Genomic DNA, 110,473 nt, shown 5'->3' with positions numbered 1-110,473 from the left:
GGCCCCACCACAACTGGCGCGAGATGCACCAGGGCTGGATGTTCTCCATCCATTCGAAATAGGTCTTTTCCCAGTTCTTCGGCACGAAGGTGGTTTCGCCCGAACGCACCGCCGCCATCGCGGGTTTTGCGAGTGTCTTGGCGTCGACGTACCATTGGTCGGTCAGGTACGGCTCGATCACGGTGCCGGAGCGATCGCCATGCGGCACCATGTTGGTGTGCGGCTCGATCCGCTCGACGAAGCCGAACGAGTCCAGCCGCTCGACGATGCGCTTGCGCGCAGCGAAGCGATCGACCTTGTGAAACTCTTCGGCGAAATGCGCGGCGCCTTCCGGCAGGTCGCGCAGATAATCCTCGTTGTCGAGGAGATCGAGGCAGCCTTCCTTGTCGAGCACGCTGATGCGGCGCAGACCGTGTCGATTACCGACTTCAAAATCGTTGAAGTCATGCGCCGGCGTCACCTTGACCGCGCCCGAGCCCTTCTCCGGATCGGAATAGTCATCGGCGACAATCTGCACCTTGCGGCCGACCAGTGGCAGGACGATGTGCTTGCCGACGAGCTTCTGATAGCGCTCGTCGTCAGGATGCACGGCCACGCCGGTGTCGCCCAGCATGGTCTCCGGGCGCGTGGTGGCAACGACGATGAAGCTCGAGGGATCCTCGGGGTTGAAAATCTTGCCCTCGATCGGATAGCGCAGGTACCAGAGGCTGCCCTTGACCTCGGTCTGCTGCACTTCGAGATCGGAGATCGCGGTGAGCAGCTTGGTGTCCCAGTTCACCAGCCGCTTGTCCTTGTAGATCAGGCCATCGCGGTGCAGATCGACGAACACCTTGACCACGGCCTTGGACAGGCCCTCGTCCATGGTGAAGCGTTCGCGCGACCAGTCGCAGGAGGCGCCGAGCCGCTTGAGCTGGTTGATGATGGTGTCGCCGCTCTCGGCCTTCCACTGCCAGACCCGCTCCAGAAACTTCTCGCGGCCGATCTCGCGGCGGCTGGGCTGCTGGCGCTCCATCAGCTGCCGTTCGACCACCATCTGGGTGGCGATGCCGGCATGGTCGGTGCCGGGCTGCCACAGCACGTCACGGCCACGCATGCGCTCGAAGCGGCACAGGATGTCCTGGAGCGTGTTGTTGAGGGCGTGGCCCATGTGCAGCGAGCCCGTCACGTTCGGCGGCGGGATCACGATGGTAAAGGGCACGGCGTCACGGCGGTCGGGGCGGCCGGCCTTGAAGGCAAGGCTGTCCTCCCACACGACGGACATGCGGGCTTCGATATCGGCGGGTTGGTAATTTTTCTCGATCATGGGGCTGCTAGAAAGCCGCGCGCGGGGTCCAAGTCAACGGAAAGCTCAAAGGAAAGCCAGGCGGCAACAGGGCTTTCCGGTCCGGTCGGGAGACCGAATATGGCGCACAAGCAGGGCTTTACGAGGGCCCTGCGGCCCGATCTACCTGCCGCCGCGCGATACCCGCTCGATTTCGGCCTTCACGATGCGTTCTACGAGACCGGGCAAATTGTCGTCGAGCCAGGACTTCAGCATCGGACGCAGCATCTCCTTGACCAGGTCCTCCAGCGTTCGCGCATTGCTGCTGAGCACTGTGTGGGCCAGGGAATTGAAGGCGGATTCGACCGCCGAGACGGTCGATTGCGCCAGGATCGGCTGTTGGGGCGGCATTGGCGGCGCATCGTAGTCCACGGGCGCATAGGAGGCCGGCGTTGGACGCGGCGGCGGCGATTCGGCGAATTCGAGGTCGTCGCGCGGCTCGACCTTGCGGAAGCTCGGCGGCGGCGGAGGCGGCGTCGGCTCCATCGCCATCGCCATATCGTCGGTCAATTCCAGCACGTCGGGCTCAGGTTCGGGCTCCGGCTCGGGAGCGCGGATTTCTGGCGCAGCCGTGGCCGTGTCGAGGCCCGCCAGCAGCGCGTCGATATCGTCCTGATTGTTGGATGCATCCGCGGCGGCGGCGGCGGGGGGCGGCGCCGATGCCGGCTTTGCGGCCGGAGGCGGTACGGGCTTCTCGGCCGCCGGTTTGGCCGGCGCGACCTTGGATGGCGGAATGTCGTTGATCGCCTGCGGCTTCGGCGGCGCGGCGGGGGCGGCAGCTTTCTCGGGCTTGGCGGCATCAGCCTGCGGCGGCTTGGCCTCATCGTCGGCAATGATGCGCCGGATCGAGGCCAGAATCTCCTCCATCGAGGGTTCTGTGACCTTTGCAGGCTGCGTCATTTCCGACTCCACATCATCAACGCCCTCGCATGCGTTGTTTTACACCAAGCACGACAGGATTGGCCGGTTCCGGATGGGTGGCCCGCCGTTTTCGACGCGGCAGCCCGACTTGTCCCCAGTTCACGGCTCAACGTGCAGCGGTGCGCCCCTGCCCGTGGCACTCAAGCTTTACGCACACGACATCAGGTGCGGGGCGAATCGACCCGCATCGTCTTGGCAAGGCTATGTCAGGGATTTTGATGATTGCAAGCAAAGCACCGGTCGGCCTCGGCTGTTTGCGAGGCCGACCGGATGACTACGGGACTTTAGCGTCCGTCAGGCGTGCGCACGCCTGCCCAGCTATCGCGAACCTGCTGGTAGTGCACGCTGGGATCGTAGACCGTGGTCGCAAGGCCAAGCACCTGAGGCGCGAGACGACCGACCGCGTTGAGCACCGAATAGGACGCCACCACGCGGTCATGCTGGGCAGTGACGAGCGCAACGCGCGCGTTCACAAGCGCCTGCTGCGCGTTGAGCACGTCGAGCGTGGTGCGCTGGCCGGCCTTGGCTTCCTCGCGCACGCCGTTCAGCGCGATCTCGGAGGCCGTGACCTGCGCCTGCGCGGATTGCACCTGCGCCTTGCCCGCTTCCAACTGACCCCAGGCCTGCACAACGTTGGCGCGGGTTTGATCGCGGGTGGTTTCGAGATTCAGGCGCTGCTGCGCCAGGTTCTCTTTCGATTGTCGGATCAGCGAATATTCCGCGCCGCCCTGATAGATCGGGATGGAAGCTGTCGCGATGGCGGACGCGGTATTCGTTCGAAAAACCGACAGGGTCTGCTGGTACGCCGTACTGACACCAGCCTGGACCGTGACCGTCGGCAGCAGCGCACCCTCGTTGATCTTGACCTGGAGATAGTTGACGTCGATGCCGTACATCGCAGCCGTGACGCTGGGGTTCTCCACCAGGCTGAGATTGACCGCGGAGGCGATGCTCGCGGGCAGGAAGCGATCGACCGGCGAGCCCGGGGCAAGGTTCGTCGGATCGTTTCCGATGATCCGGCGGAAATTCGCGCGCGTCGTCGTGAGATTCGATTCGGCAGTCAGGGCTTGGGTCCTGCCGGCAGCCAGCTGCGCTTCGGATTGCGCCACGTCGGTGCGCGTCACCTCGCCGACATTGAAGCGATCGCGCGTCTGCTTGAGCGTCTGTTCGAGCACGCGAACGTTGCTGCGCTGAACCTCGAGAGTTGCCGAGTCACGCAGGAAGTCCATGTAGCTCGTGGCGGCCTGCAGCAGGACCGTCTGCTCGAGCACACGCAACGCCTCGCGGGACCCCGAGACCTGGCTCTCCGCCGCGCGCGTCCTGTTGGCAGTCTGATTGCCGTTGTAGAGCGTCTGGTTGACGGTCAGGCTGGCGCTGTTGGGCTGAAGAACGCCATTGAACGTCGCCCCCTTCTGCAATTGTTGGGTATCCTGATATTGATAACCGGTGCCGAGGGTCACATTGACCTTGGGGCGGTAGCCCGACAGCGCCTGCGGCACGTTCTCGTCGGTCGAGCGCGCCTGGGCGCGCTGTGCGTTCAGCTGCGGATTGTTCTGATAGGCGCGCACCAGCGCAGCCTCGATCGTATCCGCCAAGGCAGGCGTCGGCCCGGCAAGCGCCAGCAACAGGACCGAAACCGCAGCTCCGGTGAAGAGCTTCACCCCATGCATCCAAAAATTCCGTTCATTCTAACGCCAAGCTCGTGCCCGCGAGCGTGGTTACCGTCTACGAGTGGAGTCGTTGCCCCGTGGCAACATAGGACGCGGTCAAGCGCGACGGAACTACCCAAGGGTAGTTCCCGGTGGAAACTCTTCACGTGCAGCATCCCGGCCACACTTCTGATTCAGAACGGGATTTTAACAGGCCAAAGCCTCCAAACGGCCGTCAGAAGACGAAGGCGGCGGCCCGTTCCAGCCCCGGAAGGACCGGGGCAGCGGCATCGAACAGCGCCCGATGGCCAAATTCCCCGTGGGTATGGGTCACGATCATGGCGCGCGGCGGCCTGGATTCGGCAGAGACCCCCAGCAGTCGCCCCCCCTCCTTGAGCTGCCCGAGCAGCCCTGCCGGCGCCACCTCGGTGGCGCCGTTGAGGACGATAACATCATAGGGAGCAGCAGCGGCATCGCCCTCGCTGCAGGCCGCAGCCTTGCAGGCGACGTTGGCAAGCCCGAGGGCGGCGAATGTGTCCTTGGCTTTCGCGGCCAAGGCCGAATCGCATTCCGTCGCGGTGACCTGGCGGGCGAGCTTGGTGGTCAGCGCGGCGAGGTAGCCCGTGGCGCAACCGACGACCAGCACGTTGTCACCCTCGCCGATCTCGGCGGCCTGGAGCAGTTTGCCGGTCAGCTGCGGCTTGATCAGGAAGCGCTTGGCGCCGCCCTCGCTGACGTCGAGATCGAGGTCGAGGTAGGACAATGCCTGCCGGGCCACCGGCACGAAGGCCTCGCGCGGAATCATGAGCATGGCGTCGAGAACACGACGGTCGGTGACATCACTGGTGCGCACCTGGCCATCGACCATTTTTAGGCGCGCGGTGGAGAAACCGGACATTTGCGGACCCTGCAAGGCGGACGATGCCGCGGACGAAAGTTGCGGCATCTTTGGAACATGCCCGGCAAAAACGCAACATGGCCGTCGGCCCCGCAGACCGGGCCTTCCGCAACTCGCAACGTCTAACGCGAGGTTTATTCGATCGTGACCGCGAGCCGGCCGATCAATGCGGCGACTTCGTCCAGCCGCGCCGAATCGTGTGTCTCGACCGCACGCGCCAGGCAGGCGAGGGCATTCATCGTCGCTGAGTTCAGGGATGTCCGCCGGCAGAATCGAGGGAGCCATTTGGTAACGGTCGACCTGGATGTCTGGCATGGGAATCAGCTCCGTAAAAACCCGGCACTGGCGAAGCTCGGTTCCAATTGAGTCGATTTGGCGCCGCCCTGATGGCGCGTCCGTGCCATTGCACACATCTGATTGAACGTGATTCCACGCGGAGATCGAGGAAACGGTGTTCAGAGATCGTCGCAACGCGATCACGAATCGCGCGAAGGCGCGGACATAACCCATTGAATTTGCGATGGAATGGCTCCCCGGGCAGGATTCGAACCTGCGACCATCCGATTAACAGTCGGATGCTCTACCGCTGAGCTACCGAGGAAAAGGGCGAACTCGTCGTTCGCGCGCGGCTGCGTATAACAAAGCCGCTTGCGCTTGCAAAGGACGAATTCGCGATCTTGCGCATTGCGGCGAGGAAGGGCACGCGGCCCCTCCTCGGGCCATGTCAGGTCAAGTTACTCGGCAATGAACGAGGTGGTCTTGGTGCCGGAATCGTAGCGCAGCCGAAGCGCCGTGAACTTGCAGAGGTTGACGTTCTTCCAGAGCACGGTCTCGTCATAGTTCTGCCAGTCGACGCGGACGTTCCAGACACAACCATCGTCGTCATCGTCGAACTCGACATAGGTGCTCGCCTGGTTCTGCAAAACCTTGTCGAGCTCGTTGTCCCATTCGTCCATGCCATCGTCCGGGGCGTTGAAGCCCAGGAATTTGATGGCATAGCCGGTCTCGTTGACGACGGTGACGTTACGGGCGTCAGCCGCGAATGACGGCGCGGCGGCAATCGATAGACCGATCGCGATCAGTGCAGACAGAAAATACTTCATATAAAATTCCCCCGATCGAAACAGGGCTCCGGCGCCTGACGTCGATCGGCGCAGGCGCCGCGGCAACCAATGGCGTTGCCTTGAGGGATTGGTCCGGGGCGCAATCGGAAGGTTCAAGACGCGATCTATCGATCCGCGCTCCGGCTCGTTACGCGACGCGAGACACGCAACGAGCCAGTTCTTATCGATTCGAATTCTCCGCAGCAATGAACCGGCATTCATAGATCGGCGGAGTTTGTTTTCTCCGGCGTGGGCGCCGGCACTGCGGCGCCGTTGCTCGTGACGATCGCGATATGCCCCTCTAGGGTCTGTTGGGATTCATCTGGAGTTTATCGCGGCCGCGGCCAGATAGATCATTGAAGTGAAGCTCTGGTCGGTCTTGTCGGCGCGCATTGCGATGCGCTTGAATTCCTTGAGCTTGCCGAAGAAGTTCTCGATGAGATGCCGCCATTTGTACATCTCCTTGTCGATGGCGAGAGGCTGTGCACGGCGCGGATGCTGGGAGATGACGACTTTGGCGCCACGCGCTTCGAGTTCGGCGATGATGGCGTTGCTATCGAAGGCCTTATCAGCGATCAGCGCGTTGAAGGCCAATCCCTCGATGAGCGGCGGCACGCCCACCGTATCGAAACGCTGTCCCGGCAGGAGCACGAAGCGCACGAGATTGCCGAGCGCATCGGTGAGCGCCAGAATTTTGGTGGTCATGCCGCCTTTCGAGCGGCCGATCGCCTGGCTTTGCGTCCCCCTTTTGCGCCCAGACCGTGGCGGTGGACCTTGACGATGGTGGCGTCGACCATGGCGTATTCCATGTCGGGATCGTCGGAGATGGCCTCGAACAGCCGCTTCCAGACATCCGCCTTCACCCAGTCGCGAAAGCGCGTGAATGTGCTATTCCAGTGGCCGAACATCGCCGGCAGATCCCGCCAGGGACTGCCGGTTCGGGCGATCCACAGAACGGCCTCGACAAACAGTCGGTTGTCCTTGCCGCTGCGGCCCGGATCTCCCGGCTTGCCAAGACAATGCGGCTCCATCTTCGCCCATTGGGCGTCAGTCAAAACGAATCGGTCCATCCCAAGCTTGAATCACAACCAAGCCCCGATGAGAATCCTGAATCCCAACAGACCCTAGGCTACGCATCCCGCACGGGATGGCGAGACATGCAATTCCGAATTCGGGAGAACCAAATAATCTTGACGGCGGCAGCAATCTGCACGATCGGCGAATTATCCGGTGAGATCGTTTAACAAAGATATGACGAGCTGCAGACGCATCTACGCGCGGCATCTGCGGCACGCCGTTGCTCCACAGCCTATCCGCAGCATATCCACAGGCCGACTATGCTGGATTCGTGAGCGCGCGCGAGCCACTTGCTGCGCACAAACCCACAGGCCGCTCAGCCGCCGGCCTGGCCGAACACGGTGCGGCATGCTTCGCTCAGGCTGGCGCGGTTGCGGCGCAGGCAGGCTGTGATGGCGCGGACGTTGGGGATCTCGCCGGCGCAGAGCCGGTAGACGTCGGGCGTGCAGGCCCGCCGTTGCTCCTCTGTTCCCTGGGCGTGCGCCGCAGAGGCAAACAGAGTCAGGAACAGCCCGAGCGTCGAGGCGCGATGCGCCCGGCTTTTCACGCCCGCAAACCGCAAGAACCTCGCCTTCATGACCCATCTCCCGTTCTGCCCTGCCCGCCCCGGCCTGAATTGGCCGGTTGCGCAGGGGTAGGAGAATTAAACCGCCGCGGATGTGATCTCCTTCACACAGACGGCGCTCGGCAGGAACCTAAGGTTCGCGCGGGGATTTTCATGAATCGCTAACCAATCGGGACCTGATCGCCGGATCGTTAAAATGCGAACGATCGGCTCAATCGGGAAACAAACCGTCTTTGCGACAGTGCGCCATCCGCGGTCCGGAGGGTGTGATGAGCGAAGCCGAATTCAACTTGCTGCTGGATGCCGTCCAGGACGCCATGGTCCATGAAGATCCGGCGTTCGCGTCGGAGGAGGATTTCGTGCCCCGCTCGTGGACGTACGCCGCAACGCCCAAGGCCGCCAACGATAACGAGGGCGCCTGGCCTCTCCTGCCCTTTCCCGAGGGCTGGTACGCGGCCTGCTGAGGCCATCTTCACAGTGAACGGATGCGCCCGCGCTTAGCGGGCGTTTTGCTATGGTCCCTACGCCGACAACCCGGCGCGGCCGCGATCAGCTCTTGACGCGGTCCCCGTTGTCCTGCGGCGTTAGGTCGGCTGCGGCCGACGGAAAGATGCTGTCGTAGATCGCGCGGGCCTCGCGAATGAGGCGAGCCCGCTCCAGCTCGGATTTCGGGACAAATCGGACGATTTCGCTCACCTGCTCTCCAGCGCTCGAACGGGAAATGCATCACTTCGCTGATGCGAAGACTATGCCAGCGGGGCTGAATGGCGGATTTCCGCCAGGCCCCGGGCAAACCCGGTGTCCGCGGCCAGCGGCAGCGCCTGCGCGCGACCAATGGCGCCCGCGACGCAATCGAATATTTGCTGAAATATCAAGAGGTTGTGATGGAGGCCACGTCGGGACTCGAACCCGAGTAAACGGTTTTGCAGACCGGCGCGTAACCACTCCGCCACGTGGCCCCAACGAGGGCGGATCGTTACCTGAGATCAACGGGTTAGGCAACTGCCGTCGGGCCGCCTTGGAGCACAGTTCTGAAATGCCAATTCCGCAGCAGTTCTGAAATGCATGTGCGCGCTTCGTTCTTGCGCAGCCTGCGGCGGCGTGATTTGGCAGGGCGATGACCGACGATCTCTCCATGCGCCGGAACGTCATTGGCGGCGAAACCGCACCGGATGACTACGACGTAATCTGGGACGAGCTCACGATCGGCCGCATCTTCAAGCAGGTCGGTGCCGGCACCGCCTTGATCAGATGGCCCGACGCCACGAAAATGTTTGAGCCTTCCTGAAGCGTCGTCGCAATCAGGGTCCAGACGATCAGGCCGACGGCGAAGGGCGGCAGAAAGCTCGTGACGTCCTGCTTGAACAGTGCCGCATAGACCGTACCGACGCTGGCAGCGAAATGTCCATCAGGGCGAGCGTGCCCCAACGATCGAACCGCGCCGCGTGGCCAAGGATCTCCTTCGCTGCAAGCTGAATTCGACGGCCCCTTCCGCTCCCGGCGCTGCGACAGGATAGCAGATCGCGGCCTGTTGGCCGATCGTCTCTATCTGTCCGTCCCTCGCGGGGCAATCGACCGTACGAATGATCCAGGCCGAAGTCAGGCTCGCTTGCCCCGCCGGACACCGCGCCGCCGGTCCTTGGCCACCGGCTTTGGCGCCAATTCGGGCATCTCGGTCTGGACCTCGCGGTAGCGTGTTAACATCCGTTCAAAACTGGCATTGAGCGTCTCGGCGATGTCGGGGCGCTTCTCCAGACCGGAGAAGATCGTCGCGGCGGCCTCGATGGTCGACAGTCCGTCCTTCCGCGGCTCCTTGCGCAGGCGCCCGTAGCGCGAGGGGGCGGCCGGATTAAGGATGACACGCTGGCATTTCAGCATCCAGGGGTTGCGCCACCACAGCGCCTTGGCTTGGCTCCAGGTGCCGTCCAGCAGCACCACGCCTTCGAGCTTGCCGAGGAGCGCTCGCTGGTTGTCCGCGACCTCGCCCTTGCGGTTGAGCGCCAGGATTTCGCCCTCGGCCCCGAGATCGGCGGCGTGCGCCGAGCCGAGATAGAGCACGGCCCAGTGCGAGGCGTTCTCGATCGGTTGCCCCAGCGCCTTGGACAGGCTCGGCCAGGACAGCCCGACGCGCAAGGTGGCATCGGCGAAATGCTTCGCAAGCAGCCGGGCGGTTCCGAGTGCCCTGTCCTGCTCCTGCGGATGCTGCAGGATCAGGAGCCCAAGGCGGTTCTTAAGCGGCGTGACGCTGTCGCAGATGCACAGCGGCATCGGCTTCTGGCAGTGCGGGCATTCAGGGATCGGATCGGCCGGCGTGGCGGCGGTGAAGTTCGACATGGCCGCCGCTATACGCTTTGCTCGGCAGTTCAACAACCTGCCTATTCAGCCGGCGCGGCCAGCGGGCGCGGCTCGGAGCGCCGGCGCAGGCGGTCGATCAGCAGGTAGATCACGGGCGTGGTGTAGAGTGTCAGGATCTGGGAGACGAACAGCCCGCCGATGATGGTGATGCCGAGCGGACGGCGCAGCTCCGTGCCGGGGCCGGTCGCGACCACCAGCGGAATGCCGGCGAACAATGCCGCCATGGTCGTCATCAGGATCGGGCGGAAGCGCGCCTGGCAGGCCTCGAAGATCGCCTCCGCCGAGGACAGGCCGCGCTGGCGCTCGGCGTCGAGCGCGAAATCCACCATCATGATGCCGTTCTTCTTGACGATGCCGATCAACAGGATGATGCCGACGAAGGCGATCACCGTGAGCGGCGTATTCGTGATCTGAAGTGCAAGAAGAGCGCCGAGGCCCGCCGAGGGCAGCGTCGAGATGATCGTGAGCGGATGGGCGAGGCTCTCGTAGAGCACGCCGAGCACGATATACATCGCCACCAGCGCGCCGAGGATCAGGAGCGGCTGGCGGCCGCTGGTCTTGGCGAAATCGCCGGCATTGCCGTCAAAACTGCCGCGGATGCCCTCCGGCATGTGCAATTCCTCGACCGCGCGCTGGATGTTTTGCGTTGCGGCCTGGATCTGCACGTCCGGCAGCAGGTTGAACGACACCGTAGTCGATGGGAACGACTGCGAATGATAGACCGCGAGCGCGGCGAGCCCGCGCGTCGCATGCACCACGGCCGACAGCGGCACCTGCGCATCGCCCGCGCCGGCGACATAGATGCGTTCGAGGTTGGACGGGTCGACCTGGAATTTCGGATCGATCTCCAGCACGGTCATGTACTGGTTGCGCTGGGTGTAGATAATCCCGATCTGCCGCTGCGAGAAGGCGTTGTTGAGCGCGTTGTCGATGTCCTGGACACGGACGCCGAGCGCCGAAGCCTTCTGGCGGTCGATGGACAGGGTCAGTTGAAGTCCACCGGGATCGCGGTCGCTGGAGATATCGGTGATGCCCTCCACGCTCTCCATGCGCTTGGCCACAATGGGAGCCCACTTCTGCAACAGGCCGAGATCGGTGCTGCTCAGCGTGTACTGATAGTCGGAATCGCTCTGTCGGCCGCCGGCGCGCACGTCCTGGGCGGCGAACATGAAGAGGCGGATGCCGGGCACCGGGTACAGGGCGCGCCTGAGACGGTCGATCACCACCTGGGTCGAGACGTGGTCGCGCTCCTCCGGCGGCTTCAGGCTGATGTACATGATGCCGCGATTGGATGTCGCGCCGCCCGGCCCGCCGCCGCTGCCGACGGTCGAGCCGATGCCGGCCACGGCCGGGTCCTGCATCACGATGTCGGCGAGCCGCTGTTGCAGGCTCAGCATCGACTGGAACGAGATGTCTGCCGAGGCGCGCGTCGCGCCGATGACGAAGCCGGAATCGTCGGTCGGGAAATAGCCCTTGGGGATCTTGATGTAGAGCGTGATTGTGAGGCCGATGGTGGCGAAGAACACCAGCAGCGTCAGCAGCGGATATTCGAGAACAGTGCGCAGGGTGCGGGTATAGAATGCGACGATGCGCGACAGCGAGCCTTCGATGATGCGGTCGAACAGGGTCGCCGTCCCGGACGTGGCCTCCCGGATGTAATGCGCGCAGATCATCGGCGTCACCGTGAGCGACACCAAGGTCGAGACCAGGATCGCGAAGGTCAGCGTCAGCGAGAACTCGCGCAGCAGCCGGCCCACGATGCCGTCCATGAAGATCAGCGGCGTGAAGGCCGCGATCAGCGACAGGCTGATCGACACCACGGTGAAGCCGATCTGCCGGGCCCCGTCCAATGCCGCCTGGAGCGGCCGCATGCCGTGCTCGAGATTGCGGTACATGTTCTCGATCATGACGATGGCGTCATCGACCACGAAGCCGACGGAGATCGCCAGCGCCATCAGCGACAGATTGTCGATCGAGAAGCCCGCGACCCACATGCCGGCGCAGGTCCCGGCCAGCGCCAGCGGCACGGAGATTCCAGCCGCGATCGTCGGGGTGAGGCGTCGCAGGAACACGAACACGACGACCATCACCAGGATGGCGGTCGCGAGCAAGGTCCACTGCATGTCGAGCACGCTGGCGCGGATCGTGCTGGTGCGATCGACCAAAGTGGAAATATCGACGCCGGCCGGGATCCATTGCTTCAACTCGGGGATCAGCGCCTTCACCCGGTCGACGGTGTCGATAACGTTGGCATCGCCCTGCTTGGTGATCTGGATCAGCACCGCTGGCTGCTTGTTGAACCAGGCGATCGAGCGGGCGTTGCGGACGCCGTCCTCGATGTCGGCGACGTCGGCCAGCCGGACGAAATTGCCGTTCGAGCTCTTGATGACGATGTCGCGGAACTCTTTCGCCGTCCGCATCTGCTTGTTGAGCGACAGCGTCTCGCTCTGGCGCTCGCCGTTGAAGATGCCGACGGGACCGAGCGGGTTGGCATTGATGATCGCAGTCCGCACGTCGTCGGTGGCGATGCCGGCGTTGGACAGCGCGACGGGGTTGAGCTGCACCCGCACCGCTGGCTGATCGGCGCCGGAAACCGTGACGTCGCCGACGCCCGGCACCTGCGAGATGCGCTGCGCCAGCACCGTATCGGCGACGTCGTAGATCGCGCTCGCCGACAGCGTCTTCGAGGTCAGCGCCAGCACGAACACGGGGGCGCCGGCGGTGTTGGCCTTGCGGAAGCGCGGCAACGTCGGCAAGTCGCTCGGCAGGTCGACCAGCGATGCGTTGATCGCCGCCTGCACGTCGCGCGCGGCCTTGTCGATGTTGCGGCCGATGTCGAACTGGAGCTGGATGTTGGTGGTGCCGAGCGACGACGTCGAAGTGATCTGGTTGATGCCCGCGATCTCGCCGAGCCGGCGCTCCAGCGGCGACGCAACCGTCGCGGCCATCACGGAGGGGTCGGCGCCCGGACGGCTGGCCGAGACGAAGACGGCGGGGAAATCGACATTCGGGACCGAGGCGACGGGAAGGAACTCGTAGGCGACCCCACCCAGCAGGAACAACCCGATCGACAGCAGCGTGGTCGCGACCGGGCGGCGGATGAAGGGCTCCGAGATCGATGCCATCACTGCATCCCCTCGGTCGCGCCCGCGACGGGCGGGCCGCCGGATTCCGCCGGCGGCAGCGCCTGCTCGAGGCGGCGGTTGATGCGGTCGAGCGCGAGGTAGATCACCGGCGTGGTGTAGAGCGTCAGCAACTGGCTCAGCAGCAAACCGCCGATGATGGAGATGCCGAGCGGAAAGCGCAGTTCGGCGCCGGTGCCGCTCTCGATCGCCAGCGGCAGCGCGCCGAACAGCGCGGCCAGCGTCGTCATCATGATCGGGCGGAAGCGCAGCAGGCAAGCCTGCACGATCGCCTCGTTCGGCGACATCCCTTGCCGGCGCTCGGCCTCGAGCGCGAAGTCGATCATCATGATCGCGTTCTTCTTGACGATGCCCATCAACAGGATGATGCCGATCAGGCCGATCACCGAGAGGTCCTGCCCGCACAGCATCAGCGCCAGGATCGCGCCGACGCCGGCTGACGGCAGCGTGGACAGGATCGTGATCGGGTGGATGTAGCTCTCATAGAGCACGCCGAGCACGATGTAGATCGTGATCACCGCGGCGAGCAGCAGCCAGGGCTGGCCGGCAAGCGCCTTGGAGAATTCCGCGGCGTCGCCGGCATAGACGCCGACGATGCTGTTGGGCATCTCGATCCGAGTCTCGATGGTCTTCACGGCCTCGACGGCATCGCCGAGCGCCGCGCCCGGCGCGAGGTTGAAGCTGAGCGAGATCGACGGGAATTGCGCCTGGTGCGAGATCGCCAGCGGTGCGGTGGTCCGGGTCAGCGTCGCGACGGCGGACAGCGGCACCTGCGCGTTGGGCGCGCCGGCGGTCGCGCTCGCCCCGCCCGGCAGATAAAGCTTCGACAGGATCGAGGGATCGCGCTGGTACATCGGCAGCGCTTCCAGCACCACGCGGTACTGGTTGGCCTGGCCGTAGATGGTCGAGATCTGGCGCTGCGCGAAGGCGTCGTTGAGCGTGTCGGTGATGCCCTGCAGGCTGACGCCAAGCTGGCCGGCCCGCGTGCGGTCGACAGTGAGCTGCGCCCGCAATCCGCCTTCCTGCGCCTCCGAGGAGACGTCGCGGAACAGCGGATCGCGCCGCATCTCGGCGACCAGCTTGCGCGCCCATTCCGACACCAGCGCCGCGTCGGTGCCGGTCAGCGTGTACTGGTATTGCGAGCGGCTCGACTGGGTCGAGATCTGCACGTCCTGCACCGGCTGGAAATAAACGGTCATGCCGGGGATGCCTGATACCGTCTCCTTCAGCCGGGCGATAACCGCGCTGACATCGTCGCGCCGCTCGCCACGAGGTTTCAGCGTCATGACAAGTCGTCCGACATTGGTGGTCGGGTTGACCGAGCCGGCGCCAATGACCGAGACCACGCCGGTCACATCAGGGTCGGCCTTGATGGCGTCGGCGGCCTCGCCCTGCCGCTTCTGCATCTCCGCGAACGACACGTCGGCACCGGCTTCCGTCACCGCCGTGATCGAGGCGGTGTCCTGCAGCGGCAAAAAGCCCTTCGGCGCGACGACGTAGAGAACCAGGGTTGCCACCAGCGTAGCAAAAGTCACGACCAGCGTAGCGCGCTGACGTTCCAGCACCCACAGCAGCGTCCGGTGATAACCCTCGACGGTCCGGTCGATGAAGCGGCTGATCGCAGCCAGTCCCGGTACCGCCAGTTCCTCATGAGCGTGCTTGAGCAGCCGCGAGCACATCATCGGCGTCAGCGTCAACGAGACCACGGCCGAGGTCACGACCGCGATCGTCAGCGTCAGCGCGAATTCGCGGAACATGCGACCCACAAGGCCCGACATGAACAACAGCGGGATGAACACCGCGATCAACGACACCGTCAGCGAGATCACCGTGAAGCCGATTTCGCTGGCGCCCTTGAGCGAAGCCTCCATCGCGCCGTCGCCGTTCTCCATGTGACGGACGATGTTCTCGATCATCACGATGGCATCGTCAACGACGAAGCCGGTGCCGATCGTGAGCGCCATCAGCGACAGATTGTCGAGGCTGAAGCCGGCGAAATACATGATGCCGAAGCTGGTGATCAGCGACAGCGGCAGCGCTACGCCGGCGATCAGCGTGGCGCGTAGCGAGCGCAGGAACAGCAGCACCACCAGCGTCACCAGCACGACGCTCAGCATCAGCGTGAACTGCACGTCGCGGACCGAGGCACGGATGGTGACGGTGCGATCGGAGACGATGGTGAGGTTCACCCCGGCCGGAATAGCGCGCTGGACCTTTGGGATTTCCGCGCGGATCTGGCTGACGACGTCGATCACATTGGCGCCGGGCTGACGCTGGATGTCGATAATGACGGCAGGCGAACCCTGGTACCAGCCGCCGGTGCGGTCGTTCTCCAGCCCGTCGACGATCTGCGCGACGTCGGCGATGGTGACAGGCGAGCCGTTGCGGTACGCGATGATCACAGGCTTGTAGGCGTCGGCGGCGGCGATCTGGTCGTTGGCGGCGATGATGTAGGATTGCTGCGCGCCGTCGAGCGAGCCTTTCGGCCCGCTCGGCCCCGAGACGTTGGCATTGGCGATCGCGGTGCGCAGATCCTCCATGGCGATGCCATAGGCAGCCATCCGCGCGAGATCCGCCTGGATGCGGACCGCGGGCTTCAGCCCGCCGAGCACCGAGACCCGTCCGACGCCGGAGATCTGGCTCAAACGTTGCGCCAAAAGCGTGTCGGCGATGTCGCTCATCGCCCGCATCGAGATCGTGTCGGAGCGAAGCGCCAAAGTCATCACCGGCGCATCGGCCGGATTCACCTTGGCGTAGGTCGGCGGATAAGGCAGCGTTTTTGGCAAGACGCCGGCCGCGGCATTGATCGCGGCCTGAACATCCTGGGTCGCGCCGTCGATGTCGCGGTTGAGATCGAACTGGAGCGATATCTGGCTGACGCCGAACGAGCTCGTCGAGTTCATCGCCGACAGCGACGGGATCTGGCCGAGCTGCCGCTCCAGCGGCGCGGTGATCAGCGAGGCGATCACGTCGGGGCTCGCGCCCGGCAACTGCGTCGTCACCTGCACGGTCGGGAAATCGACCTGCGGCAACGCAGAGACCGGCAGCGCGAAATAGCCCAGCAGCCCGCCGATCAGAAGCGCGATGCCGAGCAGCGAGGTCGCGATCGGCCGTCGGATGAAGGGTTCGGAGACGCCCATGGGATACGCCTGCCGCTCAGGCGGCTGTTGTCGGGATCATGGCTGCTTGGCTCCACTTCCCGATGCTCCCGGCCCTGGTGCCGGTCCGGTCTGGCCCTTCTGGTCGCCTTCGCTGCTCTTCCGCTTGGCGCGAAACTCGCCGTCCTTGCCTTGTCCGTCCTTCTGGCCGTCTTTTGCACCATCCTTCTTCTGACCATCCGGCCCGCGCGAGCGCTTGCGCGGTGCGAGATCGGCCGACGGGGTCTGGTCGTCGCGGCCGATGACCACCTTGGAGCCGTCGGACAGATTGGCAAAGCCCGTGGTGACGACCTTGTCGGTCGCCGACAGGCCGCTCGCAATGACGGCGTCATGCTCGTTCTGCTGTGTCACCGTCACGGGCTTGGCCGAGACGACATTGTCCTCGCTGATGACATAGCTGAAGGTGCCGATCGGTCCGCGCTGCACGGCCGAGGTCGGCACCACCAGTGCCTGCATCAAGGTCTCGACCTTGAGGCGGACATTGACGAACTGGCCCGGCCAGACCTGGTAATTGGCGTTGGGGAATTCGGCCTTGAGCTTGAGCGTGCCGGTGGTCTGATCGACCTGGTTGTCGATGCCTGTGAGCTTGCCGCTGTCGATCACGGTGATGCCGTCATTGCCGAATACGTCGACCGCAAGCGTGCCCTTCGACGCGGCCGCGTTGACCCGCATGATCTGCTGTTGCGGCAGGCTGAACCACACCGCGATCGGCTGCAATTGCGTGATGACGACGAGGCCCGTGATGTCGGAGGCGTGGATGATGTTGCCCTGGTCGACCTGGCGCAGGCCGGCTCGACCCGAGAGCGGCGCCACGATCTTGGTGTAGCTCAGCGTCGCCGCTGCATTGTCGATCGCGGCCTGGTCGGCCTTCACCAGCGCCTCGGTCTGTGCGACCAGTGCGCGCTGGGTGTCGGCTTGCTGCTTGGAGCCGGCGTTGGACGCAGCCAACTGCTCGTAGCGTGTGAGGTCGATACGCTGGTTGGCGAGCTGGGCCTGGTCCTGCGCCTTCTTGGCAACGACCTGGTCATACGTCGCCTGATAGAGCGCCGGGTCGATCTCGCCAAGCACGTCGCCCTTCTTGACCTCCTGGCCTTCCGTGAAGTTGACCGCGATCAGCTTGCCGTCGACCTGCGAGCGCACGGTCACGGTGTTGAGTGCGCGGATCGCGCCGACGCCGTCGAGATAGACAGGAACGTCCTGGACTCGCGGGCTCGCCGCCAGCACCGGCACCGGCAGATCGGGCCGCTGGTTGCGGTTGTTCGCCTGCGGCTGCTGATGCGTAGCGGTCCAGCCGAGATAGCCAAGCCCGCCGAGGATCGCGAGCGTGATCAGGGTCATGACGAAGCCGCGGCCACGCGACCTTTTCGCCGTCCCTTCTTTCGCGCCTTGCTTCGTGTCCGGCTTAAAGAGCATTGACCGGTTTCTCCATCCTCGGCTCCCAGCCGCCGCCGAGCGCCTGATACAGGCTGACGATAGCAAGAAGCCGGGCAAGTTGCGCCTGCGACAGCGCGTCTTCCGCCTGAAACAGGGTCAGTTGGGTATTGAGCACGGTCACGATGTCGGCAGTGCCGGCGCGCAATTGCTGCTCGGAGAGATCGAACGCGCGGCGCGAGGCGGTCAGGACATCACGCTGCAATTGCAGCTTGATCGTAGTCTGCTTGATCGAGAACAGCGCATTGTCGACATCGGCAAACGACTGGATGATGGTCTTGCGGTAGGTCTGGAGCAATTCGTCCTGCCGCGCCTTGGCAAATTCGAAATTGCCGAGGATCTTGCCGCCGTCGAAGATCGGCTGCGCCGCGCTGCCGACGAGCTGGAAGAACGCCGCATGCGGCTGGAACAGCGACACCAGCGCTGAACTCTGATAGCCGCCATTGCCGGTGAGCTGGATGGTCGGAAAGAACTGCGCACGGGCATTGCCGATGTTCGCGGTGGCCGAGGCAAGCTGCGCCTCCTGACGTCGAATATCCGGCCGCTGCGTCAGAAGCTCCGACGGCAGGCCGGGCGTGACGCGCGGGATCGCGATGTTGTTCAGGGAGCCGCCGAGCACACGCACGCTCTCCGGCGGCCGCGACACCAGCACCGCGAGCGCGTTGACGTTCTGGTCCAGCGTCTGCCGCAGCGGCGGCACCAGCGCCTTCTGGTTGGCGAGCACGCTCTCCTGCTGTGCGACGTCGAGATCGGTGCCGGTGCCGGCCTTGCGGCGCTCACGGATGGCATCGAGGATGCGCTGGGCGCTCGCAATGTTGCGCTGGGCGGTGCGAAGGCGGTCCTGCGAGGCCAGCACCTGGAAATAGGCATTGGCGACACCTGCCAGCGTCGTCAGCGCGACGACGTCGCGGTCGAAGCGGTTGGCGTTGGCGGTCTCTTCGGCCGTTTGCAGCGCATCGCGGTTCTGGCCCCAGAAGTCGAGCTGGTAGCTCGCGCTGAGCGAGGCCGAGTAGTTGACGACCTCGCGGCCGCCATTGGTGAGACCGGAGGACGACGAGCCCGAGGTGCGCGAATAGGTCTCCGACCCGCCCCCTGACAGGCTCGGCAGCAGTGCCGCGCCCGCTTGCCGCGCCTGAGCGTCGGCCTGGACGATGCGCGCGACGGCGGCGGCGATGTCGAGGTTGACGGTGTGCGCCTCCTCCATCAGTTGCGTCAGCTCCGGCGAGCGGAAGCCGCGCCACCAATCCAGCGTGGGCGGCGCATCGGCCTTGCCGGCGTATTTGTACTGCGTGGGAACGTCGAGCGCCGGATCCGGTAGATCCTGCGTCAGCACGCAAGCGCCCGAACCGGCGGCGAGGCAAAGCACTGCAAGCCAGCGCGTCGCGCGCCGCGTCCGGGACGCGGAACCTGGAGACCGCCACACGGCGATCGCAGGAACATCCTGTGTCACATCCACCCCCCGCCGGGCAGATCGAGCCGCCACCGCGACGGATTAGCCGATTCGCGGCGGGACAGTCGGGGGTCTCTGGATAACTCGTTCACAGCGGTGATGCTTTCTGCGGAACCGGACACCCATCCTAGCCGGGCGCGGAACAGCGGGACAGTCCCGCAGTTGCGAGATGGCCGCCAAAATGCGACGATTCCAAAACTATGAAAATATAAAAGTCACTGTCCTGCAGGTGTTTCTCGAATTCCAAAGCCATTCCGGAGCGCGTTCAAGCTTACCAAGATTTCATGTGATATTGCCGCCACACCGATGCCAATCCCCTCAATCCGCCCGCACCGCTCGCGATGCGGCTTCAGCGCAGTCCAGAAGCCAGGCCGGACCAGTCGACGAAGTCGATTGTCGAAAACGAATAGGCATCCGTCGCGCAAGATATGTCTGCCGCCTTCCGCACGTTATCCACGCTCGCAGACATCGACGCGTCCCGGCCAAAGGCCAGGATGGGTCGTGAGAGTGCTGACGACGACCGTTTTTTTCCATGCCCTGGCAGAGACCGGCCATATCCTCCTAACGAATCCCGCCAACTAGCCCGGCATCATCCTCGGCGATTGCTCCATCGAAAAATGTCACTGCTTCGGCGGGCACTTCCGCTTGTTTCGCCGCAGCGCAAAAGCCTTCCCCTTTTGCCTCCCAAGCACTAGGTTCTGGCCAACCTGATCAACCCCTTTGCCAGTGATTTCCCCTGACATGACCATCAAAAACGACGTTGTCGAAGCCATCGGCAACACCCCGCTGATCAAGCTCAAGCGTGCTTCCGAACTGACCGGATGCACCATCCTGGGCAAGGCCGAGTTCATGAATCCCGGCCAGTCGGTCAAGGACCGCGCCGGCAAATGGATGATCCTGGAGGCGGAGAAACGCGGCGAGCTCAAGCCGGGGGGCCTCGTGGTGGAAGCGACGGCCGGCAACACGGGCATCGGGCTTGCGGTCGTCGCGAGCGCCCGCGGCTACCGTACGCTGATCGTGATCCCGGAAACGCAGAGCCAGGAGAAGAAGGACTTTTTGAAGCTGTGCGGCGCCGAGCTCCTGGAATCGCCGGCCCTGCCCTATTCCAATCCGAACAACTACCAGCACGTCGGCCGCCGTCTCGCCGACGAACTGCGCAAGACCGAGCCTAATGGCGTGCTGTTCGCCGACCAATGGAACAACCTCGACAATGCGAAGGCGCATTACGAGTCCACCGGCCCCGAGATCTGGGACCAGACCGGCGGCAAGGTCGACGGTTTCGTCTGCTCGGTCGGCAGCGGCGGCACGCTGGCCGGCATCAGCCGCTATCTGAAAGAGAAGAGCAAGGACGTCAGGATCGCCTGCGCTGATCCGCATGGCGCCGGCATGTATGAGTATTTCAGAACGGGCGATGCCAAGGCGACGCCGGGCGGCTCGATCACCGAAGGCATCGGCCTCAACCGGGCGACCGCAATCGTCGAAAGCGCGAAGGTCGATGACGCCTATCTCATTCCCGATGCCGAAGCGGTGACGGTGATCTACGAACTACTCCAGCACGAAGGCCTGTGTCTCGGCGGCTCCACCGGCATCAATATTGCCGGCGCGATGCGTCTTGCAAAGCAGCTCGGACCGGGCAAGACGATCGTCACCGTGCTCTGCGATTCCGGCAGCCGTTACCAGTCGAAGCTGTTCAACGCGGACTTCATGCGCGCCAAGAACCTTCCGGTGCCGGAATGGCTGGAGAAGCGCAGCAACATCAAGCTACCGTTCGTCTAGCCCCAGGTCGATCGCGACGATCCCTGCGACACCCGCGCGAGACGCTCGTTCGATAGCGAGGGCCTGACCTCGCGCGTGCGCGGCGGGAGGGGAGCGCCGTAGGAGCCCTCGCTGTCGCCGGTCGGCCAGAACATGAGCGCGAGCATCAGTACGAGGTTGACGAGCGCGCCGACCGCCGTTGCCTGGTGCTCCCGCCCGATCGCCCAGGCCGGAAACCGGCCCGCGACGACATGATCGACGATCATGAGCGCGAACCAGGCCGGGACCACGCAGACCGGATCCCAGCCGATGTCGCGGATGCGCATCGATTGCAGCGTGAAGGTCGCCACTCCGAAGAAGACGATCGCAGCGATGATCGCCCAGCTCCTGGTGAGGTCTTCCGGCCGGATCGCACTGGGCGAGGTGCTGCGCAGCACGGCCATTGCGATCGCAAAGCAGATCGCCGTCATCACGATCGCAAGCGCGACCGAGGCGAGGAAGAAATGCAGCCGCCCGAGCCGGGCGTTCAAGCCGAAGACGAAACCGAGCATTGGCGCACCCTTTTGGCGCCATAGGCACAGAAACAGCTTTCCGAGCCGTGAACCGGCGCGCCCGTACGCCAGCTCATGGTTTCCGGACGACTAAGCTGGCCTGCGCGATTTGATGCTTCGCCGCGGACGGCAGGGTCAGGCGCCCTCGCCAACCTTCGAAGCCGAGGCACAATAGTCGTGCCAGAACTTGCGATAACCCGCCTCGACCCTTTGCGTGTAGATTTCGACATTGCCGGCGGGCGAACTCGCGATCCGAGCCGGCAACTCCGCGCGCAACTTCGCCAGATGCGCCGGCTGTGTCGCATATCGGCAGGCGATTGCGGCATAGCCGTCGTCGTCCTCTGCGACCCAGTCGTCGAGACCGACGGCAGCCACGATCGAGCCGCCGGCGCGCGACGAGGCGCCGTTGCCGAGCTTGGCCACGACGGGCACGCCCGCGTAGAGCGACTCCCAGGTGCTGACGCCACCGTTTTGCGGGAACGTATCGAGCGATATGTCGACATTCGCAAACGCCAGCAGATGCTCATGACGCGGGGTAGAGCCCAGGCAGATGACATTTTCTTCGGCAATGCCCCGTGCCACGAACCGCGCGACCAGGCTGTCGCGCAGCAAGGGATCGTCGAGTAGAGTATGCTTGATGATGATCCTCGATCCGGTCACCGCTCGCATCACTTTCGACCACACGCGGATGGCCTCGTCCGAGATCTTGTAGATGCGGTTGAACACGCCGAAAGTCACATAGCCGTTGCGGAGCATGGGAAGCTCCGAAGGCGGCACGTCCAGGATCGGATCGGTCGTGATCAGACACGGCAGATCATGAACCTTTTCGGCCAGCAGATGGCGCGCCGACGGCGGAATGAAAATCGGATCCGCAAGCAAATAGTCCATGGTCTGAAGCCCGGTCCCGGTCGCATGTCCGAAACCGGTGACCTGGACGGGAGCCGGCTTCCGCGCGAAAACAGGGAGCCTGTTCCCGGTCGAATGCCCCGAGACATCGATCAGGATATCGACCTTGTCGGCTTGAATGCGATCGGCCAGCTCGTCGTCCGAAAGCTGCCAGGCGTCGACCCAGACGTCCGCCGTCGACTTGAATTGGGCGGTCATCTCGTCTCGTAACGGCGAGCACGAGTAGCAGACGATCTCGAACCTGGCGTGATCATGATGGCGCAGCACCGGCAGCAGGCCGAACGCCGCCGAGTGGTACCAGAACTCGGCAGCGACATATCCGATTACGATCCTTCTGTCCGGATCGAGGTGCCGGGGTGAGAGCTTCCTTTGCGGCAATCTGGCGCCGATCGCGTCCCACCAATGTTTTCGCGCGGCCTGCTGGACCGCGAAATCGGCATCGGAGAGAAAGTCCAGAAAGTAGATCTTCCGCGCGATCAGGTCCGCATGATCAGGCGCCATTGCCAGCGCGGCCTCGAGATGTTCGATCGCGGATGCGATCTCACCCTGTTGTGCAAAACAGGCGCTCAGCAGCGTCATCGCGATCGCGGAGCGCGGATTTTCCTCGAGCAAGGTCGTGCAGGCCAGGATCGCCTGCGCCGTATTCCCTGCGTTGAGCGAGACTTTCGCCTTCCCTTCCAAGGCCACCTCGAGCTTGGGCGAAAGCGCAAGTGCTGCATCAAAATCCGCGGCCGCCCGTTCCGACCGCGACAGCTCGAGATTGAGCCGTCCGCGGTGTGCCAGGGCCTTGGCCGAATTGGGCCTGATCGTGAGCGCCGCTGCGAGCGCGGCTTCCGCCTCATCGTAGTGCTTGAGGTCAATGCTGACCGTGCCTTTGCCGACGAGCGCTTCCGCGTGACGGGGCTGAAACAACAAGGCGCGATCGAAACTTTGCTTGGCGCGGTCGAACCGGTGCAGCGCCAGCTCGGCAATGCCACGGTTGCAAAGCGCGTCGGCAAAGTCCGGCTTCAGCGCAATGGCGCGATCGTACAGTTCGATGGCCTGTTCGGGCAGGCTCAAGTGGAGCAAGGTATTGCCAAGGCTGGTGAGGGCCAGCACGAAATTCGGCTTCAGCGCGATCGCCTTCTCCTGACATGCGCGGGCTGCCTCAAATTGCCTGAGGTCCAGGAGCACGGTCGCGAGATTGTTGTAGGCCTCGTGCGAACGCGGATCGATCGCGATCGCACGCTCGAGCAGCTGTCGCGCCTCCTCGATGCGCCCGCCATGACGCACGCACAGGCCGAGCAGGTGAGTGGCGTCGAAATGATCGGGCACAGCTTGCAGGATCTGGCGGCAGAGAGCATCCGTCTCCGCATATCGGCCCTGGCCATAGGCGCTCGCCGCAGCGGCGATGATGGTGTCCGCCTGCTTCTTCAATTTCTTCTGCAATCGCGCGTTCTGGAATGCGCGCGCGCCGGCGCCGCTGCTCTGCAAGGTATCTCTCCGGAGGATGGCCCGGGAAGAGTCTAGCTGATTCGCAAGCGTCACCGGCCGATCAGCCCGCCCGGCAACATCCGGGATTTCCGGTTGTCAGCGCAGGAACTGGCTCAGGAACAGCTTCGTGCGGGCTGCCTACGCAACGTCGCCGCCTTCGGAGGCGGCGGCACAATAGTCGCGCCAGAACTGGCGATAGCCCGCCTCGACCTCACGCGTGTAGATTTCGACATTGCCGGCGGGCGAAGCTGCGATCTGGGCCGGCAACTCGGCACGCAGCTTCGCCAGATGAGAGGGCTGCGCCGCGTATCTGCAGGCGATCTCGGCGTAGCCCTCGTCATCCTCGGCGACCCAGTCGCCGAGACCGACGGCAGCCACGATGGAGGCGCCGGCGCGCGAGGAGGCCCCGTTGCCGAGCTTGGCTACGACTGGAACGCCCTTGTAGAGCGATTCCCAGGTGCTGATGCCGCCATTCTGCGGGAACGTATCGAGGGAAATATCGACCTTGGCAAAGGCCAGCAGATGGTCGTTGCGCGAGGTCGAGCCCATGCAGGTAATATTCTCTTCGGCAATGCCCAGTGCCACGAAACGCGCGATCAGGCTATCGCGCAGCAAGGGATCGTCGAGCAGACCGTGCTTGAGGATGATCTTGGATCCCGGCATCTCTCGCATCACGCGCGACCAGACACGGATCGCAGCATCCGATATCTTGTAGATGCGGTTAAACACACCGAAGGTAACGTAGCCGTTGCGAAGCATCGGAAGCTCGGAGGGCTGCAGATCCGAGACCGGCTCAATCGTGATCAGGCACGGCAGATCGTGGATTTTCTCGGCAAACAAATGCCGAACCGAGGGCGGAATGAAAATGGGATCCGCGAGCACATAGTCCATGGTCTGAAGGCCCGTGCCTGTCGCGTGTCCGAAGCCCGTGACCTGGATGGGGGCAGGCTTCCGCGCGAAAACAGGGAGCCTGTTACCGGTCGTGTGCCCCGAAACATCGATCAGGATGTCGACATTGTCCGCCTGAATACGATCGGCCAGTTCGTCGTCCGACAGCTGCCAGGCGTTGACCCAGACGTCCGCCAGTGACTTGAACTTGGCGGTGTACTCATCCTGTGTCGGCCAGCAGTAATAGCAGATGATTTCAAATCGGGCGTGATCATGATGATTCAACACCGGCAGCAAGGTGAGCGCCGCCGAGTGTTGCTGGAATTCAGAGGCAACATAGCCGACCACAATCCGCTTTTGGGGATCGAGCGGCCGCTTCGGCAGTTCCCGTCGCGGCAGCTTGGCGCCGATCAAGTCCCACCAATCTCTTCGCACCGCCTGCTGGACCACGAAATCGGCCTCTGCGCGGTAGTCCTGCAAGAAGATCTTGCCCCTGATCGCTTCCGAATAGTCCGGTCTGATCGCCAGCGCAGCATCGAGATATTCGATCGCGGTGTCGATCTCGCCCTGGTGTGAATAAGCGAATCCCATCAGGGCCACTCCGATCTCGGAGCGCGGATTTTGCTCGATCAAGCTCGTGGCGGCCGCAATGGCCTGCGCGGTCTTTCCCTGCAGGAGGCAGGTCTGTGCCTTGCCCCGGAGGGCCAGTTCGAGCTTGGGCGAAATCGCAAGCGCCGCATCGAAATCCGCGAGCGCCTGGTCCAGGCGCGACAGCTCGAAATGGAGCCGCCCGCGCTGGGCCAGGATTCTCGGCGAACCGGGCTTGATCGCGAGCGCCAGGGCAAACTTGGCCGCCGCCTCGTCGTGGTGCCGAAGCTCCATGCTGACCATGCCCTTGCCGACGATTGCCTCCGCGTGATGCGGCTGAAACAGCAGGGCGCGATCGAAACTGTCCTTGGCGCGCGCGAACTGTCCAATCATCATCTCGACCATGCCGCGATTGCAGAACGCGTCGGCACAGTCCGGCTTGGCTTTGATTGCGCGCTCGTGCAGATCGATCGCTTGTCCGAACAGCCCCAAATGCATCAGCGTGTTGCCGAGATTAGTCAGCGCGACCGCGAAATTCGGTTTCAGCGCGATGGCCCTCTCCTGGCACCGCCGCGCCTCTTCGTAGTTGCCGAGGTCGAAATGCACGGTCGCGAGGTTATTGTGGGCATCGTGCAAACGGGGATCGATGGCAATCACGCGCTCAAGCAGCTCTTGCGCCTCCTCCAGGCGCCGGCCGTCATGCGCGCACATGCCGAGCAGGTGCGTAGCATCGACGTGATCCGGAAGCGCTTTGAGGATCTCACTGCAGAGCGTCTCGGTCTCGGCATATCGGCCCCTGGCCATAGGCGGCCGCAGCGGCGGAGAGGACGGCGTCCGCCTGCTTCATCAATTTCTTCTGCAATCGCGCGTTCTGGAATGCGCGCGCGCCGCCGCCGCTGCTCTGCAAGGTGTCTCTCCGGAGGATGGCCCGGGAAGAGTCTAACTGATTCGCAAGCCCGGCCGGCCGGTCGGCTGGCGCGGTGATACCCCCGGGATTTCCCGGGGCTCAGCGCAGTATCTGGTTCAGGAACCACAATAGTCGCGCCAGAACTGGCGGTAAGCCGCTTCGACCTCGCGCGTGTAGAGTCCGACATTGCCGGCGGGCGAAGCTGCGATCCGAGCCGGCAACTCGGCGCGCAACTTCGTCAGATGAGCGGGCTGTGTCGCATATCGGCAGGCGATTGCGGCATAGCCGTCGTCGTCCTCTGCGACCCAGTCGTCGAGCCCGACGGCAGCCACGATCGACCCGCTGGCACGCGAGGAGGCACCGTTGCCGAGCTTGGCGACGACCGGAACGCCCCCATAGAGCGATTCCCAGGTGCTGACGCCGCCGTTTTGCGGGAACGTATCGAGCGAAATGTCGACCTTCGCAAAGGCCAGCAGATGCTCATGACGCGAGGTCGAGCCCAGGCAGACGATGTTCTCCACGGCAACGCCGCGCGCCACGAAACGCGCGACCAGTCTGCCGCGCAGCAAGGGATCGTCAAGCAGGGTATGCTTGATGATAATCTTCGAACCCGTCACCTCGCGCATCACTGTCGACCACACGCTGATGGCCTCGTCCGAGATCTTGTAGATGCGGTTGAACACGCCGAAGGTTACATAGCCGTTGCGGAGCATCGGAGGCTCCGAAGGCGGCACATCCAGGATGGGATCGATCGTGATCAGGCACGGCAGATCATGAACTTTTTCGGCCAGCAGATGACGAGCCGATTGCGGAATGAAGATGGGATCCGCGAACACATGGTCCATGGTCTGAAGGCCGGTACCGGTGGCGTGTCCGAATCCCGTGACCTGGATGGGGGCGGGCTTGCGGGCGAAGACATGGAGCCTGTTGCCGGTCGAATGCCCGGACACGTCGATCAGAATATCGATCCCGTCGGCCTGGATGCGATCGGCCAGTTCGTCGTCCGAAAACTGCCAGGCGTCGACCCATACGTCCGCCGTCGATCTGAATTTGTCGGTCATCTCGTCTCGTAACGGCGAGCACGAGTAGCAAACGATCTCGAACCTGGCGTGATCATGATGGCGCAGCACCGGTAACAGAGCGAACGCTGCCGAGTGGTTCCTGAATTCGGACGCGACATATCCGATCGAGATCCGCTTGTCCGGATCGAGCTTACGAGGCGACAACGCCCGTTGCGGCAATCTGGCGCCGATCGCGTCCCACCAATGTTTTCGCGCGGCCTGCTGGACCGCAAAATCGGCGTCTGGGAGATAGTCCAGAAGGAAGATCTTGCGCCCGATCAAGTCCGCATAGTCCGGCGCGATTGCCAGCCCAGCGTCGAGATGCTCGTGTAGCGCCGTCGCGATCTCTCCCTGGCTCGCATAGCAGGAAGCCAGAAGCGCAATTCCGATGTCGGACCGCGGATTTCCCTCGAGCAATGTCTGGACGGCCGCCATCGCCTCCGCCGTGTTGCCCTTGAGAATGTTGACTTGCGCTTTTCCCTGCAAGGCCACTTCGAGCCTTGGCGAAAGCGCCAGCGCCGCGTCGAAGTCCGCGAGCGCCTGCTCCAGCCGCGACAGATCGAGATTGAGCCGACCGCGCTGCGCGAGAATCTTCGGTGAATCCGGCTTGATCGCGAGCCCTGCTGCGATGGCGGCGGCCGCCTCTTCGTAGTGCCGGAGCTCGATGCACACCATGCCCTTGCCCGCGATCGCCTCCGCATGACGCGGCTGAAACACCAGAGCGCGATCGAAACTCTCCTTGGCGCGCTCGAACTGGCCCTTGATCAGCTCCGCCATGCCGCGATTGCAGAATGCATCGGCATAGTCCGGCTTCAGCCTGATAGCGCGTTCGTGCAGTTCGATCGCCTGCTCGCCGAGGCCGATGTGCAGCAGCGTATTGCCGAGATTGGTCAGAGCGATCGGAGAATTCGGCTTCAGCGCAATGGCCTTCTCCTGGCATGCGCGGGCGTCCTGAAATTTTTGGAGATTGAAATACACGGCCCCGAGATTGCCATGGGCATCGGGCGAACGCGGATCGAGCGCAATCGCGCGCTCGAGCAGCTGTTGCGCCTCGTCGAGCCGCCCGCCATCATACGCGCGCAGGCCGAGCAGGTGTGCGGCGTCGAAATGATCCGGAACTTCCGTCAGAATCTGACGGCAGAGCGTCTCAACCTCCGCATATCTGCCCTGTCCGAGCGCCTGAACCGCGACGGACATAACCGCGTCCGCCTGCTTCTTCAACTTCTTCTGCAATCGCGCGTTCTGGAATGCGCGCGCGCCGGCGCTGCTCTGCAAAGTCTCTCTCCGGAGGATGGCCCGAAAAGAGGCTAGCCGATTCGCATGGTGCCAGGCTGGCGGGGCAGTTAGACCGGCGAGGCCACCGGATCGCAGGTGCTCAGCGCAGGATCTGGCTCAGGAACAGTTTTGTGCGGGCGTGCTGCGGGGCCGCGAAGAACTCGTTGGGCGTGTTGGCCTCGATGATCTGGCCGGCGTCCATGAACACCACGCGGTTGGCGACTTCGCGGGCAAAGCCCATCTCGTGCGTGACGACCAGCATGGTCATGCCCTCCTCGGCGAGGTCGACCATGGTATCGAGCACTTCCTTGACCATTTCGGGGTCCAGCGCCGAGGTCGGCTCGTCGAACAGCATCACCTTCGGGTTCATCGTCAGCGCGCGGGCGATCGCGACGCGTTGCTGCTGACCGCCGGACATCTGCCCCGGAAACTTGTTGGCCTGGTGCGGGATCTTGACCCGCTCCAGAAACTTCATCGCCGCCTCCTCGGCGTCCTTCTTGGGGATGTTGCGCACCCAGATCGGCGCCAGCGTGCAATTGTCCAGCACGGTCAGGTGCGGGAACAAGTTGAAGCTTTGGAACACCATGCCGACTTCGCGCCGCACGGCGTCGACGTGCTTGAGGTTCGGCCCGAGCTCGATACCGTCAACGACGATCTCGCCCTCCTGGAATTCCTCCAGCGCGTTGATACAGCGGATCAGCGTCGACTTACCCGAGCCTGAAGGGCCGCAGATCACGATGCGCTCGCCCTTGCGGACCTCGAGGTCGATGTCGCGCAGTACGTGAAACTCGCCGTACCATTTGTTCAGGCCGGAAATCTTGACGATGGAGTCGGACATGGTGAGCTCGATCAGTTGCGGCGGTGAGCGTTGAGGCGGTGTTCGACGAAGAGCGAGTAGCGCGACATCCCAAAGCAGAAGATGAAGTAGATGATCCCGGCGAAGGCAAAACCGGTGAACGCGGTCGACGGCGACGACCATTTCGGGTCCGAGAACGACGCCCGCAGCGAGCCCAGGAGATCGAACAGCGCCACGATCGAGACCAGCGAAGTGTCCTTGAACAGCGAAATGAAGCTGTTGACGAGGTTCGGAATGACGTGGCGCAGCGCCTGCGGCAGCACGATCAGCGAGTTCGTCTTCCACCAGGACAGCCCCAGCGCCGCAGCCGCCTCGCCCTGCCCCCGCGGGATCGCGGCCAGCCCGCCGCGGACGTTCTCGGCCTGATAGGCGCCTGTGAACAGCGCGATGCCGATCAGCGCGCGGACGAGACCATCGACCGTGAAATTACCGGGCAGGAACAGCGGCAGCATGTAGGTAGCGAAGAACAGCACGGTGATCAGCGGCACGCCGCGCCAGAACTCGATGAAGGCGATCGAGAATATCCGGATCAGCGGAATGGTCGAGCGTCGCCCAAGCGCCAGCGCAATGCCGATCGGCAGCGAGGTGACGATGCCGGTGACGGAGACCACCAGCGTCACCAGAAGCCCGCCCCACAAATTCGTCGTGACGATCGGCAGTCCGCCGTGATCGAGCCCCATCAGCTCGATGACGATCGCGATGGCGACGAAGGTCGCGATGCTGGATGTCAGGGCCCGCACGCCGGTGCGAACGCCGCCGCCGAGAACGAAGGCGATCAGCGAGACGATCGCGGCCGTGATGGCGAAATCGACCCAGACCGACTGGCCTGTCCCCTGGAGCTGGTCGCGCAGCCAGGTCAGCGGAAAGATCAGCCAGTAGATCGCAGTACCAACAAGCACGATGAAATTGCCGACGACCCACAACAGCGGCGCGGCAGCGGACGTCTTGCCGAGACCGAGCAGAGCCTGCCCGGCGCCGATGATGCTGTCGTCGAACAATTGCAGCAGGTCGGCTGTCGAACTCAGGCCAAATCCCTTGATGCCGCCGCCGTGCAGCAGAAAGAATGCAACCACTGGAAACGCGAAGAAGAACAGGCCGGCGTTCAGGCCTTTCGACGGCAGCCGCGGAATGAGCAACGGCAACAACAGGACCACCGCCAGGACGAGCGTGAGGTTGACCCGCCAGCGTTCGGCCTCGGGGTAGAAGCCGTAGATCAGTTGCGGCAGCTTGGCCTGGATATAGGGCCAGCAGGCGCCGACCGCAAAGCCGGCGTTCTCTGCGAGGCAGGCCGTGCGATCCTTGCCGGTCCAGACTGCATCGACCACCAGGAACCTGACGGAAGGAATGATGGTGAACCAGAGCAGCAAGGCGCCGACGATCGTAAGCAGGACGTTGGTCGGCGAGTTGAACAGGCGCGTCCGCACGAGGCCGATGAAGCCCGTGGTCTTCACCGGCGCGGGGCGCTCATCGAGAAGGTCCTGGCGGACGAAGCTGGGCGAGGCGATATCGCTCATGCGCCGAGACTCCGGCTGACGCGCCAACCGTAGACGCTCATGATAGCGCTGGTGATCAGCGAGATCAGGAGATAGACGCCCATCGTCATGGCGATGATCTCGATGGCCTGCCCGGTCTGGCTCAGCGACGTGCCGGCGAACACGGAGACGAGGTCAGGATAGCCGATCGCGACGGCCAGCGACGAATTCTTGGTGAGATTGAGGTACTGGTTGGTCAGCGGCGGAACGATGACGCGCATCGCCTGCGGCACGACGACCAGGCGAAGCGTGGTGCCGCGGCTCAGGCCCAGCGACGATCCCGCTTCCATCTGTCCGCTGTGGACGGAGAGGATGCCCGCGCGCACGATCTCGGCGATGAAGGCGGCGGTATAGGTCGACAAGGCCAATGTCAGCGCCACGAACTCGGGGATGATCCGCGAGCCGCCCGCGAAATTGAAGCCCTTGAGCTGCGGCAACTCGAAGGTGAAGGGCAGACCTGATATCAGCATGGTGACGAGCGGCAGCCCGAACAGCAGTCCCAGCACATAAGGCCAGATCCGGATCATCTGTCCCCGCTGAAACAGCGCCCGGCGCGCATAGACGCGCAACGCCAGCGAAGCCACGATGCCGAATACCAGCACCGCCAGGAACGCCTCGAAGCCGCTCTCGCCGATCGGGCGGGGAATGACGAGGCCGCGATTGCTGACGAAGGCGATGCCGAACAGCGAAATGCTCTGCCGCGGATTGGGCAAGGCCGCGAGCACCGCCAGGTACCAGAACAGGATCTGGAATAGCAGCGGCAGGTTGCGGATCACCTCGACATAGATCTCGCCGACGCGCGCCACGAGCCAGTTGGGCGACAGCCGGCACAGCGCGACGATGAAGCCGATCAGGGTAGCAAAGACGATGCCCACCACCGAGACCACGAGCGTGTTGAGAAGCCCGACCACGAACACGCGCAGGAACGTGTCCGAGCCGGTATACGAGATCAGTGTCTGATTGACATCGAAACCGGCATTGTTCCCGAGGAAGCCGAAGCCAGCGGCAATGTGCTGGTTCTCGAGGTTGGCGCGAGCGTTGGAGACGATTTCATAGGCAATCCAGCCCAGGACCGCGGCGAAGGCAAACTGGACGGCGATGCCGTTCCAGCCTGTCTTGCCGCCCAGCACGCGCCTGATCTTCAGCGCGATCTGGGGCGGCGGTTTGCGAGCCTCGGTGCTCATCGCCGCTGCCAGTGGGTCAAGCGGGATCAGCGGATCGGCGGCGCGTACTGGAGACCGCCCTTGTTCCAGAGATTGTTGAGACCCCGATTGATGGCGAGCGGCGAGCCCGCGCCGACGTTGCGGTCGAACACTTCGCCGTAATTGCCGACGGCTTTCACGATGCGCACCACCCAGTCCTTGGTCAGGCCGAGCTGCTCACCGAAATTGCCGTCGGTGCCGAGGACGCGCTTCATCTCCGGATTTTCCAGCTTCGCCTTCTCGTCGACGTTCTTCGCGGTCACGCCGAGCTCTTCGGCGGTGATCATGGCAAACAGCGTCCATTTCACGATGTCGAACCATTGGTCGTCGCCGTGGCGCACCATCGGTCCGAGCGGCTCCTTCGAGATGATTTCCGGAAGCACCATGTGATCGCCGGGATTGGCAAGCTTCAGGCGGTTGGCGTACAGGCCCGACTGGTCGGTGGTGAAGACGTCGCAGCGTCCGGCCTCATAGGCCTTGACCGTTTCGTCGTTGGTGCCGAATGCGATCACCTCGTACTTCATGTTGTTGGCCTTGAAGTAGTCGGCGAGATTCTGCTCGGTGGTGGTGCCGGTCTGGACGCAGACCGAGGCGCTGTTGAGCTCGAGCGCAGAATTCACCTTGAGCGACTTCTTCACCATGAAGCCCTGCCCGTCATAATAGGTCACGCCGGTGAAGTTGGCGCCGAGCGAGGTGTCGCGCGAGATGGTCCAGGTGGTGTTGCGCGACAGCACGTCGACTTCGCCGGATTGCAGCGCCGTGAAGCGGTCCTTGGCGGAGAGCGGCACGTACTTGACCTTGGTCGGATCGTTGAAGATCGCCCCGGCGATCGCGCGGCAGACGTCGACGTCAAGCCCGGTCCAGTTGCCCTTGTCGTCGGGCGAGGAGAAGCCGGGCAGACCCTGGCTGACGCCGCAGGACAGCATGCCCCGGTCCTTGATGGTCTTGAGCGTTTGCGCATCGGCGGCTTGGGCAGTCAGGCCGGCGGCGAGAGCAAGAGTGAGAGCCAAGGTTACGCGTTTCATGGGCTTTAGGCCTTTCAAAGTCGTCTCAAGGTCTGGAACGTTGTCTTTGGGATCGTCTCTGCCAGGGCTAGCCGTATCAAGACCAGCCTTGCAAGAGTCATGCTGGAAAACCAAGAATCATGCTGGAAAACCTTGCCGATCACTCGCCGATCCCGGGAGGCCCATACCTTAATCCCCGCCGAAAGGCGCCCGCCGTTATGGCTGTGGCGCAAGGCCCGGTCAGGCGATGGATCGAAGCTCGCGGCAGGCCCCTCAACATGCAGCGACTGAATAGCACGTACGCATCTCAGAACGACTGGCGAGCCGGGTCAAGGGGTTGACGGGACTCTTCTGTGTTCTGTTATTAACGAGGGCGGCCCCCGGCCGTCCCGTCAGGCGCCGAGCGCCGAGCGGAAACGCGGTTTTGAAAGCAGACGCATGGATTCCTCGCACCCCTCCGAACAACACGCCGAGACCCGGCTGGTCACCTCCGGCCGCGACACCAAGGCGCAGAAGGGGTTCGTCAACCCGCCGGTCTTCCACGGCTCGACCGTGCTCTATCCGACCGCCGAGGACCTGCATGCTCATCGCGGCGAGTTCCAGTACGGCCGGCACGGCACGCCGACCACCCGAGCGTTCCAGGAGACCCTGATGGCGCTGGAGGGGCCGCAATGCGCCGGGGTCGGCATCGTGCCGTCCGGGCTGTCGGCGATCTCCACCACCCTGCTCTCGGTGCTGAAGGCCGGCGACCACATTCTGGTCTGCGACAACGTCTATCGGCCCTCGCGCAATTTCTGCAACGGCATGCTCACCCGCTTCGGCATCGAGACCACCTACTTCGATCCGATGATCGGCGCCGGCATCGACAAGCTGTTCAAGCCCAACACAAGCGCGGTGCTGGTCGAGGCGCCCGGCTCGCAATCGTTCGAGATGCCGGACATCCGTGCCATCGCAGAGGTCGCACATGCCCGCGGCGCGCTCGTCATCGACGATAACACCTGGGCGACGCCGCTCTATCACCGCTCGCTCGAGCAGGGCGTCGACATCAGCATGCAGGCCGCCACCAAATATGTCGGCGGCCATTCCGACATCATGTTCGGCACCATCTCGGCCAATGCCAAGGCCTGGCCGCAGATCGCCGAAGGCATCCGCCTGCTCGGCGTCTGCGCCGGCCCCGATGACGTCTTCCTGGCGCTGCGCGGCCTGCGCACGCTGTCGGTGCGCCTGGCGCAGCATCATCGCTCCGGGCTCGACATGGCGCGCTGGCTTGCGAGCCGTCCCGAGGTCGCCCGCGTGCTGCATCCGGCGTTAGAGACCGATCCGGGCCATGCGATCTGGAAGCGCGATTTCACCGGCGCGTCTGGCCTGTTCAGCATCGTCTTGAAGCCGGCGCCGCAGAAGGCGGTCGACACCATGCTCGACACGCTCAAGCTCTTCGGCATGGGCTTCTCCTGGGGCGGCTTCGAGAGCCTGGTGATTCCCTTCGATTGCGACACCTATCGCACTGCCACGAAATGGTCGCCGGGCGGCCCGACGCTGCGTCTGCACATCGGGCTCGAAAGCGTCGACGACCTCAAGGCCGATCTCGATCGCGGCTTCGCTGCCCTCAAGGCAGCAATGTGAGCCTGCTCACAAGGCATCGCGCCTCGGGACGCGGCAATCGCGCGCCGGCGGACGCGTCAACCCGCGCCGGGGGAACGTGCAACCGACGCAAACGTTAACGCCGATGCGCCAACAAGGGGTTTGATCCGCTGGCGTTTGGCGTTAGCCTCACCGATCGACTCTAATCCGGACTCGGAGCATGGGAACGTTGGTTCTGCTCGATCTGATGGGCGGCGTTGCGCTGCTGCTGTGGGGCCTGCACATGGTCCACAGCGGGATTTTGCGCGCCTTCGGCCCCGACCTGCGGCGACTGCTGGGCAAGGCGCTCAGCAACCGCTTCAGCGCGTTTGCCGCCGGTCTCGGCCTCACCGCCCTGCTCCAGAGCAGTACGGCAACCGCGCTGATCACCAGCTCGTTTGCGGCCGAAGGCCTCGTCAGCGTCGCCGCCGCGCTCGCCATCATGTTGGGGGCCAATGTCGGCACGACGCTGATCGTGCAGGTGCTGTCGTTCAATATCGCGGCCGTCGCACCCGTCCTGTTCGTGCTCGGGCTCGTCGCCTTCCGCGCCGGCCCGCGGTCGCGGATCAAGGATATCGGCCGTGTCCTCATCGGTCTCGGACTGATGCTGCTGTCGCTGCACATCCTGCTCGACACGCTGGCGCCCGCGGAGAACGCGCCGGGTGTTCGTGCCATGATGTCGGCGATCACGGGCGATCCCGTGCTTTGCATCGTCATCGCCGCGCTCGTGACCTGGGCGGTACATTCGAGCGTCGCCAGCGTGCTGCTGATCATGTCGCTGGCGTATTCGCAGTTCATCACGCCCTATGCGGCGCTGGCCCTGGTGTTAGGGGCCAATCTTGGCAGCGCCATCAACCCCGTGTTCGAAGGCACCAGGCGCGACGATGCCGCGAGCTACCGCCTGCCGGTCGGCAATCTCGTCAACCGCGTGATCGGGATTGCACTGGTACTGCCGTTCCTCGGCACGATCGCCGAGCACATGCATGCCTGGCAGCCGGATCTCGCCAAGATGACGGCGGCCTTCCACATCGCCTTCAACGTCGGCACAGCCGTCATCTTCATCGGCCTGCTCGACACCATGTCGCGTCTCCTGACCCGGCTGCTGCCCGATCGCGTCAAGGAAGACGATCCGGCCCGGCCGCGCTATCTCGACGAATCGGCCCTGGAGACGCCGTCACTGGCGCTCGCCGACGCGGCGCGTGAGGCCTTGCGCATGGGCGATTTCGTCGAGGTGATGCTGCGCAAGGTGATGGCGGCGATGATGACCGGCGACCGCGCGCTGGTCGACCAGGTCTCTAAGTCGGACAATGTCGTCGACGGCCTCGACGAAGCCATCAAGCTCTACGTGACGAAATTGATGCGGGGCAGCCTCGACGAGAGCGAGGGCCGGCGGGCGATGGAGATCATCTCCTTCGCCATCAATCTGGAACATATCGGCGACATCATCGACAAGAGTCTGAGCGAACTCGCCACCAAGAAGATCAAGCGTCGCTTTCAGTTCTCGCCCGAGGGCGCCGAGGAGCTCGCCGCCTTCCACAAGCGCACGATGGACTCGCTGCGCATCGCCTTCGGCATCTTCATGTCGGGCGACGCCAACGAGGCGCGCAAGCTGCTGGTCGAGAAGACGGCGCTGCGCAACACCGAGCTTGCCGCAGTCGAGCGCCACCTCGACCGCCTGCGCGAGGGCCGCCCCGAGACCCTCGAGACCACGTCGCTGCATCTCGACGTGCTGCGCGATTTGCGCCGCATCCATTCGCACATCTGCTCGGTCGCCTATCCCGTGCTCGACGCGGCGGGCGAGCCTTATCGCAGGCACGAAGCAGATACCGCCGCCCTGCCCGCAGCAGATGCGGCGTCGGCGTTGCCGCGCTAGTCGCCTCGGATCAGCGCTCCAGCGTCTGTGAGCCGCGGCCGCGGTTCTTGATGATCAGCATGATGTTGCGGATATAGATGATGGTCGCGAGCGCCTGGCCGAGGATGATGACCGGCTCGCGCTTGACGACGCCATAGACCAGCGTCATCAGCCCGCCGCCCATGGAGCAGAACCAGAACGCCATCGGCACCACGCTGTTGCCGGCGCGCTCGCTCGCGATCCATTGCACCAGAAAGCGCGCGGTGAAGAACAGCTGCGCGACGAGGCCGAACGCCAGCCAGAAATCGAACTTGGCGACGAAGACGTCGTAGAGATAATTGTTCAACGCCTGACCGTACTGGATGATCATGCTTGCACCTCAGACACATCCGGCGTCGGCTTCTTGCGGCGGATCAGCCACCACACGCCCACGAGATCCATGATGCCGATCCACAGCCGGTCGAAGAAACCGTAATTGGGACACGCCGGAATGGCGCGGCCGGTCGATCACGTCGACATAGGCGATCTCAAAACCCTCGCGGCGCACCAGCGCCGGCAGGAAGCGATGCAGCCCGTCGAAGTAGGGCATCATCAGGAACACCTCGCGCCGGAACGCCTTCAATCCGCAGCCGGTGTCGCGCGTACCGTCCTTCAGGATCGCGTTGCGAACGCCGTTGGCGACGCGCGACTGGAATTTCTTGAAGCCGGTATCCTTGCGGCCGACGCGTTGTCCCGCGGCCAGTCCGACCTTGCTACCCTTCTCGACCGCCGCGATCAGGTCGGGCAGGAAAGCCGGATTGTTCTGGCCGTCGCCGTCGAGCGTCGCCACGATGGCGCCGCGCGCGGCGCGCACGCCGCTGCGCACTGCCGCCGATTGACCGCCCGATTTGGCATGACGAAGCTGCCGCAGATTGTCCCGCCGCTGCATGATGGCAGCGAGCCGGTCGCCGGTCGCATCCGTCGAGCCGTCATTGACGTAGATGATCTCATAGGCCCAGCGGCCATCGAGCGCCGTGCCGATCTCCGCGATCAGCGGTGCGATATTGTCGGCTTCGTTACGCACGGGGACGACGATGGAAACCGAAGGCTGGGACGACAAATCGAAGCTCGTGGTTGGAATGGGCTTGGCTCGGGAACCGGCGGTCCCGGCAGGCAGCCGCTTTTATGGGGCGGATGCCCCGTGGGCAACCCTTTTGAGGCGACCCGAGACCGCCCCTGCAAGAGGCACAATGGTGCCGTCGGAACGGATGGCAAAGCCGAGCCTGCGGGCCGCGAACCAGTAGCGCACCGCCATGGCGCCGACCATGCCGACCAGGGCGCCGGCCACCACGTCACTCGGGTGATGCGCGAGCAGCACCAGCCGCGTCAGCAGGATCACGATTGCGTAAGTGAACATGAACACGCGCAGGCGCGGCCACAGCGCCGAGACCGCAAACGCCAGCGCGAACGCCGTCACCGCATGACTCGACGGCAGGCTGGCATAGGCCCCCGTCCCCTCGAACGGGATGAAATTGAACGGATTGGCCTTGCCGCCGACGAACGGACGTCCGCGACCGATGAGATATTTCAGAATCTCGGCGACGAATACGGACAGGGCAACAGAGAGAAACATGAACTGCAGCCGCGTGCCGAGGCCGAGCAGTAACGTGCGGCGGGTACCGTGCCATCCCGCTGCAACCAGCGCCAGGACCACCTGCGCCCCCCCGAGCACCGAGAGCACATACTCGTCCTTGCCGAAATCGGTGAGGATGCGGATAGGCCACAGGCCGGGCGCGCCACGCGCCGGCATCAGCTGGATCTCGGTCTGATCGAACGCGAGCATCAGCACGATGACCAGGGCTGCGCCGGCCGCGCTGAGCCATAGCGAATGCCGCGCCAGCTTTCGTGCGGCCTCGGCGCGGCGCGAATGCGAGGGGGTACGCACGAGTTGCGCCAGGGCGCGCCCCGACGCCGCGAGCAATTGCGCGGGATAGCTCGGGCGCGGCGCGATGTCGGTTGGTGCCGGCATCCTCTACTCGGTGCCATCCGAGCGGAAGATCGAGATCGAGATCGCGCGCCCTTGCGAGAAATTATAGCCGTCGATGCGCGTGCCAACCTTGTAGCGCAGCCCGATCGCCTCGGCGCGCTGCACGAAGCCGCGCTCAGAACGCTGCTCGACCAGCGCGAAACGGCAGCTCCCCTGCCGCAGGAAATCCGCCGCGCCCGAACCGTCGGTGAGCAGCGTCTGCGTGCCGGTCAGGAAGACGAGGCTGGGCTCGTGATAGCCGGCCGCGGCCGCCTTCGGCCCGACGCAGGTGACGTTGCGAAGTGCGCGTGCGACCTCGATGCTCGGAAACACCGGCGTCAGCGACGGCAGCACGATGCCGTAGACCACGACCGCCAGCATCAGGGCTGCGACCAGCGCGTTGAGCAGCGAGCGTTCGGCGTGGTTGTTGTCGTGAAGCCACCAGGCGAACAGCCCGAAGATCAGCGAGGCCGCGCATGAATGGCCAGGCCACGAAGGCCGGCTGCCGCGTCAGCATCACCGCGCCGACAACGGCGATGATCGAGCCGGCCACCGGAATCGCGAACCACCAGGCCGAGCCGCGCATCAACCAGGACCAAGACAGCACGCGCCGCTCCAGCGCGCCGACGGTGAGGATCGCGATCGCAGGGTACAGCGGCAGCACGTAATGCGGCAGCTTGGTCAGCACCGCCTCGAACACGATCCAGGACGGGACCAGCCAGGCCAGCAGGAATTGTGCGCCGGGCTCGCGCCGCGCGCGCCAGACTGCGGGCGCCGCCATCGCTGCCAGCGGCGCTCCAGGCCAGAACGTGATCCAGAACAGCACCAGGTACAGTCCAGGCGGCGCGCCGTGGGATTCCTGGGCGCCTAACTTGCTCAGCATGTCGCCACCGACGGAATCGGCGAAGAAAGCATCGCCCGCGCGCCAGAAGATCGCGACGAACCAGGGCAGCACCAGCACCAGCATCCACATCAGGCCCCAGAGCGGACGCAGCTTCCATAGCCAGGAGGCATCGCGGTCCTGGATCGCGAGCGCGACGATGGTCAGGCCTGCGAACATCAGGATCAACGGGCCCTTGATCAGGATGCCGACGGCGAGCGCGGTCCAGAAGATCGCGGGCCAGCGCCAGGGCGGATGCGTCTCGTCCTCGGCGCGCTGCCACGACAGATAGGCCCGCGCCATCGCGCCCATGGCGGCGACCACGCAGAACAGCAGCATCGCGTCGGTTTTCGCGAGCCGCGCCTCGACGCCGAGCAGCACGGAGGCGCTCATCAGCAGCGCGGCAAGCACCGCGGCGCGCCGCGTGACGAAGCCGAGCGCCGTCCAGTAGGTCATGAGCACGGCGCCGATCGCGCCGATCAGCGAGGGGAGCCGGTACACCCAGATGCGCAATTCGGCCCGCGGCAGACCGAGCGCCGACGCCGTCTCGACCGCGGCCGATTGCAGCCAGTAGATGCCGACCGGCTTCTTGTAGCGGACGTCTTCCTGGAAGCGGATGTCGACATAATCGCCGCTCTCGACCATCTGCTTGGTCGCTTGCGCAAAGCGCGCCTCGTCGCGGTCAACCGGCGGAATCGTGAAGAAGCCCGGCAGGAACAGCAGCAACGCGCAAACCAAAAGGAAGCCGACCGCGCGGGCATGGCTGGCCGTGGCGATGTCGAACATGGACACGAGCCGGCTACCCGGATTCACCGGGGATTTCGGCTCGCGGGGAGCTCCGAAACGGGGTGTTGGGTAGGTCTCGGCCATTGGTTCCGCTTACGCTGAAACCGTCATTGCCACAACCGGTTGAGGCAGGGTCATTGAATTCGAATGACAACTGTGTCCGCGGCGCCCGTGGCGTCGATGACGGTCAGCCGCGCAAAGCCCGGACCGGGCGGATCGATCAGGCGCTGGCGCCGTCCGTCGATCTCGCCGAGCGCCATTCCGTTAACCATGACGGTCATGGGCAGGACGCCGCCGGCGACCTTGACCGGCATGGCTGCGCCGCCCTCGCCACCCGACCGATCGACATCGATCCGCGAGCCGTTCAGCGGGAACTGGATGTGTAGAGCCTGTTCGCCCCCAGACCGCACCAGATCACCGACCCGGCGGAACCGCCGCAACGGCAACGGCAGCTTCGCGTTGCTGGCGACCAGGGTTCCCTTCGGTGGCTTCGGCAACGGGACGAGCGTCTTGCCGGTCCGGGCAAAGGCGTCGAACAGGATCGGCGCGGCGGCGACCCGGCCGATCAGGCCCGGCACCGGCGCGCCGTCGGGCCGGCCCACCCAGACGCCGATGGTCATGCGGCCGTCGAAGCCCATCGACCAGGCGTCGCGGTAGCCGTAGGAGGTGCCCGTCTTGAAGGCGATGCGGTTGTGGGCCGCGTTCTCCGGCGGCGGGGTGCCGAGCAGCACATTGCCCACCTGCCAGGCCGCGACCTGATCGAGCAGCCGCAGCGGCTCGCGGTCGTCCCTGTCAGTCATGACCTCGCGCAGCGGCTTGGTGGTGCCGAGCCGGGCGAAGCCCGCATAAAGCTGGGCGAGGTCCTGAAGCGTCACGCCGACACCGCCAAGGCCCATGGCAAGTCCCGGCGCCTCGTCCTTGGGCAGCACCAGATTGCCGCCGGCCTGGCGCAGCCGCGATGCAAGCCGGCTCGCGCCGACGCGGTCGAGCAGGACGATCGCGGGCACGTTCAGCGACATCTGCAGCGCCTTCTTCACCGGCACTGTGCCCTGGAAAGTCATGTCGAAATTTTCCGGCGCGTAGGAGCCGAAGCGCACGGGCCGATCGTCGATCAGGCTGTCGGGATGAACAAAACCGTCCTCGAAGGCGAGCCCATAGATGAACGGCTTCAGCGTCGAGCCCGGCGAGCGGATGGCACGGGTCATGTCGACCTGCCCTGCCCGGCGCTCGTCGAAATAATCCGCCGAGCCGACGCGGGCGAGCACGTCACCGCTCTCGTTATCGACCACGATAATGCCGACCGAGATGTTCGGCCCCAAAGCAATGGCACGATCGCGCGCCAGCGGCTCCAGCACCTTCTGCAGGTTGGCATCGAGCGTCAGCTTGATGACGGGCGCGTCCTTGACCGTCGCCAGCGCCGTATCGGAGGCATGTGGCGCCAGGATCGGCATCGGCTTGCGCAGCTTGGGCACCGGCACGGCCTTGGCCTGCTTCGCATCCTCGAGGCTGACCTGATGTTCCTCGACCATGCGGTCGAGCACGCGGTCGCGCGCCTTGCGTGCGGCCTCGGGATAGCGATCGAGCCTGCGCGTCTCCGGTGATTGCGGCAGCGCGACCAGCAACGCGGCCTCCGCCAGCGACAATCGCTTCGGCTCCTTGCCGAGATAGGCGATCGAGGCGGCGCGAATGCCTTCGAGGTTGCCGCCGTAAGGCGCGAGCGCGAGATAGAGATCGAGGATCTGCTCCTTGCTCAAGCTCCGCTCGATCTCGATCGCACGAACCATCTGGCGCAGCTTTGCGTAGAGCGAGCGCTGCCGCCGCGGCTCCATCAGCCGTGCGAGCTGCATCGAGATGGTCGATCCACCCGAGACGATGTGGCCGCGCGTGGCGAGTTGTAATGCGGCCCGCCCGAGCGCCAGCGGGTCGATGCCGTCATGGGCGTAAAAACGCTGGTCCTCATAGGCAAGCAGCAGCTTTAGGTAAGTCGGATCGACGTTCGCCTTCGTCTCGACCGGCAGCCGCCAGCGCCCGTCCGCCATCGCATAGGCGCGCAGCAGCTTGCCGTTGCGATCGACGATGGTGGTGGAGACCTGGCGGGCTTCGTCGAAGGGCAGCGGGCCGAGGGAGTAGACCCACGCGACGAAGCCGACGACGGCGAGGATGAGCGTGAGCGCGAGGCCGGAGAGGAGGCGATGGCCCCAGCCCCTCACTCTGTCATGGCCGGGCTTGTCCCGGCCATCCAAATGGTCTCTCACCACATCACTCATCTCGCCATCACTCACTTCGCCGCCCGCACCTCGACGGTGCCTGTCCCGGTGCGGCCGTAGCGCGAGGGATTGTACATATCCTCGACATAGGCCTGCGGCAGCACGTATTTGCCGGGCGAAACCACACGCACGACATAGGCCACCGTGAAGACCGCCTTGGAATCCGAGGCCCGGTCGACGGCCGCCGTGAAGCGGTCGTCGCGGAACTCGGTATCCTCGGGCTCCTGGCCGTCCTCGATCCAGCCCAGCGTGCCGCTGTCGCCCGACGACACCAGTTTTGGATTGTCGATCTCGAGGCCGGCCGGCAGATAGTCGGACACCATGATGTGGCCGTACTCGGGCTTCGCCTCGGTGATCTTCAGCACCACGGCGAAGCGGTCGTTCTGCTTGACCTTGCTGATATCGGCCGGCTTGCCGTCGAGCGTGTAGAAGTTGCGCTCGATCTTGAAGCCGTTCGATGCCGCAGGCTCGGGCGTCACCGGCGAGCCCGACACCGAGATCACGGCCTGCACCGGCGCGTCACCGGTGTTGGTAATCTTCAACGGCTTGCCTTCCAGTGTCGTGGCCTTGTAGCTGCGATAGAGCGCGGTCTTGACCGGCTGGCCATCGACCTCCATCGACAGGTTCTCCTTTGCGAGCGCGCGCGCCGCCAGCACCAGCCACGCATTCTCCTGCGTGGAGGTGTAGGGCGTCAGCCCGCGCGCACTCTCGACTCTCGTCACCGCCTGCGTCAGCGTCGCCTTCGGCGCGTTGCCTTCGCTGGCAAACGACACCAGCGCTGCGGCATCGCGGAGCTGCGAGCCGTAATCGGTGCGGCCGAATTCCAGCACGGGCTTGGGCGCAAGGCTGTCGAGGGCTGCGCCATAGACCCGTTCTGCGCGGTTGCGGTCGCCGACCAGCGCGAGCGCGGCCGCGAGCTGCGACTTCGCGATTGGCGTCGCGAGGTTGGAGAGCTTGGTGTCGGCGAGATAGCGAAGATCGCCGATCGGCGCTGCACCGTTGCGCGCGAGCACGTAGAGACCGTAAGCGAGGTCGCGGCCGCCATCCTTCTCCGGCTCGTTGCCGTTGACGACCGAATTGCGAATGCGGTCGAGTGCGGTCTTGAACAGGAGATCCGGCACCACAAAGCCCTTTTCGCGGGCCCGGGTCAGGAAGTCCGTCACGTAGGCGTCGAGCCAGGCGTCGTCGCCGCCGGCCGACCACAGGCCGAACGAACCGTTCGAGCCTTGGCGCGCCAGCAGCCGTTCGATGGCGTCGCGGATGCGCTGGTCGACCTCGGTGTCCATGGCCAGATGCGCGCCCGTAGCGAGCTCGTTGACATAGAGCAGCGGCATGGCGCGACTGGTGATCTGCTCCGAGCAGCCATAGGGATAGCGGTCGAGCGCTTTGAGGATCGTCGCCGCATCGAGCGCGGTCGACAGGCTCGCCGAGACCGAGACGCTGCCGGTGCCCGGCACGAGATCGGCGAACATGTCCGAGGTCAGCGTCAGGCTCTCGCCCTTCGCCAGCGTCCGGATCGAGCGCCGCGCCAGCACCTGGGTCGCCGCCTTGACGTCGAGCGCATAGTGGCGCGCCAGCGCCAGGCCATTCGGTCCCTTGATGTCGACGTCGAGCGTCGCCTGCCCCGCCGCGGTCGCGTCGACAGCGAGCGTGAACGAATTGCGCTGCTTGGCGGCGAGCTTCACCGTGGTTGCGGGATTGCCGGTCGTCTTCACCGGGCCGCCCGTCTTGACGTCGATGACGTAGTCGCCGGCCTGCCCTTCGACATTGTCGATCTCGAGATTGACCGTGCCGTGGTCGCCGTTGAGCAGGAAGCGCGGCAGGGTCGTGGTCAGCACGACAGGGTCGCGGATCACGATGTCGATGTTGGCGCGGCCCAGCTTGGTCGCGGTCCACGCCACCGCCATCACGCGCGCGGTGCCGGCGAACTCCGGAATGTCGAAGCTCACTTCCGCTGTGCCGTCGGCGGCAACGGTGACGATGCCCGAATAGAGCGCGAGCGGCTTTTGCGCGGGCGGCGAGCCCTGGAGCTCGGCGGAACCGGCGTCGCCGCCGGACTTGATCTGTCCGCGCGTGCCCGACATGCCGTCGATGAGTTGCCCATAGAGATCGCGGATCTCTGCGCTCAGGCGGCGCTGGCCGAGATAATAATCGTCCGGCGCCGGTGACTTGTAATTGGTGAGATTGAGGATGCCGACATCGACCGCGGCGATGACGATCTTGGCGTCCTCACCCGGATTGAGCCCGTCGAGCTTGACCGGGATCTTCAGCATCGCATTCGGCCGGATCAGCGCCGGCGGCGTCAGCTTCACCTGGAGCGTGCGGGTCTGCTTGTCGATGCCGAACCATTTCAGGCCGATCGCGCGGCCCGGCATGCGTTGCGCGGCCGCATCGAGCGGACGGCGCAGCGTCGCCACCACATAGGCGCCGGTGCCCCAGTCCTTGCCGACCGGGAGCTTCACCTGCGCGGTGCCCTCCTTGACGTCGATGGTCTGCGTCGTCAGCAGGCGATCGCCGAGCACGTTGACGGTCAGCTTGCCGGCGCTGCGGACGTTGACCGACACGGTCATGGTGTCGCCCGAAGCGTATTGCGGCTTGTCGATCGAGGTCTCCAGCAGGTCCGGCGTGTCGGCGCTGCCGTCGGAATACCAGCCGACGTCGAACTGCACCGAGGTCACCGGGCCGTCAGCGTCATTCGACTTCACATCCAACCGGTAGCGGCCCGGCTGCGGCGTCAGCGAAATCCGCGACGGCTTGTCGGCGGCAACGGTGACGTCACCGTCCGCGACGCGCGACGTCGACTTGACCGGCTCGTATTCCCAATAATTGCTCTGGCGATACCATTGGTAGCGCGACTCCATCTTCAGGAGCTCGTAGCGCAGGCCGTCGCGGCGAAGCCTCTCGCCCTCGGGCGAGACGAACACGACTTCGAACTCGGCCTTGTCGCCCTCCGCGACGTTCTTCTCGCCAAACAGCGGCTTGATGCCGATCATGGCGGCCACGGGTGCGACCGCCAGCACGATCTTACGCTCGACGGCGCGGCCGCCGGTCTCGACCATGCGGACGAAGATCTGCGCTTCCTGGGGACGCGTCGAGGCCGGCTGCTTGCCCAGCGTGACCGGGAAGGTTGCAACGCCGTTGGCGTCGGCCTCGGGCAGGTTCTCCAGCGGCGTGCGCTCGTTCGAGGTGGTCTCTTCGTCGGCGACGCCGAACTGGTAGCCGGCAAAGCCCGGACGTTCGGACGCGGGCGCGACCAGCATGTCGCCTTCGAGCGCCAGACCCGAGGCCGGCGCGCCATAGAGGAAATGACCGTCCGCCTTAAGCTCCACTGGAGCGTTAGCTTTGATCAACTTGTCCTTGGCAGACAAGTCGAATTCGATTCTGTCGGGAACGTAGTCCTCGACCATGAAGGTGGTCTCGCCGACCGAGGAGCCCTTCGGGTCGGTGAAGGCGCGCACCCGCCAGGTCCCGGTCGGCACGGCCGAGTTGAGCGGCACGGCCAGCGTGCTGCCGCCGGCGCCCTGGTCGGACAGCACAGCGCGGGCGGAATTCGACGCCATCAGGGCGCTCGATCACCAGGGTCATCGGCCCGCCGGTGACCGCATTGCCCTGCCCGTCGCGGAGCAGAGCGGTGAGATAGACGGTCTCGCTGGAGCGGTAGACGCCGCGCTCGGCATAGACGAAGGCGTCGGCGCCCGCAGGCACCGCGCGGCCCGAAACGCCGCGGTCGGACAGGTCGAATGCGGAGGTCTTCAGGCTGAGGAAGGCATAGTCGGCCTTCTCGCCCGTGACCGTCAGCATCGCCGGCGACAGGCCGCCCTCGCCGCGCGCAAGCCCGGCCTCGAACAGCACATGGCCGCTGTCGTCGGTCTTGCGCGTCGCCAAAATCTCGTTGTTGCGCGCGACCAACCGCACCTCGGCTTTGCCGACCGGGTCGGTGGACGCCAGCGAATTCACGAACACGTGGATGCCGTCATTGCCGGAATAGGCTGCGACGCCGAGGTCGGAAACGATGAACCATTGGGTTGCGAGTTGGTAGTCGTCGTCCGAGCCCGGCCCCTTGGCCGCGGCCGTCATCACGTAGACGCCGGGCTGGAGTTCGCCGAGCGCCTGATCGACCGGGAACGCGGTGGTGACGTCCTGGTTCAGCGTCATCGCGATCGCGAGCTCGCCGGTCCAGACTTTGACGCCGCGCTCACCGCCGAGGTCGCTGAGCTGATACTTGGACAGCGTCTTCTGGAAGTCGCTGTCCACCACCGTGTTGATCAGATTGCGGTCGCCGATCCGGAACACGTTGATATTGACCGCGGGCGTGTTGACGCTGACCACGGGAATGCCGCGCTGGCCGGTCCTCGGCAGCACATAGGCGCGGCTGTTGAAGCGCACGAACGGTTTGCGGTCGCGCACATAGACGTTGAACTCGGCCGATTTCGGCAGGCCCTCCTTCACGGTGGACGGCAGGCCGGCGCGCAGATTGATGTTGCAGCGTTCGCCGTGCTTCAGCCCGTCGACGCAGAGCTGCTTGCCCTCGGCCGACAGTGCCGGCTTGTCCTGGCCCGCCAGCGCGAGGTACGGCGCAAAATCGGTTCGCTTCGCCAGTTCCTCCGAGAACTGGAAGCAGGCGCGCGGGCTCGCCGAGTCCGAGTCCACGGTGTAGTCGAGCAGCCGAAAACCGTGCTCGTCGCGCATCTTCTCATACTGGCCGCGGACGTCGGCGACCTCGCGCATGTCGAGCGACAGCCGCAGCGCATCCAACGACGGCCGCCATAGTTTTCGTTCGGACAGCGACTTGCCGAGCACGGCGAGCGCGTCGGCCTCCTCGCCCGGATTACCGGTGCGCTGATAGGCGATGTAGGCGGCGGTCGAGGCGCGCTCCAGCAGGAAGGTCTGCTCGCTCGAGCTCTTCGGCGTGATCTGGAAGATGACTTTTGCCAGGCGCAGCCAGTTGCCGGCATCCTCCGGCGCGGTCGCCGCGATCTGGCCGAGCACCAACAGGCCGGTGCGATAGTCGTTGCGCCGGAAGGCAGCATCGGCGTCGGTGCGCAAGCTCGCGCCGGTCTTGGCGACCGGCCCCGCCTCGCCCTTGATCTGCGCCTCCAGCTTGATCGCGGAATCGGCGAGATCGTCGCGCTTGAAGGCCTTGTCGGCGGCCTGCGCTACGCTAAGGCCGAACGCCAGCGTGGCGCAGAGTGTGACGGCGCGAACAAGACCGATCATGGATGGACTCCCGGAAATCGCGGACGAACGCCGCTTGTCGCATGAAATGCGCGGAAAGGTGACGGACTCAAGGCGATGGAACCAAAGGTGCAAATCGTCGTATTCGCCATGACTAGGCAAGCCCAGAGGAGACTGATCGAGATACCGCCGCGCACGCCGTCCTGATGGCGCAGCAATACCGGACCAGTCGACCGGCGGCCGTGTCCCGGAAGCTGGTCAGCGTTCCCGGCGATGTGATCCATCGTCCAGTCCGCTGCCGCTCAACCCGGCCCCCTGACACCCCACCGTTCCGCTTTGTCGCGGCTTCGAGGAAAACGGTTCGGTTCAGGCTTGGCTAAAGACGATATTTTTCATAATGGCATGGTAGATGAACAGCTGGCCCCAAACCAGGGCGGCTAAAAACGGTCCCGTAGCTCAACTGGATAGAGCATCAGATTTCTACTCTGAGGGTTGCAGGTTCGATTCCTGCCGGGATCGCCAGCTTTTAGCCTTACAACTCAATGGCTTCGACCTGAACCGCTTTCGTTCTGAGCCGATTTTCGTGTTGCGAGGCAGTGCCAATCGCTTTCATGGAAATCAACGGCTTACGCATTCTTACAAATCGCTCCGCGCAACACGGACGCAACACAGGCCTTCTTGTTTCGTTCGCAATCAGGTGGAATACAGCCTCTGCGCCGGACCTGTGAACAACCGGGATAAACGAACCAGCGCTCCACTACACAGCGCGAGACTGGCATCCCATTCGCGGGACCGAATCACGCGGAAAGGAGAAGCCCCTGATGCAGAGCGATGTGCGCCGTTTTTTTGAAAAGGCCTGGCTTGGAAGCCGGACAAGCCGGCAGCTGATAGTCAGATCGGGGCGCGACTTGCCGCCCGCGGCTCAAGGCTGCGAAACATGTTGAAGAGGAAGGAAGCCGAGGACGGGATTCGGCGGCTCGCGTTAGAGTGGATGCGCGAAACCGACTACCGACCCAAGCCGGGATGGTATCCGAGCTTTTCTGATTTCAAACAATGGCTCGAAGCCAACCACCGCAGCTTGTATTTGAACTTCCGCTCTGAGATCGGCGCGCAAACGGAAGCCGAGGGTTGGTTCGAAGCCGAGATCGGAAACTACTGCCGGCAGATGAACGCCCGCGGCACGGCCTTCTAAATGCCCGGCCTTCCTCTGCAACCACGGCTGAAGGACTACCGAGGCTCCGATCCAAAAAAAGCCGAAAGGTCATCGAACACAACGAGACGGCACGGCGGATCATCCAGCACGTGCATCGTCGTATCTTGGACGATCCGACCGACCACCAACTACACGTCTATGACGAGATCGCTCGCGAACTCGATCTTGCTGGGAGCGACCTCCAAGTCTTCATCAGATTCGGCGGCCACAACGCCCTCGAGGTGTCGCCCACTGAGAAAGACCGCGCCACGCTGAAGCGGTTGTTGGGCATCTCCTAGGGCAGCAAGAAGGGCATTGCGAAATGAGTGATCCAACTTTCGATGACGCGCCGCAGTGGTACTGGGCAGCAGATAGCGGGCGTGTTTCCAATCCAGAGGCGTTCGAGCGGTCAGACGACCGTTTTGTCATCGCGAGCGGTAAACGCACGCTCTGGGCGCGCGCCCGTCGGGAGATCGGATCTGACGATTGCGCGTGGACTGGCTTTGGGCCGAGCGATGGAAAGGCAACTCTCGCGGATTGCATGCGAGTTTACCTGTCGTCGCGTGAAATCTACGGCGTCTCTCTCAATCGGCTGATGCTGGAGCTTTGCCAAATCCGATCGTTTGCAAAATTCATAAAAGACGGACAGATCAACCTTGGAAACTGGATATCCAACCCGATTAGAAAAAGCCCTTTGCCGAGACCAGCCTATGACGAAGCAGTTGCCCGCCAACTTGGCCAGCGCATCGCCAATACCTTAGGCTTGGAAGAGGACTGGTGGGTAGACCTGTAGCGGGGTCGTCCGCGAGCGCGCGTCGTCTCGCGCCAGCAAGGACCAAGGGACAGACTTGCATTGAAGCGAAGCGGTCCAACACATGAGACTTACAGGCAACACACTCGCCATCCTCGTAGCGGTCGTGCTCGCAGCTACAATCTGCGGCGGCACCTTCTATTGGGTCAAACGCGATGACCGGGCCGAGCCGGATTTGAGAAGTATGCGAGCGCATCGAGTATCGCTCATGACGGATGAGGAAATTCGAGCGATCCACGCACAGGCCGTCACGGATGCAATTCGGTACAAGGCGATGGACCAGGACATGCGCGAAAAGGCTTTCAAAGAGGTTGCCGCCAGCGCGCAGCTATGTAGCGACTTCGTCTATCGCGAACGACATTCAGCGGAATGTAGCCGAGGTACGCCGCTAGGCCTGATGTTAGAGAGCAATGTCGCCCCAACTTCCGATCAGGTCTTCGAAGAGAAAATTCTCGGAATCTGCAGGTTCGTACACTCAAATCAGGATGCGCGGCTGAACAGGTGCTTGCCGCCGAAATGATTGGCGACCGGTGTCTCAGCGTCGGCCGACGTGACGGGTCATATTGATGACGAAGCTGATCGGGGCGCCAAGCAGCAATCCGATCAGGCCGTAGAAGGCCGCAGCGACAATCATCATGATCGGGCCTGAGGCTGTCAATGCTCCGAACGCCGCGCCCAGCAATCCACAACCAATCACCGACACGATGAGCGTGCGGTCGTTGCGCGCCTCACCGAGCCGCGCAGCACCACGACGTCGAAGCCGGGCAGCCGCTTCAGCGCCCAGCACACGCCGTCGTCCTCGCCGGCGTCGAAATGATCGAACTTCACCAGCGCCAGCGGGTGATAGATCATGCCGCAGAACGATGCGATCAGTGCATCGTTCGGCGGCAGGAAGAGCACCTCGCTCACGCCCAGCTCGCGGCGAGCTCGTCGACCGTGCCGTCGAAGGCGTTGAGGTCGATGCCGCCATTGCCGGCGACGATGCCGGGAACGTTGTGAGGCAAGGGGCCGATGCCGTCGCCCGTGTACTGCCACAGCCACCAGTTCTCGAAGCCCGTCGGCAGCCGCGGGGTCGGGCCGTACTGGCACAGCCAGAGCCTGTGCGAAGTCACGTAGGCGCGGTCCTTGGGGGCCGAGCGCGGCCAGGCTCTCCTTGAGCCGGTTGCCGGAATAGATCGCTCCACGGCGACCCAGCCGGGCCTCGAGCTGGCGCAGGAATTCGACCGCCTGCTGCGGGCTCATGTTCGAGGGCCTGTTGTCCTCGAAGTCGAGCACCATCAGCGTGCGCTCGTCGGGCTGCGCGGTCTTGATGAAGTTCTCGATCTGGAGCTCGACCGCATCGCCCGTAGCGAAGTGATAGGCGCCCCACAGCAGCCCGGCGTTGGTCGCCGCCTTGCGCCGGGTGGCATAATCGGGGTCGCGGTAGGCGCGGCCCTGGGTGGCCTTGTGGATCACACCCCAGACGCCGGCCGCGGCGACCAGGCCGAAATCCTTGACGATGTTGTGATGCGAGATGTCGACGACGCGCGGGGTCTGGCGGCTTCGTCACGGGCGATCACCTTGAGATGGAGACCGTCTCCGGCGAGCCGATGTTCACCAACGTCGCCCGCCATGTCTCGCAGGAACGCACGCTGCACTGGAAGAGCGCCGACGACTGGCTAGCCTACAACAAGGAGTTCGGCCGTCACAACCCGACCGACGCATGGCTCAACTCGGTCAACAAGTCGGCCGATCATTACGCGCTGATGAAGGTGTTCGGATCGAAGCCGAAGGAGAACTTCGAGGAGATCATCGCCTATGCCAAGAACGTGGCGATGGGCAACACGAACGCCACCACGACCTCGACCATCAATCAGTCCGCGGAACTGACGTTGGAGAGTGGCCAGATTTTCGTCGAGACTCAGGGCTCGTTCGGCTCGACCACGACGGCCTGCTACGGCTGGACCGACAACATCTAGGAAAGACAACAGATGAGTGCCAACGGAATCCTGCCTACCATCCAGCAGAACCTCAGCGTGCAGATCGCCTCGCCGCAGGGAACGAGCGTCCTGGTCAGTGGTGCGTCAATCATCGCGATCGGCGCCAACGCCGCGCGCCACGGCATCATCTTCATCAACGGCAGCGCCGTGGACACGCTCTACGTCGTGCCAGCGAACCAGGCCGCCATCGTCGGGCGCGGCATTCCGATCCTGTCACAGGGACAGCAGCCCTTTATCGGCGACGGCAAGCTGATCAACTTCAACGCCGGCTGGAACGTGATTTCCTCCGGCGCCAACACCCCGCTGGAAATTCTCGAACTGCTCTGACCTCACGCCGGCGCGGCTACGCCGGCTCTCGCGCGACGACTTCGCATTTTTGGAGTCGTCCTGAATGTCGAAATTGAAATCGCTGCTGGTCGCAGCCCTGCTTGCGCTGGCAATCCCGTCCGCCGCCCAGGCACAGGGCTGCGGATCACCGAACCCGAACTGCATCGTGCCGACGGCACCGCCCGGCACCAGCACCAACCAGGCCGCGTCGACGGCGTTCGTGCAAGGTGCGGTCACGACCGCGGCGCCCGGTGGCAGTGTTGGCCAGCAGCAGTACAAGGCCGGGGCGGCCACGTTCGGCGGTTTCACCCAGAGCGGCGACGTCACGGTCAACACGTCGACCGGCGTCGCCACGATCCAGCCGAACGCCGTCACCACCAGCAAGATTCTTAACGGCAACGTCACCAACACCAAGCTGGCGCCCGGCGCGGCGAACACGCTCAAGGGGTCGCTCGACGGCATCACGACCAGCGATCTCGCAATTGCCTCCTGCTCGGCGCTCTACAATTTACTCAGTGGGTGTCAGGCACTGGCTGGCAGTGCGGCATCAATCCGGTGCTGCCATCACGCGCGATCGCCGCGACGCTCAATCCGTCGGCGTTCACCTCGATCACCACGCTCGGCTATTCGGATGTGCGACACGTTCACCAGCACGTCTCACTTCTTCGCCCTGTGCGACGTCAACTGGCATACCGCGTGCTTCGGCACAGTCCTCCGCAATCTTCAGCTTGCCGCTCGAACCTCCGTCGCATCGAGCAGCGCCTATATGGTCTATTCCAACAACACACAGGACTCCGGCGGCATAGACAACGTTTACATTTACGCCGGCACCCGAGGCTGTGTGCATTTCGAAAAAGGCTATGGCGGCGCGAGCCGCGCCTCTATCGATAAGCTAAGCTGCACGGCGCTATCGACATTGCCAATGGTTTGGATGGGGAACACGACGGGCTCCGGGGTCAACTTCGGCAGCACCATTCTGGCGCTTCGTGACATCGTTCTCGGTGGCCCATCGAGCGGCGGCACATACCAAACCGGCCCCGGATTTCTTCTCAATGGCGGCTTCCCAAGGATCGAGAATAGCCGCTGCGAGAACATGGCCGTTTGTATCGAGATCAATACGCCATCCGGTACGGGCAATGGCGACCTGATCACCATCACCAATGCAAACAATGCATCCACCGGAGCACCAGCTCCTGCTTGCACTTCGGTGGTTCAGATCGACAACGGCAACAACCCGTTGAACGCTCTCATGAGCCAGATACCCATAGGCGGCTGCACCAACACAATTAGCAATCTCCAAGGCGGGACCAACAATACCACCGTCAATGTTCTCAAGGCTCTCACTTGTCCCAACGCAGGTGTCTGCTCGTAGGGTTTAACGGGCGCGAACGACGACGGCTCTCTTCCCGTAAAAAGCGGCAATGCAATCGTTTGGCATGCGGCTCGGGTCAGCGGTGAGATCAGCAGACATCAGGACGAGGGGCTTGACGGAGCGCTCGGGGACGACGACGGATTTTTCTGCTGTTGTCCGGAGCAGCGTGTGCCGCTCCATGGTCTCCTGTTGGAACGTCGCGAATTGCGAGCTCTCCGCGTTGACGGCGACCAGTGCGCGACCTCGGAAGAGAAGCGTGGAAGCCGCGGCGCAGGCTAGCAACGCGATAACCTGGACGGTGCCGTTCCGCTTGCCAGGCGCTGCGCCTCGGGGGAGAAGCCGGGCAGATGTCGCAACGACGCAGCCGAGCCCGACCAGGAGAAGGACAATCACCTCGTTGCGCCCGCGCGTCGCCAGATCCTCGCCGGTGGCGAAATATGCGACAAAGTAAGCAGCATAGGCGCAACCGAGGATCAGGACGATGAGCCCCGCGGCAAGTAGCAGTGTTGGTTTCGTCGGCGCGCGGCGCGCAGGCACGACGAGGAGCGAGAAGATAACAAGGAACAGGACCCACGCCCGCGCCGCGGCTTCGTCGTATAGCCACCACAGATCAAGCCAGAGGTAATAGGCCGCCATCATGAAGGACTCGGCGAGCTTTTGACCGGCTGGATAGGCTTCCATCCGCAGCGCGTTACCTGGCGAGAGCAGCAGGATTGCAAGGCCGGCCACAGTGGCGGCCACCATCGCAAGGTGGCTTCTGGCCTGTGGGGTGGGATGATGGCAGGCTTTTCGAAACAGCAGTGACGCCGTGATGAAGGCGATGAGCCACAGCGGCGTGAACTCGTTGCAGAGGGCGCCAAGAAAGCAGAGCAGGCTGAGCAGGGCAATCGCGGCCGGCGATAGCAGGGTTTCGTTCGCTGCCGATCTCACCATCTCGACGAGGACGATCGTGACGATGACTGCGGGGACCATATACGGAGCGCTGCCGGAGACCCAATAGAACATCTCCCGCAGGCTTATGGCGAGGACCGCGATCGTTGCCGCAAGCGTCGTCCCGACAAGGACCCTCTCCGGGACGGCAATGCCAGGCCACAGGCGCCCGATCGCAAGCGTGATAGACGCGATAAAAGTAACGATGCCGGCGATCAGGATCGAAGGATACATGACGAAGTAGTCGAGGTTGAATGCCTTTGCGAGCATCGCCGGAACGGTGATGAGGGCGAGCGGAACAAGCCGTCCCATCAATGTCCGATAGTAGATTTCGAGCGTGCCGATCAGGCCGTCGGCGTTGAAGTGGTTTGCCAGGCAGAAGTCATCCGTTTCCGGTGCCCCGTAGAGTGCGATGGTGGCCAGGCAAAACAGGATGACGATAGGCGCCACGGCAGCCAGGAATGGCAGCAGGCGCAGCGCGCGGTCCTTGAACATGTGTTTCCCCGGGCGCCATGCATCGATCTGATGGATGTGTCGTCGGCCGGGTTTCTATCACCACAACCACTACGCGTTCAATCAGGCAGCCGCCCGCCTGGGCGGCTTTTTGCTGTCTGGGGGTAGAGCCCCAGTCCATTCCCGCCATCGGAGCCAGCCATGGGCGGCGATGGCCGGCGGCGCCACGAACCTCCTCGCCTTCACGCCGGGAGGGCAGAACGATGCGTGAAAGTGGGGCACACGCGCAAAAAACCGCTTTGAATTCTATGGAGGGCCCATGTGACCCACTTCCTCGTAACTCATTGATTTCCAGTTTTCTGGAGCCCCTGCCGGGATCGCCAGTCTCCAAGACCCGGGACATCGGCGACAGCGCCCGCCAAGCAGCGCAATGCGGCGCAGCTGCCGATCCATCGTCCTTCACGAATGCGTGGGAATCGTCGCCCCGAACTTTCAACCGGCCAGATCAGCCTTATCTACGCGCCGGGCGAATTGAGCTCGATAAGGACTCCGATGCCGCTATCCGAGTGGACGAGAATGGCGATCGCATCTGCGGTGGCTGTAATCGCAATGTCGTATTTGGCAATCGACGCAGGCGTCGTGAGCTCCAGCGGTATCACAAGACGAATCGAGACGGCGCGGGCTTCCATCGCGGGCACGGCGGTGAGTCAGTATCAGCTCGCCTTCGCCGTCCAGGCATGGGCGGGTCGCGGCCACCAGAAGCCGGCCTTGGAAGCATGCTTGGCGACCGATTGATTCAGGCGCGGGCAATAAATCGGCCGACCGGTCGGTCATTGGTCCAGAGTAACGAACTCAGCCGTACCTGACACCCTTCTTTCACTCATCTTCAAGCCGTCATTGACTCGACGCCCACCACGCGGCGATGGCCGCGCCAAGCTCATCCCACAGCTCCGTCGGCAAATCGGGCACCGCCACCCGCACGCTGTACTCACCCGTGGTCGCGTTGTGAAACCACTCCGTCGCGGCGAAATCAAAACCGAAGCTGCCGGCGTGGCGGATCGGAAATCCCTTCCCGCTCAGGTCCCGGCTCATGTCTTCGGCGGCTTGCTGCGCGCTGGCCTGGTCGAGCGGACGCTGGCCGCGCAGCGTGACATAGAGACCGTGGGTGAAGTGGAGCTCCGCTGAAAGCTGCGCCAATTCGGAGGCAAAGTATCGGCGCATGCGTCGGCCGTTGCGCAGCACCGCGGCGATGCGTTGTCTTGTCAGCCGCCAATAGGCGGCGGTGCCCACATAGGGCGGAAAGTGCGCCGGGAGCGCCGCGCCGCCGAGCAGGCGCACGGCCTCGCTCGTTTCCCGCGTCAGGCGCGCGCAGAACGACGCGTTCGCGCCCTCGCCTGGTGTGACGAAAACCGCAGAACCGAGCCGGCCATATTCCGCCCCGAGCGAATCCAGCTTGGTATGGCTTCGCACCATCACGACGGGGATTCCGTATCGCCGGGCCCAACCGAGCACGCGCCTGATGCGGCCCGATCCGCCGGCAAAACATGTCGTATCGAAAACCAGCAGATCGAGCGCGGATGGATCAACGCGAAGCGCCGCTTCGAACGCGCCGGCCGGGACGCATGAATCCAGCAGCAGAATCCGCCGCGAGCCCGCCCGCGCCAACGCATCGCCGAGCGGCAGCTTCAAGGTGACAAGCCGCAAATGCGGAACGAAGCGTTCGATCAACTCGATCGTCTCGCCGTAGCAGCCCGGCATCACCAGAATATCGGCCTTGCCAATGACCCGCGTCGAGGCCAGCAGCAGAGCCGAGATTGCGGCCATGCCCGAGGCAGTGTAGATCGCCTGTTCGGTGCGGCCGCATTGATAAAATGACGGACCGCGTACTTTAAGGTCGGCGCGCTGGTAGTCGTAGCTGAACGTGAATGGGCCGCTGGTGGGAGGCGCCGCGTGCGACCAAGCCGTCTCCGTGGCCTTCCACTGTTGCAACTCGTGCTCTGCCCGCAACGCCGCCGTGACCCGGAATTTGGACTTGATGACGTCGTCGACAGATCGCGGACATGCGAGATGCACCGGATGACTCAGGCAATCGTTCAACAGCCTGATCTCCCTGTGCTTCCGTTCCAGATAGGCCTCAATGCTCTCCATGCGGACCCGAAAAGTGCAACTGCCGTTCAACGTTTCGGAGGCGCGCTGGGTCCTACCACGACTGCCGCTTTGCAACGAAGACCGGTCTTCGCTGTTAATGCTGCATAAGGAGAACAACATGAGCGAAATCAGAGAGCACATGAAAATCATCGGCAAGGACGGCGCCCATGTCGGCACCGTCGATCGCGTCGAGGGCAACCGCATCAAGCTGACGCGGAAGGACAGCCCGGAGGGTCACAAGGACCATCATCATTACATCGACACGAAATATGTCGGTGCCGTTGAAGGCGATGTCGTCAAGCTTTGGGTGAATGCCGACGCGGTGCCGAAGTCGGAAGCGGCCTGATACAATGAACCCCTTCGGGGGCTTCTTGTTTGTTCACGGTCTCGCTCTGCTTCGTTCTCCGAAACGAATCGCGATCAGGAAATCGCCTTCGGAACGAGTCTTAACGCCGCGTTTCGTCGGCTCGCCTCAGGCGTCGAACGTCACGAGCACGGGCCGCAACCGGTAGGCATCGATCGCGGCGTTTGACAGTAGCAATCTTCGCCGTTCTCCGCGGAGCATCATGCGGTCGATCCTGTTCAGGATGAACTGGGCCGCCTCCCTGTGCTCACCGGTGAGCAGGCCGGAGTGGTCGAGATATTTCCAGGCAATCTCGAAGGACTGTGCGCGTAATTCGGGATCGGTCATGGCCGCTCAACGTCGGCGGGGAACGGACGTTCCTACGGCAAATCGCAATCGGCTCCCTCCCGGCCGCCCTTCATGATCCCGAGAGGATGGAATTGAGGGACGCGGAACGAACCTGCGATCAGCGTGTTGAATAGCGTGTTGAATATTGAATGGTGCCGATCTGCCAGCCCCGATCGGCCCTGGAGAGCCCCGTGCTTGTCCCCCCGAGCGCGGGGTTTTTCGTATGCACACGGGCTTTTCTCGTGAGAGCGTCCGCTCAGGCCGTCCAATCCTCGCGCCGGTCGCGGGCGAGTTGATGCCAGGCCAGGGCCAGCTCGATGAGGCGCTGCCGGTCGGGGCCGTCGGCTGCCACGGCGCGCTTCATCGCCGCCTCGGCTTCGTGCTGTGGATCGTACGTGGTACACATGGGGCTCAGACTAGCCGGACGATCTGGACAAACGCATGGCAATTTCGTCCGGATGATTGCGGGGTTACCACCCACCCCAGGGATATGCCGCGCGAAGCCGAGAGGCCGCTCCACACAGACCGAACTGTGAAGTGCGTCACAGCCTGCGCCCGGCGTCTCCGCTAAACAGCCTTCATCGCTCCCAGGAGAGCGAGAAGGCATGGGAGGTGTTTCCCGTCATGACACAAGAAGCCGCAGCCGAAGTTGCCGCCCCGACGCAACGCGAAAGATCCGACCCGCTCGGCATCGCATATCTTGCGACCATCGGCATCGTGATGCTGGCCTGGATCGCAGGTCTGGTCTGGGCCGCGATCGCGTTCTTCAACTGGCTGGTATCCTGACCCGGGGGACGATCAGTCTCTCTCAATTCTCGGCCAGCGCCAAACCGAAAAAGAGGCGGGCTTTTTGCCCGCCTCTTCGTTTCAGATCTCGCTTGGGGTCTCAGTAACAGGCGCGGGGATCGGCCTGCACATATTGGCCGCTCGGATAGCGGTAATAGCAGTTGCCCTGGGCCAGATAGTAGCCGGGACGCGAGGCAGCCGTGGCGCCGGCGATCGCGCCGGTGGCGCCGCCAATCACGGCGCCTGCGGCCGCACCCGAGGCGTTGCCCGAGATCAGGCCGCCCAGCACGCCGCCGACGATGGCGCCGCCAAGCGCACTTGCGCCGGGATCGGCCGGTGGCGGAGGCGGCGGCGGTTCATAGGCGACGGGCGGCGGGGCATAGGCTACCGGCACGTCGTCGTAATAGTCCTCCGAAATGTAGCCCGGCGGGCCGGCCATCCGCTGCGGATAATAGTACCAGACGCCGCCGACATCCCACCACCAGCCGGAGCGGCCGTTATGGACTTCATGGCGCCAGCGTCCGCCATCCCAGGCGACATTGCCGCGATAGGCGTGTCCGCCCCAATCGCGCGCCGGTGCGGGACCCCTGGCGTAACTTCGTCCGGGCGGCGGACCGCCGGCATTGCGCGGGCCAGGACCTGGAAGGCCTGGACCTGCATGACCAGGACCGCCGGCGTGAGGCTGGCCACCGGGCTGTGGCCCGGGCCGTGCCGCCTGCTGCGGCGGCGGACCCTTGCGCGAGTTCTGCGGCGGCGCACCGGCGCCCGGCCCGGCCGATGGCTGGGCGGAGTCTCTTGGCGGCCGGGCGTCTTGAGCCTGCGCCGAGACGGCGAGCAACGACATGGCCGAAACCAAGGGAATGATGATCTTCATGCGGCTGGACGCACTCATGCGTGCTTGACCCCCTACTCTCTCGATTGCCGTTAACGGCCGTGGTGCCTGGCGCGATAGACGATTCGCCTCGCGTTGAGCTGATGCCGGCTGACATAACTGACCTGCTTCGGTCGGCTAAGTCCCGTTACAAATGATTAAGATCACGGCATTTTTCGTTCGCGCGGGTCGCGCTGGAGTGCTTCTAACGCGTCGGCTCGATCACATTGCAGTTGCTGCGCCCGGACATCAGGCAATCCTGCATCTTGCTGGCGGAGGTGAGATCGCGGGCAAGCCACCAGCCGATTCCGAGGATCACAATCGCGATGATCAAGCCGGCGACGGCGCCGCGGCGGCTGTCACCGGGTCGAGGCTTGGGCCGGGTTTTGGGCTTCCCACCCGGTTCGGGCTGGAGTTCAGGCTTAAGTTCGGGCTTGGGCTCGGGGCTGGACATGGCTACCTGGTCGCTCGGGCACGCGGGCTTTATCAGCTCTGCGACGTGGCGTCACATCCCGCGCGGCCTTCTCAGTTCAGCCTCGCCGGTTCAGCCTCGCCAGTTCAGCCCCGGGTCGGCCGGATCGCATACTTGCGCGAGGTTTCGACCGCCGGGATCGCGTGCTGGACCCGCGCGCAGCTCGTGAGCACAAACGCGGTCTGGGTGCATTCCCAATCCGCGCCCAGAACAGCACTTTCGATCGGCTGCGGACGGCCGAGGAGTAGCGTTGCACCGACCAGGGCTGCCACCGTCACGGCAATCGCGAGCGCCTTCAGGCTCAGTCGGAAGATCCTCATACCCGTGCTCCGTCGCGTATCGGGCGGACGCTAGGCGTCGCTCCGCGTGGCCCCCTATGAGGGACATCACAATTCGGCAGTTTTTCCGGGCTACGAGGCATCGTCGGGGGTGGCGATATTTCGTCTGCCTGATCGGCTGCAATTTATCGGTGGCGTCGCGACGCGCGGCGATGTAAAGGCTTCTGCGTCGCGTGGCGCCTGCTATGCCCAGCCGACGTACCAACCGAAGTGATGTAGGATCGGAAGCGAGGAAGACAAGGCTCGTCGATGAGTGGATTCAGGGAACCAGGCTTCTCCGACCGGCAAAAGGCCGCGCAGGAAGCACGCAAAAATCTTTTGAACAAATTCAAGTCGCAGCCCGGGATCGACGATCCCGCGGTCGCGGCGAAGCGTGCCGAGCGCGAGGCCCTCGCGGCCAAGCGGGCCGATGCGAAGGCTGCGCGCGAGGCGGAGAAGGCCGAGCAGAAGCGTCACGAGGAAGAAGCCTCGGTGCTCGAAGCCGCGCGGATCGCCCGCGAAGCCGAAGAAGCCGTCGCGAAGGCGGCTGAAGCCGAGGCCGAGCAAAAGGCCAGGCGCGACGCTCGCTACGCCGCCCGCAAGGCCAAGCGTAAGTAACGTTCGCAAAGTCACGTTTCGCAAAGTCACGTTCATTTGAATTTGAGCTGAAGTATAATCCGGGGCGGTCCACGTGACCGCCCCGGAATTTTACTATCCTGGGATTTTTGGGCGCGCGTTTGCCTTTCCGCAAACGCCCGATGACGACCGAAGATCAGTTTTTCTTCATCCCGTCGTCTTTTTTCATCCCGTCCTTCGACATCGTGTCCTTCGACATCGTATCCTTCTTCATTCCATCGTCCTTGGACATGGTATCCTTCTTCATGCCGTCCTTGGACATCGTGTCCTTCTTCATCATGCCGTCATCCTTGCCCATCTTGTCTTGAGCAAAGGCGGCCGGCGACATCGCGAGGCCGAGCAAGAGAACGGCCGCCGAGACGCCGAGCGCGATGCGGGTACGAATGGTCATGACTGGTCTTCCCTTCGAGATGATGCTTGTCAGCGACGGACGCCGCTATCTGATCTCGACGGATTGCCACGGGGCCTTGTTACGCGGACGCTGATAAATTTCTGCGCGCCGTCGCCGCCCTTCGTTCGGCGTACACACGAGGATTGAAAGTGTGCAACGCAACATACCCGGCACTTGCCGCGGCATTGGGTCTCGAACTATCAGATGAGAGAACATTGCCTGAAAGACCGGCTAGGATGGGCCTCAGCGCAGTCTCAAAGACCAACTGAAAATCACAGCAAACAAGAACCATCCAAGAAACAGTTCAAGGGGATCACACCATGCTCACACGCCGCCACCTGATCGCGACCGCCGTCGCCGCACCCGCCATTCTCCGTTTCGGCACCGGTACCGCGCATGCCGCGACCACGCTGAAGATCTCGCATCAATTCCCGGGCGGCACCGTCGACAAGGGCGATTTCCGCGACCGGCTCTGCCGCATGTTCGCCGCCGAAGTCGCCAAGCGCAGCAATGGCGACATCGCCGCCGAGATCTATCCGAACTCCTCGCTGATCAAGACCAACGCGCAGTTCTCCGCGATGCGCAAGGGCGCGCTCGACATCAGCCTCTATCCGATGCCCTACGCCGGCGGCGAATTGCCGGAGACCAATATCGGCCTGATGCCGGGCCTCGTCACCACCTACGACCAAGGCATGCGCTGGAAGAAGGAGCCAGTCGGCAAGGCACTGACCGACTTCCTCGCCGACAAGGGCATCATCCTGCTCAGCTGGGTCTGGCAGGCCGGCGGCGTTGCCAGCCGCTCCAGGCCGATCGTGTCGCCTGAGGATGCCAAGGGCCTGAAGGTGCGCGGCGGCTCACGCGAGATGGACATGGTGCTGCAGACCGCCGGCGCCTCGGTGCTGTCGGTGCCTTCGAACGAAATTTACGCGGCGATGCAGACCGGCGCCTGCGATGCCGGCATCACCTCATCCACCAGCCTGATCTCGTTCCGCCTCGAAGAGGTCGCGAAGTCGCTGACCTCGGGCGCAGGCGCGTCCTACTGGTTCATGCTTGAGCCGCTGATGATGTCGAAGGCGATCTTCGACAAGCTGCCGAAGAACCAGCAGGACGTCCTGCTCGCGGTCGGCACCGAGCTCGAAGCCTTCGGCCGCAAGGGCGCGCAGGACGACGATGTCGAGGTCGCCAAGGTCTACGAGAAGGCCGGCGCCAAGGTCTCGGTGCTCGATGCCGCGACCGTCGGCAAGTGGCGCGACATCGCCCGCGATACCGCCTGGAAGGACTACGGCGCCAAGACCGCGACCGCTGCCAACCTGCTCAAGCTCGCTACCGACGTCGCTGCATGAGCCACGGTCCGCTTCCGGATCGTGACGACCAGGCAAACGCTGCCGCAAGGACCGGCCTTGCGGCGGCGATCGATCGCGGTCTCGCCGTCCTCAACAACATCATCGTCGTGTTCGCCGCGGTCGCACTGATCGCGGCCTGCGCCATCCTGAGCTACAGCGTGCTCAGCCGCGCTCTGTTCAAGGCCGCCAATTACTGGCAGGACGAGGCTGCGGTGTTCCTGCTGGTCGGCGCCACCTTCATGACGGCCGCCTATGTGCAGCAGAACCGCGGTCACATCGGCATCGAGGCCTTCGTCGGCCTGCTCTCACCGCTGGCGAACAGGATCAGGCTCTGGCTGGTCGATGCCGTGACGTTCCTGTTCTGCGCCTTCTTCGCCTGGAAGTCCTGGACGCTGGCGCATGAAGCCTATGTCGACGGCCAGGTCTCGAACTCGATGTGGTCGCCGCCGCTGGCCATCCCCTATACGCTGATGGCGTTCGGCATGAGTCTGCTCTGCGTCCAGATCATCGTGCAGCTTGCGCTGCCCTTCGCAGGAGCCAGGCGTCCATGAGCGTTTTCGGTATCGGCCTCGCCTACGGCATTGCGACGCTTGTCGTGATGTTCTCGGGCATGCCCATTGCGTTCGCGCTCGGCGCAGTCGCGGTCGTGTTCATGGGCATCTACATGCCCGCCGCCTCTCTCGATACGGTGACGCAGAACGTCTACGAGGAAATGGCCTCGATCACGCTGCTGTCGATCCCGCTCTTCATCCTGAAGGGCGCCGCGATCGGCAAGTCGCGCGCCGGCCAGGATCTCTACTCGGCCCTACACGCCTGGCTGCACCGCGTGCCCGGCGGCCTCGGCGTCGCCAACGTGTTCGCCTGCGCCCTGTTCGCGGCGATGGCGGGCTCCTCGCCCGCGACCTGCTCGGCGATCGGCTCGGCCGGCATCCCCGAGATGCGCAAGCGCGGCTATTCCGGCGGTTTTGCCGCGGGCATCATCGCCGCCGGCGGCACGCTCGGCATCCTGCTGCCGCCTTCGATCACCATGATCCTGTTTGCAGTCGCCGCCGAAAAATCGCTGGGACGGCTGTTCCTCGCCGGCATCGGGCCCGGCCTGCTGCTGGTCTCGCTGTTCGGCACCTACGCCGTGATCCGCTTCCGCCAGGAATATGCCGCGGCTGAAGCGATCTACAAGAACGGCGGACCGGAGGCCGCGATCCTCGCCCGCGACGAGTACACGCTCGCCGAACGTTTCAGCGTGCTGCCGCGCGTGATTCCCTTCGTGCTGCTCCTCACCGGCGTCATGATCGCGCTCTATGGCGGCTATGCCACGCCGTCAGAGACCGCCGGCCTCGGCGGCCTCCTGGCACTGGCGCTGATCGCGGCGATCTACAGTGTGTGGCGGCCGAGCGACCTTGCGCCCATCCTGAAGTCGACGATCCGGGAATCGACCATGCTGATGATGATCATCGGCATGTCGCTGCTTTATTCCTACGTGATGAGTTATCTGCACATCTCGCAATCGGCTGCCGAATCCGTCGTCGCGATGCACCTGCCGCGCTGGGGCCTCCTGTTCGCGATCCTCGTCATGGTCGTCGTGCTCGGCTTCTTCCTGCCGCCGGTCTCGATCATCCTGATGACCGCGCCGATCATCCTGCCGCCGCTCCGCGCCGCAAATTTCGATATCATCTGGTTCGGCGTGGTCATGACCATCGTGATGGAGATGGGGCTGATCCATCCACCGGTCGGCCTCAACATCTTCGTCATCCGCAACGTCGCGCCCGACATCCCGCTCCGCGAGGTGATCTGGGGCACCCTGCCCTTCGTGCTGCTGATGATGCTTGCAGTGCTGCTGTTGTGCTTCGTGCCGGGGATCTCGACCGCACTGCCGGATCTGGTGATGGGGCCGGACGGGAGCAGGTAGACTCGACCGTAGGATGGGCAAAGCGAAGCGTGCCCACCACTCGTGAATGCAATCGCAGACAGATGGTGAGCACGGCGCTACGCGCCTTTGCCCACCCTACGAGGTTACGCGCCTCTTCTTCGCGTTCAGCGCGGACGCCACGCGGCTCACGGGCGGCTTGCCGAGCACGCCGCTCATCTCGTTCGTGGCCGCCAGCAGCTTGTCCATGTCCACGCCAGTCCTGATCCCCATGCCTTCGAGCATGTAGACGACATCCTCAGTCGCGACGTTACCGGTCGCGCCCGGCGCGTAGGGACAGCCGCCGAGGCCGCCGGCGGCGGCATCGACGACGCGGACACCCTGCTCCAGGCCGGCGTAGAGATTGGCGAGCGCCTGGCCGTAGGTGTCGTGGAAATGCATCGCCAGCTTGTCGGCAGGAATGTTGGCACCGACCGCGCGCAACATCTCCTTGGCCTTATCAGGCGTGCCGACCCCGATGGTGTCGCCGAGCGAGATTTCGTAGCAACCGAGCGCCCAAAGCGCGTTGGCGAGATCGGCGACAGCCTTCGGCTTGATCTCGCCGTCGAACGGACAGCCTAGCACGCAGGAAATATAGCCGCGCACCTTCACACCATCAGTCTTGGCGCGCGCCAGCACCGGCTTGAACCGCTCGATAGATTCCGCGACCGTGCAGTTGATGTTGGCCCGCGAAAAGCCCTCTGAGGCCGCCGCGAACACCGAGACGACTTTCGCGCCGGCCGCGCGCGCGGCGTCATAGCCCTTCTCGTTCGGCACCAGCACGTGGAATTCGGCACCCTGCAAATGGTTCACGCCGCGCAGCACGGCATCCGAGCTTGCCATCTGCGGGATCGCCTTGGGCGAGACGAAGGCACCGATTTCGACCGTGGTCAGCCCGGCCGCGACCAACGCCTCGATGAAGGCGATGCGCGCCTCGACGCTGACCGCCGTCTTCTCGTTCTGGAGGCCGTCGCGCGGCCCCATTTCGATGATGCGGACCTGATCGCTCATGTCACTCTTCCAAAGGCTCGACCACGGCGAGCTCGACGCCTTCCTGGACGATATCGCCGACCTTGCATTTGACCGACTTCAGCATGCCGGCATAGGGCGCCCGCAGCGTCTGCTCCATCTTCATCACTTCCAGCGTCAGGATCGCTGCGCCCTTCTCGAGCTTGGCGCCCTCCTCCGCCAGCACGGCGACGACCGTGCCCGGCAGCGGCGCCGCGATCTTGTCCGCGCCGGCCTGCTCCTCGGTCTCGCCGCCGAACGGATCGACCCAATGCAGGTCGAAGCGCCCGTTGCGCGTGCGCAAATACAGCTCATGGCCAGCAATCACGGCGGCGACGGAGGATTTGACGCCGTCAAGCGTCAGGTCGAAGCCGCCGTCCTTCGGCGCAATCGCAAACGCCAGCTCGAGCTCGCCGATCACCAGCGTCGACGAACCGCTGCCGTAGTTCAGCGTAACCTTCAGTTCGGGTCCATGACCGGCGCGAAACGCAAAGTTGCGCTGGCGGCGGCCGACCGGCATCCAGCCAAAGGTCTGCCACGGCGAATTTGCGTCGCCTTGCGCAGCCTGCCGCTCGTCGTTGATCACAGCGGCGACGGCGGCGCAGAGCTCGAGCTCTCCGGGTGCCGGCGAGGCTTGCGTCAGAACCGCCAGCTCGCGTTCGATGAAGCCGGTGTCGATCGCATTCGCCCGCACCTTTGAATGCGTTATCAGGGCCGACAGGAACGGGATGTTGGTGACGATGCCGCGGACGTCGGACTCTTCCAGACCGCGGTTCAGCCGCTCGATCGCGACATCCCGCGTCGGCGCCCAGGCGATCATTTTTGCAAGCATGGCATCGTAATACGGCGACACCGTATCGCCCTCGCGATAGCCGGCGTCGATGCGCAAGCCGCCGGTTTCGGCGGCCATCCGCCATGTCGAGAGCTTTCCGACCGACGGCATGAAATTCTTGGTCGGGTTTTCCGCGTAGACGCGTGCCTCGACCGCATGGCCGTTGAAGCGGATCTCGTCCTGCTTCAAGGGGAGCGCCTCGCCGAAGGCGACCCGCAGCTGCCATTCGACCAGATCGATCCCGGTGATCAGCTCGGTCACGGGATGCTCGACCTGGAGACGGGTGTTCATCTCGATGAAGAACACGTCCTTGCCGTCGGAGACGAACTCGATGGTGCCGGCGCCGACATAGTTGACGGCCCCCGCCGCCTTTCGCGCCGCGGCGCACACCGCCTCGCGCTGCGCAGGATTGAGCGTCGGCGACGGCGCTTCCTCGATCACCTTCTGGTGCCGGCGCTGCAACGTGCATTCGCGCTCGAACAGCGACACCAGATTGCCGTGGCTGTCGCCGATCACCTGCACCTCGATGTGCCGCGGGTTATCGACATATTTCTCGATCAGCATGCGATCGTCGCCGAACGCGGCTTTTGCTTCCCGCTTGGCGCTGACGATCGCAGGCGCGAGCTCGTCCGCCGAGCGCACGATGCGCATGCCGCGGCCGCCGCCGCCGGCGGAGGCCTTCACCAGGATGGGAAAACCGACCTTGTCCGCGGCCTTCGCCAGCGTTGCATCGTCCTGGGCCTCGCCGTGATAGCCGGGCACCAGCGGCACGCCGGCCTTCTCCATCAGCGCCTTGGAGCCGGATTTCGAGCCCATCGCCGTCATCATCCCGGCAGTCGGGCCGACGAAGACCAGGCCCGCATCGAAGCAAGCCCGCGCGAACTCGGCATTCTCCGACAGGAAGCCGTAGCCGGGATGTATCGCCTCCGCGCCGGTCTTCCGCGCGGCCTCGATCAGCCGCTCGACATTGAGATAGCTGTCGCGGGCACGTGCGGGCCCGAGCAGCACGGCCTCGTCGGCGAGCGCGACATGCATCGCGCCCCGGTCGGCCTCGGAATAGACCGCGACCGTGCGGAGGCCCATCGCGCGCGCGGTGCGGATGACGCGGCAGGCGATCTCGCCGCGGTTGGCGATCAGGAGCGTGCGAAAACGGCGGTAGAGCTTTGAGCGGTCCATCGCATCACATCCTGAACAGGCCGAATTTCGTCGGTTCGATCGGCGCATTCGACGCCGCCGAGAGGCCAAGGCCGAGCACGAGCCGCGTGTCGGCCGGGTCGATCACGCCGTCGTCCCAGAGCCGCGCGGTCGCATAATATGGATGCCCCTGGCTCTCGTATTGCGCGCGGATCGGGTTGCGGAATGTCTCTTCGTCTTCTTTGGACCAACTATCGCCCTTGGCCTCGATATTGTCGCGGCGGACCTGGCTCAGCACCATCGAGGCCTGCTCGCCGCCCATTACCGAGATGCGCGCGTTCGGCCACATCCACAGGAAGCGCGGGCTATAGGCGCGGCCGCACATGCCGTAATTGCCGGCGCCGTAGGAGCCGCCGATCACCACGGTGAATTTCGGCACCGACGCGGTCGCGACCGCGGTCACGAGTTTCGCACCATCACGCGCGATGCCACCCGCTTCGTACTTTTTGCCGACCATGAAGCCGGTGATGTTCTGCAGGAACACCAGGGGAATGCCGCGCTGGCAGCACAGCTCGATGAAATGCGCGCCCTTCAGCGAACTTTCACTGAAGAGAATGCCGTTATTGGCGATGATGCCGACCGGAAAACCCCAGATGTGGGCGAAGCCGCACACCAGCGTCGTGCCATAGAGCTTCTTGAATTCGTCGAACTCGGAACCATCGACGACGCGCGCGATGATGTCGCGCACGTCAAAGGGCTTGCGTCCGTCGACGGGCACCACGCCGTAGATCTCTTCTGCCGCAAACAGCGGATCGCGCGGCGGATACATGTTAAGGTTCGGCCGCACGGATGGCTTGAACGTGCCGACGATGCGGCGGGCAATGCCGATCGCGTGCGCATCGTTCTGGGCGTAATGATCGGTCACCCCGGACTGGCGCGAATGCACGTCGGCGCCGCCGAGCTCCTCGGCGCTCACGACTTCGCCGGTCGCGGCCTTCACCAGCGGCGGCCCGCCTAGGAAGATGGTGCCTTGATTGCGCACGATGATGCTCTCGTCCGACATCGCCGGCACATAAGCGCCGCCTGCGGTGCAGGAGCCCATCACGATCGCGATCTGCGGGATGCCTTGCGAGGACATCTGCGCCTGGTTGTAGAAGATGCGGCCGAAATGCCGCTCGTCCGGAAAGATCTCGTCCTGCAGCGGCAGGAAGGCACCGCCGGAATCGACCATGTAGACGCAGGGAAGATTATTCTGCCGCGCCACGTCCTGCGCGCGCAGATGCTTCTTCACGGTCATGGGATAATAAGTGCCGCCCTTGATAGTTGCGTCGTTGGCGACGATCACGCATTCGCGGCCCGAGATGCGCCCCAACCCCGTCACGACGCTCGCCGAATGCACGTCGCCGCCATAGAGGCCATAGGCCGCAAGCGGCGACAGCTCCATGAACGCGGTGCCGGGATCGACCAAGAGGTCGACGCGCTCGCGCGCCAGCATCTTGCCGCGTGACGTGTGGCGGTTGCGCGAAACCTCGCCGCCGCCACCCGCGACCTGGCTCAGCTTTTCGCGCAAGTCGGCGACGAGGCTGCGCATGGCCTCGGAATTGCGCGCAAAGTCTGATGAAGACGTATCGATGCTGGAATGGAGCGGCATGTTGATTCCAATTTCGTGAAGGTTTTAAGCCGTCTCGGCCATCAGTTCTCGACCGATCAGCATGCGGCGCACTTCCGAGGTGCCCGCGCCGATCTCGTAGAGCTTGGCGTCGCGCCACAGACGGCCGACCGGAAATTCGCTGGTGTAGCCGACGCCGCCCAGCGCCTGGATCGCCTCGCCCGCCATCCACGTCGCCTTTTCGGCCGAATAGAGGATTGCGGCAGCGGAATCCTTGCGCAGGGTGCGCGCATGATCGGTGCGGTCGCAGGCGCGACCGACGGCGTAGACATAGGCGCGCGTGGCCTGCCAGGTCGAATACATGTCGGCGAGCTTGCCCTGCATCAGCTGGAAGTCGCCGATCGGCTGCCCGAACTGCTTGCGCTCATGCATGTAGGGCACCACTGCGTCCATGCAGGCTGCCATGATGCCGAGCGGGCCACCGGAGAGCACCGCGCGCTCGTAGTCGAGGCCGGACATCAGAACTTTGACACCTCCACCGACCTCACCCAGCACATTCTCTGCCGGCACCTCGCACTCGTCGAAGAACAGCGGATAGGTGTTGGAGCCGCGCATGCCCAGCTTGTCGAGATGCGGGCCGTGGGTGAAACCCTTGAAGCCCTTCTCGATGAGGAACGCGGTCATGCCGCGCGGGCCGGCCTCCGGATCGGTCTTGGCATAGACCACCAGCACGTCGGCATCGCCGCCATTGGTAATCCACATCTTTGAGCCGTTGAGCACGTAGCGGTCGCCGCGCTTGTCGGCGCGCAGCTTCATCGAGACGACGTCGGAGCCGGCGCCGGGCTCGGACATCGCGAGCGCGCCGACGTACTCACCGGAGATCAGCTTCGGCAGGTAGCGCTGCCGCTGCGCGTCGGTGCCATTGCGGCGGATCTGGTTGACGCAAAGGTTGGAATGGGCGCCGTAGGACAACCCCACGGCAGCCGAGCCGCGCGAAATCTCCTCCATGGCGACGATATGGGCGAGATAGCCCATGTTGGAGCCGCCATATTGCTCCGGCGCGGTCATGCCGAGCAGGCCGAGGTCCCCGAGGCGCTTCCAGAGGTCCGCCGGGAACAGATTGGCTTTCTCGATGTCGGCGGCGCGCGGGGCGATCTCCGCCTCCACGAAAGCGCGCAGCGTGTCGCGCAGCATGCCGATGTCTTCGCCCAGATCGAAATCGATGCTCGGGATGTTCAAGGCGATTCCTCCGTGTTTTGGGGACCGAACCTAGCGGCATCAGGGCCCTTCTGCGGTCGAAAAGGTTGCATTTTCCGCCAAACTTGGCGAGGATTTTCCCGAAGGATTTCCGATGCCCTTTCAAGTCGCAACCGCGATCCCGCGCCGCGCCGTGACCCCTGCCGCCTTCGTCCGCGGCGTCGTTGCCGCTTACGAACGCTACGGCCGTGATCCGACCGAGGCGCTGAGCCGGGGTCAGGTAGCGCCAGACCTGGTCAATTCTCCGGCTGGCCGGGTCACAGCCGGCCAATTCGAGGCCCTGGCGGGCCATGCGATGCGCGAGCTCGATGACGAGGCGCTCGGCTGGTTCTCGCGGCGCCTGCCCTTCGGCACCTATGGCATGCTCTGCCGCGCTTCGATCACGGCGCCGACGCTGGAGGTCGCGCTCAAGCGCTGGTGCCGGCATCATCGCCTCCTCACCGAGGACGTGCTGCTCGATCTCGCGGTCGGGGAGGAAACCGCGGTCGTCTCCATCCGCGAACTGCGCGACCTCGGACCGTTGCGCGAATTCTGCCTGGTCACCCTGCTCCGCTATGTCCTGGGTTTCTCCTGCTGGGCGGTCGATTCCAGAATTGCGCTCCGCGCCGCGGAATTCCCTTACTCGGAGCCGGGCCATGTCTCGGTCTATCCGACCATCTTTTGCCGGACCATCCGCTTCGATGCGGACCACGCCTGCATCATCTTCGACAAGCATTATCTCTCGCTGCCGCTCACGCGCAGCGCCAGTGATCTCGACAACATGCTCAAGGGTGCGCTGCGGCTGACCGTGCTGCCCTATCGGCGCGACCGGCTGCTGGTCGAGCGCGTCCGCCGCGTGCTTCGCAATGCGCGCGGACGCAGTCTCGGCGCCGAGGATGTTGCGAGCGAACTCGCGCTCTCCACCCGCACCATGCATCGCCGCCTGCGCGAGGAGGCAACCTCGCTGCGCGATCTCAAGGAAGAGGCAAAGTTCGAGCTCGCCAAGCAAGAGCTGATGCGCGGGCGCACCCCGATCAAGCGGATCGCGGAGATTGCCGGCTTCCGCAACGAAAAGAGCTTTTCCCGCGCCTTCCGCACCTGGACCGGCGCGTCCCCACGCGAGTTTCGCGGCCGGTACCGGTGAGACGCGGGCGTTATGGTTCGAGACGCGCCGCAAGGCGGCGCTCCTCACCAGGTTCTGACATTTCGCCGCCAAACAAGGCCTCATCCCGAGGAGCCCGCCCAAAGCGGGTGTCTCGAAGGATGCGCCACGAGGTATTTATTCGCCACGCTTCAGTGCGCAGAACCGCGGACTGTCATGCTGTTGCGGCCTCCGGGATAAAACCCGGCGGCCGCAACGTTTCGAACCGGTCTCGATCAGTTCGAGTTGGTCTGCCCGCCGAACGGAGCTCGGTGCGCGACTGCGTCTGCTTCGGCGACGCTGCCGCCTATCCTGCCGCCGCGATCCCCTGCAGCGGCAACGGCACGTCCTTCGCGACGCCCAGCACGGGGAAGCTGCGGACGTTCTTCACGTTGGGCATCGCGGCGAAATGCAGGAGCTGCTGGCGCATGCTCTCGACGCTCGGCGCCACGCATTTGAGAAGATAGTCGGTGTCGCCCGAAATCCGCCAGCACTGCTGGATGCGCGGGATCGCTGCTATCGAGCTCTCGAACGTCGCCAGCACCGGCTGCGCCTGGCTGCCGAGCTGGATCGAGACGAACGACACCACCTCGTAGCCGAGCAGCCGCTCGTCGATGACGGCGCGCACCGCCCGGATCACGCCGCGGCTGAACAGCGATTTCAGCCGCCGCAGGCAATTCGGCGCGGACACGCCGACGCGCAGCGCCAGCTCGTTGTTGCGAACCCGCCCGTCCTGCTGCAACTCGGCTAGTATCTTCAAGTCGACGCCGTCGAGCTGATCACGCCCCGCCATACCCACCTCGCCACGAGCCCGTCATGCACGTCAGCGAAGCACGCGGCGAAATTGGTGCCAAGAGGCCGCACGGTAGAAGAATCCGCGTCGTGGCCGGGCACAGCCGTCCGAAGGACGCCGTCGCTTCCGCTCGCCTATGCCCCGGCCATCCAAGCTTTTGCGCGGGTGCTAAAACGTGGATGCCCGGGACAAGCCCGGGCACGACGAGAGTCTTGGGCGCGTGGTCCGCCCCTCAATGCGTCCAGGGCTCGCCGCGGCGGAACGAGAAATTGTCGGAATAAGCAACCGGCCGGCGCACCGACTCCTTGGGCTCGATCACCTGGTATGCGACGCCCTTGCGCTCACAATAGGCGACGGCCTCTTCCTTGCTGTGGAAGTGCAGCGTGATCTGCTGCTTCATGTCGCCGGACGAGGTCCAGCCCATCAACGGCTCGACCGCGCGCGGCTGCTCGGGCTCGTAGTCGAGCTGCCATTCCATGGTCTTCGACCGGCCGGATTGCATCGCGTTCTTGGCGGGCTTGAAAATGCGTGCGGTCATGGATGGTCCGGGCCTCTTGTTCGTCTTTTCGTTCGATTTCGATGCGTCACGGTAGCAGTTGGTGGAAACCGTGGGCATAGTATAGAGACGCCTTTTGGGAACTGAATCGGTGATTCCGGCCCCCGGGGTGGCTCGCCGACGGGTATAGTCATTATGCTGCACCGTGACAATTGCGTACCCGCCTTCCGCGCCGGGATCCCGCCCGGCGCTACTGCCTCGCTAACATCAGCCTGTCCGTCCCCTCCGAAAGCTCCCGTCGCATGGCCTTCCTGAACATCAACGCCACGCTCCCCGAAAAGGGCCGTGACCTCAGGCTCGACCTGTTTCGCGGCATCGCGAACTGGGCGATCTTTCTCGACCATATCCCCGACAATGTGGTGAACTGGATCACCACCCGCAATTACGGCTTTTCCGACGCCGCCGACCTGTTCGTCTTCATCTCCGGCTACACCGCCTCCTTCGTCTATGCCCGGATGATGCTTGAGCGTGGCTTTCTCGTCGGCGCCACGAGGCTGACCAAGCGGGTCTGGCAGCTCTACGTCGCACACATCATCCTGTTCGTGATCTACATCGCCTCGATCAGCTATCTGGCGCTGCGCTTCGGCGATTCCGAGATGATCAACGAGTTCAACGTCGCCGGTCTGGTCGACAACGCCACCGAGACGCTGCGCCAGGGCCTGTTCCTGCGCTTCAAGCCGCTCAATCTCGACGTGCTGCCACTCTACATCGTGCTGATGGGGCTGTTTCCGCCGGTGCTCTGGTTCATGCTGCGCAAGCCTGACCTGACGATGGTCCTGTCCATCGCGCTGTGGCTGACCGCCCGCCATTTCGGCTTGAACTTGAACGCCTATCCGGCCGGCCAGTGGTACTTCAACCCCTATTGCTGGCAGGTGCTGTTCGTGTTCGGCGCCTGGTGCGCCATGGGCGGCGCGCGGCGCTCGATGACATTGATCAACGCGCCGATCACGTTGTGGCTGTGTCTTGGTTACATGCTGTTCGCGCTGGTCATGACCATGGCCGGCCGCTTCCCGACCCTCGCCGGCATGTTCCCGGAATGGCTGTTCTCGGCGTTCAACCCGAACGACAAGACCAACCTCGCGCCCTACCGCTTCATCCACTTCGTCGTGATCGTGATCCTGGTGATCCGCTTCGTGCCGAAGGACTGGCCGGGCCTGGAATGGAAAGGGTTCGATCCGATCATCGTCTGCGGCCAGCAATCGCTCGCCGTGTTCTGCGTCGGCGTGTTCCTGTCCTTCGTCGGCCATTTCGAGTTGTCGATGAGCTCGGGCTCGCTGTTCGCGCAGATCTTCGTCAGCGTCGCCGGCATCGCGATCATGACGACGGTGGCCTATTACATCTCGTGGTCGAAGAAGCAGGACAAGCCGCTGAAGCCGCCGCCGCCCAAGCCGGCAGCCGCAACGGCAAAGGCTACCTGAAGGGGCGGCAGCGATACCGCGCCGGTCAGCAGCAATGCCGTTCAGGCCGCCGCTTCGCTGTCGAACTCGGTGAATCTCTTGTAGATCCAGTCGCGGCCGTCATGGCGGCGCCAGACCCTGCCGTAAACGAGCTGCCCGTTGATCGAGCGGCGCGGCACGAGCACGGTCCAGAGGTGCCAGATCTCCGTCCAGTTCGCCTGCGGACCGACGGTTCGGAGGTTGCGATCGAAAGACATGATGCAGAACTCACAGGATACGAGCGCCGCGACGAACTGTGATCTCGTGTGAGCACGAATTTCGGGCAGTCCGTCGCGCGCCGGGACCGATCTGATAACGATCGCCAAGCCCGCTGCAACAACCGCTCGCCCTTAACCTAACCGATCAACCTTACTTCTCGGGACGGAGCAGCAAGACAGGTTGAAAGCCGGCGCCAATTTTTCTAGAATGAACGAACGATTTGAGAATGAGCGCGCCGTTTTGAGAGCGCGCAGTGATTTTAAGCCGACATAAATTTTGAGAAACCTAGATGGGCTGGGGCGACCACGATGAATTTGCAATGTGCATGCCTGCGCCTGGCGCTGCAATCGACGCCGCTTCCGCTGTTCGCGAAGACGCCGGAGCAAGAGCCGCGGAAGGCCGCCAACGACAATCAATTGGTCTGGCCGTTCCTGCCGTTTCCGCTCGGCTGGTACGCCACGAACTGAACCTTCGAAAAGCGCAACGCCGCGCAAGCGGAATATCATCGCTTGGCGGCGTCCGTTAGGCATTGGGCGCTGAAATCCCCCAACACTCGTTGGTCTATCGCGACGCTCAAAGGTTCGACGAAATCTTGCGAATTTCTGCGCGGCCACTTCGCCCCAATGCCTTGAAAAATCACGCAGAAGTCGCGTTGCGCAGAGAATGAGCGCCAAGGGTTTGGAGGGAGCTCAAAAGCCTCCGCAAGCGCAAGGCGTCAGCGCCCGCCGCATTAGCCTATTTTGCTTTGTCGCCGTTGCCGAGCTTGTCTAGGGCATCGACCAACCGGCCAGATTTTCGGAGCGCCCGTTCGCTGTCCGCCTAGGTCCGGTAACTGTGTTCCATCGCTTCGAGGTGGTGGCGCGTGAAGATGTCCGTGGCCGTTTCCAGCGCCACCCGATATCGCTCCGCCAGTTCGAGAACGAGTGTGCACTATGGTACTTAGTGTCGCTCGATGGTGTGGTGATAGCAGTGGATCGCGATTTCAAGAACGAAGTGTTTTCCAGTTTTGATCCAACCCGGTTAAGCCCTGCGACGAGTGCGGCAGGAAGCCTCTTTCCGTCTTGAAAATGCTCAACCCGCAAAACGGTAAAATAGTTCGCATTTTCAAGTGCGAATGCGGTGCGCAGACCTGGGCCGAGGAAAAAGACTAAGCCCTCTCGGTGACACGGTCATTCATGACGAGCTTCCGCTTCTCACCATTTTGACGATCACAGGTGCCTGATTTGCGGGAACCGGAACCATCATTGTACGTTGGGCGCGAGTTCATTGGCTGGAGTATGACCATGGCGCCACGACGCAGGATCATCCAATCCTCCCCACTCGAAGTACGGCTTACCCAGGAGGCGAAGCGACTTCGCGAGAAAGCCAACGCACTTCCACCGGGCGCTGCCCGCGAGGCACTGATCCGCAAGGCCCGACAAGCTGAAACCGGCTCGCACATGAGCGAGTGGCTGGCGTCTCCCGGCCTGCAGGCGCCTGAATAGGACCTGCTGCCGCGCTCGTGATACGTTAGCTGCCATCAGCGGCCACGGTATCGGGCGCCGCTGACTGAGAGACGCCATAGCGCTCCCCCGCCTGCTAGCAGGGAGTGCTGTGTGACAGAGCAATTCAGTCCCAAGACCCAGGAATTGTTGGACCGCGCTCAACGCGCGATAGACAAGGCCATTGCACTTCGCAAATTGAGCCGCAGGCAGCGATCAGATGCCGAGCGAAAAACATTCGAGCTTGAAATGACGATGTATCGTGAGCGGGCGCAACAGCTGCAAAATAGGAACTAGGGCTGCGGGGCTTGACGGCGGTTGCGGTGCCGGAGTCTGATCGGCCGCGTGACAACATCAGCACGACATCGACGAGCGCGCGCGCATGGAGCGCATCTGTCTGATCTGGCGGAGGAGAGCACTCTGTCCCTCGAGCGCGTCGCCCTGATCGAGATGCCGGCCGGTACGGTGCCGCGGCAGCCGAGCCCGCAAGCCCGCTAAGCGTTCAGACTTCCCATGGTGTTCCCAATCCAAATTACTGGGAAGATCGGGCTTTGCATTTCTGCCGTAAGTACTTGAAATCGCTGGTCGGGGCAGCTGGATTCGAACCAACGACCTGCAGTACCCAAAACTGCCGCGCTACCAGGCTGCGCTATACCCCGAATGTCCGGCGAACCCCGTCGATACACGCTTCCCAAAGCGCCAGCAAGCTTTCCAAGGCGCCAGCAAGCTTCCCAAAAAGATCGCCAGGGACGGGGGCAATAACCCCTTCCCGCCTATTTGCTACCGAACAGCGGGTGGCCGACGCGGTCGCCGGCGCGGATGCCGTATTTTTGCGCCGTCCCCGCCACCACCTCCAGAACGGCGCGCGCGGGCCCCCTGGATGAGATGATCCTGGTCGACATCGGCTCAGTATTTTCGGCGATGCGCAGGATGCGGCCGTCGGCGCGAATGAAGATCATGTCGAGCGAGACATAGGTGTTCTTCATCCACATCGAGACTTCCTGCTCGGGATTGAAGTCGAACAGCATGCCTTTGCCGTCGGCCAGTTCCTTGCGGTACATCAGGCCAGTCTGCTTCTCCTCCTCCGTCGTCGCGATTTCGACCGAGAACACCTGCACACCGTTTTTGGTGACGATCTCGAGCGGCTGGAAGCTGGCGGCGCGCACGGGTGCGCTCGCGACGGCACAGCCGGCGACGACGAGGATGGCGGCAAGCCAGCCCTTCGCAACGGCGAAGACGGCCTTTCGATCGAAATTCATGGACGGCACTCGAGGCGTGGGACTGGGCCAGTCCTTACGCGGCGGTCGCCGGAAAAGCCAGAGGCGCGCCGGTCAGCCAACGCGCCTCTGCTCACGATCGCGGGAATTGGAATTAGTGGGACGAGACCGGCGACCCCGTCTCGGGATGGATCTCGGCCGCCATCATGCCCTTGGAGCCGGGCCCGAAGCGGACCAGGACATACTGGCCGGGCCGCAGTTCGGTCATGCCGAAGCGGCGTAATGTCTCCATGTGCACGAAGATGTCGGGCGTGCCCTCGCCGCAGGTCAGGAAGCCGAAACCGCGCAGCCGGTTGAACCATTTGACCTGGGCTCGCTCCAGCCCGCTGGTCGCGGTGACCGAGACATGGGTGCGCGGCGGCAGCATCTGCGCCGGATGGATCGCGGTCGATTCGTCCATCGAAACCACGCGGAAGGCCTGGTAGCCCTTGGCGCGCTGGATGCACTCGACGACGATGCGGGCGCCCTCGTAAGCGGTCTGGAAGCCGTCACGCCTAAGCACAGTAACGTGCAGAAGCACGTCGGGCCAGCCATTGTCGGGAACGATGAAGCCGTAGCCCTTTGAGGCATCGAACCATTTGATAACGCCGTGAACCGCGACGAGATTGGCGCTGCCCTCACCAAGTTCGGTGAAGGGACTGAGTGCGCTGTCGCGACCGCCACCGCCGTGTTCGCCCACGGAGGGAACTCCGACCTTCTTGGACTCAAATCCGTCCGACGACCCCATAACCCCGGACCCCACACATGCCATGCAACCCGCCTGAATGGCGGCGCCGAATCACGCGTCTTTAGAGAATCTTCCCAACAGAGGATCTTCTCAACTCGATGCGCCGCGAATCTTTCGACTCAAAAGATAACACTCCCGGTTGCGACGCATAGACAAAAAAGAGATTCGCCGGAACCTATGAACAGCTTGCACGGCAGCGAATCAAACTACCGCCTCAATTAGCGACAAAGGGCCCGAGCGTTTCGCCGATGTCGTGGCGGATCACGAGGTCGGCGATATCGTCCTGCTCGGTCGGCTTCCCGGTTGATGATCACCAGACGTGCACCTGATCTCTTCGCCATCATCGGAAAGCCCGCGGCCGGCCATACCACCAGCGAGGAACCGGTCGCGATGAAGAGGTCGCAGGCTTGCGACAAAGCGGTTGCACGCTGCATTTCGTCCTCAGGCATCATCTGGCCGAAGGAGATCGTGGCAGTCTTCACCGGCTCGTCGCACGCGGTGCAGTTGGGCGCGGCGCCCGCCTCGTCGAAGCGGCGCTTCACCCAGTCGAGCGGATAGGCCTGCCCGCACCCGATGCAGCGCGCATAAGTGGTGTTGCCGTGAAGTTCGATCACGTGCTCTGCAGCGAAGCCCGAGGCCTGGTGCAGATTGTCGATATTCTGGGTGATGATCGCGGGAACCTTGCCTGCGCGGTAGAGCGAGGCGAGCGCGCGATGGCCGCGGCCAGGCTTGGCGGCCGCGAAGACCTCCTCCATCGCAAAGCGCCGGCGCCAGGATTCGTCACGCGCCTCCGGGCTGGCGACGAACTCATCGAACGGGATCGGACGGTTGCGCGTCCAAATTCCGCCCGGCGAGCGGAAGTCGGGGATGCCGCATTCGGTCGAGATGCCGGCGCCGGTGAACGGCACGATCCGTTTGGCCTTGGCGATCATGTCGCCGAGACATTCGACGCCGCTGCGAAGATCCGATGCAATCAACGCCGCCTCCCGTTTGTTTTGCCTTTTTGTTTTGCCGGTTTGTTTTACTGATCAATTTTGCTGATTTGTTTTTGCGCTAGCTGCAATGTGCGCGAGCGACAAGACTGTTGACGCTCTTATCCACTGCCCCGCAAGCGTGGTCGGCAATTCTTTCCGCCCTTCGCATATCACAATCCTGCAATGCCTCCTCCCCATTGACGCCCCAATCAGAAGCGCCAATGCATATGTTGACGCGACTCAACGCGATTGCGGCGGCAGTGCTTGAGTTCAGGAGTGTACACATACTCCACGTGTAGAGGGGATTTGACATGACCGAGGACGTAACAACGCAAAATCCGCGAACGCGAAGAGATCGCCGCCCGTGTCGCCGCCTTCCGTGCCACGCAGGAAAAATTCAAGCGCGAGCGTGAAGAGTATTTCGTGTCGACGCTCGACAATGCCCGCAAGGTGGAGCGGCCCTCGCTCTGGCCGTAAGACACCAGATCACCATCCATGAAAAAAGCCCGGAGCATTGCCCCGGGCTTTTCATTTGGTCCAGCCGTTACCAGTGACGGTAATAATGGTGGCGGCGATAGTACGGTCCACCGCCATAATAGGCGTACGGGCCAGGGCCGTAACCATAGGCCGGGCGACCATAGTAGCCATACCCCGGGCCGTAGCCGTAGCCGTAAGGACGGGACGCTGCGACAGCGCCCGCGGTGATAGCGCCGGCAGCCAAGCCAAACGCGAGGCCCGGGCCGATGCCGCGACCACGCGCCTCGGCGGGCGCAGGCGCAGCAATCGCGGTCACGCCGACGGCCGCAACGGTAGCCAAAATTGCCAATGTCTTCTTCATGATCTCCTCCGTGATATTCGCCGAGGCAACGCCGCCGCCGCGCGATGGTTGCGCGCAGGCTGTGGAACTCAGCGCCGTGAAAAAATCACGAAACGGGGGGAACGAAATCGATCGGGCGCGATTGCACCTGCAAGTGCGGAAGCCTCCGCTATCCGGTTGAGGCAACAGCACGAAGACCCCCGTCAGTATCTTCGCGATGCTGGCGGGGTTTTCAGTTTCACGGGAGGCAAATGGCAGCGGACGATCATTGCTGCCAAGGGGCGGATGATCGAGGAGGAAAAAATGCCAATATCCGCGCTGCTGGCCCGAATTCGCAGGCTCCTTCCCGGATCCGGCAACGAGCATTACGACGAGATCGTCCGCAATTTCGGTGTCGGCACGCTGCGTCCGCCGCCGACGCCAATGAGCGACGGCGAGCTGGCGCGGGCCATTGCCGAGTTTCTGAAAGAGACACCGTCGAGCTCATCCGTGGCGACCCTAGGCCGGCGGATCGACCCCTCCTCGCCGCTCTGACCGCCACTCTCGAACGGGAACTCTCGCAGGCCCGGAACGGGGGGCGCATACGCACGTTGAGCTTGCCTTCACGACAGGAGACACGACATGCCCGTTTGGCTTGAAGTTCTAGTCAACCTGTCCGGCTATGCCGGCTTCGTGGCGCTCGCAAACCGCGGTGTCGCGTATCCGGATAGTTCCGTCGACGAGCGCTAATTGGCGTGCGGCGCCTGGCCTGCCGTGCGCATCAGCCTGTCAGCCTTGACCGCGACGCGCGTGTCTTCGAGCTGCGGGCGCAGCGAGAAGCTGATCACCACGAAAGCGAGACAGAACAGCGTGCCGACGATGGCGACGCGCCGGTAGGTGTGGCGGTCGCCTTGATAAAAGGACGGTTCTGAAAATGGTGTCATGAATTCGTTCTTGGCAAAATTGGTTCTTGGCAAAGTCGCTGTCTGTCTTCGCCGGACAGACCTATCCCAAGTAGCGGCAAGCGCAACGCGATTGGGTTTTTAACCTAACCGAATAGGGTTATCCGCTTTCCGGCAAGCTTCCGTTAGGAGTTTGCGAAGCGTCTTCAGAACTCGGCGAGCCGCTTCAAGCTGGCGCGAAACCCGAGGCTGCGATGGCCTGCGACCAGCACGGTGCCGAACACCTCGGTCGCGTCGTCGCTGAACGTCCCGGAGAAGCCGCTCGTCGCCTCCTCGCCGCCGAACAGCGGCCGGGTGAGGCCATCGGCGAACGGCGTATGCTGGTTGGTGGCAAGCTCGCCCTTCCAAGTGCCGTCCTTCGAAGAGCCGTTCTTCGACGTGCCGCGGCCGATCGTGTAGGAGCCGCGCGACCAGAAGTAAGGGCCGCCACCGAGCAGCACGCCGTCCCGCAAGATCAGCACGCCGCTGTCGCGGCCCTTTACGCCGTCGAGCATGTGGATGTGGATGGAATAAAGCCCGTTCTTCATGTTGCGTCCGCCGCGGGAGCAACGATAGCGCCGGACACGGAGAGCGTCGAGACGATGATGAGACGATTCGCGCGTTTGCCGACCGGCTTTGTTCCAGCTTCGCCTGCCTTTCGTTCTCAAAGAACGAATCGGAATAGACGAAACCACGCGAAGCAACCCTTAACAATTCGTTTGCACGCGAACGAGCGGACCATCGCAAACGAGCGCTCGATCACATCGTGTCGTCTGATGTCGATCGCGGCGACGCCTGCGGCACCGACGACCTGCCTTTGCGCAAGCGCGGATGCCGATCGTACCAAAACACTTTTGCGATCTCGGCGAACATCTCGAGAAACCAGCACGCATCCATGTCGCGTCTCTTCGCCTCATCTTGTAACGAGGACGCAAGGACGGGACTGTGCGAAGCATCACGCCGGCTCGGCTTGGAGACGCGTGTCCCGCATCGATACAGAAGCCACGGCTTGTTCTGCATCCGACTCCATTTCGTTCGCAAAGAACGAATCGGAGTCGAGAAAATCGGCGCAAAACGATTCCTAACGATCAGTGAAGTCGGGCGCAGTCGCCCGTGATCAGCGAAATAGCGCGAAGCTCGTCACGCCGCTCGCTTCGCCGAATCCTTCTCCGAAAACTCCTTCTCCGAAAAGCAGTCGAGGATCTGGATGCGGAGCTCTTCCGCGGCCGGGCCCTCGAGCTTCCTGAGCTGATTCCAGAGCCTGATCACTTCGCGTTGTTTCTCGACAGTCATGGGCACACCTCCAAAAGAGATGAGTCACTAGAACAAAATAAGAACAAAAAGTCCAGCCCCTCCCCGCGGAATTCGCACGGCACTTTGCCGTGAACCGTCCATCGCGCCGGCGCGGTTGCTTTTTAGAGTTTCAACCTTAAGTTCGTGAGACGGCTGGCGGCCAGGCGCTGAAATCCCAACGCCATCAGCCAAGAGAGCCCCGTGAGCCAAGAGAGCCCCGTGCGCGAGCGCGGGGTTTTTCTTGCGGGAACGCAGTTCGGCCCTCCCCGTTACACTCTCCGGTGCGAGGGACCGTGAATAGAAAATACTACGCCGTCGAGGTGGTGCGTCAGATCGAGGAGACCGTGGAGATCATGGTCGAGGCGCCGGACGAGACCAGTGCACACCATGCAGCGCTTGCGCACCTGAAGGCGCGCGGCTCCGAATATCAGTGGCTCAATCCCAAATGCGATTTCGTCGTCTGGCGCGAGCGCCAGGTCGATACGCCGGCGATCATCGACGTGTCGACAAAGCCGGAGTAGCGGCCGGAACGTTTGTCCCGCTGCACGTTGTCCTGGCGAATTCAGTGGTGCTGGCGGCGTGTCGCGACGCGGCCGTCCAGCTCGAAGCGCCCCGGTCCGAAGGTCCGGGGTTTTTCTTTGACGGCTCCGTCAGACCGGCAAATTGTCGGTCATCCCCGGCGGCACTTCGCCTTGCTCGCGCCGCTCGGCGAGCAGCTCCTTCTCGGCCTCGTACCAGAAGGTGTCCATCGTCCCCGCGGGCTCGCCGGCCTCTTTCCAGAGGTGATAGGCGCGGTTTCGAATCTCTTCCTCGCTTAAGCTGGCCATAGGGTTTCCTCCCTGTCGGAAGCAAAGCCTGACACAGCCCGAGAGTTCCTTCCAGCCCGCGCCATCACACGGCGCTCGTTGCGGCGCTTCGCGAAGCAAGCCGCCGCAACGAAAATGCCAGCGCCTTGGACGGCGCTCCTTTTAGACGGAGTGCTTTTTAGACGGAGTGCTCTTTAAACAGAGTCCTTGGCCACCTTCAGCGGCGAGGCCTTCACCGACTTGCTCGCCGGCTTAGCCGCGAACTGCATCGGCTCCTTGGTGAAGGGATTGACGCCCATGCGGGCTTCGGTCGCAGGCTTGTTCACCACCGACATCTTCGCGAAGCCGGGAATGACGAACTCGCCGGATTCGTTGAGCTCTTTATAGCCAACCGTCGCCATGTACTCGATGACCGACTTCACGTCGTTCTTCGACAGCTGCGTGCCCTCGGCAATTGCATCAATCAATTGGGTCTTCGTCATCTTCGCCATGTCTGAATTTCCTTCTGTGCGCGCGAGCAGGCTTTGCTCAGGAGGCGGTCCGACCGCGCAACGCGCTTCTGATTCATGCCAACTTTCATGAAGTGACGGGGCTTAGAACCCATCGAGGCCTAAAACGCAAGCAGGGGTTCTGCGGGGGGCCCGGACGCCCCTGAAAAGATGCCGCAGCCAGCGCCGCTACTGGGTTGAACCATTCGCCGGCTGAGGCGTCTAACTCGTTGAAGTCCCCAAACTTCACCCCATCAGAGAGCCCCGCCTTCCCCCAGGCGGGGCTTTCGCCTTTTCGGGACCGCCCCGACCACGCCCATCAGGCCCGACCCGAGCTCTGCGCCCGAGCCACGCGGACGACCATCACAAGGCAGGTTCTCTTTTCAGGCCATCTCCTGCATAATGGGGCATGGCAAAAACAAAAGTGACCTTCAAAACCGTCCGCATTGCAGACAACGACTGGAAAATCCTGGCGGATTACCCGGGCAGCGAACAGCGCGAAATCAAGGGCTTCACCAGCAAGGCAGATGCCGACGACTGGATCAACGGAGATCGCAAGATCGCGTGGCTCCGCTCCCAAGGGTACGCCAAGTGAACTGAGCATCAAGTGACCTGCGTATCAGGTGACCTGCCTCGCGGAGTCATCTCGTCGTGAAACCTGTGTCTGGGCATGCCCCGTTGAGACTTCAGTAACCTAACCCCGCCAAGCTCCTCGCAGTATCGTTGCGTTGGAGTACCCCACAGTGCTGGATTTTAACGAGCTGCGTGAACTCGCGGCTGACGTTCGTGTGTTTGTCGACATTGCCGAAGATAAGGCCGAAGCGCTTCGCGCCGTCATCACGGCCTATGACGTGGTGCTGGCGATCTTCCCGTCCGAACAGGGCATGGGCCTTCATGTCATCAAGGGCGGCGAGATCCTGGACCAGATTGCAAAATCACGAACCCATGTGATGTACAGCCACACGGCCATCGCGGTTCCCGACCTGGAGCACGCGGAAGTGTAAGTGCTCAAGCAACTGACGTCTCCCGTCGCGCAACGGATCGCAGCCTAATTGCAGACGAGAAATTCTTTGCTCCGGAACGCCCGGTTTAGGAACCGGGCTTCTGCGTTCCCGTTGGCGCACACAACCAACCAGGAGTTTGAGATGAAGAAGCTTATCATTGCGACCGCCGCCCTCGGCCTCATGTGCGGCTCCGCCTTTGCCCAGACCCAGACCGGCCCCGCTGCGCAGACCGACAACATGCAGAAGCCCGGCATGTCCAACTCGAACAAGGGCACGATGACCAGAGGCACGACCGGCATGAGCCATGACCGCATGAACAAGGGCGGAATGGTGAGGCCCGACGCCTCCGGCCAGGGTGGCTCCGGCCCCGGCAGCGACCAGGGCGGCACCAAGACCCGCAGCAACATGAAGTAAGCCAGGCTCCTGCACGGCTTGCCTTTCGGCCGCGTCGCTTTCCACAAAGCGGCGCGGCCGTTTCGTAGCGAGGGTCTGACGGGGACTGATGTCTCGCCGCAAGACCGACCTCATCCTGAGGGCCCGCCGCAGGCGGGCGTCTCGAAGGATGTGCCACGAGGGTCAGTTCTCACGCGACCCTGCTCGCTCTGCGAGCTTCGGGGCCACGCCTGACGGATAGGTCAACATCCAGCACTGTCACCGTAATTGCGAGGCCACTTCGGTAGACGGCGAATTGCTAGCTTGACGACGACAAGGACAACGAAGGCGGGCGCCCCGTAAACGATTGCATTCACGGCCCAAGCGATGGCTACGCCCAAGAAAACGGAACTGCCTATCGCACCCCAGAAAAGGTAAGCTGCGGAGATGCCGGGCATCTCCCACGCCATCACAGCGATGGAATGGTCGGTTAGCTGCTCCATGACGAGCAGCACCGTCGAGACGAGCGCCCCGATTGCCAATGTGATGATGAGAATGGATTTCGTTGTTTTCACAGGCCGAACAGCCCCATCAGTATCGGAATCATGAAATAGGCTGCGAGGCCGAGGAGGCTTCCTGCGGCAACCTTCACCCAACGCCGTTGGATTTTCGGGTCGAGCCATGTCGCCAGCTTGACCCAGAGCGCATACGCCCATCCAGCAACAATTGAGCGGATAAGTGCGAACAGAAGCTCGCCTAAAATATTGGCCATAGCGGTTAGTCGCGTCATCTCCGCAGGAGTTCATCTGCCAATGCCTTAATCAGCCCTGTTGGCAGGCTCCAAAACACGGCGCATGATTTTCACTAACTCACATCTTCAACTTTTCACCGTCGTGGCCACTGGACTGCACCCCTGAAGTGAGACACGCTAATTGCAGTGACAGGCATTTCGAGGATGACCTGTGACAGCACGAGGAAAGAACCGTCAGTTTCCGACGGCGTTTAAATTGAAGGCGATCAAGCGTGTCGAGCGAGGCGACGGCGTTCTGCCCGTCGCACGCGAGCTTGGGATATCACGCAAGATTTTGCATGACTGGATCAAGGCGTGGAAGGCGCATGGGCCAGAGGGATTGAATCGCAGACCCGGGCCCAAGCCCGGCCCCAGAAAGCTTAGACCTCCGCCGTCATACGACGACAAGCGCTCTGCGCTAACGCAGGCGAAGGCCCGCATCGCCGAACTCGAACGGTTGGTGGGCCGCCAGCAGATGGACATCGATTTTTTTCGGCAAGCCTTGCGCGCATTGGAGCGGCCCGCAGCGCAAGGCAAACCCGTACCCGCATCGTCGAAGTCGTCAAAGCCATGACATTGGAGACAACCGATTCCCATGCCGATGTCCAACGTCTGTGCCGCCTTGCGGGCTTGCCGCGCGCGACTTATTACCGGCACCTCGCCAGGCACGACGGCAAGGCTGCAGATTGCGAGCTGCGCGACCTGATTCAGCGCATTTGCCTCAAGCACATCTTCTATGGCTATCGGCGCGTGCCGGCGAGCCTCAGGCGCCAAGGCATGGTCGTGAATGCCAAGAAGGTTCAAAGGCTTATGCGCGAAGATAACCTGCTCGCGCAGCGCAAGACGCCGTTCCTGAAGCCGCCTGTGGAGCGGCCGTCGGGCTTTCTTGTCGTCCCCAATCTGGCGCGCGGCCTGGTGCCGTCCGCGCCCGACCAGATCTGGGTCGCTGACATCACCTACGTCCATCTCGCCAGGACCTTCGCCTATCTCGCCGTCATCCTCGATGCATTCTCACGCAAGGCGGTCGGCTGGGCCTTCGACGACACGCTCGATACTTCCCTTGCGATCACTGCGCTGGAGAAGGCCATCGCCGCGAGACGCCCGAGCCGTGGCAGCTTGATCCATCATTCCGATCGCGGCGTGCAATATGCCTCCATCGCCTATCGCCAACGCCTCGCCGATCGTGACATCACCCTCAGCATGAGCAGGCCGGGCAATCCCTTCGACAACGCCAAAGCCGAAAGCTTCATGAAGACGCTCAAGGCCGAACAGATAAACGGCAAGGCTTTCGTCGACCTCGATGACGCCCGTCGCCGCATCAACAGCTTCATCGCGGAGGTCTACAACAAGGAGCGCCTCCATTCGGCGCTCGGCTACCAATCGCCCCTTGAGTTCGAAACCGCGTTCGCGCAAAACAAAACACGATAACGTACCGTGGCAACCGCACTGTCACTGCAATTAGCGTGTCTCACTTCAGGGGTGCAGTCCAATGCACTCATCACACTCTTTGCTGCGATTCAGAAATTGGGTGCACTGTCGCCCTAAATTTGGTCTGCCGCTTGCCTGGGTCGTTGAGGGCGAACAGCCGCCACCTCTCCGCTCGCCAGCACGAAGGTCTTCCTCATCTGCGCAGCGACAGCCAGTGCACTACAGGGGCTCGTCGAGCGAGACGATCCGACTCAGCGCGTTCGATTGCGCTTTGATGCCGCATTAGTTTTGCCTCATGATTGGCAGACCGCTGCCGGCGGCTCAACATGGGAGTTTTAAATGAGGAAGTTCGCTTTTGCACTGCTGTCGACTGTCGCACTCGGTTCGGTCACAGCCCAAGCTGCCGATCTGGCGACGATCCGTATGCCAATGAAGGCTCCTGCTATCGCTCAGGTGGGCAATTGGACCGGCTTCTATATAGGCGGCAACCTTGGTTATGGCTGGGGCAAGTACGACGCTTCGAACGCGACAGGAACAATCGTGACGACGAACGGCGGTTCTTCCCCGTATGGCTTCAACGCTGCATCCGGCAACGGCAATGGAGTAACCGCCGGTGTCCAAGCCGGCTATAACTGGCAAGTCGAGCAGGCGGTGCTCGGCATCGAAGCTGACTGGCAATATCTGGGTTCAAAAGTCGCTGCCGGCAATTCGGCAATTGCAGTTCCCGCCTTCATCGGCGGCAATTTCAGCGGCAACGCTTCCGTCAGTACCGATTGGTATGCGACCTTCCGTGGCCGAGTAGGTTATGCGTTTGGACCGGCGCTGCTATACGCGACTGGCGGAATCGCGTTGGCGGAAACCAAGCTGAGCGAGAATGCTACGGGCAGTATCCTCACCGCCCTCTTCCCGCCGACCTTGGGGCCGCTGGGATCCATGCACGCTTCTGGAAGCAGCATCCTAGTGGGCTACGCGGTTGGGGGCGGTCTCGAATATGCACTGGGGGCAGGTTGGTCCGTCAAGGGGGAGTATCTGCACATGGGGTTCGGCACGAACGGCTATAACCTGACCGGCTCGCTTCAGACACCGGCGGGGCTCACCGGAGTCATCGCGACCCACGTCGATATCGTGCCGAGTTTCGACATCGCCCGTATCGGCGCGAACTACCGCTTCTGATCAGCCGATCTGAACGAGTGAGGCACAGGGAGCCTTCGGGTCTGATACCGGAGGCAATTCCTTCCCGCGGCGAAGGCGCTCAAAGAAATTCGCTGCCGGAGTAATCATCGAATTCGTTTCGCGGCGATGGTCGGCCGCAAGCACGTGTAGCGTGACGTGGCGACTCTGGCCTTCGACCTTCAGCCTTGGTGTAGGCCGGTTGGCTCACCGGCCGCTTTCTACTCACGCACACGTGCGCCCGCCCCCTGCCCCTCCCCCAACTTTCCTGCTATCTCCTACCCCGCCGTCCCGGCCCAAACCAAAAACCCCTCCATCCACCCCAGGGAGCAACAACCATGCGATACCTTCACACCATGCTGCGCGTGCGCAATCTCGATGTCGCGCTGAAGTTTTACCAGGATGCGCTGGGCTTGAAGGAGGTGCGGCGGATCGAGAACGACAAGGGGCGCTTCACGCTGGTGTTCTTGTGCTCGTCGGACGATCTCGAGGCGCTGAAGAAGCAGCCGCAATCGCGCGGCGCGCCGCTGGTCGAGCTCACCTGGAATTGGGACGAGGAGAAATATGGCGAGGACCGCTTCTTCGGCCACCTCGCCTATGAGGTCGACGACATCTACGCCACCTGCGAGAAGCTGCAAAAGGCCGGCGTCACCATCAACCGTCCCCCGCGCGACGGCAACATGGCCTTCGTCCGCTCGCCGGATTTGCACTCGATCGAGATCTTGCAGAAGGGCGAGCCGAAGGCGCCGCAGGAGCCGTGGTCCTCGATGCCCAACACCGGCCACTGGTAAGCCTGCCTCTTTGGAACCAGCACCCGCCCCCTGCGTTCTCTCTTCGACAATGCAATTTGGAGGAGGACGCAATGGGACGAGGATTATTGCTTTGGATGGTTGGCGTGCCGATCCCGGTGATCATTCTGCTGTGGCTGTTCTTCGGCCACTGACGGAGGGCTCACTTGCAACAGGCTTGCTTACAAGAAAGCTCCGCCTTGGGCGGAGCTTTTTGCATGAGGACCTTTTGCATGAGGACCTTTTTGCATAAGGGGCTCGGCGCAATCGCGCATCGCTCGCCGCGGCAAATTCCGCTATCACCCGCGCCGAAAGAAACGCTGCGGGAGGATGATGTGCAGGGCCAAAAACTGACGATCTGGGGCCGCGCCAATTCGGTCAACGTGCAGAAGGTGCTGTGGTGCCTCACCGAGCTCAGCCTGCCCTATGAGCGCATCGACGCCGGCATGGCTTTTGGCAAGACCCGCGAGGCCGACTATCTCGCGATGAACCCCAACGCGCGGATCCCGACTCTGGTCGAGGGTGACTTCGCGCTGTGGGAGTCCAATTCGATCATGCGCTACCTCTGCCTCGCGCACGGGCGCAGCACGCCGATCTATCCCGAAGCGCCGAAGCTGCGCGCCAGTGTCGACCGCTGGCTCGACTGGACGCTGTCGATAGTGCAGCCGGTCGACCGTCCGGTGTTCTGGGGCATCGTGCGCACGCCGCCCGCCGAGCGCGATATGATCAGGGTGCAGCAGGATGCCGATGCCGCCGCCGAGGTCTGGGCCATCGCCGACCACCTGCTCGCCACGCGCCCGTTCATGGACGGCGATATTTTCACGCTCGCCGACATCGCGATCGGCGCCTATGCGCGGCGCTGGCTCGGCGTCGAGGGCATCACCCGGCCCGCGCAGCCGCATCTGACGCGCTGGCTCGCCGAACTCGGCAAGCGGCCCGGTTTTGCGCAATATGTGGCCCCGCCGATGTCGTGAGCCGCTGACGCGGCTTAAAGTCCGTTGAGAGCACGATGAATCGCCATTTTGCCGCGCGCCGCCGGGACTTGAGGGCTACTGTGCATGGGGTTGTTTTCGCGTTTTTTGTTTTGGGGGCCTCAAGGCCAGCCGCGCTCGACCAGCAGCACGCCGACGATCACCACGAGCGTCACGATCGCGGTGGCGAGCTTTGCCGTCCAGCTCAGGCCGCGGCCGACCCACCACAGCAGCGCGCAATACATCACGAACGGGACGATGATCTCGGGCCGCATGATATCCGGCGGCATGCGGCCTCAGCGCCTGACCGTGGTTTCGACGCTGATCGAGCCGCCGATCTTGACGCAGGTCCCGGTGCTCTCGACCATATAGAATCCACGGCCATAGGAGGCGCAGGAGCCCGCCTTCGCCGTCCCGCCCGCGCCCTTCAGCGGCAAGGCCTTGCCGGCCTGTGGGCGCTCCGCGGCCGGAAGACGCAAGGCCTCTGCCGCGGACGCGGATGTACCTAGCAACGAGACGAGGATGAGGAGCAGCGCACGCATGCGGGCCGTTCTAGCCCGGACCGGCGCCACGCGCCATCGGGTCGCTTCGCCCGCGGTCAGATGAACTTTCAGATGAACTTGATGCCGGCCGATTTGCCGCGGCGCCAGACCACCTGGCAGCTCCGCCCGGTCCGCGCATCGCGTGCGAAGGCCATCCGGATCGTGCCCGGGAGCTGGCTCGCATCCTCGTCCAGCGTGATCTTCGCGCCGGTATCGGAGATGTCCTGGACCAGGCATTGCCGTGCCGCGAACCCGCCGTCGAGCGTGATCCAGGCGTGCTGCGACAGCGACTTGCGGGCCGCGCGCTTCTTGGGCTGTGGCATTAGCTCAAATTCTCCCCTTCCAGCGCTAGCCGAGGGAACCTAAGAAATCGTTGAATTCGCCCCCGAATGATCCCGAGGGGCGGCTGTCCACCGGCCCAAAAGAGCGTTCCCGAACGGCTTGCCCAGGGCGCCAAAGGCCATTATAGGTTCGCCCGCTGCAGCCGCCGGGCACGACTCGGGCGGTCAGCGGCCGTGCCGCGAAAAGCGGCGGGGCCCTGGGTTTGCTCCCTTCGTCTATCGGTTAGGACGCCACCCTTTCACGGTGGAGAGAGCGGTTCGATTCCGCTAGGGAGCGCCAAAACCACTCCCAAAATATCCTGTTAAATCAGCCGCATACTTGATTTGCTTGACGCTCCTGCGACGTTCATGCGACGAAACGTCTCACAAAACGTCCAGCGCAGGGGCGCCAATTAAGAGCGAGCCGCAGTAGCTGACCGTCCGTCACGGCGTCTGGCATTTCCTGCGGCGGGTGCCGGTCGAATACGAGCACCTGGACACGCGCGGCAACGTCAAGCTCTCGACCAAGATCAAGGTCGCGACCGACCGCACCGGCACCAAGGCGAGCCGGATCGCGGCCCGGATGAACGAGACGCTGGAATCCTACTGGCGCGGTCTGGCCGGACAAGAAGACGGCCGAGGCGAAGCAGTCCTATCTGGACGCGGTGAAGCTCGCGCGCTCGCTGGGGCTTGACTACCAGACGCCCTCCGTTGGCGCGTCAGCACCTGTCGAGGAGGTTCTCCGGCGCATCGAGACGCTGATCCTCGGCGGGACGATCGACAACCCAGCTCTGAGCAGGGCCGCCATGGGCGCGGTCGAGAAGCCGGCGATCATGCTGTCCCAGTTCTTCGACGAGTACGAGATCAGCCAGAAGCTCTCCTTGTCGAGGATGTCGCCGGATTAGCTTCGGAAGTGGAAGGCTGCCAAGAAGCGCGCGGTGGAAATCCTGATCGAGAGGACCGGCGACAAGGCCCTGCACCAGTTCATCCGCGACGACGCCCTGGCGTTCGCCGACTGGTGGGAGGAGCGCGTCATCACCGAGGGCATCGGCGCCGGCACCGCGAACAAGAACATCACGCACATCGGCGGCATGATCCGCGCGGTCAACAAGCGGCTCAAGCTGGGGCTCGACGACGTCTTCGCCGGCACCCGCATCGAGGGCCGTCGCGATGGTCAACGCGCCACTTTCTCCGTGGACTTCATCCGCCACGTTATCCTCGCGCCCGGCAAGCTCGATGAATTGAACGATGAGGCGCGGGACGTCGTCTATGTCGTGATGGAGACCGGCGCGGCCGAGCGAGGTCGTCAATCTCACCGCCTCTCGCATCGTGGTTGATGCCGAGGTTCCTTACATCCGCATCGAGGCCGAGGGCCGCGTCCTCAAGACCGAGCACAGTGAGCGCGACATTCCGCTGGTCGGCTATGCGCTGGAGGCGATGAAGCGGCATCCGCAGGGCTTCCCGCGCTACTTCGACAAGGGATCGTCGCTCTCGGCAACGCTGATGAAGCACTTCGCCAAGAGGAAGCTGCTGCCAACCGATAAGCACAAGATCTATTCGTTCCGTCACAGCTTCAAGGATCGCTTGAAGGCAGTCGAGGCGCCGGAGGAGCTGATTGGCGAGATGATGGGCCATCGCATCGACAAGCCCAAATATGGCGACGGCGGGCTCGCGTTGAAGCTGAAATATCTGACTGCCATCGCCTTCAGCACGTCGACTGATGCGTCAAAGAGAGCGGCGGCTTAACTTCATCCAGGAAGCGCTTGGCGCGGGCCATCACGTCGTCGGCCGCGCGCCTCGCGGCGATCTCGCGCTCCAGCCTTTCGAAGTACGGCGCGTAGACCAGGCCGTCGCGCGCCATGAGATAGGCGACTGCGGCTTGTGCGCGGAGAAGCCGTTCAAGCGTCACCGGCTCGGAGCGGGGTGGAACCAGTCTTCGGCTTCGCACATGGCGTCAGGGGGCTTGGGTCGAAGCGATGTTCTGGTCTGGCGCATGCCCCCGCCGCCGGAAGAAGTAGCAAGAGCATCGACAGGCCGACCCCGATGCATTCCCAGAAGGATACCTGCCGACCATGATGTGTCTGCGCACGCGGCTCCATACCGTCACGCAGGCCTCTTCGCCTAGCTAAGGCGAAGTGTGTCCCGCCTCCACTTCCACCCGTCATCACGAAGCAAACAAGAACAAACCTCAGGCATAGACGATCTCGCAAGGATCGCGTGACGCCGTGCCCCTTGCGGGGGTGCGGCGTCACACGCCCTCTGTTACGAGCAAAAGAAAGACGTAACGGCCGAACGTAACGGCTTGGCGCATTACTCGGCCTCACACCAGGGTTAGTCCGAGTCTGCGCCCACTTCGTTAAAGCCGAAGCCTTGCGATCTGATGGTGTGGGTGTAGGTTGGCGAGATGATGTTCGATGCGATCAACGGCATGCTGCTCGACATGCTGGCCGCAATCGGAAGAAAAGATTTTGAAGATCGCCGCCTCCGACAGGCGCAGGGCATCAGCAAGGCGATGGCCGAAGGCAAGTTCAAAGGCCGCCCCGAGAACACCGAGCGCAATAGCGACATCGCCGACATGCTCGCCGACGGCAAGTCGTGGAACACCATACAGCGCGTCACCAACTGTTCCCGCGCTACCATCGCGAAGGTCGCCGCCAAGCGGCCGTCGGCTGAGAGAGCGCTGGCGTGAGGCTGATCTATCGGGAAGGCCGCATCGAAATCTGGTCGGTTGGCGGCAAGTTCTGGGTCTATGGCTGCACCCGCAGCGACTACCCCATCGTGTGCCCGAGCTTGGGCATGGCGCAACGAGATCGCGGCGCGCTAGACAGCGCCGCGAGGCCTTCCGACGGCAGCGAGATCATTGGTCGAAACGCCAAGGGGAGCCGTACTCCCCCCGGCCAACCGTCTATTGGATCGAGCGTGAGGAAATAGAGTTCCTGCCCTCGGCTCAGAACGTGCGCTCTCTCGGCAATTTCCGTTTTTCTCTTTTTATGTTTGTTATGTTTGGGAATTTTGCCGCGCATCCCGCTCGTCGTTCGGATGCCGCGCCAGATCATCAGCGCGCCTGTGCGTTGATTTGCTCGGCGCATGACGACGTGCGCTTGAACCGACGACACATATGGACAGGCTTCGTTAAGCGGTCCGCCAAGACCCGCAACCCGGCAGCTTCTGCCGCGTTTGTGCGGAGATGCTTGCGCCTGAATCGCGGCAAGGTAGCCATAAAGGCCCAGCCGCCTACCGCGCGACCCACATCACAGCGCCCCGACAGAAGTTGAAGGCGAGACGTCCATAGAAAAGGCTGCTCTCGGGCTCTGACGCAGCCAGGCGGTACGAACTGCCGAGAGCTCGGACAAACTCGATCATCCCCATGAATTCATGGTGCGTCGGCACCAAATGAATGCTCGCGAGCTGCAGCAGCAGGGCTTCAATGCCGATGGTGCTCATGACGGGCCTGCTCCTGCGCGCGGCAGCGGCATCAATTGCGCGAGATGGGCGCTCCTCCATTGATACGGCGTGTCGCCGACAAAGCGCTTGAACACCGTGGTGAAATGCGCCTGGGTCTGGAAGCCCACGGTCAAGGCGATATCCACGAGCGCAATTTCGGCCTGCTTGAGCAGCTCCTGGGCACGCTCGATGCGACGCCTCAGCAGATACTCGTGAGGCCGAACGCCGACGGCCGCGCGGAACTGTGCGGCGAAATGCATCCTGCTCAGCCCGGCGACGGCGGCCATGCCCTGAAGCGTCATTTTGGCAGGCAGATTCTCGTCGATATATTGCAGGACGCGCTTGAGACGCCAATTCTGCAGCGACCGTACGGGCCGGCCGGCGTCCTCCTCTTGAATGGCGTCGGCCGGGTCGAGCTCGGCCCGTGCGCTGGAGGCCTGCCGGCTGAACGTCCGGGTGAGGATCGCAAGCCGCAGGGCGTCGGCCATGATGGCGGAATGGGCGTCGTGCGTGGCTTCGGTCACTGCGAGCGCATCGGAAAGGCGCCGCATAACCGGATCGGTGAATTCTTCCGCCGCAAACGCCCGTTCGCTCTCGGCAGGCGGCCCCGCAAGAAGTTTTGCGGAGAGCCTGAAGCCAGGCCCGCGAACGGCGGAACGTTCGACGTCTGCCGCATGCTCGACCGCCAGGGCCATGTCCAGATGGACGAAGGACAGCATTGACCCGCCTTCGTCGAACCGGCCAGGGAGTTTCGATAGCCCGAGCCGATCGCGATCGATTGCCGAGATATCGATCGCGCGAACGTCATGATCCTTGATTGCCTGTGAGCGTGACATCTGCAGCGACATCGTCGAATCTCCTTGTTCCCGTTTTCGATCCGGCCAGGCCTGACTGCCTTGCCCGAATGTCATGGGAACAGCGTAATTCGGCGGTGCGTGCGATCCATTCTACGCGCGGGTGCGTCGGTAGGTTCTCAGGTTGACCGCATCATACCTAGGTATGATCGCAACACGCTCGTCGGGTGAGCGCACTGGCGCGACGCCTCACCGGCATCGCGGATGCGGCAGGACTTGCGGCGTGACTCGCCTGCGGTAAGTTGACGCGCTTTTTGCGCACCATCCACCGGTGGGACCACGCGAGCGCCCCGGTTTTTCCGGGGAATGCCACCTGCCGGCGCTTTCGTCGGATTGAGCGGCGCGACAGGTCTTCCACGAGAGCACGAAAATCGTGCGGCTGGATGTTGTGAACGCGATCAAATCGCGGCATCAACGCTGCTGATATGAGAAGAACGACTTCCAGCGACGATGACGACTCATGATCGGATCACGGGCTCATCCATGAGCCGCGCCGGCTTGCGGTTCTGGTCCGCCGTCCTCGCCTTTGCGGTTTTCCTGGTTGACGTGCTGACGCCGCTCGAGGGCGCGGTGGCGGTTCTCTACGTCGTGGCGATCCTGCTCGCAGCGAAGACCAACCGGCGCGACGACACCATCGTCGCCGCAGCTGGCTGCATAGCCCTGACGATAACCGCCTATCTGCTGTCGCACGATCTGCGGACCATCGCCTCGCCCGCGCTTCGCGTGCTGGTGAGCCTCGCGGCAATCGGGATCACGACCCTGCTGGCGCTGCAGAATCACGCGGCAACGAAGCGCCTCGCGGCGCAGGCGCGCCTGCTCAACCTCTCGCACGACATGATCTTCGTCAGGGATTGCGGCGGCGTGATCACCTACTGGAACAAGACGGCCGAGCAGATCTACGGCTGGTCGGACGACGAGGCGCTCGGGCAGCTCGCCGACGAGCTCCTGCAAACCAGATATCCCGACCGGCGCGAGGTCATCGAAGCGGGCCTGCTCGACACCGGTCGATGGGAAGGCCGCGTGCAGCAGCGAACGAAAGACGGCGCCGCCCTCACCGTCGATGCCCGATGGGCCTTGCAGCACGACCGTCTCGGCAAGCCCGTCGGGGTCCTTGAAACGCACACCGACGTCACCGACCGCATGGCCGCACACAGCGCGCTGGTGCAGAGCGAGCAGCGATACCGCCGGATGTTCGACGCAAGCCGGATCGGCGTGGTCGAAGAGGACTGGAGCGAACTCCGAACCGCGCTGCAGTCGCTGGAGACCGCGGGTGCCGGCCTGCGCGACCATCTGGCGCAACATCCCGATTTCGTCCGGTATGTCCGCCGGCTCGCTGGAATCACCGACGTCAATCCGGCCCTGCAGGCGATGGCAGGGGCGCAGGGCGCCGCGATGTTCATTGAGAACGTGGACCGGCTTCTCGGCGAGAACGACCGGAATTTCCTCGACGCATTGGTCGCGTTCGCGGAAGGCGAGCCGTTCTACGAAGGCGAGACCGATCTCGTCAGGCTCGACGGACGCAAGGTTCCCGTGCTGTTTACGATCGCCTTTCCCTCCGGGCCTGACGGCGATCGCAACGTGCTCGCCTTCGTCATCGACGTCACCGAGCGCAGGCAGGCGCAGGATGCGTTGCTCGCGGCGCAGGCCGAACTCGCCCATGCCGCGCGCGTCGCCACCCTCGGCGAGCTCACCGCCTCCATTGCCCACGAGGTCAACCAGCCGCTGGCGGCAATCGTCACCAGTGGCGAGGCCGGACTGCGCTGGCTGCGGCGCGAGGTGCCTGATCTGGACGAGGTTGGAGCCACGATCGTCCAAATCGTCGCGGAAGGTCGCCGTGCCAGCGAGATCGTGGCGCGCATCCGGACTTTCCTGAAGAAGGCCCCTGCCGAGCAGGACAGTCTCGATATCGCCGAGATCATCGAGGAAGCGGCCCTTCTGGTCGCGCGGGAACTCGCCAATGACGACGTCGTCCTCACCTTCGAGGTCGAGCATGGCCTGAAGCCTATCCGCGGCGACCGGATCCAGCTTCAGCAGGTACTCGTCAATCTGCTGGTCAATGCCGGCCAGGCCATGTCGGGCCAGCCCGGTTCCCGCACCGCCAAACTGCGCGCCAGTGCTGTCGACGGGGAGCATCTCGCCATCACCGTGCAGGACAGCGGCCCCGGCATTCGGCCTGACGACATGCCACGCCTGTTCAATCCGTTCTTCACGACAAAGCGCGGCGGAATGGGCATGGGACTTGCGATCTGCCGAACGACGGCGGAAGCTCACGGCGGCCAGTTGTCCGCCGAGAGTACGCCCGGCGCGGGAGCGACATTCCGCCTGACACTGCCATACAGCCAACAAAACACTCGACCATGACACGACCAGATCACGCGCAACCGCCGGGCGGATCCCTCAACTCCGTCGTCATCATCGTTGATGATGATGCGGGGATCCGCGCCTCGCTCGACAGCCTGTTCCGATCCGTCGGCCTCGAGACGCGCCTGTTCGGCTCGCCGGCCGAACTGCTCGGCGGCTCGCTGCCCGACGGCCCTGGCTGCATCGTGCTGGACGTCCGCCTTCCCGGTGTGAGCGGGCTCGATCTGCAGAGCCAGCTCGTCCGGCAGGGCATCAGCTATCCGATCATCTTCATGACGGGCCATGGGGACATTCCGATGTCCGTCCGTGCCATGAAGGCCGGCGCCGTCGATTTTCTCTCCAAGCCATTTCGCGACCAGGACATGCTCGACGCAGTGACGGCGGCGCTCGAGCGCGATGCACAGCACCGGACCGAAGCCGCGACCAAGGAGGACATCCGCGCCCAGTACGAGACCCTGACGGCGCGCGAGCGCGAGGTGATGGGCCATGTCACCGCCGGCCTGATGAATAAGCAGGTCGCCGCCCTGATCGGCCTCAGCGAGATCACGGTCAAGATCCACCGGGGGAACGTCATGCGCAAAATGGGGGTCCGGTCGTTCGCCGACCTCGTTCGCAAGGCCGAGGCGCTCGGAGTTTCCCAGACCCGCAGGACTACGGACCAAACCTGAGTATAATTCCGGCGGGACTGCCCCGGGTGCATAAAGCCTCATCGGCCGCGCAAAGGGAGATGCTCTCCTTGCGGAACACCGCGGTCAGGATTGTGCGCCCATGGCCAAGACCCCGGTGATTGCGATCGTGGACGACGACGAAGGCGTTCGCGCGTCGCTGGCGAGCCTCGTGCGTTCGGTCGGCTATGATGCGCAGGCCTACGAAAACGGCATGGACTTCCTGCGGAAGGCGCCAGGAGACGATCCGGCATGCATGATCGCCGACGTCCAGATGCCTGTCATCACCGGCGATGAGCTGCAGGCCCGGCTGGTTGCCGCAGGCCGCAATTTCCCGATCATCTTCATGACGGCGTTTCCGAGCGAATCCGTGCGTCAGCGCGTGATGGCGGCAGGCGCGCATTGCTTTCTCGGCAAGCCCTCCAGCGGCGACGAAATCATCCGCTGCCTCGAAGAGGCGCTGGCGGGCCACGGCCGCAATAGTCCGGCCCGCGGCTGAGCGGACGACAGCCCTTTTCTCGCGACCCAACGTGCATTCCGGCAACCAGATTGGTGAACCGGAAATACCGGCGAACCCGGCACATCTCATACTCGGAGGCGTATCACGACATTGGCAGCGCCGACCGCTCTGCCGGGAGTATCTCGCGCGATGCAAATCAATGCCGATGCCGCCGCCGAGGCGCGCCCGTTGGTCTTCGCCGGGTTTCCGGCAAGCTCCTGGGCCTTTGCGCTGCGGGTGTGGCTCGCGATGCTTCTCGCGCTCTATGTGAGCTTCTGGCTCGAGCTTGAATCGCCCTCGTCGTCAGCCCTCACCGTAGTGATCCTGGCACTGCCCACGCGCGGTCAAGGCATGGAAAAGGCCGGCTACCGGCTGCTTGCAACCGGCATCGGCGTGGCGGCATCGATCGCGATCGCCAGTATGTTTTCCCAAACCGACGGTCTCCTGCTCGCAGTGCTCGGCATTTGGGTTGGCCTTTGCGTCTACGTCGTCGGGATGCTCGACGGCAATCGCGCTTATGCAGCGTCTCTCTGCTGCACCACGGTCGCGCTGATTGCCATTCAGCAGATCGACAGCCCGCTCAGGGTATTCCCGACCGGCATCGCGCGCGGCGCCGCCATCGGCATCGGCGTACTTGCGGTGGCGCTGGTCAACGAGGTGCTGGCCGCGCCGGACTACCATCCGGTTCTGGCAGGCCGCATGGAGGCGCTGCGCCGCCGCGTCATGGACTTCGCGCAAGGCACCGATCGCGGTGAAGCTTCATACGCACCGATCGCGGCAGGTCTTTTACACGATATCGCGGCGCTGCGTCCGGAGATCGCCAGCCTCGCGACGGAGTCAAGCAACGGCTCGGCGAGAACCGCGGCCGCCCGCTCGGTGCTCGTCGATCTCGTCAGCGCGTTGTCTCTCGCCCGCATGCTCGCAGCGCTATCCGTCGCTTCCGTCCCGGCCAGGGACGATCCGCATCACGGCAGATCGGCCCTGATGACGATCTGCCGGACTTACCTTCGCAGCGACATCGACCGCAAGAACGCAGACTTGCGCAGCAGCCTCAATGCACTGCACGACGGAAGGTACCCCTCCCACGCGTGGCGTGCGCCCCTGTATCGCTCGCGCCGCATCGCGGCCGAAAGCGGCGCGCGGGCGGCGATCTATTTCGCGCTGGTCGCGGGCTTCTTCATGCTGGCGGGCTGGCCCGCTACCGAGCTCTGCCTTTCGCTGGTCGCGGTCATTACGGGCCTCGGCTCGACGTCCCCCGAGCCACGCAGTTTCACCATGACGGCGGTGATGGCAACGCCGATCGCGTGCGTGCTGGCCGGGGTCCTGAAATACCTCGTCTTCAACGGCGTATCCGAGTTCCAACTGCTGGCGATCGGTCTTGCGCCCGTCGTCATCGGCCTTGCGCTGCTGATATCGCTGCCAAGCCGCATATTGTCACCACTGGGACGCCTCACACTGGTGTTCACGCTCGCCACCCTCACGCCGACCAACCCTCAGAGCTACGATCCAGAGGTGTTTCTGGTGACGTGCCTCTTTGTCTGTCTGTCTTCAGCCCTGGTCTTGGCGGCGCAGCTTTTGCTCCCTCCCCTGTCGGGCGAGCAGCGGATCGTGCTGTTGCTGGAAGAGGCAAAGCGCGAGGTAGATCACCTGGACAGCGGGCGAACCCGGCATCTCGCACCCGGGGAAGCCACGTTTCGCGATGCGGCACGGATCGAGCAGATCGTAACGGCCAAGGGCGCTTCCCCGATTGCCGATCAGACCGTCGCCGAAGCGATGCACTGTTTCGACAGGGCGGCGATTCTGCGGCGATGCCGCGCGGAAATAGAGCGGCTAAAGGCAGGACCGCTTGCCGGTGCCGCGCGTGCCGCTGAAACAGCGGTTGCGCTGCGGAGCGGTGCAGCGATCCTCGGGGCTGCCGAGGCGCTGCGCCAAGCGGCAGCTCAAAGCGGCCTGTCTGCCGATGCGGCTCTTGCCGTGCTCGTCCCTGCGAGCATTACGTTCGGAGCGCCGCAGACTCTCACCGGCCCCAGCCAAGAGAAGCGGTCATGATGAACACGTATCGGGAGCTCGTCTTCGGTGGCGTGCTCATTGCTCCCATCGTCTCCTATGCGGCTATCGCGCTGATCGCGTTCCTGATGCTTCGGCCGGTGCTGCGCCTCGTCGGATTTGCGGAATGTTTCAGTAACCCGTCACTGGCCGAGCTCAGCCTCTATGTGGCGATGTTCGGTCTGTTGGCATTGTTTTTCTAGGAGAAGAGTCATGGCTAGCGCCCTTCCCCAAGATACCTCTCGACTGTTCTATGACGAAACGCGGGGCGGAGCACAGCGGGGTGCCTCCGACACCGTTGATCGATCCGGCCTCGACGAACCCGAGGCGCGCGACACCAGCAATCGGAGCGCCGACGACAAAGCGCCCTGGCAGGCGCCGCCCCCCGCGATGCCACGACGCAATCCTCTCGGACGGTTCAAGGCCGGCGTCGGCAGGCATCTTGCGACACTCGCAATCGCGCTGGTCGCCGTCCTGATATCGGTCGCGACGTGGCAGCATTACGTCACCGCGCCCTGGACGCGGAATGGCAGCGTGCGCGTCCAGGTCGCCAATGTCGCGCCGCAAGTTTCAGGCAAGATCGTGGAGCTGCGGGTGGTCGACAACCAGTTCGTCCACAAGGGCGACGTCCTCTACATCGTTGACCCGTTCGACTTCGACGTTGCCGTCCGCGTCGACAAGGCCGTCCTCGACCAACGTGCGGCGGACCTGGAGGTGAAGCAAGCCCAGTTCAACCGGCGCCAGCATCTGTCCAATCTTGCGACGACACCCGAAGAACAGCAGATATTTGCAGGCAACGCAGCGCAGGCAAAGGCCGCCTACGAGGCGGCAGCGCACCAGCTTGCACAGGCGGAACTAAATCTGAAACGGACCAGCGTGACCAGTCCCGTCGATGGCTACGTCACCAATCTCCTGCTGCGCGCAGGAGACTATGCCGCCACTGGCGTCAGCAACATTTCGATCATCGACTCCAACAGTTTCTGGATCGACGGCTATTTTGAGGAGACCAAGATGGCCCGAGTCTGCGTCGGCGATCGCGCCGAAGCGCAGCTGGTCGGTTACTCGAAGCCGATTCTGGGGCATGTGAAGACCGTGACGCGCGGTATCAGCGTGTCGAACGCCGCCACGGGCACGCAGGGTTTGCCCAACGTCGACCCCATCTACACGTGGGTGCGGCTTGCGCAGCGCGTTCCGGTTCGCGTCGCCATCGACGCGGTGCCGCCGGAGGTGCCGCTAGTCTCCGGCATGACGGCGACGGTGACGATCCGGCAGCCCTCGAGCGAACCCCAAACCCGGTTTGAACGGTTGCGCGCGAATTTCGTCGATCCCATCGCCGATCTGTTCGGCGCGGGACATCCGCCTCGCACGAACTGCCTTCAAGCCACATCCCAGCAGCGCCCCGAGGTGGAATCGGTTCCGTATTCGCGCGAACTCGTGGCTCCCCCGGCGGACACGATCGCACCCGGCCTCGACGCCTCGCCACGCCTGCCCTGAATCGCACGAAGAAGCCCGGCCGGGGAGACCGTACCGCATGCACCTCTCGTCCGGTGGTGCCGCGCCTAACATCAGACATCACTAGACATGTACTTGATCTCTTTGGTTCAATTGAACTTTTCGCGACATGCGGTCGCACCTCTCGCATTTGCAAAATCTAATACCGCTTAAGCTTCCTTAACGAGCCTTTCGACAAGATCGCACCTATCGTTCGAACAAGGATCATTTGCATTCAGCAGCCGTCGCGACGGCAGCAGAATCCAGGATACGGGGACGAACGATGCTCACTGATATGCAAGCGGCCGGCGCCCGGGTGACGTATCAACCCAGCCAACGCGAACCGGATTCCCCGCAAGAGTCTCGCGCAATTTCCCTCGAACGCAGGTGGCGCCAGCCTAACCAACGTGCCGGCACCGCGTCCGAGGACATTACGATCTCGCGTTGGATCTCTGCGCAACCGGCCAGAAGGCACGAAGAAGCCCGGACGCCTTGCGACCGATACTTCCTGGCCATCGCCTTAAAGACAACACGCGTCAAACTGACCAGAGGCCGTCACACCATCTTCGACGGCGTCATGCCGGCAGGCACGCTGTATATCGGCGCACCGTCGCAGCAGCTCAGTGCGCAGTTCTACGGGCCGTGCGATTTCCTGCACTTCCACGTCTCCGCCGGCGGCTATTTTTCGCCTCTGCGGCCTGGAGCAGGACCCACCGCGCCGGAAGGCCTCAACGACCTCGTCCTGCTCCGCGACCCGTTTGCCGAGCAGCTCGCGAAAGCGCTGACCGAACGCGGCCATTGGGCCGACCGGGAATTCGCGCGCTGCATCGGTCAGACGCTAGCAATGCACATTGCCCGGCGCGAACTCCCGCACGCGAAAGTCAATGCGTTGCCGAAATGGCGGCTGCGGCGCATCGAAGAGTATGTCGGGACGCACTTCGACCACTGCATCACCCTGTCCGAGCTTGCCAAGGTCGCGGGACTGTCCCGGATGCACTTCGCGGCGCAGTTTCGCGCCGCCACTGGATACCGACCGCGGGAATACCTGCTGCATCAGCGCATCGAGCGTGCGAAATCGCTGCTATCGAATTCCGAAACGGCCCTGGTCGAGGTGGCGCTGACCGTCGGCTTTTGCACGCAGGCGCATTTCTCGACCGTCTTCAGGCGGATCACGGGCGAAACTCCCGCGCGCTGGCGATGCGCCAGCCGGAACGCGTCGGCTCCCTCCAGATTCACCGGCAGCGATCTGGATTCGACCTGCAAGGCCGTGTCTTGCGTGCTGCCCGCGGACTTCACGTGAATCATGCGAAATGAGAAACAGCCGGGGTTCGTGAAATACTTCGGCCGCGGGATTGGCGATACTGCGCGTGTTAGGTGACTGAGACCCCCAAGTCACGGCTCGAGCCTTTCTCCTCCCTGGGCATACGAGCATTTTGGGGCCGTCCTCCCCCCAAGGACGGCCCCTCTTTTTCGACGACGCGATCGACGGTATCGTCTCTCTTGTCGCGTTTAGGCGCTCAGGTGAGGCGCAACCCAGGCGTGGACGCCCTGAAGACTCCTGAAATCATCCAGAGAGCGAGCCGGAAGTCCGGCCGCGATTTCCGCGGCCATGCTGCTCAGCGCATGTCCCGGCCCCAGATCGAGAAATCCCGTCGCACCCGCTTCGACACAGGCTTGCAGGCAATCTGCCCACTGCACGGTGTGCGAGATCTGTGCGGCAAGCTTGTCGAGACCGCTCTCGGCCGAGACGACCGGACTGGCATCTATTCCGCTCAGAATGCGCGCACCGGTCCTCGGCGGGAAGACCACCGGTGCCAGGCGCAAGGTTTCACGAAAGACGGCGGACGCCGCGGCGAGCCGTTTGGTGTGGGAGGCAACCTCGACCGGTAACGTGACGATCCTTGCGGCGTGCATGGCCCGCGCGTCGATGGCAATCCCGCTCAGCGCCTCACGGCCGCCGCCGATGACAAAGGCGTCGCCCGGATTGACGATGGCGATCGCTGCGCCGTGGCACACGCAAAGGCGACCGATCGCGTCTGGCGAAAGGCCGCGGACGAAGATCAGCCCGTCGCCCGCGCGCGTAGCCGCATCCATGGCCTCTGCGCGGCGCGCCACGAGATCGAGCGTGGTGATAGCATCGAACAAGCCGCCCACACCCCAGGCGGCGACCTCGCCGACGCTATAGCCGGCAATGATGACGCCATGTGGGATGACCTCCGCGAGCGCGCGCGCCGCAGCGAGCGACTGCAAGGTGCAGAGAATCTGGCCGGCACGGTTGCGATGCATGGCCTCATCGGCTTCGCCGCGCACCAAATCGCGCGGATCCCTGCCGCCGAGCAATGCGGCCGCGTGCCCAAACAGCTGCGCGGCTTCCGGCGCATCGCCCGTGAGAGCGAACATGTCCCGATGCTGCCTGCCTTGCCCCGCGCAAAGGATCGCAAGCGTCATGGTCCCGGCCTAATGAGGAAAGAGCAGCGCGATCGCGATCGCCAGGGTCACGGCGCTGAATCCGGTGCTGGCGATGACCATGGACCCTGCCCTTGCGGAATCCAGCCGGTAGTTGACTGCGAATAAGATTCCAAAAAAGCCCGAGGGGATGGCGGCGAGCAGAATAGCCGTTTTCGCAGCATCCTGCGTGATCGGAATGACGCAAATGACCGCAACCGCCAACAGCGGGCGCCCGATGTCCGAGGCCACCGTTGCAGCGGTGATCTTCCAATCCAGCCGAAACGACTGCGCCGACAGAATGGCTCCTGTGAGGAACAGGGCGACCCCGGCGGCCGAACTTCCGATCAGCGCGAGGCTCGCATGCGCAAGCGCGTCGAGGCTCACATCCGACAACGAGAACAGGATGCCAAGCCCGGGCGCGAGCACCACCGGTTTGGTGATCGCACGCCGGATTGCCGTCAGGACCTGCAGCGTCGCCATTTGCTCGCCGCGAGCCTTGGCGGCGCCCATTTCCGCGATGATCAGCGTTAGCGGACTGATGAGAATCGAGCCCGCCGCCAATGCAACGGCAACCGGGACAGTGCCGGCCGGCCCCACGACCGACGTCATGATCGGAAGGCCCACGCCGGCGAGATTCGGAAAGCCGATCGTCAACGCCTGTAACGATGCTTCCGACCGGGAGACCTTGGAGAATCCACGTGCGGCAAAATACCAGGCGATATAGAGCAGCAGCATCGTCACGCCGAGCACCAGGAAGAGCGGGATCTGCTCGATCATCTCGCGGCGCGACGCGGAGGCGGTCGCGGCGAACAGCGAGGCCGGCAACGCAAAATCCATCACGAGTGCGTTGAGGGCGTCGACGTGAAGATTGTCGACGATATGAAATTTTCCGGCGGCATATCCCAGCAATAGAACGAAGAAGACCGGCACCAGCGCCATCAGGATCGCGTTAGACATCATGGAACCGGCCTTTCGTGGGCGTCGACGAAGAGCGTCATTGCGAGCAGGTCGGCCGATCCACCCGGGCTGAGACGGCGGGCGACGAAGCTTTCGTGGATCGATTGCGCCCGCGCACGCCAGCCGGGCGCGCGGACGCCGCCTGAAGCGATGAAACTCCGCGCCTCGTCATGCGGGAAGCGGAGGCCGTCGAGCCCGCCGCGATGTAGAAGATTGGTGTCTTCGACGGATGCGATCAGGGCGAAGCACGCTTCAACCCGAGCGGCTTCCACATCCTGCGGTACGACAGACGTTGCTCTGCGCAGGGACGGCAAGCCGATCCGGTACACGCTGGGAAATCCCGTCGCGGCCTCGATGCGCGCACCGCCCGCGCGAAAGCGGCGGCGGGCCACGCTGCCGTGACTGTGCAGCAGCACTGGACCATCGAGTATGCTGTCGCCCCACAGGCGCGCCACGATAGCGCCAAGCGGAAGCGCGGGATCGACCAACCCGCCGGCTCTCGCACCAGCCGCCGCGCACAGCAGGCCGAGCCCGAAGATTGCGCCACGGTGCGTGTTGACCCCCGCAGTCGCCGCCAGCATGGCGCGCTCCGCTTCAAGGCCGATGATGCGAAGCCGCCCCATGCCGCAGCCATGCGCGCCCGCATCGGCCAGGCGTTGCAGATAGGGTCCGATGGCCGCGGCGCTGCGACGAAACGTGGCCGCATCCATGTCGTCGTGACTGCCATTGTCGACATGGCTCACGAGCCCCGGCTTCGGCCAGGTTTCGAGCTCCTGGACGAGGCAATCGGCGGCGACAGCGCCGACCGCGGAGACATCGGGCCCGATCTGCGCCCGGCGCAGAACCGGCCGTTCCCACGCCTCTTGCAGCCGTGGTGATCATGATCCCCTAGCTCTCGAAATGAATTGCTGCCTGCCGAGCAAGACCACCCGCTCGATGCTCTTGACCAGAAGCTCGCCCGCGCCGCCGTGGAATTCGCGCCAGTTGACCGCGGCGCCGTCGGCGCCCATCAGCTCGCCATCGAGCCGCATCGGCGCGCCAGTCTCGACCGCGGCGACTTCGGCAACGAAACGATCGATGTCGGTTTCACCTTGAAACTCGAACAGGACATCGAGGTCGGAACGACCGGTGACGTAGTCGAGCCCGGTCAACGACTGCCAGGCCAGGCTGCCGAAGACGCGCGCGTCCACCGCATGGCGAAGCGCCAGCCCGTCGAGCCGGTCGAGCGTCGTCCACCAGTTGCGCGGCGCGTAAGCCCGCGCCTGCCGCAACAATGGCGGCCTCGCGACCGAGGCGACGTGGTCGATATCAACCATAAGGCAGATCCGTTTCTTGCCGGCCGAGGGCGGCAAGGGCAGGCCCAGCGCGAGGCCGCCTGCCTCGCATGGCAAAGCGCGACGCCTGATCGTCGGCCATCGCATTTTGGGCCAGCGCGCGAGAAGGGAATCGGCTGCGAGATCGTCGCGCGCGTCCAGCATCGCGCGCCATCCCGCGGGGCTGACGAAGACGAGGTCATGACGACCCGGTGGATGCTCACCGTGCTTGCAGGGCCAGGTCACGAACACGCTCCGCAATCTCGGCGGCCTTGAGCCGGCCGCCACGCTCCTTGCCGAGCGCATCCCGCCGGTCCTGCGCGGCCGGCATGTCGGCGAGCAACGCCTCCAGCTGGTCGGCGAGCGAGCCGGCATTGCTCCATGTCATGTGAACGGCGCCCATCTGCGCAAGATTGGACAGGCCCGGCGCGAACACCGGCGTCGACTTCGCCTTCTCCTCGAGCGCCTCCATCGACAGCTTGGTGACCTTCGCCATCGACGGCAGGTCCATCACCGCCGGATCGGCCCCGGGCAATCCGACCAGCACGCGCGTTGCAAGGCCTGTCGCAAGCAGGGCACCCGCAGCCGAGTGACCGTAAAGGAGGCCGATGGTCGGGCGACCGTTCATGTCCGCATGGATCAGCACCTTCGCCAGATGCGCGAGAAATTCATTCAGCCCGAGCAGCTCGTCGCGCTTGCTCATGCGCTGGCTGTCGCTGTCGACCAGCACCAGGATCGGACCGGAATTCCGGCCGATCGACTCCAGGACATGGCCTGACAATCTGATCGCCTCGTCGACGCCCAGCGCAGTCCGGTCTGCAACGCCAAGCACGAGCATCCGGCCACCGGATCGCAGCGTCGCCGAGCCGAGGATGACGCCTTTGTCGCGCCTCACCTCGTGGCCGTCGGGAAAGAGCGAGGCGATAATATCATCGAGCGTCACGGCTGGTCCTCCCGATCCGGTTGGCAAGGGCAATGAACTCATCGGCCGGCAGCTCGGGAACCGCTTGAGCATCCGCGATGCCTTCCGCCGTCCAGATGTCGACGGCATTCGCGCAGGCACCGAAGCTGCGCAGCCGACCGGCAAGCTGCTCCTGTTCGGCCTTCAACCTGTCGAGACCGAAAGGTCCGACCAGGCCGAGCAGTTCCAGCGCGGCCTCGCGAAAATCCTGCACATTGTCGTCGGCGAAGACATCGGCGGCGCCGAGCAGACGGCGATGCTTGCCGCCCATGGTCCGCCAGACCAAAGCGCGATCGCGGGAGTCGAATTCTTCGACGCCGCGATTGGTCTCGATGACTTCGGGGCCCGACACCGCGATGCGCCCCGGCTCCGAGACGGCGAGCGCGGAGCAACAGCCTGCGATCAGACCGCCGCCGCCATAGCATCCGGACCTGCCGCCGATCAGACCGATGACCTTCACGCCGGCGCTACGCGCCTCCATCACGGCGCGCATGATCTCGGCGATGGCAAGCTCGCCGGCATTGGCTTCCTGCAACCGAACGCCGCCGGTATCGAACAGGATCAGCACAGGAATCGAGCCGATCTGGCGCGCGGCGCGGAGCAGCCCAGTCAGCTTGGCGCCGTGCACCTCGCCGAAGGCGCCGCCCATGAAACGGCCCTCTTGCGCGGCGACGAACACGGGCGAGCCATCGAGACGGCCGTGACCGACGACGATGCCATCGTCGAACTGCTCGGGTAGATCGAAGATCTTCAGATGCGGGCTGACCTCGCGCTGCTCCGGCCCGATGAACTCGACGAAGCTGCCGGCATCGAGCAGCAGCTCCAGCCGCGTGCGGGCCGACGCCTCGTAGAAGCTGGTGCTGCGGGCCCGTTCGGCCGGGGTGATGTCCTTGAGCGGCGCGATCATTGGCCGTTCTCCGCGATCAATCGCACCGCCTGGGCCAGACGGAGCGAGACGGTATCGGGACGCGCGCCGCCGTCGTTGATCGAGAACTTCAGCCCGCCGGGCGAATAGCGCTCGACGAAATCGCCGATCACGGCACTCCAGACCTCACCGAAGCCGACCGCCGCGGTCTTGATCTCGATGGCGCATTCCGCGTCCGGCAGCACACGCTCCACCAGCACCTCCAGATTGCCCGAGGCGACCACGCCGACAATCGCACTTCGCCTTGCGCCGTCCGCGCGGGAGCGGACCGGATGTCGAAAGCTGAGATCTTCCATGGCGGGTCCTCACCAGTTCCTGAATTTCGACGGAGGTGCGTACAAGCCGCCTGACCAGCGCACGAGATCCTTGATCGAGCGCGCCGCCAGCAGGCTGCGATCCGCATCGAGCGGATTGATACCGAGATCCTCCGGCCGGCGGATCACGCCGCGCTCGCGCAGGCGCGAGACCATGCCGTGGTCCCGCCGACGGCCGACATCGGTGTAGCCGGCAACGCCGCGGATGGCCTGCTCGCGCTCCTGCGTGGTACGGCACAGCAACAGATTCGCCACGCCCTCTTCGGTGACGATGTGGGTGACGTCGTCGCCATAGATCATGACCGGCGCGAGATCGAGCTTCAGCTTCTCGGCGAGCTCGATCGCGTCGAGCCTTTCGACGAACAGCGGCACGTTCTTGTCGCCGAACGTCTCGCCGATCTGTACGACCAGCTTGCGGCCGCGGCGTAGCGCCGCCGGACTGTCCGGATCGGCCTCCGCTCCCGCCTTCAGCCAGGGCTGGCTCGGATGACGCCGCCCGCGGGCATCCGCCCCCATGTTCGGGGCACCACCGAAGCCTGCAATGCGCGAGGTGGTGACGGTCGACGAATTTCCTTGCAGATCGATCTGCAGCGTGGAGCCGATGAACATGTCGCAGGCATAGAGCCCTGCGGTCTGGCAAAAAGCACGATTGGAGCGCAGCGAGCCGTCTGGACCGGTGAAGTAGACGTCGGATCGGGCACGGATGTAATCATCCATGCCGACCTCCGAGCCGAACGAATGAATTTGCCGGACCCAGCCGGACTCGATCGCCGGAATCAGCGCCGGATGCGGGTTCAACGCGAAATGCGTCGCAATGCTGCCTTTCAGCCCGAGCCTTTCGCCGAAGGTCGGCAACAGGAGCTCGATCGCGGCGGTGCTGAAGCCGATACCGTGATTGAGCCGCTGCACACCATAAGGAGCATAGACTCCCTTGATCGCGAGCATCGCCGTCAGTATCTGGCCTTCCGTGATCGCAGCCGGGTCGCGCGTGAACAGCGGCTCGACGAAGAACGGCTTGTCGGCCCTGACGATGAAGTGGACCCGGTCGGCCGGGATATCGACCCGCGGCACGGTCTCGACGATCTCGTTGACCTGGGCGATCACGACACCGTCCTTGAACGCCGTCGCCTCCACGACGGTGGGCGTGTCCTCGGTGTTCGGGCCGGTGTAGAGATTTCCGTCGCGGTCCGCGCTGACTGCTGCAATCAGCGCGACGTGCGGCGTGAGGTCAATGAAGTAGCGGGCGAACAGCTCGAGATAGGTGTGAACCGCGCCCAGCTCGATCTTGCCGCCGAACAGCATGCGCGCAATGCGTGCCGATTGCGGCCCGGAATAGGCATAGTCCAGCCGCTTCGCAACGCCGCGGTCGAAGAGGTCCAGATGTTCGGGGAGAACGACACCCGACTGCACCATATGCAGATCGTTGACCTTGGAGAGATCGACCGCCAGCAGCGCGCGGCTCAAGAGATCCGCCTGCTTCTGGTTGTCGCCCTCCAGGCAAACCCGGTCGCCCGACCGGATCACGGCCTCCAGCAGGCGCGTCACGTCGTGCGCTTCGACGATCTTGCCGCGGGCAAGGCCAGCTCCCGCCGCAATGCGCGCATCGCGCGCGGCTCGATTGTTCTGCCAGCTCGTCATGACCGTCATTCCCTCAGACCGGCGCCGCACAGAAGCATCAGCGCTTCTTCGATTGCATTCGTGAATTTTGGGACAGTCGGGACGGCGGGAGGGTTGTAACTCCCGCCGTCCTTCCTTCTGCCGGTCGTCCGTGCGTCAGGACCAGCGAA

Annotated in this window: 109 protein-coding genes, 5 tRNA genes and 7 pseudogenes (1 of these 121 only partly in view); 47 read left to right on the top strand and 74 right to left on the bottom strand. The window is 63.7% G+C overall.

Features of this window, described 5'->3' with window-relative positions; translation table 11 throughout:
* From ACVWW3_RS10975 to ACVWW3_RS10935, 9 genes and pseudogenes are all read right to left on the bottom strand, one after another.
* Nucleotides 1–1,303, bottom strand: the 5' portion of a protein-coding gene (locus ACVWW3_RS10975) for a valine--tRNA ligase (RefSeq protein ID WP_456671959.1). The gene continues 1,574 nt to the left of window position 1, outside the view; only the first 1,303 of its 2,877 coding nucleotides appear in the window; its start codon is at nucleotides 1,301–1,303; the stop codon falls past the left edge of the window.
* A 141-nt stretch (nucleotides 1,304–1,444) separates the two neighbouring features.
* Nucleotides 1,445–2,221 (bottom strand): PopZ family protein, encoded by a 777-nt coding sequence (locus ACVWW3_RS10970; RefSeq protein ID WP_456650053.1) that lies wholly within the window; start codon nucleotides 2,219–2,221, stop codon nucleotides 1,445–1,447.
* A gap of 305 nt (nucleotides 2,222–2,526) precedes the next feature.
* A complete protein-coding gene (locus ACVWW3_RS10965; RefSeq protein WP_354106212.1) occupies nucleotides 2,527–3,912 on the bottom strand; it encodes a TolC family outer membrane protein in 1,386 nt (461 codons plus the stop codon).
* A gap of 214 nt (nucleotides 3,913–4,126) precedes the next feature.
* Nucleotides 4,127–4,789: a protein-L-isoaspartate O-methyltransferase family protein gene (locus tag ACVWW3_RS10960; protein WP_456650054.1), complete on the bottom strand. Its 663-nt coding sequence runs from the start codon at nucleotides 4,787–4,789 to the stop codon at nucleotides 4,127–4,129.
* 134 nt (nucleotides 4,790–4,923) lie between these two features.
* A pseudogene (locus ACVWW3_RS10955) lies at nucleotides 4,924–5,104 on the bottom strand (hypothetical protein).
* A gap of 211 nt (nucleotides 5,105–5,315) precedes the next feature.
* A tRNA-Asn gene (locus ACVWW3_RS10950) sits at nucleotides 5,316–5,390 on the bottom strand.
* A 133-nt stretch (nucleotides 5,391–5,523) separates the two neighbouring features.
* Nucleotides 5,524–5,892, bottom strand: a complete 369-nt coding sequence (locus ACVWW3_RS10945; protein ID WP_247353421.1) for a hypothetical protein — start codon at nucleotides 5,890–5,892, stop codon at nucleotides 5,524–5,526.
* A 318-nt stretch (nucleotides 5,893–6,210) separates the two neighbouring features.
* A protein-coding gene (locus tag ACVWW3_RS10940; protein ID WP_456648181.1) for an IS5 family transposase occupies nucleotides 6,211–6,962 on the bottom strand; the annotation gives its coding sequence in 2 pieces (ribosomal slippage) (nucleotides 6,211–6,632 and nucleotides 6,632–6,962; 753 coding nt in all).
* A 323-nt stretch (nucleotides 6,963–7,285) separates the two neighbouring features.
* Complete coding sequence (locus tag ACVWW3_RS10935) at nucleotides 7,286–7,546, bottom strand: hypothetical protein (protein ID WP_456650055.1); 261 nt, start codon at nucleotides 7,544–7,546, stop codon at nucleotides 7,286–7,288.
* 257 nt (nucleotides 7,547–7,803) lie between these two features.
* On the opposite strand from ACVWW3_RS10935, the gene ACVWW3_RS10930 reads away from it, so the two are divergent.
* On the top strand, nucleotides 7,804–7,998 hold the full coding sequence (locus ACVWW3_RS10930) for a hypothetical protein (RefSeq protein WP_354106215.1): 195 nt from the start codon (nucleotides 7,804–7,806) through the stop codon (nucleotides 7,996–7,998).
* A gap of 85 nt (nucleotides 7,999–8,083) precedes the next feature.
* Here the strand turns inward: ACVWW3_RS10930 and ACVWW3_RS10925 are convergent, their stop codons facing one another.
* Nucleotides 8,084–8,230 (bottom strand): hypothetical protein, encoded by a 147-nt coding sequence (locus ACVWW3_RS10925; protein WP_354106216.1) that lies wholly within the window; start codon nucleotides 8,228–8,230, stop codon nucleotides 8,084–8,086.
* A gap of 68 nt (nucleotides 8,231–8,298) precedes the next feature.
* On the opposite strand from ACVWW3_RS10925, the gene ACVWW3_RS10920 reads away from it, so the two are divergent.
* Nucleotides 8,299–8,451 (top strand): hypothetical protein, encoded by a 153-nt coding sequence (locus ACVWW3_RS10920; protein ID WP_247445681.1) that lies wholly within the window; start codon nucleotides 8,299–8,301, stop codon nucleotides 8,449–8,451.
* On the opposite strand, the gene ACVWW3_RS10915 is transcribed toward ACVWW3_RS10920, so the two are convergent.
* From ACVWW3_RS10915 to ACVWW3_RS10885, 7 genes are all read right to left on the bottom strand, one after another.
* A tRNA-Cys gene (locus tag ACVWW3_RS10915) sits at nucleotides 8,420–8,493 on the bottom strand. The genes ACVWW3_RS10920 and ACVWW3_RS10915 overlap by 32 nt on opposite strands.
* 217 nt (nucleotides 8,494–8,710) lie before the next feature.
* A complete protein-coding gene (locus ACVWW3_RS10910; protein ID WP_354106217.1) occupies nucleotides 8,711–8,962 on the bottom strand; it encodes a hypothetical protein in 252 nt (83 codons plus the stop codon).
* 171 nt (nucleotides 8,963–9,133) lie between these two features.
* The gene (locus tag ACVWW3_RS10905) at nucleotides 9,134–9,868 is read right to left on the bottom strand and encodes a tRNA-uridine aminocarboxypropyltransferase (protein WP_456650056.1); all 735 of its coding nucleotides are present in this window, start codon (nucleotides 9,866–9,868) and stop codon (nucleotides 9,134–9,136) included.
* Nucleotides 9,869–9,909: 41 nt separating this feature from the next.
* Nucleotides 9,910–13,014: an efflux RND transporter permease subunit gene (locus ACVWW3_RS10900; RefSeq protein WP_456650057.1), complete on the bottom strand. Its 3,105-nt coding sequence runs from the start codon at nucleotides 13,012–13,014 to the stop codon at nucleotides 9,910–9,912.
* Nucleotides 13,014–16,172: an efflux RND transporter permease subunit gene (locus ACVWW3_RS10895; RefSeq protein WP_456671958.1), complete on the bottom strand. Its 3,159-nt coding sequence runs from the start codon at nucleotides 16,170–16,172 to the stop codon at nucleotides 13,014–13,016. The genes ACVWW3_RS10900 and ACVWW3_RS10895 overlap by 1 nt, the downstream gene beginning before the upstream one ends.
* A gap of 36 nt (nucleotides 16,173–16,208) precedes the next feature.
* Nucleotides 16,209–17,603, bottom strand: coding sequence for an efflux RND transporter periplasmic adaptor subunit (locus ACVWW3_RS10890; RefSeq protein WP_456650059.1), 1,395 nt, complete (start codon nucleotides 17,601–17,603; stop codon nucleotides 16,209–16,211).
* Nucleotides 17,593–19,077, bottom strand: coding sequence for an efflux transporter outer membrane subunit (locus ACVWW3_RS10885; RefSeq protein ID WP_456650060.1), 1,485 nt, complete (start codon nucleotides 19,075–19,077; stop codon nucleotides 17,593–17,595). The genes ACVWW3_RS10890 and ACVWW3_RS10885 overlap by 11 nt, the downstream gene beginning before the upstream one ends.
* Nucleotides 19,078–19,812: 735 nt before the next feature.
* On the opposite strand from ACVWW3_RS10885, the gene ACVWW3_RS10880 reads away from it, so the two are divergent.
* On the top strand, nucleotides 19,813–20,847 hold the full coding sequence (locus ACVWW3_RS10880) for a cysteine synthase A (RefSeq protein ID WP_247353443.1): 1,035 nt from the start codon (nucleotides 19,813–19,815) through the stop codon (nucleotides 20,845–20,847).
* Here ACVWW3_RS10880 and ACVWW3_RS10875 read toward each other — a convergent pair.
* The 8 genes and pseudogenes from ACVWW3_RS10875 to ACVWW3_RS10840 form a co-directional block, all read right to left on the bottom strand.
* Nucleotides 20,844–21,377 (bottom strand): DUF805 domain-containing protein, encoded by a 534-nt coding sequence (locus tag ACVWW3_RS10875; protein ID WP_247445674.1) that lies wholly within the window; start codon nucleotides 21,375–21,377, stop codon nucleotides 20,844–20,846. The two genes, ACVWW3_RS10880 and ACVWW3_RS10875, sit on opposite strands and share 4 nt — an antisense overlap.
* A 135-nt stretch (nucleotides 21,378–21,512) precedes the next feature.
* Complete coding sequence (locus tag ACVWW3_RS10870) at nucleotides 21,513–23,756, bottom strand: O-linked N-acetylglucosamine transferase family protein (RefSeq protein WP_456650061.1); 2,244 nt, start codon at nucleotides 23,754–23,756, stop codon at nucleotides 21,513–21,515.
* Nucleotides 23,757–23,894: 138 nt separating this feature from the next.
* Nucleotides 23,895–26,139 (bottom strand): annotated as a pseudogene (locus ACVWW3_RS10865) (O-linked N-acetylglucosamine transferase, SPINDLY family protein).
* A 116-nt stretch (nucleotides 26,140–26,255) separates the two neighbouring features.
* Nucleotides 26,256–28,475, bottom strand: a complete 2,220-nt coding sequence (locus ACVWW3_RS10860; RefSeq protein WP_456671957.1) for an O-linked N-acetylglucosamine transferase family protein — start codon at nucleotides 28,473–28,475, stop codon at nucleotides 26,256–26,258.
* Between the two features lie 100 nt (nucleotides 28,476–28,575).
* Nucleotides 28,576–29,313, bottom strand: coding sequence for an amino acid ABC transporter ATP-binding protein (locus ACVWW3_RS10855; RefSeq protein ID WP_249811694.1), 738 nt, complete (start codon nucleotides 29,311–29,313; stop codon nucleotides 28,576–28,578).
* Nucleotides 29,314–29,324: 11 nt separating this feature from the next.
* Nucleotides 29,325–30,845, bottom strand: a complete 1,521-nt coding sequence (locus ACVWW3_RS10850; protein WP_456671956.1) for an amino acid ABC transporter permease — start codon at nucleotides 30,843–30,845, stop codon at nucleotides 29,325–29,327.
* A complete protein-coding gene (locus tag ACVWW3_RS10845) occupies nucleotides 30,842–32,047 on the bottom strand; it encodes an amino acid ABC transporter permease (RefSeq protein ID WP_354050621.1) in 1,206 nt (401 codons plus the stop codon). The genes ACVWW3_RS10850 and ACVWW3_RS10845 overlap by 4 nt, the downstream gene beginning before the upstream one ends.
* Before the next feature lie 26 nt (nucleotides 32,048–32,073).
* Nucleotides 32,074–33,090 (bottom strand): amino acid ABC transporter substrate-binding protein, encoded by a 1,017-nt coding sequence (locus ACVWW3_RS10840; protein WP_247353457.1) that lies wholly within the window; start codon nucleotides 33,088–33,090, stop codon nucleotides 32,074–32,076.
* Nucleotides 33,091–33,507: 417 nt separating this feature from the next.
* Here ACVWW3_RS10840 and metC point away from each other — a divergent pair, with 417 nt between their 5' ends.
* Together metC and ACVWW3_RS10830 are read left to right on the top strand one after the other, a co-directional pair.
* Nucleotides 33,508–34,692 carry a cystathionine beta-lyase gene (gene metC / locus ACVWW3_RS10835; RefSeq protein ID WP_456650063.1) on the top strand — a complete coding sequence of 395 codons (1,185 nt, stop codon included), beginning with the start codon at nucleotides 33,508–33,510 and terminating at the stop codon, nucleotides 34,690–34,692.
* 178 nt (nucleotides 34,693–34,870) lie between these two features.
* Complete coding sequence (locus ACVWW3_RS10830) at nucleotides 34,871–36,562, top strand: Na/Pi cotransporter family protein (RefSeq protein ID WP_456650064.1); 1,692 nt, start codon at nucleotides 34,871–34,873, stop codon at nucleotides 36,560–36,562.
* Nucleotides 36,563–36,572: 10 nt separating this feature from the next.
* On the opposite strand, the gene ACVWW3_RS10825 is transcribed toward ACVWW3_RS10830, so the two are convergent.
* From ACVWW3_RS10825 to ACVWW3_RS10800, 6 genes and pseudogenes are all read right to left on the bottom strand, one after another.
* Nucleotides 36,573–36,911 (bottom strand): lipid-A-disaccharide synthase N-terminal domain-containing protein, encoded by a 339-nt coding sequence (locus tag ACVWW3_RS10825; protein WP_247353463.1) that lies wholly within the window; start codon nucleotides 36,909–36,911, stop codon nucleotides 36,573–36,575.
* A pseudogene (locus ACVWW3_RS10820) lies at nucleotides 36,908–37,640 on the bottom strand (glycosyltransferase family 2 protein). The gene ACVWW3_RS10825 and the pseudogene ACVWW3_RS10820 overlap by 4 nt, the downstream one beginning before the upstream one ends.
* Before the next feature lie 63 nt (nucleotides 37,641–37,703).
* Entirely contained in the window at nucleotides 37,704–38,549 is an 846-nt protein-coding gene (locus ACVWW3_RS10815; RefSeq protein ID WP_456650065.1) for a phosphatase PAP2 family protein, read from the bottom strand.
* A gap of 3 nt (nucleotides 38,550–38,552) precedes the next feature.
* Nucleotides 38,553–40,296, bottom strand: a pseudogene (locus tag ACVWW3_RS10810) (ArnT family glycosyltransferase).
* A gap of 50 nt (nucleotides 40,297–40,346) precedes the next feature.
* Nucleotides 40,347–42,455: a penicillin-binding protein 1C gene (gene pbpC, locus ACVWW3_RS10805; protein ID WP_456652026.1), complete on the bottom strand. Its 2,109-nt coding sequence runs from the start codon at nucleotides 42,453–42,455 to the stop codon at nucleotides 40,347–40,349.
* A 35-nt stretch (nucleotides 42,456–42,490) separates the two neighbouring features.
* A pseudogene (locus ACVWW3_RS10800) lies at nucleotides 42,491–47,696 on the bottom strand (alpha-2-macroglobulin family protein).
* A 403-nt stretch (nucleotides 47,697–48,099) separates the two neighbouring features.
* On the opposite strand from ACVWW3_RS10800, the gene ACVWW3_RS10795 reads away from it, so the two are divergent.
* The 5 genes from ACVWW3_RS10795 (at nucleotide 48,100) to ACVWW3_RS10775 (ending at nucleotide 50,177) form a co-directional block, all read left to right on the top strand.
* Nucleotides 48,100–48,176 (top strand) — tRNA-Arg (locus ACVWW3_RS10795).
* Nucleotides 48,177–48,591: 415 nt separating this feature from the next.
* Nucleotides 48,592–48,846, top strand: coding sequence for a hypothetical protein (locus ACVWW3_RS10790; protein WP_247349047.1), 255 nt, complete (start codon nucleotides 48,592–48,594; stop codon nucleotides 48,844–48,846).
* A 125-nt stretch (nucleotides 48,847–48,971) separates the two neighbouring features.
* Nucleotides 48,972–49,145 carry a hypothetical protein gene (locus ACVWW3_RS10785; protein ID WP_247349048.1) on the top strand — a complete coding sequence of 58 codons (174 nt, stop codon included), beginning with the start codon at nucleotides 48,972–48,974 and terminating at the stop codon, nucleotides 49,143–49,145.
* Between the two features lie 23 nt (nucleotides 49,146–49,168).
* Nucleotides 49,169–49,639 carry a hypothetical protein gene (locus ACVWW3_RS10780; RefSeq protein WP_456650068.1) on the top strand — a complete coding sequence of 157 codons (471 nt, stop codon included), beginning with the start codon at nucleotides 49,169–49,171 and terminating at the stop codon, nucleotides 49,637–49,639.
* 82 nt (nucleotides 49,640–49,721) lie between these two features.
* Nucleotides 49,722–50,177 (top strand): hypothetical protein, encoded by a 456-nt coding sequence (locus tag ACVWW3_RS10775; RefSeq protein ID WP_247349053.1) that lies wholly within the window; start codon nucleotides 49,722–49,724, stop codon nucleotides 50,175–50,177.
* A 15-nt stretch (nucleotides 50,178–50,192) separates the two neighbouring features.
* On the opposite strand, the gene ACVWW3_RS10770 is transcribed toward ACVWW3_RS10775, so the two are convergent.
* Both ACVWW3_RS10770 and ACVWW3_RS10765 read right to left on the bottom strand, forming a co-directional pair.
* A complete protein-coding gene (locus ACVWW3_RS10770) occupies nucleotides 50,193–50,360 on the bottom strand; it encodes a hypothetical protein (protein ID WP_247349055.1) in 168 nt (55 codons plus the stop codon).
* On the bottom strand, nucleotides 50,351–51,172 hold the full coding sequence (locus ACVWW3_RS10765; RefSeq protein ID WP_456652027.1) for a glycoside hydrolase family 25 protein: 822 nt from the start codon (nucleotides 51,170–51,172) through the stop codon (nucleotides 50,351–50,353). The genes ACVWW3_RS10770 and ACVWW3_RS10765 overlap by 10 nt, the downstream gene beginning before the upstream one ends.
* A 50-nt stretch (nucleotides 51,173–51,222) precedes the next feature.
* Between ACVWW3_RS10765 and ACVWW3_RS10760 the strand changes: the two genes are divergently transcribed.
* From ACVWW3_RS10760 to ACVWW3_RS10750, 3 genes are all read left to right on the top strand, one after another.
* Nucleotides 51,223–51,615, top strand: a complete 393-nt coding sequence (locus ACVWW3_RS10760) for a hypothetical protein (protein WP_247349058.1) — start codon at nucleotides 51,223–51,225, stop codon at nucleotides 51,613–51,615.
* A gap of 12 nt (nucleotides 51,616–51,627) precedes the next feature.
* The gene (locus tag ACVWW3_RS10755) at nucleotides 51,628–51,963 is read left to right on the top strand and encodes a hypothetical protein (protein ID WP_456650069.1); all 336 of its coding nucleotides are present in this window, start codon (nucleotides 51,628–51,630) and stop codon (nucleotides 51,961–51,963) included.
* A 64-nt stretch (nucleotides 51,964–52,027) separates the two neighbouring features.
* Entirely contained in the window at nucleotides 52,028–53,335 is a 1,308-nt protein-coding gene (locus ACVWW3_RS10750) for a hypothetical protein (protein ID WP_354107464.1), read from the top strand.
* 3 nt (nucleotides 53,336–53,338) lie between these two features.
* On the opposite strand, the gene ACVWW3_RS10745 is transcribed toward ACVWW3_RS10750, so the two are convergent.
* The 3 genes from ACVWW3_RS10745 to ACVWW3_RS10735 form a co-directional block, all read right to left on the bottom strand.
* Nucleotides 53,339–54,760 (bottom strand): DUF6056 family protein, encoded by a 1,422-nt coding sequence (locus ACVWW3_RS10745; protein ID WP_456650070.1) that lies wholly within the window; start codon nucleotides 54,758–54,760, stop codon nucleotides 53,339–53,341.
* A 473-nt stretch (nucleotides 54,761–55,233) separates the two neighbouring features.
* Entirely contained in the window at nucleotides 55,234–55,407 is a 174-nt protein-coding gene (locus ACVWW3_RS10740) for a hypothetical protein (RefSeq protein WP_456650071.1), read from the bottom strand.
* Between the two features lie 205 nt (nucleotides 55,408–55,612).
* On the bottom strand, nucleotides 55,613–56,866 hold the full coding sequence (locus ACVWW3_RS10735) for a hypothetical protein (protein WP_456650072.1): 1,254 nt from the start codon (nucleotides 56,864–56,866) through the stop codon (nucleotides 55,613–55,615).
* Nucleotides 56,867–56,984: 118 nt separating this feature from the next.
* On the opposite strand from ACVWW3_RS10735, the gene ACVWW3_RS10730 reads away from it, so the two are divergent.
* Nucleotides 56,985–57,212, top strand: a complete 228-nt coding sequence (locus ACVWW3_RS10730; protein ID WP_456650073.1) for a DUF2171 domain-containing protein — start codon at nucleotides 56,985–56,987, stop codon at nucleotides 57,210–57,212.
* 126 nt (nucleotides 57,213–57,338) lie between these two features.
* Here ACVWW3_RS10730 and ACVWW3_RS10725 read toward each other — a convergent pair whose 3' ends face one another.
* Nucleotides 57,339–57,557, bottom strand: coding sequence for a hypothetical protein (locus ACVWW3_RS10725; RefSeq protein WP_247349068.1), 219 nt, complete (start codon nucleotides 57,555–57,557; stop codon nucleotides 57,339–57,341).
* A gap of 624 nt (nucleotides 57,558–58,181) precedes the next feature.
* Here ACVWW3_RS10725 and ACVWW3_RS10720 point away from each other — a divergent pair.
* Nucleotides 58,182–58,343 (top strand): hypothetical protein, encoded by a 162-nt coding sequence (locus ACVWW3_RS10720; RefSeq protein ID WP_247349072.1) that lies wholly within the window; start codon nucleotides 58,182–58,184, stop codon nucleotides 58,341–58,343.
* 100 nt (nucleotides 58,344–58,443) lie between these two features.
* Here the strand turns inward: ACVWW3_RS10720 and ACVWW3_RS10715 are convergent, their stop codons facing one another.
* From ACVWW3_RS10715 to ACVWW3_RS10705, 3 genes are all read right to left on the bottom strand, one after another.
* Entirely contained in the window at nucleotides 58,444–59,235 is a 792-nt protein-coding gene (locus ACVWW3_RS10715; protein WP_456650075.1) for a hypothetical protein, read from the bottom strand.
* Nucleotides 59,236–59,419: 184 nt separating this feature from the next.
* On the bottom strand, nucleotides 59,420–59,668 hold the full coding sequence (locus ACVWW3_RS10710) for a hypothetical protein (protein ID WP_456650076.1): 249 nt from the start codon (nucleotides 59,666–59,668) through the stop codon (nucleotides 59,420–59,422).
* Nucleotides 59,669–59,772: 104 nt separating this feature from the next.
* Nucleotides 59,773–60,006, bottom strand: a complete 234-nt coding sequence (locus ACVWW3_RS10705; protein WP_456650077.1) for a hypothetical protein — start codon at nucleotides 60,004–60,006, stop codon at nucleotides 59,773–59,775.
* A 267-nt stretch (nucleotides 60,007–60,273) separates the two neighbouring features.
* Between ACVWW3_RS10705 and ACVWW3_RS10700 the strand changes: the two genes are divergently transcribed.
* Nucleotides 60,274–60,621, top strand: coding sequence for a DUF6481 family protein (locus ACVWW3_RS10700; RefSeq protein WP_456650078.1), 348 nt, complete (start codon nucleotides 60,274–60,276; stop codon nucleotides 60,619–60,621).
* Between the two features lie 154 nt (nucleotides 60,622–60,775).
* On the opposite strand, the gene ACVWW3_RS10695 is transcribed toward ACVWW3_RS10700, so the two are convergent.
* Entirely contained in the window at nucleotides 60,776–61,030 is a 255-nt protein-coding gene (locus ACVWW3_RS10695) for a pentapeptide MXKDX repeat protein (protein WP_456650079.1), read from the bottom strand.
* A gap of 320 nt (nucleotides 61,031–61,350) precedes the next feature.
* Here ACVWW3_RS10695 and ACVWW3_RS10690 point away from each other — a divergent pair, with 320 nt between their 5' ends.
* The 3 genes from ACVWW3_RS10690 to ACVWW3_RS10680 are packed head-to-tail and all read left to right on the top strand — an operon-like array spanning nucleotide 61,351 to nucleotide 64,279.
* Nucleotides 61,351–62,373: a TRAP transporter substrate-binding protein gene (locus ACVWW3_RS10690; RefSeq protein ID WP_354107454.1), complete on the top strand. Its 1,023-nt coding sequence runs from the start codon at nucleotides 61,351–61,353 to the stop codon at nucleotides 62,371–62,373.
* Nucleotides 62,370–62,924 (top strand): TRAP transporter small permease, encoded by a 555-nt coding sequence (locus ACVWW3_RS10685; protein WP_354107453.1) that lies wholly within the window; start codon nucleotides 62,370–62,372, stop codon nucleotides 62,922–62,924. Before ACVWW3_RS10690 ends, ACVWW3_RS10685 begins: the two co-directional genes overlap by 4 nt.
* Entirely contained in the window at nucleotides 62,921–64,279 is a 1,359-nt protein-coding gene (locus ACVWW3_RS10680; RefSeq protein WP_247349081.1) for a TRAP transporter large permease, read from the top strand. Before ACVWW3_RS10685 ends, ACVWW3_RS10680 begins: the two co-directional genes overlap by 4 nt.
* 96 nt (nucleotides 64,280–64,375) lie before the next feature.
* On the opposite strand, the gene ACVWW3_RS10675 is transcribed toward ACVWW3_RS10680, so the two are convergent.
* From ACVWW3_RS10675 to ACVWW3_RS10660, 4 genes are read right to left on the bottom strand one after another with little or no spacing between them, the layout of a single operon-like run.
* Nucleotides 64,376–65,287 (bottom strand): hydroxymethylglutaryl-CoA lyase, encoded by a 912-nt coding sequence (locus ACVWW3_RS10675; RefSeq protein ID WP_456650080.1) that lies wholly within the window; start codon nucleotides 65,285–65,287, stop codon nucleotides 64,376–64,378.
* 1 nt (nucleotide 65,288) lies between these two features.
* Nucleotides 65,289–67,292, bottom strand: a complete 2,004-nt coding sequence (locus ACVWW3_RS10670) for an acetyl/propionyl/methylcrotonyl-CoA carboxylase subunit alpha (protein WP_456650081.1) — start codon at nucleotides 67,290–67,292, stop codon at nucleotides 65,289–65,291.
* A gap of 4 nt (nucleotides 67,293–67,296) precedes the next feature.
* Nucleotides 67,297–68,901 carry a carboxyl transferase domain-containing protein gene (locus ACVWW3_RS10665; protein ID WP_456650082.1) on the bottom strand — a complete coding sequence of 535 codons (1,605 nt, stop codon included), beginning with the start codon at nucleotides 68,899–68,901 and terminating at the stop codon, nucleotides 67,297–67,299.
* A gap of 24 nt (nucleotides 68,902–68,925) precedes the next feature.
* Nucleotides 68,926–70,053 carry an isovaleryl-CoA dehydrogenase gene (locus ACVWW3_RS10660; RefSeq protein ID WP_276001465.1) on the bottom strand — a complete coding sequence of 376 codons (1,128 nt, stop codon included), beginning with the start codon at nucleotides 70,051–70,053 and terminating at the stop codon, nucleotides 68,926–68,928.
* Nucleotides 70,054–70,210: 157 nt separating this feature from the next.
* On the opposite strand from ACVWW3_RS10660, the gene ACVWW3_RS10655 reads away from it, so the two are divergent.
* Entirely contained in the window at nucleotides 70,211–71,239 is a 1,029-nt protein-coding gene (locus ACVWW3_RS10655) for an AraC family transcriptional regulator (RefSeq protein ID WP_456650083.1), read from the top strand.
* 304 nt (nucleotides 71,240–71,543) lie between these two features.
* On the opposite strand, the gene ACVWW3_RS10650 is transcribed toward ACVWW3_RS10655, so the two are convergent.
* Together ACVWW3_RS10650 and ACVWW3_RS10645 are read right to left on the bottom strand one after the other, a co-directional pair.
* A complete protein-coding gene (locus ACVWW3_RS10650) occupies nucleotides 71,544–72,029 on the bottom strand; it encodes an Lrp/AsnC family transcriptional regulator (RefSeq protein ID WP_456650084.1) in 486 nt (161 codons plus the stop codon).
* Nucleotides 72,030–72,261: 232 nt separating this feature from the next.
* Complete coding sequence (locus tag ACVWW3_RS10645) at nucleotides 72,262–72,567, bottom strand: ETC complex I subunit (protein WP_354107447.1); 306 nt, start codon at nucleotides 72,565–72,567, stop codon at nucleotides 72,262–72,264.
* A 260-nt stretch (nucleotides 72,568–72,827) separates the two neighbouring features.
* Here ACVWW3_RS10645 and ACVWW3_RS10640 point away from each other — a divergent pair, with 260 nt between their 5' ends.
* Entirely contained in the window at nucleotides 72,828–74,003 is a 1,176-nt protein-coding gene (locus tag ACVWW3_RS10640; RefSeq protein WP_247349093.1) for an OpgC domain-containing protein, read from the top strand.
* A gap of 41 nt (nucleotides 74,004–74,044) precedes the next feature.
* Here ACVWW3_RS10640 and ACVWW3_RS10635 read toward each other — a convergent pair whose 3' ends face one another.
* Complete coding sequence (locus ACVWW3_RS10635) at nucleotides 74,045–74,239, bottom strand: hypothetical protein (protein ID WP_456650085.1); 195 nt, start codon at nucleotides 74,237–74,239, stop codon at nucleotides 74,045–74,047.
* 309 nt (nucleotides 74,240–74,548) lie between these two features.
* Here ACVWW3_RS10635 and ACVWW3_RS10630 point away from each other — a divergent pair, with 309 nt between their 5' ends.
* Together ACVWW3_RS10630 and ACVWW3_RS10625 are read left to right on the top strand one after the other, a co-directional pair.
* Nucleotides 74,549–74,707 carry a hypothetical protein gene (locus ACVWW3_RS10630; RefSeq protein WP_247349095.1) on the top strand — a complete coding sequence of 53 codons (159 nt, stop codon included), beginning with the start codon at nucleotides 74,549–74,551 and terminating at the stop codon, nucleotides 74,705–74,707.
* Between the two features lie 1,128 nt (nucleotides 74,708–75,835).
* The gene (locus ACVWW3_RS10625) at nucleotides 75,836–76,018 is read left to right on the top strand and encodes a hypothetical protein (protein ID WP_456650086.1); all 183 of its coding nucleotides are present in this window, start codon (nucleotides 75,836–75,838) and stop codon (nucleotides 76,016–76,018) included.
* 285 nt (nucleotides 76,019–76,303) lie between these two features.
* Here ACVWW3_RS10625 and ACVWW3_RS10620 read toward each other — a convergent pair.
* From ACVWW3_RS10620 to ACVWW3_RS10600, 5 genes and pseudogenes are all read right to left on the bottom strand, one after another.
* A tRNA-Pro gene (locus ACVWW3_RS10620) sits at nucleotides 76,304–76,380 on the bottom strand.
* A 114-nt stretch (nucleotides 76,381–76,494) separates the two neighbouring features.
* Nucleotides 76,495–76,980, bottom strand: coding sequence for a DUF192 domain-containing protein (locus ACVWW3_RS10615; protein ID WP_247349099.1), 486 nt, complete (start codon nucleotides 76,978–76,980; stop codon nucleotides 76,495–76,497).
* A gap of 112 nt (nucleotides 76,981–77,092) precedes the next feature.
* Nucleotides 77,093–77,725: a cold-shock protein gene (locus tag ACVWW3_RS10610; RefSeq protein ID WP_247349100.1), complete on the bottom strand. Its 633-nt coding sequence runs from the start codon at nucleotides 77,723–77,725 to the stop codon at nucleotides 77,093–77,095.
* Between the two features lie 214 nt (nucleotides 77,726–77,939).
* Nucleotides 77,940–78,702: pseudogene (locus ACVWW3_RS10605) on the bottom strand (SIR2 family NAD-dependent protein deacylase).
* A gap of 541 nt (nucleotides 78,703–79,243) precedes the next feature.
* Nucleotides 79,244–79,537, bottom strand: a complete 294-nt coding sequence (locus ACVWW3_RS10600; RefSeq protein WP_247445647.1) for a hypothetical protein — start codon at nucleotides 79,535–79,537, stop codon at nucleotides 79,244–79,246.
* 282 nt (nucleotides 79,538–79,819) lie between these two features.
* On the opposite strand from ACVWW3_RS10600, the gene ACVWW3_RS10595 reads away from it, so the two are divergent.
* Nucleotides 79,820–80,050 carry a hypothetical protein gene (locus ACVWW3_RS10595; RefSeq protein ID WP_247349114.1) on the top strand — a complete coding sequence of 77 codons (231 nt, stop codon included), beginning with the start codon at nucleotides 79,820–79,822 and terminating at the stop codon, nucleotides 80,048–80,050.
* Nucleotides 80,051–80,241: 191 nt separating this feature from the next.
* On the opposite strand, the gene ACVWW3_RS10590 is transcribed toward ACVWW3_RS10595, so the two are convergent.
* The 3 genes from ACVWW3_RS10590 to ACVWW3_RS10580 all read right to left on the bottom strand — a co-directional run bounded on the left by ACVWW3_RS10590 (nucleotide 80,242) and on the right by ACVWW3_RS10580 (nucleotide 81,729).
* The gene (locus ACVWW3_RS10590; protein WP_275174558.1) at nucleotides 80,242–80,439 is read right to left on the bottom strand and encodes a hypothetical protein; all 198 of its coding nucleotides are present in this window, start codon (nucleotides 80,437–80,439) and stop codon (nucleotides 80,242–80,244) included.
* 164 nt (nucleotides 80,440–80,603) lie between these two features.
* Nucleotides 80,604–80,984: a GrlR family regulatory protein gene (locus tag ACVWW3_RS10585; protein WP_456650088.1), complete on the bottom strand. Its 381-nt coding sequence runs from the start codon at nucleotides 80,982–80,984 to the stop codon at nucleotides 80,604–80,606.
* 592 nt (nucleotides 80,985–81,576) lie between these two features.
* Complete coding sequence (locus ACVWW3_RS10580; protein ID WP_247349106.1) at nucleotides 81,577–81,729, bottom strand: hypothetical protein; 153 nt, start codon at nucleotides 81,727–81,729, stop codon at nucleotides 81,577–81,579.
* A gap of 293 nt (nucleotides 81,730–82,022) precedes the next feature.
* Between ACVWW3_RS10580 and ACVWW3_RS10575 the strand changes: the two genes are divergently transcribed.
* Complete coding sequence (locus tag ACVWW3_RS10575; RefSeq protein WP_456650089.1) at nucleotides 82,023–82,250, top strand: hypothetical protein; 228 nt, start codon at nucleotides 82,023–82,025, stop codon at nucleotides 82,248–82,250.
* A 129-nt stretch (nucleotides 82,251–82,379) separates the two neighbouring features.
* Here the strand turns inward: ACVWW3_RS10575 and ACVWW3_RS10570 are convergent, their stop codons facing one another.
* The gene (locus tag ACVWW3_RS10570; RefSeq protein WP_247445644.1) at nucleotides 82,380–82,556 is read right to left on the bottom strand and encodes a DUF2934 domain-containing protein; all 177 of its coding nucleotides are present in this window, start codon (nucleotides 82,554–82,556) and stop codon (nucleotides 82,380–82,382) included.
* A gap of 173 nt (nucleotides 82,557–82,729) precedes the next feature.
* A complete protein-coding gene (locus ACVWW3_RS10565; RefSeq protein ID WP_071914190.1) occupies nucleotides 82,730–83,026 on the bottom strand; it encodes an HU family DNA-binding protein in 297 nt (98 codons plus the stop codon).
* Between the two features lie 406 nt (nucleotides 83,027–83,432).
* On the opposite strand from ACVWW3_RS10565, the gene ACVWW3_RS10560 reads away from it, so the two are divergent.
* The 3 genes from ACVWW3_RS10560 to ACVWW3_RS10550 all read left to right on the top strand — a co-directional run bounded on the left by ACVWW3_RS10560 (nucleotide 83,433) and on the right by ACVWW3_RS10550 (nucleotide 84,441).
* Nucleotides 83,433–83,618: a hypothetical protein gene (locus tag ACVWW3_RS10560; RefSeq protein ID WP_247349109.1), complete on the top strand. Its 186-nt coding sequence runs from the start codon at nucleotides 83,433–83,435 to the stop codon at nucleotides 83,616–83,618.
* 148 nt (nucleotides 83,619–83,766) lie between these two features.
* Nucleotides 83,767–84,027, top strand: a complete 261-nt coding sequence (locus tag ACVWW3_RS10555) for a hypothetical protein (RefSeq protein ID WP_456671955.1) — start codon at nucleotides 83,767–83,769, stop codon at nucleotides 84,025–84,027.
* A gap of 141 nt (nucleotides 84,028–84,168) precedes the next feature.
* Nucleotides 84,169–84,441 (top strand): hypothetical protein, encoded by a 273-nt coding sequence (locus tag ACVWW3_RS10550; RefSeq protein ID WP_354103421.1) that lies wholly within the window; start codon nucleotides 84,169–84,171, stop codon nucleotides 84,439–84,441.
* 221 nt (nucleotides 84,442–84,662) lie between these two features.
* On the opposite strand, the gene ACVWW3_RS10545 is transcribed toward ACVWW3_RS10550, so the two are convergent.
* Complete coding sequence (locus ACVWW3_RS10545; protein WP_456650092.1) at nucleotides 84,663–84,974, bottom strand: hypothetical protein; 312 nt, start codon at nucleotides 84,972–84,974, stop codon at nucleotides 84,663–84,665.
* Nucleotides 84,971–85,171, bottom strand: a complete 201-nt coding sequence (locus ACVWW3_RS10540) for a hypothetical protein (RefSeq protein ID WP_456650093.1) — start codon at nucleotides 85,169–85,171, stop codon at nucleotides 84,971–84,973. Before ACVWW3_RS10540 ends, ACVWW3_RS10545 begins: the two co-directional genes overlap by 4 nt.
* A gap of 190 nt (nucleotides 85,172–85,361) precedes the next feature.
* Here ACVWW3_RS10540 and ACVWW3_RS10535 point away from each other — a divergent pair, with 190 nt between their 5' ends.
* The 5 genes from ACVWW3_RS10535 to ACVWW3_RS10515 all read left to right on the top strand — a co-directional run bounded on the left by ACVWW3_RS10535 (nucleotide 85,362) and on the right by ACVWW3_RS10515 (nucleotide 89,549).
* On the top strand, nucleotides 85,362–85,763 hold the full coding sequence (locus tag ACVWW3_RS10535) for a transposase (protein WP_456650094.1): 402 nt from the start codon (nucleotides 85,362–85,364) through the stop codon (nucleotides 85,761–85,763).
* Nucleotides 85,760–86,617 (top strand): IS3 family transposase, encoded by an 858-nt coding sequence (locus ACVWW3_RS10530; RefSeq protein WP_456650095.1) that lies wholly within the window; start codon nucleotides 85,760–85,762, stop codon nucleotides 86,615–86,617. The genes ACVWW3_RS10535 and ACVWW3_RS10530 overlap by 4 nt, the downstream gene beginning before the upstream one ends.
* Before the next feature lie 339 nt (nucleotides 86,618–86,956).
* Complete coding sequence (locus ACVWW3_RS10525; protein ID WP_456650096.1) at nucleotides 86,957–87,790, top strand: outer membrane protein; 834 nt, start codon at nucleotides 86,957–86,959, stop codon at nucleotides 87,788–87,790.
* A gap of 335 nt (nucleotides 87,791–88,125) precedes the next feature.
* Nucleotides 88,126–88,578: a VOC family protein gene (locus ACVWW3_RS10520; RefSeq protein WP_247445638.1), complete on the top strand. Its 453-nt coding sequence runs from the start codon at nucleotides 88,126–88,128 to the stop codon at nucleotides 88,576–88,578.
* Nucleotides 88,579–88,910: 332 nt separating this feature from the next.
* Nucleotides 88,911–89,549: a glutathione S-transferase family protein gene (locus tag ACVWW3_RS10515; protein ID WP_456652028.1), complete on the top strand. Its 639-nt coding sequence runs from the start codon at nucleotides 88,911–88,913 to the stop codon at nucleotides 89,547–89,549.
* A gap of 119 nt (nucleotides 89,550–89,668) precedes the next feature.
* Here the strand turns inward: ACVWW3_RS10515 and ACVWW3_RS10510 are convergent, their stop codons facing one another.
* The 3 genes from ACVWW3_RS10510 to ACVWW3_RS10500 all read right to left on the bottom strand — a co-directional run bounded on the left by ACVWW3_RS10510 (nucleotide 89,669) and on the right by ACVWW3_RS10500 (nucleotide 90,411).
* Complete coding sequence (locus ACVWW3_RS10510) at nucleotides 89,669–89,836, bottom strand: hypothetical protein (protein WP_456650097.1); 168 nt, start codon at nucleotides 89,834–89,836, stop codon at nucleotides 89,669–89,671.
* A gap of 6 nt (nucleotides 89,837–89,842) precedes the next feature.
* Nucleotides 89,843–90,088: a hypothetical protein gene (locus ACVWW3_RS10505; RefSeq protein WP_456650098.1), complete on the bottom strand. Its 246-nt coding sequence runs from the start codon at nucleotides 90,086–90,088 to the stop codon at nucleotides 89,843–89,845.
* 68 nt (nucleotides 90,089–90,156) lie between these two features.
* Nucleotides 90,157–90,411 carry a PilZ domain-containing protein gene (locus ACVWW3_RS10500; RefSeq protein ID WP_247342381.1) on the bottom strand — a complete coding sequence of 85 codons (255 nt, stop codon included), beginning with the start codon at nucleotides 90,409–90,411 and terminating at the stop codon, nucleotides 90,157–90,159.
* A gap of 223 nt (nucleotides 90,412–90,634) precedes the next feature.
* Here ACVWW3_RS10500 and ACVWW3_RS10495 point away from each other — a divergent pair.
* The 5 genes from ACVWW3_RS10495 to ACVWW3_RS10475 all read left to right on the top strand — a co-directional run bounded on the left by ACVWW3_RS10495 (nucleotide 90,635) and on the right by ACVWW3_RS10475 (nucleotide 92,154).
* Nucleotides 90,635–90,709 (top strand) — tRNA-Glu (locus tag ACVWW3_RS10495).
* Between the two features lie 171 nt (nucleotides 90,710–90,880).
* Nucleotides 90,881–91,102 (top strand): hypothetical protein, encoded by a 222-nt coding sequence (locus ACVWW3_RS10490; RefSeq protein WP_456671954.1) that lies wholly within the window; start codon nucleotides 90,881–90,883, stop codon nucleotides 91,100–91,102.
* Nucleotides 91,074–91,313: a hypothetical protein gene (locus tag ACVWW3_RS10485; protein ID WP_456671953.1), complete on the top strand. Its 240-nt coding sequence runs from the start codon at nucleotides 91,074–91,076 to the stop codon at nucleotides 91,311–91,313. The genes ACVWW3_RS10490 and ACVWW3_RS10485 overlap by 29 nt, the downstream gene beginning before the upstream one ends.
* 33 nt (nucleotides 91,314–91,346) lie before the next feature.
* On the top strand, nucleotides 91,347–91,745 hold the full coding sequence (locus tag ACVWW3_RS10480) for a hypothetical protein (protein WP_456650100.1): 399 nt from the start codon (nucleotides 91,347–91,349) through the stop codon (nucleotides 91,743–91,745).
* The gene (locus ACVWW3_RS10475; protein WP_456650101.1) at nucleotides 91,738–92,154 is read left to right on the top strand and encodes a hypothetical protein; all 417 of its coding nucleotides are present in this window, start codon (nucleotides 91,738–91,740) and stop codon (nucleotides 92,152–92,154) included. The genes ACVWW3_RS10480 and ACVWW3_RS10475 overlap by 8 nt, the downstream gene beginning before the upstream one ends.
* Here ACVWW3_RS10475 and ACVWW3_RS10470 read toward each other — a convergent pair.
* Entirely contained in the window at nucleotides 92,114–92,269 is a 156-nt protein-coding gene (locus tag ACVWW3_RS10470; protein ID WP_456650102.1) for a hypothetical protein, read from the bottom strand. The two genes, ACVWW3_RS10475 and ACVWW3_RS10470, sit on opposite strands and share 41 nt — an antisense overlap.
* Before the next feature lie 567 nt (nucleotides 92,270–92,836).
* Between ACVWW3_RS10470 and ACVWW3_RS10465 the strand changes: the two genes are divergently transcribed.
* Together ACVWW3_RS10465 and ACVWW3_RS10460 are read left to right on the top strand one after the other, a co-directional pair.
* Complete coding sequence (locus tag ACVWW3_RS10465) at nucleotides 92,837–93,097, top strand: resolvase (protein ID WP_456671952.1); 261 nt, start codon at nucleotides 92,837–92,839, stop codon at nucleotides 93,095–93,097.
* Complete coding sequence (locus ACVWW3_RS10460) at nucleotides 93,094–93,339, top strand: hypothetical protein (protein WP_456671951.1); 246 nt, start codon at nucleotides 93,094–93,096, stop codon at nucleotides 93,337–93,339. Before ACVWW3_RS10465 ends, ACVWW3_RS10460 begins: the two co-directional genes overlap by 4 nt.
* Before the next feature lie 303 nt (nucleotides 93,340–93,642).
* Here the strand turns inward: ACVWW3_RS10460 and ACVWW3_RS10455 are convergent, their stop codons facing one another.
* Both ACVWW3_RS10455 and ACVWW3_RS10450 read right to left on the bottom strand, forming a co-directional pair.
* Nucleotides 93,643–93,852, bottom strand: a complete 210-nt coding sequence (locus tag ACVWW3_RS10455) for a hypothetical protein (RefSeq protein WP_456650104.1) — start codon at nucleotides 93,850–93,852, stop codon at nucleotides 93,643–93,645.
* Nucleotides 93,849–94,700: a helix-turn-helix domain-containing protein gene (locus ACVWW3_RS10450; RefSeq protein ID WP_456650105.1), complete on the bottom strand. Its 852-nt coding sequence runs from the start codon at nucleotides 94,698–94,700 to the stop codon at nucleotides 93,849–93,851. Before ACVWW3_RS10450 ends, ACVWW3_RS10455 begins: the two co-directional genes overlap by 4 nt.
* Nucleotides 94,701–95,189: 489 nt before the next feature.
* Between ACVWW3_RS10450 and ACVWW3_RS10445 the strand changes: the two genes are divergently transcribed.
* From ACVWW3_RS10445 to ACVWW3_RS10415, 7 genes are all read left to right on the top strand, one after another.
* Nucleotides 95,190–97,067, top strand: a complete 1,878-nt coding sequence (locus tag ACVWW3_RS10445) for a PAS domain-containing sensor histidine kinase (RefSeq protein ID WP_456650106.1) — start codon at nucleotides 95,190–95,192, stop codon at nucleotides 97,065–97,067.
* On the top strand, nucleotides 97,064–97,735 hold the full coding sequence (locus ACVWW3_RS10440) for a response regulator transcription factor (RefSeq protein WP_456650107.1): 672 nt from the start codon (nucleotides 97,064–97,066) through the stop codon (nucleotides 97,733–97,735). Before ACVWW3_RS10445 ends, ACVWW3_RS10440 begins: the two co-directional genes overlap by 4 nt.
* Before the next feature lie 100 nt (nucleotides 97,736–97,835).
* Nucleotides 97,836–98,231, top strand: coding sequence for a response regulator transcription factor (locus ACVWW3_RS10435; protein WP_456650108.1), 396 nt, complete (start codon nucleotides 97,836–97,838; stop codon nucleotides 98,229–98,231).
* 150 nt (nucleotides 98,232–98,381) lie between these two features.
* The gene (locus ACVWW3_RS10430) at nucleotides 98,382–100,280 is read left to right on the top strand and encodes an FUSC family protein (RefSeq protein ID WP_456650109.1); all 1,899 of its coding nucleotides are present in this window, start codon (nucleotides 98,382–98,384) and stop codon (nucleotides 100,278–100,280) included.
* Nucleotides 100,277–100,480, top strand: coding sequence for a DUF1656 domain-containing protein (locus ACVWW3_RS10425; RefSeq protein WP_456650110.1), 204 nt, complete (start codon nucleotides 100,277–100,279; stop codon nucleotides 100,478–100,480). The genes ACVWW3_RS10430 and ACVWW3_RS10425 overlap by 4 nt, the downstream gene beginning before the upstream one ends.
* Before the next feature lie 187 nt (nucleotides 100,481–100,667).
* The gene (locus ACVWW3_RS10420) at nucleotides 100,668–101,771 is read left to right on the top strand and encodes an efflux RND transporter periplasmic adaptor subunit (RefSeq protein WP_456672402.1); all 1,104 of its coding nucleotides are present in this window, start codon (nucleotides 100,668–100,670) and stop codon (nucleotides 101,769–101,771) included.
* 280 nt (nucleotides 101,772–102,051) lie between these two features.
* Nucleotides 102,052–103,068 (top strand): helix-turn-helix domain-containing protein, encoded by a 1,017-nt coding sequence (locus ACVWW3_RS10415; RefSeq protein ID WP_456650111.1) that lies wholly within the window; start codon nucleotides 102,052–102,054, stop codon nucleotides 103,066–103,068.
* Nucleotides 103,069–103,277: 209 nt separating this feature from the next.
* Here the strand turns inward: ACVWW3_RS10415 and ACVWW3_RS10410 are convergent, their stop codons facing one another.
* The 8 genes and pseudogenes from ACVWW3_RS10410 to mdcA all read right to left on the bottom strand — a co-directional run bounded on the left by ACVWW3_RS10410 (nucleotide 103,278) and on the right by mdcA (nucleotide 110,324).
* On the bottom strand, nucleotides 103,278–104,216 hold the full coding sequence (locus ACVWW3_RS10410; protein ID WP_456671950.1) for a malonate decarboxylase subunit epsilon: 939 nt from the start codon (nucleotides 104,214–104,216) through the stop codon (nucleotides 103,278–103,280).
* Between the two features lie 9 nt (nucleotides 104,217–104,225).
* Nucleotides 104,226–105,176 carry an AEC family transporter gene (locus ACVWW3_RS10405; protein WP_456650112.1) on the bottom strand — a complete coding sequence of 317 codons (951 nt, stop codon included), beginning with the start codon at nucleotides 105,174–105,176 and terminating at the stop codon, nucleotides 104,226–104,228.
* Nucleotides 105,173–106,055 (bottom strand): annotated as a pseudogene (gene mdcB, locus ACVWW3_RS10400) (triphosphoribosyl-dephospho-CoA synthase MdcB). Before mdcB ends, ACVWW3_RS10405 begins: the two are co-directional and overlap by 4 nt.
* Nucleotides 106,052–106,732 carry a malonate decarboxylase holo-[acyl-carrier-protein] synthase gene (mdcG, locus tag ACVWW3_RS10395; RefSeq protein ID WP_456650114.1) on the bottom strand — a complete coding sequence of 227 codons (681 nt, stop codon included), beginning with the start codon at nucleotides 106,730–106,732 and terminating at the stop codon, nucleotides 106,052–106,054. The pseudogene mdcB and the gene mdcG overlap by 4 nt, the downstream one beginning before the upstream one ends.
* Nucleotides 106,707–107,429, bottom strand: a complete 723-nt coding sequence (gene mdcE, locus ACVWW3_RS10390) for a biotin-independent malonate decarboxylase subunit gamma (RefSeq protein WP_456650115.1) — start codon at nucleotides 107,427–107,429, stop codon at nucleotides 106,707–106,709. Before mdcE ends, mdcG begins: the two co-directional genes overlap by 26 nt.
* Nucleotides 107,416–108,354, bottom strand: a complete 939-nt coding sequence (locus ACVWW3_RS10385; RefSeq protein ID WP_456650116.1) for a biotin-independent malonate decarboxylase subunit beta — start codon at nucleotides 108,352–108,354, stop codon at nucleotides 107,416–107,418. Before ACVWW3_RS10385 ends, mdcE begins: the two co-directional genes overlap by 14 nt.
* Nucleotides 108,351–108,668: a malonate decarboxylase acyl carrier protein gene (gene mdcC, locus ACVWW3_RS10380; RefSeq protein ID WP_456650117.1), complete on the bottom strand. Its 318-nt coding sequence runs from the start codon at nucleotides 108,666–108,668 to the stop codon at nucleotides 108,351–108,353. Before mdcC ends, ACVWW3_RS10385 begins: the two co-directional genes overlap by 4 nt.
* 9 nt (nucleotides 108,669–108,677) lie before the next feature.
* On the bottom strand, nucleotides 108,678–110,324 hold the full coding sequence (gene mdcA, locus ACVWW3_RS10375; protein WP_456650118.1) for a malonate decarboxylase subunit alpha: 1,647 nt from the start codon (nucleotides 110,322–110,324) through the stop codon (nucleotides 108,678–108,680).
* Nucleotides 110,325–110,473: the final 149 nt, after the last annotated feature.

The organism is Bradyrhizobium sp. LM2.9 (genome assembly GCF_054056555.1).
Note: the sequence above shows the minus strand (reverse complement) of the source record. Positions and strands in the feature narration are given on the sequence as shown.

Bases quoted from the DNA above. Each gene is read 5' to 3' on its own strand.
- ACVWW3_RS10415 (WP_456650111.1), top strand. From the start codon at position 102,052: ATGCTCACTGATATGCAAGCGGCCGGCGCCCGGGTGACGTATCAACCC.
- ACVWW3_RS10650 (WP_456650084.1), bottom strand. From the start codon at position 72,029: ATGGCGGGGCGTGATCAGCTCGACGGCGTCGACTTGAAGATACTAGCC.
- ACVWW3_RS10960 (WP_456650054.1), bottom strand. From the start codon at position 4,789: ATGTCCGGTTTCTCCACCGCGCGCCTAAAAATGGTCGATGGCCAGGTG.
- ACVWW3_RS10710 (WP_456650076.1), bottom strand. From the start codon at position 59,668: ATGTCCAGCCCCGAGCCCAAGCCCGAACTTAAGCCTGAACTCCAGCCC.
- ACVWW3_RS10465 (WP_456671952.1), top strand. From the start codon at position 92,837: ATGCTGCTCGACATGCTGGCCGCAATCGGAAGAAAAGATTTTGAAGAT.
- ACVWW3_RS10470 (WP_456650102.1), bottom strand. From the start codon at position 92,269: ATGGCGCGCGACGGCCTGGTCTACGCGCCGTACTTCGAAAGGCTGGAG.
- ACVWW3_RS10630 (WP_247349095.1), top strand. From the start codon at position 74,549: ATGAATTTGCAATGTGCATGCCTGCGCCTGGCGCTGCAATCGACGCCG.
- ACVWW3_RS10665 (WP_456650082.1), bottom strand. From the start codon at position 68,901: ATGCCGCTCCATTCCAGCATCGATACGTCTTCATCAGACTTTGCGCGC.
- ACVWW3_RS10855 (WP_249811694.1), bottom strand. From the start codon at position 29,313: ATGTCCGACTCCATCGTCAAGATTTCCGGCCTGAACAAATGGTACGGC.
- ACVWW3_RS10745 (WP_456650070.1), bottom strand. From the start codon at position 54,760: ATGTTCAAGGACCGCGCGCTGCGCCTGCTGCCATTCCTGGCTGCCGTG.
- ACVWW3_RS10440 (WP_456650107.1), top strand. From the start codon at position 97,064: ATGACACGACCAGATCACGCGCAACCGCCGGGCGGATCCCTCAACTCC.
- ACVWW3_RS10455 (WP_456650104.1), bottom strand. From the start codon at position 93,852: ATGAGCACCATCGGCATTGAAGCCCTGCTGCTGCAGCTCGCGAGCATT.
- ACVWW3_RS10970 (WP_456650053.1), bottom strand. From the start codon at position 2,221: ATGACGCAGCCTGCAAAGGTCACAGAACCCTCGATGGAGGAGATTCTG.
- mdcA (WP_456650118.1), bottom strand. From the start codon at position 110,324: ATGACGAGCTGGCAGAACAATCGAGCCGCGCGCGATGCGCGCATTGCG.
- ACVWW3_RS10510 (WP_456650097.1), bottom strand. From the start codon at position 89,836: ATGCCGCCGGATATCATGCGGCCCGAGATCATCGTCCCGTTCGTGATG.
- ACVWW3_RS10815 (WP_456650065.1), bottom strand. From the start codon at position 38,549: ATGCCGGCACCAACCGACATCGCGCCGCGCCCGAGCTATCCCGCGCAA.
- ACVWW3_RS10635 (WP_456650085.1), bottom strand. From the start codon at position 74,239: ATGTCTTTCGATCGCAACCTCCGAACCGTCGGTCCGCAGGCGAACTGG.
- ACVWW3_RS10430 (WP_456650109.1), top strand. From the start codon at position 98,382: ATGCAAATCAATGCCGATGCCGCCGCCGAGGCGCGCCCGTTGGTCTTC.
- metC (WP_456650063.1), top strand. From the start codon at position 33,508: ATGGATTCCTCGCACCCCTCCGAACAACACGCCGAGACCCGGCTGGTC.
- ACVWW3_RS10700 (WP_456650078.1), top strand. From the start codon at position 60,274: ATGAGTGGATTCAGGGAACCAGGCTTCTCCGACCGGCAAAAGGCCGCG.
- ACVWW3_RS10670 (WP_456650081.1), bottom strand. From the start codon at position 67,292: ATGGACCGCTCAAAGCTCTACCGCCGTTTTCGCACGCTCCTGATCGCC.
- ACVWW3_RS10590 (WP_275174558.1), bottom strand. From the start codon at position 80,439: ATGACACCATTTTCAGAACCGTCCTTTTATCAAGGCGACCGCCACACC.
- ACVWW3_RS10435 (WP_456650108.1), top strand. From the start codon at position 97,836: ATGGCCAAGACCCCGGTGATTGCGATCGTGGACGACGACGAAGGCGTT.
- ACVWW3_RS10775 (WP_247349053.1), top strand. From the start codon at position 49,722: ATGAGACTTACAGGCAACACACTCGCCATCCTCGTAGCGGTCGTGCTC.
- ACVWW3_RS10705 (WP_456650077.1), bottom strand. From the start codon at position 60,006: ATGAGGATCTTCCGACTGAGCCTGAAGGCGCTCGCGATTGCCGTGACG.
- ACVWW3_RS10530 (WP_456650095.1), top strand. From the start codon at position 85,760: ATGACATTGGAGACAACCGATTCCCATGCCGATGTCCAACGTCTGTGC.
- ACVWW3_RS10900 (WP_456650057.1), bottom strand. From the start codon at position 13,014: ATGGCATCGATCTCGGAGCCCTTCATCCGCCGCCCGGTCGCGACCACG.
- ACVWW3_RS10560 (WP_247349109.1), top strand. From the start codon at position 83,433: ATGGCAAAAACAAAAGTGACCTTCAAAACCGTCCGCATTGCAGACAAC.
- ACVWW3_RS10760 (WP_247349058.1), top strand. From the start codon at position 51,223: ATGGAGACCGTCTCCGGCGAGCCGATGTTCACCAACGTCGCCCGCCAT.
- ACVWW3_RS10610 (WP_247349100.1), bottom strand. From the start codon at position 77,725: ATGGGGTCGTCGGACGGATTTGAGTCCAAGAAGGTCGGAGTTCCCTCC.
- ACVWW3_RS10525 (WP_456650096.1), top strand. From the start codon at position 86,957: ATGAGGAAGTTCGCTTTTGCACTGCTGTCGACTGTCGCACTCGGTTCG.
- ACVWW3_RS10405 (WP_456650112.1), bottom strand. From the start codon at position 105,176: ATGATGTCTAACGCGATCCTGATGGCGCTGGTGCCGGTCTTCTTCGTT.
- ACVWW3_RS10450 (WP_456650105.1), bottom strand. From the start codon at position 94,700: ATGTCGCTGCAGATGTCACGCTCACAGGCAATCAAGGATCATGACGTT.
- ACVWW3_RS10890 (WP_456650059.1), bottom strand. From the start codon at position 17,603: ATGCTCTTTAAGCCGGACACGAAGCAAGGCGCGAAAGAAGGGACGGCG.
- ACVWW3_RS10540 (WP_456650093.1), bottom strand. From the start codon at position 85,171: ATGGCCAATATTTTAGGCGAGCTTCTGTTCGCACTTATCCGCTCAATT.
- ACVWW3_RS10425 (WP_456650110.1), top strand. From the start codon at position 100,277: ATGATGAACACGTATCGGGAGCTCGTCTTCGGTGGCGTGCTCATTGCT.
- ACVWW3_RS10600 (WP_247445647.1), bottom strand. From the start codon at position 79,537: ATGAAGAAGACATTGGCAATTTTGGCTACCGTTGCGGCCGTCGGCGTG.
- ACVWW3_RS10580 (WP_247349106.1), bottom strand. From the start codon at position 81,729: ATGACTGTCGAGAAACAACGCGAAGTGATCAGGCTCTGGAATCAGCTC.
- ACVWW3_RS10905 (WP_456650056.1), bottom strand. From the start codon at position 9,868: ATGTCGAACTTCACCGCCGCCACGCCGGCCGATCCGATCCCTGAATGC.
- ACVWW3_RS10640 (WP_247349093.1), top strand. From the start codon at position 72,828: ATGGCCTTCCTGAACATCAACGCCACGCTCCCCGAAAAGGGCCGTGAC.
- ACVWW3_RS10780 (WP_456650068.1), top strand. From the start codon at position 49,169: ATGAGTGATCCAACTTTCGATGACGCGCCGCAGTGGTACTGGGCAGCA.
- ACVWW3_RS10520 (WP_247445638.1), top strand. From the start codon at position 88,126: ATGCGATACCTTCACACCATGCTGCGCGTGCGCAATCTCGATGTCGCG.
- ACVWW3_RS10585 (WP_456650088.1), bottom strand. From the start codon at position 80,984: ATGAAGAACGGGCTTTATTCCATCCACATCCACATGCTCGACGGCGTA.
- ACVWW3_RS10570 (WP_247445644.1), bottom strand. From the start codon at position 82,556: ATGGCCAGCTTAAGCGAGGAAGAGATTCGAAACCGCGCCTATCACCTC.
- ACVWW3_RS10825 (WP_247353463.1), bottom strand. From the start codon at position 36,911: ATGATCATCCAGTACGGTCAGGCGTTGAACAATTATCTCTACGACGTC.
- ACVWW3_RS10410 (WP_456671950.1), bottom strand. From the start codon at position 104,216: ATGACGCTTGCGATCCTTTGCGCGGGGCAAGGCAGGCAGCATCGGGAC.
- ACVWW3_RS10840 (WP_247353457.1), bottom strand. From the start codon at position 33,090: ATGAAACGCGTAACCTTGGCTCTCACTCTTGCTCTCGCCGCCGGCCTG.
- ACVWW3_RS10660 (WP_276001465.1), bottom strand. From the start codon at position 70,053: ATGCTGCGCGACACGCTGCGCGCTTTCGTGGAGGCGGAGATCGCCCCG.
- ACVWW3_RS10965 (WP_354106212.1), bottom strand. From the start codon at position 3,912: ATGCATGGGGTGAAGCTCTTCACCGGAGCTGCGGTTTCGGTCCTGTTG.
- ACVWW3_RS10445 (WP_456650106.1), top strand. From the start codon at position 95,190: ATGAGCCGCGCCGGCTTGCGGTTCTGGTCCGCCGTCCTCGCCTTTGCG.
- ACVWW3_RS10755 (WP_456650069.1), top strand. From the start codon at position 51,628: ATGAGTGCCAACGGAATCCTGCCTACCATCCAGCAGAACCTCAGCGTG.
- ACVWW3_RS10850 (WP_456671956.1), bottom strand. From the start codon at position 30,845: ATGAGCGATATCGCCTCGCCCAGCTTCGTCCGCCAGGACCTTCTCGAT.
- ACVWW3_RS10690 (WP_354107454.1), top strand. From the start codon at position 61,351: ATGCTCACACGCCGCCACCTGATCGCGACCGCCGTCGCCGCACCCGCC.
- ACVWW3_RS10420 (WP_456672402.1), top strand. From the start codon at position 100,668: ATGCCACGACGCAATCCTCTCGGACGGTTCAAGGCCGGCGTCGGCAGG.
- ACVWW3_RS10945 (WP_247353421.1), bottom strand. From the start codon at position 5,892: ATGAAGTATTTTCTGTCTGCACTGATCGCGATCGGTCTATCGATTGCC.
- ACVWW3_RS10930 (WP_354106215.1), top strand. From the start codon at position 7,804: ATGAGCGAAGCCGAATTCAACTTGCTGCTGGATGCCGTCCAGGACGCC.
- ACVWW3_RS10730 (WP_456650073.1), top strand. From the start codon at position 56,985: ATGAGCGAAATCAGAGAGCACATGAAAATCATCGGCAAGGACGGCGCC.
- ACVWW3_RS10385 (WP_456650116.1), bottom strand. From the start codon at position 108,354: ATGATCGCGCCGCTCAAGGACATCACCCCGGCCGAACGGGCCCGCAGC.
- ACVWW3_RS10895 (WP_456671958.1), bottom strand. From the start codon at position 16,172: ATGGGCGTCTCCGAACCCTTCATCCGACGGCCGATCGCGACCTCGCTG.
- ACVWW3_RS10550 (WP_354103421.1), top strand. From the start codon at position 84,169: ATGAAGAAGCTTATCATTGCGACCGCCGCCCTCGGCCTCATGTGCGGC.
- ACVWW3_RS10725 (WP_247349068.1), bottom strand. From the start codon at position 57,557: ATGACCGATCCCGAATTACGCGCACAGTCCTTCGAGATTGCCTGGAAA.
- ACVWW3_RS10695 (WP_456650079.1), bottom strand. From the start codon at position 61,030: ATGACCATTCGTACCCGCATCGCGCTCGGCGTCTCGGCGGCCGTTCTC.
- ACVWW3_RS10740 (WP_456650071.1), bottom strand. From the start codon at position 55,407: ATGGAAGCCCGCGCCGTCTCGATTCGTCTTGTGATACCGCTGGAGCTC.
- ACVWW3_RS10645 (WP_354107447.1), bottom strand. From the start codon at position 72,567: ATGACCGCACGCATTTTCAAGCCCGCCAAGAACGCGATGCAATCCGGC.
- ACVWW3_RS10655 (WP_456650083.1), top strand. From the start codon at position 70,211: ATGCCCTTTCAAGTCGCAACCGCGATCCCGCGCCGCGCCGTGACCCCT.
- ACVWW3_RS10875 (WP_247445674.1), bottom strand. From the start codon at position 21,377: ATGCTCGGTTTCGTCTTCGGCTTGAACGCCCGGCTCGGGCGGCTGCAT.
- ACVWW3_RS10720 (WP_247349072.1), top strand. From the start codon at position 58,182: ATGACACAAGAAGCCGCAGCCGAAGTTGCCGCCCCGACGCAACGCGAA.
- ACVWW3_RS10935 (WP_456650055.1), bottom strand. From the start codon at position 7,546: ATGAAGGCGAGGTTCTTGCGGTTTGCGGGCGTGAAAAGCCGGGCGCAT.
- ACVWW3_RS10675 (WP_456650080.1), bottom strand. From the start codon at position 65,287: ATGAGCGATCAGGTCCGCATCATCGAAATGGGGCCGCGCGACGGCCTC.
- ACVWW3_RS10790 (WP_247349047.1), top strand. From the start codon at position 48,592: ATGTTGAAGAGGAAGGAAGCCGAGGACGGGATTCGGCGGCTCGCGTTA.
- ACVWW3_RS10715 (WP_456650075.1), bottom strand. From the start codon at position 59,235: ATGAGTGCGTCCAGCCGCATGAAGATCATCATTCCCTTGGTTTCGGCC.
- mdcC (WP_456650117.1), bottom strand. From the start codon at position 108,668: ATGGAAGATCTCAGCTTTCGACATCCGGTCCGCTCCCGCGCGGACGGC.
- ACVWW3_RS10750 (WP_354107464.1), top strand. From the start codon at position 52,028: ATGTCGAAATTGAAATCGCTGCTGGTCGCAGCCCTGCTTGCGCTGGCA.
- ACVWW3_RS10735 (WP_456650072.1), bottom strand. From the start codon at position 56,866: ATGGAGAGCATTGAGGCCTATCTGGAACGGAAGCACAGGGAGATCAGG.
- ACVWW3_RS10595 (WP_247349114.1), top strand. From the start codon at position 79,820: ATGCCAATATCCGCGCTGCTGGCCCGAATTCGCAGGCTCCTTCCCGGA.
- ACVWW3_RS10845 (WP_354050621.1), bottom strand. From the start codon at position 32,047: ATGAGCACCGAGGCTCGCAAACCGCCGCCCCAGATCGCGCTGAAGATC.
- ACVWW3_RS10505 (WP_456650098.1), bottom strand. From the start codon at position 90,088: ATGCGTGCGCTGCTCCTCATCCTCGTCTCGTTGCTAGGTACATCCGCG.
- ACVWW3_RS10615 (WP_247349099.1), bottom strand. From the start codon at position 76,980: ATGAATTTCGATCGAAAGGCCGTCTTCGCCGTTGCGAAGGGCTGGCTT.
- ACVWW3_RS10685 (WP_354107453.1), top strand. From the start codon at position 62,370: ATGAGCCACGGTCCGCTTCCGGATCGTGACGACCAGGCAAACGCTGCC.
- ACVWW3_RS10880 (WP_247353443.1), top strand. From the start codon at position 19,813: ATGACCATCAAAAACGACGTTGTCGAAGCCATCGGCAACACCCCGCTG.
- ACVWW3_RS10565 (WP_071914190.1), bottom strand. From the start codon at position 83,026: ATGGCGAAGATGACGAAGACCCAATTGATTGATGCAATTGCCGAGGGC.
- ACVWW3_RS10680 (WP_247349081.1), top strand. From the start codon at position 62,921: ATGAGCGTTTTCGGTATCGGCCTCGCCTACGGCATTGCGACGCTTGTC.
- ACVWW3_RS10500 (WP_247342381.1), bottom strand. From the start codon at position 90,411: ATGCCACAGCCCAAGAAGCGCGCGGCCCGCAAGTCGCTGTCGCAGCAC.
- ACVWW3_RS10830 (WP_456650064.1), top strand. From the start codon at position 34,871: ATGGGAACGTTGGTTCTGCTCGATCTGATGGGCGGCGTTGCGCTGCTG.
- ACVWW3_RS10920 (WP_247445681.1), top strand. From the start codon at position 8,299: ATGGCGGATTTCCGCCAGGCCCCGGGCAAACCCGGTGTCCGCGGCCAG.